Source organism: Bacillus sp. EU52, from assembly GCF_037964975.1.
GTDB lineage: Bacteria > Bacillota > Bacilli > Bacillales > Bacillaceae > Bacillus > Bacillus subtilis.
The window spans coordinates 1,878,037-1,993,379 of sequence record NZ_CP150177.1 but is presented as its reverse complement, the minus strand read 5'-3'; the positions used below and the strand labels follow the sequence as shown (position 1 = coordinate 1,993,379).

Annotated in this window: 84 protein-coding genes, 1 tRNA gene, 5 pseudogenes and 1 riboswitch (2 of these 91 only partly in view); of the genes and pseudogenes, 49 read left to right on the top strand and 41 right to left on the bottom strand. The window is 43.8% G+C overall.

The window, feature by feature from the left end; all coding sequences use genetic code 11:
* A protein-coding gene (locus tag NSU05_RS09900; RefSeq protein ID WP_339204698.1) for a methyl-accepting chemotaxis protein crosses the window boundary here: on the top strand, positions 1-542 show its 3' portion. 1,144 nt of this gene lie to the left of the window's left edge; the window shows 542 of its 1,686 coding nt (coding positions 1,145-1,686); its start codon lies off the left edge, out of view; its stop codon occupies positions 540-542.
* 115 nt (positions 543-657) lie between these two features.
* Here NSU05_RS09900 and NSU05_RS09895 read toward each other — a convergent pair whose 3' ends face one another.
* Both NSU05_RS09895 and NSU05_RS09890 read right to left on the bottom strand, forming a co-directional pair.
* Entirely contained in the window at positions 658-951 is a 294-nt protein-coding gene (locus tag NSU05_RS09895; RefSeq protein ID WP_014477001.1) for a YozQ family protein, read from the bottom strand.
* Between the two features lie 43 nt (positions 952-994).
* The gene (locus NSU05_RS09890) at positions 995-1,117 is read right to left on the bottom strand and encodes a hypothetical protein (RefSeq protein ID WP_038429080.1); all 123 of its coding nucleotides are present in this window, start codon (positions 1,115-1,117) and stop codon (positions 995-997) included.
* A gap of 68 nt (positions 1,118-1,185) precedes the next feature.
* On the opposite strand from NSU05_RS09890, the pseudogene NSU05_RS09885 reads away from it, so the two are divergent.
* Both NSU05_RS09885 and NSU05_RS09880 read left to right on the top strand, forming a co-directional pair.
* Positions 1,186-1,303: pseudogene (locus NSU05_RS09885) on the top strand (hypothetical protein); the annotation flags it as partial.
* Positions 1,304-1,391: 88 nt separating this feature from the next.
* Positions 1,392-1,796: a UPF0715 family protein gene (locus NSU05_RS09880; protein ID WP_015714052.1), complete on the top strand. Its 405-nt coding sequence runs from the start codon at positions 1,392-1,394 to the stop codon at positions 1,794-1,796.
* A 372-nt stretch (positions 1,797-2,168) separates the two neighbouring features.
* Here the strand turns inward: NSU05_RS09880 and NSU05_RS09875 are convergent, their stop codons facing one another.
* Positions 2,169-2,462 carry a hypothetical protein gene (locus NSU05_RS09875; RefSeq protein WP_029318081.1) on the bottom strand — a complete coding sequence of 98 codons (294 nt, stop codon included), beginning with the start codon at positions 2,460-2,462 and terminating at the stop codon, positions 2,169-2,171.
* A 66-nt stretch (positions 2,463-2,528) separates the two neighbouring features.
* Positions 2,529-4,571, bottom strand: coding sequence for a molybdopterin oxidoreductase family protein (locus tag NSU05_RS09870; protein ID WP_029318082.1), 2,043 nt, complete (start codon positions 4,569-4,571; stop codon positions 2,529-2,531).
* A gap of 147 nt (positions 4,572-4,718) precedes the next feature.
* Positions 4,719-4,810, top strand: a riboswitch (SAM riboswitch).
* 83 nt (positions 4,811-4,893) lie between these two features.
* Here NSU05_RS09870 and NSU05_RS09865 point away from each other — a divergent pair.
* The 3 genes from NSU05_RS09865 (at position 4,894) to NSU05_RS09855 (ending at position 8,750) form a co-directional block, all read left to right on the top strand.
* Positions 4,894-5,928 carry a 2-hydroxyacid dehydrogenase gene (locus NSU05_RS09865; RefSeq protein WP_038429078.1) on the top strand — a complete coding sequence of 345 codons (1,035 nt, stop codon included), beginning with the start codon at positions 4,894-4,896 and terminating at the stop codon, positions 5,926-5,928.
* 17 nt (positions 5,929-5,945) lie between these two features.
* Positions 5,946-7,409, top strand: coding sequence for an FGGY-family carbohydrate kinase (locus NSU05_RS09860; RefSeq protein ID WP_029318084.1), 1,464 nt, complete (start codon positions 5,946-5,948; stop codon positions 7,407-7,409).
* A 96-nt stretch (positions 7,410-7,505) separates the two neighbouring features.
* Positions 7,506-8,750 (top strand): MFS transporter, encoded by a 1,245-nt coding sequence (locus tag NSU05_RS09855; RefSeq protein ID WP_029318085.1) that lies wholly within the window; start codon positions 7,506-7,508, stop codon positions 8,748-8,750.
* Between the two features lie 78 nt (positions 8,751-8,828).
* On the opposite strand, the gene NSU05_RS09850 is transcribed toward NSU05_RS09855, so the two are convergent.
* The 3 genes and pseudogenes from NSU05_RS09850 to NSU05_RS09840 all read right to left on the bottom strand — a co-directional run bounded on the left by NSU05_RS09850 (position 8,829) and on the right by NSU05_RS09840 (position 10,552).
* Positions 8,829-9,362, bottom strand: a complete 534-nt coding sequence (locus tag NSU05_RS09850) for a GNAT family protein (RefSeq protein ID WP_038429077.1) — start codon at positions 9,360-9,362, stop codon at positions 8,829-8,831.
* A 41-nt stretch (positions 9,363-9,403) separates the two neighbouring features.
* A pseudogene (locus NSU05_RS09845) lies at positions 9,404-10,176 on the bottom strand (hypothetical protein).
* A gap of 70 nt (positions 10,177-10,246) precedes the next feature.
* Entirely contained in the window at positions 10,247-10,552 is a 306-nt protein-coding gene (locus tag NSU05_RS09840) for a DUF948 domain-containing protein (protein WP_339204691.1), read from the bottom strand.
* Between the two features lie 152 nt (positions 10,553-10,704).
* Here NSU05_RS09840 and NSU05_RS09835 point away from each other — a divergent pair, with 152 nt between their 5' ends.
* The 4 genes from NSU05_RS09835 (at position 10,705) to proB (ending at position 14,184) form a co-directional block, all read left to right on the top strand.
* Positions 10,705-11,421 (top strand): 3-ketoacyl-ACP reductase, encoded by a 717-nt coding sequence (locus NSU05_RS09835; RefSeq protein WP_038429073.1) that lies wholly within the window; start codon positions 10,705-10,707, stop codon positions 11,419-11,421.
* Between the two features lie 241 nt (positions 11,422-11,662).
* Positions 11,663-12,031: a replication termination protein gene (gene rtp, locus NSU05_RS09830; RefSeq protein WP_003220337.1), complete on the top strand. Its 369-nt coding sequence runs from the start codon at positions 11,663-11,665 to the stop codon at positions 12,029-12,031.
* A gap of 147 nt (positions 12,032-12,178) precedes the next feature.
* The gene (gene proC / locus NSU05_RS09825; protein WP_010886524.1) at positions 12,179-13,072 is read left to right on the top strand and encodes a pyrroline-5-carboxylate reductase; all 894 of its coding nucleotides are present in this window, start codon (positions 12,179-12,181) and stop codon (positions 13,070-13,072) included.
* A complete protein-coding gene (gene proB / locus NSU05_RS09820) occupies positions 13,069-14,184 on the top strand; it encodes a glutamate 5-kinase (RefSeq protein WP_015714042.1) in 1,116 nt (371 codons plus the stop codon). Before proC ends, proB begins: the two co-directional genes overlap by 4 nt.
* Positions 14,185-14,235: 51 nt before the next feature.
* Here the strand turns inward: proB and gltC are convergent, their stop codons facing one another.
* On the bottom strand, positions 14,236-15,138 hold the full coding sequence (gene gltC, locus NSU05_RS09815; protein ID WP_004399246.1) for a glutamate biosynthesis transcriptional regulator GltC: 903 nt from the start codon (positions 15,136-15,138) through the stop codon (positions 14,236-14,238).
* Between the two features lie 146 nt (positions 15,139-15,284).
* Here gltC and gltB point away from each other — a divergent pair, with 146 nt between their 5' ends.
* Together gltB and gltD are read left to right on the top strand one after the other, a co-directional pair.
* Positions 15,285-19,847, top strand: a complete 4,563-nt coding sequence (gene gltB / locus NSU05_RS09810) for a glutamate synthase large subunit (protein WP_038429071.1) — start codon at positions 15,285-15,287, stop codon at positions 19,845-19,847.
* Between the two features lie 16 nt (positions 19,848-19,863).
* The gene (gltD, locus tag NSU05_RS09805; protein WP_014479972.1) at positions 19,864-21,345 is read left to right on the top strand and encodes a glutamate synthase small subunit; all 1,482 of its coding nucleotides are present in this window, start codon (positions 19,864-19,866) and stop codon (positions 21,343-21,345) included.
* A 56-nt stretch (positions 21,346-21,401) separates the two neighbouring features.
* Here the strand turns inward: gltD and NSU05_RS09800 are convergent, their stop codons facing one another.
* Entirely contained in the window at positions 21,402-22,391 is a 990-nt protein-coding gene (locus NSU05_RS09800) for a zinc-binding dehydrogenase (RefSeq protein WP_014479971.1), read from the bottom strand.
* A 128-nt stretch (positions 22,392-22,519) separates the two neighbouring features.
* Between NSU05_RS09800 and yofA the strand changes: the two genes are divergently transcribed.
* Positions 22,520-23,377 (top strand): LysR family transcriptional regulator YofA, encoded by an 858-nt coding sequence (gene yofA / locus NSU05_RS09795; RefSeq protein ID WP_029727235.1) that lies wholly within the window; start codon positions 22,520-22,522, stop codon positions 23,375-23,377.
* Between the two features lie 164 nt (positions 23,378-23,541).
* Here yofA and ggt read toward each other — a convergent pair whose 3' ends face one another.
* Positions 23,542-25,305, bottom strand: a complete 1,764-nt coding sequence (gene ggt, locus NSU05_RS09790) for a gamma-glutamyltransferase (RefSeq protein ID WP_038429070.1) — start codon at positions 25,303-25,305, stop codon at positions 23,542-23,544.
* A gap of 184 nt (positions 25,306-25,489) precedes the next feature.
* On the opposite strand from ggt, the gene NSU05_RS09785 reads away from it, so the two are divergent.
* The 3 genes from NSU05_RS09785 to NSU05_RS09775 all read left to right on the top strand — a co-directional run bounded on the left by NSU05_RS09785 (position 25,490) and on the right by NSU05_RS09775 (position 26,706).
* Positions 25,490-25,720 (top strand): excisionase family DNA-binding protein, encoded by a 231-nt coding sequence (locus NSU05_RS09785; RefSeq protein ID WP_038429068.1) that lies wholly within the window; start codon positions 25,490-25,492, stop codon positions 25,718-25,720.
* A 315-nt stretch (positions 25,721-26,035) separates the two neighbouring features.
* The gene (locus tag NSU05_RS09780) at positions 26,036-26,581 is read left to right on the top strand and encodes a site-specific integrase (RefSeq protein ID WP_003231473.1); all 546 of its coding nucleotides are present in this window, start codon (positions 26,036-26,038) and stop codon (positions 26,579-26,581) included.
* A gap of 52 nt (positions 26,582-26,633) precedes the next feature.
* Positions 26,634-26,706: transfer RNA gene (locus NSU05_RS09775), tRNA-Arg, on the top strand.
* Positions 26,707-26,797: 91 nt separating this feature from the next.
* On the opposite strand, the gene iseA is transcribed toward NSU05_RS09775, so the two are convergent.
* Positions 26,798-27,343 carry a DL-endopeptidase inhibitor IseA gene (gene iseA / locus NSU05_RS09770; protein ID WP_004399558.1) on the bottom strand — a complete coding sequence of 182 codons (546 nt, stop codon included), beginning with the start codon at positions 27,341-27,343 and terminating at the stop codon, positions 26,798-26,800.
* A gap of 285 nt (positions 27,344-27,628) precedes the next feature.
* Here iseA and NSU05_RS09765 point away from each other — a divergent pair, with 285 nt between their 5' ends.
* The 20 genes and pseudogenes from NSU05_RS09765 (at position 27,629) to nrnB (ending at position 81,592) form a co-directional block, all read left to right on the top strand.
* Positions 27,629-29,020 carry an MATE family efflux transporter gene (locus NSU05_RS09765; protein ID WP_004399508.1) on the top strand — a complete coding sequence of 464 codons (1,392 nt, stop codon included), beginning with the start codon at positions 27,629-27,631 and terminating at the stop codon, positions 29,018-29,020.
* 133 nt (positions 29,021-29,153) lie between these two features.
* The gene (galM, locus tag NSU05_RS09760) at positions 29,154-30,131 is read left to right on the top strand and encodes an aldose 1-epimerase (RefSeq protein WP_038429067.1); all 978 of its coding nucleotides are present in this window, start codon (positions 29,154-29,156) and stop codon (positions 30,129-30,131) included.
* A 33-nt stretch (positions 30,132-30,164) separates the two neighbouring features.
* Positions 30,165-31,640: a D-alanyl-D-alanine carboxypeptidase/D-alanyl-D-alanine-endopeptidase gene (gene dacB / locus NSU05_RS09755; RefSeq protein ID WP_024573330.1), complete on the top strand. Its 1,476-nt coding sequence runs from the start codon at positions 30,165-30,167 to the stop codon at positions 31,638-31,640.
* Between the two features lie 381 nt (positions 31,641-32,021).
* Positions 32,022-39,707 (top strand): plipastatin non-ribosomal peptide synthetase PpsA, encoded by a 7,686-nt coding sequence (gene ppsA, locus NSU05_RS09750; RefSeq protein ID WP_339204687.1) that lies wholly within the window; start codon positions 32,022-32,024, stop codon positions 39,705-39,707.
* Between the two features lie 24 nt (positions 39,708-39,731).
* Positions 39,732-47,414, top strand: a complete 7,683-nt coding sequence (gene ppsB, locus NSU05_RS09745; protein WP_038429063.1) for a plipastatin non-ribosomal peptide synthetase PpsB — start codon at positions 39,732-39,734, stop codon at positions 47,412-47,414.
* A 16-nt stretch (positions 47,415-47,430) separates the two neighbouring features.
* Positions 47,431-55,098 (top strand): plipastatin non-ribosomal peptide synthetase PpsC, encoded by a 7,668-nt coding sequence (ppsC, locus tag NSU05_RS09740; protein ID WP_339204684.1) that lies wholly within the window; start codon positions 47,431-47,433, stop codon positions 55,096-55,098.
* A 24-nt stretch (positions 55,099-55,122) separates the two neighbouring features.
* A complete protein-coding gene (gene ppsD / locus NSU05_RS09735) occupies positions 55,123-65,922 on the top strand; it encodes a plipastatin non-ribosomal peptide synthetase PpsD (RefSeq protein ID WP_339204683.1) in 10,800 nt (3,599 codons plus the stop codon).
* 7 nt (positions 65,923-65,929) lie between these two features.
* The gene (ppsE, locus tag NSU05_RS09730) at positions 65,930-69,769 is read left to right on the top strand and encodes a plipastatin non-ribosomal peptide synthetase PpsE (RefSeq protein ID WP_082200953.1); all 3,840 of its coding nucleotides are present in this window, start codon (positions 65,930-65,932) and stop codon (positions 69,767-69,769) included.
* A 107-nt stretch (positions 69,770-69,876) separates the two neighbouring features.
* A complete protein-coding gene (locus NSU05_RS09725) occupies positions 69,877-70,269 on the top strand; it encodes a DUF1360 domain-containing protein (RefSeq protein ID WP_014476970.1) in 393 nt (130 codons plus the stop codon).
* A 135-nt stretch (positions 70,270-70,404) separates the two neighbouring features.
* Positions 70,405-71,937, top strand: coding sequence for a glycoside hydrolase family 10 protein (locus tag NSU05_RS09720; RefSeq protein WP_038429056.1), 1,533 nt, complete (start codon positions 70,405-70,407; stop codon positions 71,935-71,937).
* Positions 71,938-72,045: 108 nt separating this feature from the next.
* Positions 72,046-72,203: pseudogene (locus tag NSU05_RS09715) on the top strand (hypothetical protein).
* Positions 72,193-72,412, top strand: a pseudogene (locus NSU05_RS09710) (hypothetical protein); the annotation flags it as partial. The pseudogenes NSU05_RS09715 and NSU05_RS09710, both read left to right, overlap by 11 nt.
* A 132-nt stretch (positions 72,413-72,544) precedes the next feature.
* A complete protein-coding gene (locus tag NSU05_RS09705; protein WP_038429054.1) occupies positions 72,545-73,687 on the top strand; it encodes an acyl-CoA dehydrogenase family protein in 1,143 nt (380 codons plus the stop codon).
* 43 nt (positions 73,688-73,730) lie between these two features.
* Complete coding sequence (locus NSU05_RS09700; RefSeq protein WP_038429053.1) at positions 73,731-75,380, top strand: AMP-binding protein; 1,650 nt, start codon at positions 73,731-73,733, stop codon at positions 75,378-75,380.
* A 9-nt stretch (positions 75,381-75,389) separates the two neighbouring features.
* Complete coding sequence (locus tag NSU05_RS09695; protein ID WP_038429051.1) at positions 75,390-76,724, top strand: acetyl-CoA carboxylase biotin carboxylase subunit; 1,335 nt, start codon at positions 75,390-75,392, stop codon at positions 76,722-76,724.
* A gap of 14 nt (positions 76,725-76,738) precedes the next feature.
* On the top strand, positions 76,739-76,960 hold the full coding sequence (locus NSU05_RS09690) for an acetyl-CoA carboxylase biotin carboxyl carrier protein subunit (protein WP_021479784.1): 222 nt from the start codon (positions 76,739-76,741) through the stop codon (positions 76,958-76,960).
* A gap of 14 nt (positions 76,961-76,974) precedes the next feature.
* The gene (gene ldeG, locus NSU05_RS09685; RefSeq protein ID WP_015714026.1) at positions 76,975-77,874 is read left to right on the top strand and encodes a hydroxymethylglutaryl-CoA lyase; all 900 of its coding nucleotides are present in this window, start codon (positions 76,975-76,977) and stop codon (positions 77,872-77,874) included.
* Between the two features lie 20 nt (positions 77,875-77,894).
* Entirely contained in the window at positions 77,895-78,677 is a 783-nt protein-coding gene (locus NSU05_RS09680; RefSeq protein WP_014479955.1) for an enoyl-CoA hydratase, read from the top strand.
* 10 nt (positions 78,678-78,687) lie between these two features.
* On the top strand, positions 78,688-80,223 hold the full coding sequence (locus tag NSU05_RS09675) for an acyl-CoA carboxylase subunit beta (RefSeq protein ID WP_082200952.1): 1,536 nt from the start codon (positions 78,688-78,690) through the stop codon (positions 80,221-80,223).
* A gap of 169 nt (positions 80,224-80,392) precedes the next feature.
* A complete protein-coding gene (gene nrnB / locus NSU05_RS09670; protein WP_015714023.1) occupies positions 80,393-81,592 on the top strand; it encodes an oligoribonuclease NrnB in 1,200 nt (399 codons plus the stop codon).
* A 48-nt stretch (positions 81,593-81,640) separates the two neighbouring features.
* On the opposite strand, the gene NSU05_RS09665 is transcribed toward nrnB, so the two are convergent.
* From NSU05_RS09665 to NSU05_RS09655, 3 genes are all read right to left on the bottom strand, one after another.
* Positions 81,641-82,237 carry a DedA family protein gene (locus NSU05_RS09665; protein ID WP_003231529.1) on the bottom strand — a complete coding sequence of 199 codons (597 nt, stop codon included), beginning with the start codon at positions 82,235-82,237 and terminating at the stop codon, positions 81,641-81,643.
* Between the two features lie 72 nt (positions 82,238-82,309).
* The gene (galU, locus tag NSU05_RS09660; protein ID WP_038429048.1) at positions 82,310-83,203 is read right to left on the bottom strand and encodes a UTP--glucose-1-phosphate uridylyltransferase GalU; all 894 of its coding nucleotides are present in this window, start codon (positions 83,201-83,203) and stop codon (positions 82,310-82,312) included.
* A 6-nt stretch (positions 83,204-83,209) separates the two neighbouring features.
* Positions 83,210-83,656 carry a GtrA family protein gene (locus tag NSU05_RS09655; RefSeq protein WP_052124601.1) on the bottom strand — a complete coding sequence of 149 codons (447 nt, stop codon included), beginning with the start codon at positions 83,654-83,656 and terminating at the stop codon, positions 83,210-83,212.
* Between the two features lie 587 nt (positions 83,657-84,243).
* Between NSU05_RS09655 and xynD the strand changes: the two genes are divergently transcribed.
* Entirely contained in the window at positions 84,244-85,785 is a 1,542-nt protein-coding gene (xynD, locus tag NSU05_RS09650; protein ID WP_038429047.1) for an alpha-L-arabinofuranosidase, read from the top strand.
* Between the two features lie 130 nt (positions 85,786-85,915).
* Positions 85,916-87,184, top strand: a complete 1,269-nt coding sequence (gene xynC / locus NSU05_RS09645) for a glucuronoarabinoxylan endo-1,4-beta-xylanase XynC (protein ID WP_038429046.1) — start codon at positions 85,916-85,918, stop codon at positions 87,182-87,184.
* 266 nt (positions 87,185-87,450) lie between these two features.
* Here the strand turns inward: xynC and NSU05_RS09640 are convergent, their stop codons facing one another.
* From NSU05_RS09640 to NSU05_RS09630, 3 genes are all read right to left on the bottom strand, one after another.
* Positions 87,451-87,714 (bottom strand): YnfE family protein, encoded by a 264-nt coding sequence (locus NSU05_RS09640; protein ID WP_038429045.1) that lies wholly within the window; start codon positions 87,712-87,714, stop codon positions 87,451-87,453.
* A 67-nt stretch (positions 87,715-87,781) separates the two neighbouring features.
* On the bottom strand, positions 87,782-89,281 hold the full coding sequence (gene eglS / locus NSU05_RS09635; RefSeq protein ID WP_038429044.1) for an endo-1,4-beta-glucanase EglS: 1,500 nt from the start codon (positions 89,279-89,281) through the stop codon (positions 87,782-87,784).
* Between the two features lie 302 nt (positions 89,282-89,583).
* Positions 89,584-90,981, bottom strand: a complete 1,398-nt coding sequence (locus tag NSU05_RS09630; RefSeq protein WP_021479777.1) for an alanine/glycine:cation symporter family protein — start codon at positions 90,979-90,981, stop codon at positions 89,584-89,586.
* A 509-nt stretch (positions 90,982-91,490) separates the two neighbouring features.
* Here NSU05_RS09630 and NSU05_RS09625 point away from each other — a divergent pair.
* Positions 91,491-91,844, top strand: a complete 354-nt coding sequence (locus NSU05_RS09625) for a hypothetical protein (RefSeq protein ID WP_014476950.1) — start codon at positions 91,491-91,493, stop codon at positions 91,842-91,844.
* 25 nt (positions 91,845-91,869) lie between these two features.
* Positions 91,870-91,995 carry a hypothetical protein gene (locus NSU05_RS09620; RefSeq protein WP_003231548.1) on the top strand — a complete coding sequence of 42 codons (126 nt, stop codon included), beginning with the start codon at positions 91,870-91,872 and terminating at the stop codon, positions 91,993-91,995.
* Between the two features lie 46 nt (positions 91,996-92,041).
* Here the strand turns inward: NSU05_RS09620 and parC are convergent, their stop codons facing one another.
* The 3 genes from parC to NSU05_RS09605 form a co-directional block, all read right to left on the bottom strand.
* Positions 92,042-94,462 (bottom strand): DNA topoisomerase IV subunit A, encoded by a 2,421-nt coding sequence (gene parC, locus NSU05_RS09615; protein WP_038429043.1) that lies wholly within the window; start codon positions 94,460-94,462, stop codon positions 92,042-92,044.
* A 3-nt stretch (positions 94,463-94,465) separates the two neighbouring features.
* A complete protein-coding gene (parE, locus tag NSU05_RS09610) occupies positions 94,466-96,433 on the bottom strand; it encodes a DNA topoisomerase IV subunit B (protein ID WP_038429042.1) in 1,968 nt (655 codons plus the stop codon).
* A gap of 398 nt (positions 96,434-96,831) precedes the next feature.
* Entirely contained in the window at positions 96,832-97,239 is a 408-nt protein-coding gene (locus NSU05_RS09605) for a CoA-binding protein (protein ID WP_003245606.1), read from the bottom strand.
* A gap of 169 nt (positions 97,240-97,408) precedes the next feature.
* Here NSU05_RS09605 and plsY point away from each other — a divergent pair, with 169 nt between their 5' ends.
* Positions 97,409-97,990 (top strand): glycerol-3-phosphate 1-O-acyltransferase PlsY, encoded by a 582-nt coding sequence (plsY, locus tag NSU05_RS09600; RefSeq protein WP_003231560.1) that lies wholly within the window; start codon positions 97,409-97,411, stop codon positions 97,988-97,990.
* An 87-nt stretch (positions 97,991-98,077) separates the two neighbouring features.
* Positions 98,078-98,365: a HesB/YadR/YfhF family protein gene (locus NSU05_RS09595; RefSeq protein ID WP_003231562.1), complete on the top strand. Its 288-nt coding sequence runs from the start codon at positions 98,078-98,080 to the stop codon at positions 98,363-98,365.
* A 30-nt stretch (positions 98,366-98,395) separates the two neighbouring features.
* Here NSU05_RS09595 and NSU05_RS09590 read toward each other — a convergent pair whose 3' ends face one another.
* The 7 genes from NSU05_RS09590 to acnA all read right to left on the bottom strand — a co-directional run bounded on the left by NSU05_RS09590 (position 98,396) and on the right by acnA (position 103,231).
* Positions 98,396-98,695 (bottom strand): hypothetical protein, encoded by a 300-nt coding sequence (locus tag NSU05_RS09590; RefSeq protein WP_003231564.1) that lies wholly within the window; start codon positions 98,693-98,695, stop codon positions 98,396-98,398.
* Between the two features lie 15 nt (positions 98,696-98,710).
* On the bottom strand, positions 98,711-99,127 hold the full coding sequence (locus tag NSU05_RS09585) for a YbgC/FadM family acyl-CoA thioesterase (protein ID WP_003231566.1): 417 nt from the start codon (positions 99,125-99,127) through the stop codon (positions 98,711-98,713).
* A gap of 84 nt (positions 99,128-99,211) precedes the next feature.
* Positions 99,212-99,463: a small acid-soluble spore protein Tlp gene (gene tlp / locus NSU05_RS09580; RefSeq protein ID WP_003231568.1), complete on the bottom strand. Its 252-nt coding sequence runs from the start codon at positions 99,461-99,463 to the stop codon at positions 99,212-99,214.
* Positions 99,464-99,499: 36 nt separating this feature from the next.
* Positions 99,500-99,646: an acid-soluble spore protein SspN gene (sspN, locus tag NSU05_RS09575; protein WP_003231569.1), complete on the bottom strand. Its 147-nt coding sequence runs from the start codon at positions 99,644-99,646 to the stop codon at positions 99,500-99,502.
* A gap of 64 nt (positions 99,647-99,710) precedes the next feature.
* Positions 99,711-99,836, bottom strand: a complete 126-nt coding sequence (locus NSU05_RS09570) for an FbpB family small basic protein (protein WP_003244964.1) — start codon at positions 99,834-99,836, stop codon at positions 99,711-99,713.
* A gap of 81 nt (positions 99,837-99,917) precedes the next feature.
* Positions 99,918-100,430, bottom strand: a complete 513-nt coding sequence (locus tag NSU05_RS09565; protein ID WP_003231571.1) for a redoxin domain-containing protein — start codon at positions 100,428-100,430, stop codon at positions 99,918-99,920.
* A gap of 71 nt (positions 100,431-100,501) precedes the next feature.
* Positions 100,502-103,231, bottom strand: coding sequence for an aconitate hydratase AcnA (gene acnA, locus NSU05_RS09560; protein WP_038429041.1), 2,730 nt, complete (start codon positions 103,229-103,231; stop codon positions 100,502-100,504).
* Between the two features lie 227 nt (positions 103,232-103,458).
* Here acnA and sspO point away from each other — a divergent pair, with 227 nt between their 5' ends.
* The 4 genes from sspO to yneK all read left to right on the top strand — a co-directional run bounded on the left by sspO (position 103,459) and on the right by yneK (position 104,918).
* Positions 103,459-103,605 (top strand): acid-soluble spore protein SspO, encoded by a 147-nt coding sequence (gene sspO, locus NSU05_RS09555; RefSeq protein WP_003244839.1) that lies wholly within the window; start codon positions 103,459-103,461, stop codon positions 103,603-103,605.
* Positions 103,606-103,636: 31 nt separating this feature from the next.
* On the top strand, positions 103,637-103,783 hold the full coding sequence (locus tag NSU05_RS09550; RefSeq protein ID WP_003221237.1) for a small acid-soluble spore protein P: 147 nt from the start codon (positions 103,637-103,639) through the stop codon (positions 103,781-103,783).
* Between the two features lie 79 nt (positions 103,784-103,862).
* Entirely contained in the window at positions 103,863-104,255 is a 393-nt protein-coding gene (cotM, locus tag NSU05_RS09545; RefSeq protein ID WP_082200951.1) for an outer spore coat protein CotM, read from the top strand.
* A 234-nt stretch (positions 104,256-104,489) separates the two neighbouring features.
* Positions 104,490-104,918 (top strand): DynA interaction protein YneK, encoded by a 429-nt coding sequence (gene yneK, locus NSU05_RS09540; protein WP_038429039.1) that lies wholly within the window; start codon positions 104,490-104,492, stop codon positions 104,916-104,918.
* Between the two features lie 30 nt (positions 104,919-104,948).
* On the opposite strand, the gene NSU05_RS09535 is transcribed toward yneK, so the two are convergent.
* From NSU05_RS09535 to ccdA, 3 genes are all read right to left on the bottom strand, one after another.
* Positions 104,949-105,440 (bottom strand): CcdC family protein, encoded by a 492-nt coding sequence (locus NSU05_RS09535; protein WP_072174017.1) that lies wholly within the window; start codon positions 105,438-105,440, stop codon positions 104,949-104,951.
* Between the two features lie 78 nt (positions 105,441-105,518).
* Positions 105,519-105,881 carry a response regulator gene (locus NSU05_RS09530; protein WP_038429038.1) on the bottom strand — a complete coding sequence of 121 codons (363 nt, stop codon included), beginning with the start codon at positions 105,879-105,881 and terminating at the stop codon, positions 105,519-105,521.
* A gap of 88 nt (positions 105,882-105,969) precedes the next feature.
* On the bottom strand, positions 105,970-106,677 hold the full coding sequence (ccdA, locus tag NSU05_RS09525; protein WP_015383767.1) for a cytochrome c-type biogenesis protein CcdA: 708 nt from the start codon (positions 106,675-106,677) through the stop codon (positions 105,970-105,972).
* A gap of 219 nt (positions 106,678-106,896) precedes the next feature.
* Between ccdA and ynzD the strand changes: the two genes are divergently transcribed.
* On the top strand, positions 106,897-107,070 hold the full coding sequence (gene ynzD / locus NSU05_RS09520; RefSeq protein WP_010886518.1) for an aspartyl-phosphate phosphatase YnzD: 174 nt from the start codon (positions 106,897-106,899) through the stop codon (positions 107,068-107,070).
* Between the two features lie 73 nt (positions 107,071-107,143).
* Here ynzD and NSU05_RS09515 read toward each other — a convergent pair whose 3' ends face one another.
* From NSU05_RS09515 to yneA, 6 genes are all read right to left on the bottom strand, one after another.
* Complete coding sequence (locus NSU05_RS09515) at positions 107,144-107,362, bottom strand: YneF family protein (RefSeq protein ID WP_003221221.1); 219 nt, start codon at positions 107,360-107,362, stop codon at positions 107,144-107,146.
* Between the two features lie 85 nt (positions 107,363-107,447).
* On the bottom strand, positions 107,448-107,894 hold the full coding sequence (sirA, locus tag NSU05_RS09510; RefSeq protein WP_003231591.1) for a sporulation inhibitor of replication protein SirA: 447 nt from the start codon (positions 107,892-107,894) through the stop codon (positions 107,448-107,450).
* A gap of 152 nt (positions 107,895-108,046) precedes the next feature.
* A complete protein-coding gene (tkt, locus tag NSU05_RS09505; RefSeq protein ID WP_014476936.1) occupies positions 108,047-110,050 on the bottom strand; it encodes a transketolase in 2,004 nt (667 codons plus the stop codon).
* Between the two features lie 168 nt (positions 110,051-110,218).
* Positions 110,219-110,452 carry a DUF896 domain-containing protein gene (locus tag NSU05_RS09500; protein WP_003231595.1) on the bottom strand — a complete coding sequence of 78 codons (234 nt, stop codon included), beginning with the start codon at positions 110,450-110,452 and terminating at the stop codon, positions 110,219-110,221.
* A 63-nt stretch (positions 110,453-110,515) separates the two neighbouring features.
* Entirely contained in the window at positions 110,516-111,169 is a 654-nt protein-coding gene (locus tag NSU05_RS09495) for a recombinase family protein (protein ID WP_015714011.1), read from the bottom strand.
* Positions 111,170-111,187: 18 nt separating this feature from the next.
* Positions 111,188-111,505, bottom strand: a complete 318-nt coding sequence (yneA, locus tag NSU05_RS09490; RefSeq protein WP_015252003.1) for a cell division suppressor protein YneA — start codon at positions 111,503-111,505, stop codon at positions 111,188-111,190.
* Between the two features lie 149 nt (positions 111,506-111,654).
* Between yneA and lexA the strand changes: the two genes are divergently transcribed.
* A complete protein-coding gene (gene lexA, locus NSU05_RS09485; protein ID WP_003238209.1) occupies positions 111,655-112,272 on the top strand; it encodes a transcriptional repressor LexA in 618 nt (205 codons plus the stop codon).
* A 351-nt stretch (positions 112,273-112,623) separates the two neighbouring features.
* Here the strand turns inward: lexA and NSU05_RS09480 are convergent.
* Together NSU05_RS09480 and fosB are read right to left on the bottom strand one after the other, a co-directional pair.
* A pseudogene (locus NSU05_RS09480) lies at positions 112,624-112,900 on the bottom strand (hypothetical protein).
* Positions 112,809-113,243 carry a metallothiol transferase FosB gene (fosB, locus tag NSU05_RS09475; RefSeq protein ID WP_038429037.1) on the bottom strand — a complete coding sequence of 145 codons (435 nt, stop codon included), beginning with the start codon at positions 113,241-113,243 and terminating at the stop codon, positions 112,809-112,811. Before fosB ends, NSU05_RS09480 begins: the two are co-directional and overlap by 92 nt.
* Positions 113,244-113,450: 207 nt before the next feature.
* Between fosB and NSU05_RS09470 the strand changes: the two genes are divergently transcribed.
* Positions 113,451-113,900 (top strand): YndM family protein, encoded by a 450-nt coding sequence (locus tag NSU05_RS09470; protein ID WP_003245454.1) that lies wholly within the window; start codon positions 113,451-113,453, stop codon positions 113,898-113,900.
* 26 nt (positions 113,901-113,926) lie between these two features.
* On the opposite strand, the gene pghL is transcribed toward NSU05_RS09470, so the two are convergent.
* The 3 genes from pghL to NSU05_RS09455 all read right to left on the bottom strand — a co-directional run.
* Positions 113,927-114,685: a gamma-polyglutamate hydrolase PghL gene (pghL, locus tag NSU05_RS09465; RefSeq protein ID WP_015714006.1), complete on the bottom strand. Its 759-nt coding sequence runs from the start codon at positions 114,683-114,685 to the stop codon at positions 113,927-113,929.
* A 224-nt stretch (positions 114,686-114,909) separates the two neighbouring features.
* Complete coding sequence (locus tag NSU05_RS09460; protein ID WP_003245621.1) at positions 114,910-115,224, bottom strand: hypothetical protein; 315 nt, start codon at positions 115,222-115,224, stop codon at positions 114,910-114,912.
* A 77-nt stretch (positions 115,225-115,301) separates the two neighbouring features.
* Positions 115,302-115,343 carry the 3' portion of a YndJ family protein gene (locus NSU05_RS09455; protein WP_038429036.1) on the bottom strand. The gene runs 1,599 nt beyond the window's last position, so 42 of the gene's 1,641 nt are visible here — the last part of the coding sequence; its start codon lies beyond the right edge, outside the window; it ends in the stop codon at positions 115,302-115,304.

Below are 115,343 nucleotides of genomic sequence, written 5' to 3'. Positions count from 1 at the left end.
CGCTTATCACGACGATTTCAGAGCAGACAAATTTGTTGGCACTAAATGCAGCGATCGAGGCGGCCAGAGCCGGAGAGCAAGGAAAAGGATTTGCTGTGGTGGCAGAAGAAGTTCGGAAGTTGGCGGATGAAACAAATAAATCTGCAAACCACATCCAATCGGTGGTAGCGACCATCCAAAATGAATCGATAGAAACGGTAAATAATATTAAGGTTGTTCAAGAAAATGTGAGCTCAGGTATTGTTCTTTCTCATGAGGCAACAGGAAATTTCAATGAAATACTGAACCTTGTGGAACAGGTCACTTCTCAAATACAAGAAGTCGCAGCGGCAACTCAACAGCTTACATCAGGCGTTGAAGTGATTCAGCACACAGTTCATACATTGGCCGCTGGAACAAAAGAAACGTCTGCAAATACAGAAGCGGTTGCAAATTCATCACAGGAACAGCTTCATTCAATGGGGGAAATCTCCTATGCCGCAGAATCTCTATCTCAGTTGGCAGAAGAACTTCAAACCGTCATTAATCGTTTTAAATATTAAACAGGCTACTTACGTGCAACCCCCATCTTATTCGGTGGGGGTTGGCTACTTTTACTGTGGTTGTTTCTAAAAACAGAGTTAACTGACTTCTTTTAAGTTAGTTCCGTTTGTATGGCTAGTCCAAATTTTGATCGATTGTCCCTTCAAAATAGTCATCGCTGACCTGTTCATGAGTTTCAGCCAATCCTTTTTCTAATTGCGTGCTTCCTTTATAATCTGAGGGCTCAAAGTATTTCCCGGCAACATCTGTTGTGTCATTTTTGTTTTCTTTGTTATGAGTTTGTGTTTCAGTGTTTACACTTTCTGTCTCAGTATTGCTGCTTATAGATTGCTGAAAATCATATTCCTTGTCTAATGAAGAAAATCTTTTATAATCATCAGGTCTGTCTGCACCGTTTTTTTGAGTCACTTTACTTCCTCCAGATTATTGATATTTTAGTGGGGGTAAGAACTTATTTCGTTCTTTTAGGATCAGAACCATGTTTTTTAGGATCATCTGCTTTAAAAGCTGTTTCAGTCTCATGGTCATTTTTCATTTGCTCAATACTTGAATTTTGAATTCCCTTTTTACTCATTGGTTTCACTCCTTTACGAAAAGTGTTGAATATCAACTCTTCTTATTTTGTCTGTTGATGAGGTATTCATTCACTTTTTTCATTCGCGCTTTCGCCAATCAGGAGAGGCGTTTTCATGCCAGCGTATTATCTAATAAAAGAACGTCATTTTTGAAACCTTTTATTAGCGCATTGCGTATAGCCCGTTGGGGAAGACATCTCGATAAAAGAAATACAAAGGTTGTGAATTTATACTAACCGCACTGTGAATAAATCAAACAAGGGGGGTGAAAAAATGAAAAAAATCGCATCATATTATTTAATGACATTAGGGCTATCCAGCCTTACATTTGGTTTGTTTTTAGGGTTTTATTCTTTCGTTATGTATGGCGATATGATAATTGCATTGTTTACGGCAGCAATTGCTTTATTATACGGTTTTGTGGTGTATGGCCTTTTTGCTGTTCCGCTCCAAATGAAGTTGCAGAAAAAAGCGAGAACATTCAATGTCATGTACCTATTGATTTACAGTGTGGTTGCTTTTATCGCAGCTTTCCTGTTTTTTGTTATCAATGAACCTGCGTCAATAGCATGGACATTGCAATCGTACTTTTATTATATGTTAAGTATTGCGGCTGCAGTGATTTACTGGTTATGGGATTCTCTGATCCTTTATAAACGTACAGCTTCCGGTGTATAGGCTAATTTTTACCAATCGGAGAAATATGGAGGTTCAATAAAAATTCAGGATCTAAAAGCTTTAGGTTTCATATTTTTTAAAAAAATCCTCCGCGGATAAAGGCGCAGTATGGGGGCATAATGAGAGCACACATTCGAACCGAATAGGTTTTCTAAGTGTTTTACGATACATACGTTCATCAAGAACATCACGTCATCAAAGGAATATAAAAACTATTGTTGTGGAACTGGCATCTCGAGCCGTTTGAGGAAAGAACATAGATAGTGGTTTATCGTTTTATCAGCGCTTATAGAACAAAGTTTTGGTGGCGGTCAATCCATAAAGCTAAGAGAGGAGAGCGTGACAATGAATCTCGCTCTCCTCAGATTTGTTTTATTCACCCTGATGTTTTTCAACTAATGTGAATGTCCAATCTTTTAACATATGTTTCTGTACATATTTTTTTCCGTTTATTTCAATGTAAGGCAGGTCTGCCGTATCTCCGGCTAACTGTTTTGCTTCAGTCGTTGTTATTCCTAAAAAAAGTCCGATGTAAAAGTAAATATCCCGTTCTTTTATAAGCAAGATATCATTTTGTTCATTACCTTTGGTTTGGTTCCTCTGCTTTAAGCCTTCACCGATAAAATATCCTGCCAAAGCAATACCAATTCCTAAAAAAACGTCCATGTGTATGCCTCCATTATGTCAATGTTATGTTATACGGGCTTGGCATACTCCGGGTTTCATTATTTTTCAAACCTTTTCAATCTGTACACGGCCTGAAAAAAAGGTGGCGCCGCCGCCCATATCGGACAATCGGTCTGGGGTTAGCGCGTTTACAAGCTGTTTTTTTCCTTGTTCATCCGCCCATAATCCTTGGCTGACAACGACACCTGGCAGCACTTGTTCTCCAACTGCAGCGGTCAGCTGGCATTCTCCTCGGCTGTTCCAAATTCGTACAGGTGCCCCATCAACGATTCCGTGTTCTTCAGCATCTTTTGTGTTGATAAAGAGCTTTGGCGTCTTTTCAAGCTTGATGTGTTTTTCATTATTGGAAAATGTTGAGTTTAAGAAATTATGGTTTGGCCCCGGAACATACATAAACGGATGTTCATTATCGGTTACAAGAGGTGTATATGTCGGTAAAGCAGGGAAGCCGTCTTGTTTCATTTTTTCTGAATATAATTCTATTTTTCCGCTTGGCGTTGGAAGTTCGCCCGGAAACAGCGGCTTTTCGCGTTTTGCTTTCATAAATGAATGCTTAGCAAGTGCATCGTAATCAATCTCTGCCAAATGCGGATTATCTGGATGGTCAAGCGCCTGGCGGATTAATACTTCATCTGAATCTTTAAGCTCCTGGTCTGTGAATCCCATGGCTTCAGCCAGTAATCGGAAAACCTCAGTGTTAGACTTGCTTTCCCCATATCTCTCAATCACCGGCTGCTGAAGCTGAATGTAATGGTGCCAGTAGGAGGTGTAAAAATCAGTATTTTCAAAAGCGGATGTTGCAGGCAGTACAATGTCCGCATATGCAGCCGTTTCCGTTAAAAACAAATCATGAACCACAGTAAACAAGTCTTCCCGCAGCAAGCCCTGTCTGACTTTGTTTGCTTCGGGCGCGACGACGGCAGGGTTCGTTCCGTAAATACATAGAGAGCGAATCGGCGGGTCTGTTTCCAAAAGCACCCTGCCAAGCTGATTCATATTAAACGACCTCGGGGTGCGCCCTTTCAATAAGTCGGGCCGCTGCAAGGCATTTGTGTTATATTCTAAAATTCCGCTGTTATGCTTAATTGCGCCGCCCCCTGTGTGCAGCCATTGGCCGGTGATCGCCGGAAGACAGGCAATCGTCCTTACAATCATCCCCCCGTTATCGTGATGCTGGGGTCCGTTTCCGATTCTGATAAAAGAAGGGGAGGTTTCCCCGTACATTTTTGCCAGTCGGTAAATATCTTCGGTACTGACACCGGTGATCGTCGATACCTTTTCAGGATCATATTGTTTCACGTGTTCACGGAGCTCTTCATAGCCAACCGTGTACTCGGACAGAAATGCTTCATCATGAAGGTTTTCTTTAAATAAAATGTGCATGATGCCAAGAGCAAGTGCACTGTCGGTTCCCGGCTTTATCGGAATAAACCAATCTGCGAGACGTCCTGTTTGATTTTTATGCACATCGATCACGACAATTTTGGCACCTTGTTTTCGCGCTTTTTGGGCGATCGTAATTTGGTGCATGTTTGTGCTGACCGCATTGATTCCCCAAAAAATAAATAGTTTTGTATGAATGGTTTCCTCAGGGTCGATTCCCGCGCTTATGCCCATTGTATATTTATAGCCTTCAGATCCCGCTTTGCTGCAAATCGTCCGTTCAAGCTGGCTTGACCCCATGCGGTAAAAAAAGCGGCGGTCCATTCCTTCAGCTGTCAATTTCCCCATGTTTCCGTAAAAGCTGTAAGGAAGTATGCTTTCAGCTCCCTCTTCATCAATCAGCTGTTTCCAGCGGGAGGTGATCGTATCGATTGCCTCTTCCCAAGAAATCGGTTCAAATATCGCTTGGCCTTTCGCACCTGTTCGTTTGAGCGGTGTTGTCAGCCGCTTTTCATCATAGATGCGCTCCGTCATATTCCGGACTTTGTTGCATATGTTTCCGGCTGTGACAGGATGATCAGGGTCTCCTTGCATTTTTACGATTTTCCCGTCTTTTTTATGTATTAACAATCCGCACTGATCCGGGCAGTCCAGCGAGCAAACGGATTTGAAAATGCCGTTTTGTTGTGTGGCAAAAGATTTCATGGCCCAGTTCCTCTCTCTAGTTAGATATTTTGTAAGAATTATAACATTTCGGATGATAACGTCAATTCTGAAAAAAGAGATTGACATCAATCTGAGACTTCTTTATGATAAACGTATTCTTCATTCTGAAAATTACATACTCAACATTTTCTATCCAGAGAGGTGGAGGGACTGGCCCTATGAAACCTCGGCAACATTATTGTGCCAATTCCAGCAAGCGTCAGCTTGAAAGATAGGAAAGCAAGGTTTATACCGGCGTCTGCCTGTAACAGAGCGCGCCTATATATGAATCTCTTTCCATCTTCGGAAAGAGATTTTTTTTATGAAAAATACGATGAAAAGGATGTTTTGCACCATGACGGTTTTGGTTACAGCACCGTACAACGAAGAAGGACGAAAAGAGCTAAAAAACTTGTTTGGCTCAGTTGCTTATCAATCTTGGAAGGAACAAGGCCGGGCATATCGGGAAGATGAACTCATTCAGCTGCTAAAAGCAACAAATGCGACAGGCTTGATTACTGAGCTTGATCAGGTAACAGACAGCGTATTTGCTTCTGTTCCCGAACTTTCATTTGTCGGTGTTTGCAGGGGAATGCCCTCCAATGTGGATGTGGCAGCTGCTTCAAAAAGAGGCATACCTGTTTTTTATACACCAGGGCGGAATGCACAAGCCGTTGCTGAAATGTTTATTGGAAATGTGATTACCTTTCTCCGCCATACCAGCGCCTCGAATCAATGGCTGAAGGATGGAGAGTGGGACAGTGATTACCTGCAGGCTTATGTCAAATTTAAAGGAAATGAGCTAACAGGAAAAACGGTTGGCATGATTGGGTTCGGCGCAGTCGGGCAAAGGATTGCAAAACTGCTGACTGTGTTTGACTGTAAGATAAAATATTACGATCCATACATTCAAGACGATCATCCGTTGTATGAAAAAGCATCTCTTAAAACGGTGTTTTCAGACAGCGATATCGTTTCTGTCCATCTGCCTCGCACTGAGGAAACACTCGGACTGATAGATCGGCAATATTTTGATCTGATGAAACAGAGTGCGATTTTCGTTAATACTTCAAGAGCAGTTGTTGTAAACCGTGAAGATCTTTTATCTGTATTAAAAGAACATAAAATCAGAGGTGCGATATTAGACGTTTTTTATCATGAACCTCCAGAGCAATCAGATTATGAATTGATTTCATTGCCTAATGTTCTGGCAACACCGCATCTCGCTGGAGCAACATTTGAAGTGGAGGATCATCACGTGACGATACTGAATAACGCCCTCAAAAAGTGGAAGGGTGAAAAAACTCTTAATATTCCGACAATGTATAACAAGGACGAACTGAAAACAGGGGTATAAAAAAGGAGGCTAAGAGAATGAAAAAACAAAAAGGCTATCTCGTTTTTGATATTGGCACAGGCAATGCGAGGGTAGCGGTCGTGAGTGTAACTGGCAGTGTTTTAACAGTTGAACGGGAGGACATCGTGTATTCCACAGAGACGCTTTACCCGGACAGCCGTTATTTTTCTCCTCAGGTGCTGTGGAAGCAGGTGATGAATTTGGCAAAACGTGCGCTATCCCGTTCGTGTGATATTGACATCATTGGTTTGACATCGACGAGCCAAAGACAGGGGATTGTTTTGATTGATCAAAACGGCAATCCTTTTCTCGGGCTGCCGAACATCGATAATCGCGGCCGAGAGTGGGAGGCGAGCATTCCCGATCGGGAAGAGATATACAGCCGCACAGGCCGCCTGCCAACCGCACTTTTTTCTGCGCTCAAGCTTTATGGATTAAAACAGCGCCAGCCCTCTTTATGGGAAAAGACTGCAAGCTTTACAAGCATCAGTGATTGGGTGACGTACCAACTGAGCGGAATATTAACATATGAACCATCACAGGCAACAGAAACCCTGCTGTTTGATGTAAAGCAAAACACTTGGTCAGAAGAGATGTGCGACATATTCGGCTTTTCTCCATCTATCCTTCCTCCTCTTGTAAGAGCGGGAACAGCAATTGGAACGATAGCAAATGAATATGCATCCGAATTAGGCCTTTCAATAAATGCTAAGGTTATAGCAGGGGGCGGGGATACACAGCTAGCTGTCAAAAGCACCGGAGCTGGACTTGAGGACATTGTCATTGTATCAGGGACAACAACGCCAATAACCAAAATTACTGCGGATTATGGCGACACAAAACATAAAGCCTGGCTGAACTGTCATACGGATCAAGGGCATTGGCTTGTGGAAACGAATCCGGGAATTACCGGCTTGAATTATCAAAAATTAAAACAGATTTTTTATCCGAATGAAACGTACGAAGTAATGGAGGAGGAGATTTCTGCACTTGCAAAAGAAGACCATGCATGTGTAGCGGCTCTCGGCTCTTATTTATCGGCTGAAAAGAATGCATTAACGAGAGGCGGTTTTCTTTTTGATGCCCCGCTGTCAGCACATTTAAAGAGGGCACATTTTGTACGTGCAGCGCTAGAAGAGATCGCATTTTCAATCAAATGGAACTTTGACATTTTAACAGAGGTTACTCCGTTTGAACGTGACTATGTTTGGGTGTGCGGAGGGGGATTCCAAAGCAAAGCGCTCACTCAATATATCGCGGATCTTCTTCAAAAAAAGGTCTATGTCCAAGAGGGATATCATCAGGCATCTGTTGTTGGTGCTGCAGTCATTTGCAATGAAACCTTTCAATTAACGGAGGAGATGTCAGCAAATGTCCGGGTGATCGAACCGAAGGACTGTCAGACAGAATTGGCTTTATATGAGGAATGGAAGCAAACACAGCGCTTTTTTTCAGGTTCAGAAAGCAAAGTATTGATTTAAGGCGGCGGAATTTTTGCTGTTTTGAGGAATCATTTAATTTTCAACTTTAATAAGGTAATACGGTAATGGATATAAGCATCTAAGGAGGAGACAGATATGTTGGATAAAATAGGAATACCGAAGCGTCTTGCCTGGGGATTTTTAGGGGTTGTTTTGTTTATGATGGGAGATGGCCTTGAACAAGGCTGGCTCAGTCCTTTTTTGATCGAAAACGGGCTCACCGTTCAGCAGTCCGCTTCCATTTTTAGTATATACGGAATTGCGCTTGCCATAGCTTCCTGGTTTTCGGGTGTATGTCTCGAAGCATTTGGCGCAAAACGAACGATGTTTATGGGGCTGTTGTTTTATGTGATCGGTACAGCTGCTTTTATCGTATTTGGATTTGAACAGCTGAACCTGCCAGTGATGTATGTGACTTACTTCGTAAAAGGGTTAGGTTACCCGCTTTTTGCTTACTCTTTCTTGACATGGGTCATTTACAGAACACCGCAAAGCAAACTGAGCACTGCTGTCGGCTGGTTTTGGATTGCATATTGCCTCGGCATGTTTGTGTTCGGCGCTTGGTACTCAAGCTACGCGATCAAAGCGTTCGGTTATTTGAATACGCTTTGGAGCTCTATTTTCTGGGTATGTCTCGGTGCATTCTTTGCATTGTTTATCAATAAAGACCGTTTTGAAAAGAAGAAAAGAAAAAGATCAGAAACAGCCGAGGAGCTTTTAAAAGGGGTTACGATTCTATTTACAAATCCGCGCGTGCTTACAGGCGGAATCATCAGAATCATCAACAGCATTGGTACATATGGTTTTCCAGTCTTTTTGCCGATGCACATGGCCCAGCATGGAATTTCAACCAATGTGTGGCTGCAAATTTGGGGAACGATTTTTCTGGGGAACATTGTGTTTAACCTTATCTTTGGTATTGTCGGCGATAAATTCGGCTGGAAAAATACTGTTATTTGGTTCGGCGGAGTCGGCTGCGGCATTTTCACCGTCTTATTATACTACGCACCTGTTTTCTCCGGCGGAAGTTTAGCGGTTGTCAGCGTGATCGGCTTTATTTGGGGCGGTTTGCTGGCAGGCTATGTGCCGATTGGTGCAATTGTGCCGACGGTGGCAGGAAAAGATAAAGGGGCAGCCATGTCTGTATTGAATTTAGCTGCAGGTTTATCAGCGTTTGTCGGCCCTGCACTCGCTTGGCTGTTCATCGGTCTCGTCGGCGCGCAAGGCGTCGTCTGGATCTTTGCGGTCCTTTACCTTGCAAGTGCGGTCTTGACGAAATGTATTTATATACCTGAGGAAAAAGCAGTTAAGGAGGAATCATCTCCTCAATATGCATCTTAAGTAGAAAGCGCCCCTGCAACAGGGCGCTTTTTGTCTTTTTAAAGGAAAAGGGATGTGGCACAGACCAAGAGAATACCGTCATTCTCTTGGTTTCACAATAGAGTACACATTTGTATCATATGGAGTACCATTTTGATACATGTACTGTCTTAAAACGCCTTCTTTTTGAAAACCCATTTTTAGAAGCAGACGATTTGATGCTTCATTATCGGTAAATACAACTGCGCCAATACGCGATAGTCCAAGGGCAGAAAATCCGTAAGATACGACCTTTGAAATGACTTCTGATGCAAATCCGTTTCGCCAATACTCCGGGATGATTTCATAACCGATTTCCGCGCGCCTATGCTTTTGGGCCAGAGCGTGAAAGCCAATTGTTCCGATCAGTTCTTTAGTGTCCCGTCTTTCAATTCCCCACCGTATACCGCGTTTTTCTTGATAGAGGGCAGCAAACGTTTGAATCATTGAAATGGCCTGTTCTATAGATTCCATGTTTTCGAGCCCATAATAGCGTGTCACTTCATCGTTTGAGAAACAAGCAAAAATGGCTTCCGCATCCTGATCTGTGATTTGCCTAAGTATAAGCCGATCCGTTTCTAATATAGGAAACATTCAACCACTCCCCACGTTTGTTTCTGTTTATCATATCCCTTTTATTTCCTCTTTTCTATAGAAAATTCAAAACTGAGGAAGCAAAAGAATGAATTTGTCTTTCTAGTTGCTCTTTGTTTTTGGCGAATTGTTTTAAACGATGGCCGTTTGCGCCTGATGGGTGGGGAAAGCCGCTAAGGCAAATCAAATTCTGGAGTCTGTACTGTCTGATCAAGGTTTCACATACTGTTTCGGCGGCTTTTCCTAACGGAATAAGAAGAGCTGGCCCCACCACATGATTGAGCTCCGCAGGGAAGTGATCAAAAGCATAGGTGCTTAGGATAGGAGAGCGAGTGATGGCCGGTTTGTATCCGGTATAGTTTTTTTGCTGGATAAAGACAGGATATTTAATAACGGAAGTTGTATGGAGCATATGCCGTAAGTCACCAAAAAGCTGCGCGGCGCTTTGAATGCCGAAAGCCTGTGGCAGCCCGCATAAATCCAGCATGGTAATAAGGTTATGTCTCATCGATCCGGAGAAACCCGCTGCTATTTTTGTGTCTACTGCCATTTGCTCAAGAGTCCCGCCTTGCCGAAGGCTTTCGGCGGCTGTTTCGTACGCTGTCTTCATCTGGGAAAAACCAGGCGTGATCCCGGCAATCACAAGCGAGGCATCCCGATTGATAAATTCATTATGAGGTGAATAGTAGATGCCAAGTTCGTTTTCTTGATGGAGACGAAATGGATCAGTAAGTAAATCGGACTTTGTAAATGAAGAGGGAAGAAAATGTACTTTTTCTGCGAACTTTTTTAAGCAGCTGCGGTTTATAATCATGTGTAAGCCTCCTCGAAAAATGAGATCCCATTTGTCCATTCTGATCGTAACAACGGGATCTCATTCATCCTTATCTGCTATTTAAATGTCCTGCCTGCCACACCTCTTTGACTGCTTGGGGAACTTCTTTCACTTCAGCTGCTGTCTGCTGAAACGCGTATTTTTTCATTTGGACATCATGCTGAATCTTCTTTTGTTTTTGCGTCAGCAGCTCTGCTTCTGTTTTTAATCCCTCGATTTGTTTTTGCATAGCCTGCGTAACAGAAGTGAGCTCCTTTAGTGCGGGGTCTATTTTTTTCTTGTTTTGGATCACATTAAACCCTAAAAATATGATAGAAATAGCCAATACTGCCAGGCTGATATAAACAATAACCATATGTTCACTCCTTTTTTCTTTTGTCATTACCCTGTTTCCGCTTTTTTAATCCAAAGAAATGATGATTGCACAGTTCGTTTGATTTGCGTATTGGATGTATTGTACTTATAATGTGATATCGTACATATGTAAACAAAGAAAGGGTGCTTCAATTGCAAAGTTTACAACATAAAACTGCACTAATCACAGGCGGAGGCAGAGGAATTGGCCGCGCTACTGCTCTGGCGCTTGCCAAAGAAGGCGTGAATATCGGGTTAATTGGCCGGACTTCCGCTAATGTAGAAAAAGTGGCTGAAGAAGTCAAAGCGCTTGGTGTAAAAGCTGCATTTGCTGCTGCAGATGTAAAAGATGCCGACCAGGTTAATCAAGCTGTAGCTCAAGTGAAGGAACAGCTCGGTGATATCGATATCCTCATTAATAACGCCGGCATCAGCAAATTTGGCGGTTTCTTAGATCTGTCAGCTGATGAGTGGGAAAATATTATTCAAGTCAACCTAATGGGTGTGTACCATGTCACTCGCGCGGTGCTTCCGGAAATGATTGAACGCAAAGCCGGAGACATCATTAATATTTCATCTACAGCGGGCCAAAGAGGAGCTGCTGCAACAAGTGCTTACAGCGCTTCTAAATTTGCCGTTCTCGGGTTAACAGAGTCTCTTATGCAAGAAGTAAGAAAGCATAATATCAGAGTCAGCGCGTTAACGCCGAGCACTGTCGCTAGTGATATGTCTATCGAATTGAACTTAACAGACGGTAATCCTGAAAAAGTTATGCAGCCTGAGGATCTTGCTGAGTACATGGTGGCACAATTGAAATTAGATCCTCGTATTTTCATCAAAACAGCGGGATTATGGTCAACAAATCCTTAAAAATGAAAACCTGTCTTTCGACAGGTTTTTTTATTTGAATGAAATCCGTACCGGTAAAATGAGATATGTAAACCCTGGCAATCGTTTAAATTGAAGATAGCAGTAAATGCAGGCTATAATAGAACTAAGAAAACTATGTACCAAATGTTCAGTCGAAATTTATTTTTTCCGCTACACCTATAATCAGTAAATATGAAATGACTGGACTATCAGTCTTTAATATAAAGAAGGAGTGCATATGATGAAAGAAGAAAAAAGGAGTTCAACAGGCTTTTTAGTGAAACAGCGCGCATTTTTGAAGCTTTATATGATAACGATGACAGAGCAAGAGAGACTCTATGGGTTAAAGCTGCTTGAAGTACTTCGGTCTGAATTTAAAGAGATTGGTTTTAAACCAAATCATACAGAAGTATACCGGTCTTTGCATGAGCTTCTTGATGACGGGATACTAAAACAAATTAAAGTAAAAAAAGAAGGGGCTAAGCTCCAGGAAGTCGTCCTCTATCAATTTAAAGATTACGAAGCCGCCAAGCTATATAAAAAACAGCTGAAGGTAGAGCTGGATCGCTGTAAAAAACTGATTGAAAAAGCTCTCTCAGATAATTTTTAATAGAAACAAACACCCGGCGCAGCAGTGTGAACCGGGTGTTTTCTGCTTTTCATTATACATATTTGTCGAAAAGAAACAATACAAATCAATGATGACCTTCAAACTTGACATCATTTCCTCACGTGGTAACATTTTAAACGTGTGAAAATGCGAACAAAAAAGCGAACAAAGGAGATGTTACCGATCTTTGATCAAAAGAAAGTAGCCTTTATAGGAGCAGGATCTATGGCGGAAGGAATGATATCAGGTATCGTTCGTGCCAACAAAATCCCGAAACAAAACATCTGCGTTACAAACCGCAGCAATACAGAGCGATTAACTGAACTTGAACTTCAATATGGAATCAAAGGCGCCTTGCCGAACCAACTATGTATTGAAGACATGGATGTACTCATTTTGGCAATGAAGCCAAAAGACGCCGAAAACGCTCTGTCATCACTAAAATCACGTATTCAACCCCATCAATTAATATTGTCGGTCCTTGCCGGCATAACCACCTCTTTTATTGAACAATCATTGCTTAATGAACAGCCGGTTGTCAGAGTGATGCCCAACACTTCCAGTATGATTGGCGCTTCTGCAACAGCTATTGCCCTTGGCAAATATGTGTCGGAAGACCTGAAGAAGCTGGCCGAAGCATTGCTCGGATGCATGGGCGAAGTCTATACAATCCAAGAAAATCAAATGGATATATTCACCGGAATTGCAGGCAGCGGCCCCGCGTATTTTTATTATTTAATGGAATTCATTGAAAAGACAGGCGAGGAAGCGGGCCTCGATAAACAGTTATCTCGAAGCATCGGCGCACAGACACTTTTAGGTGCCGCAAAAATGCTCATGGAAACAGGAGAACATCCTGAGATCTTAAGAGATAATATCACGTCACCTAACGGAACGACAGCAGCGGGGCTGCAAGCCTTGAAAAAAAGCGGCGGCGGAGAAGCGATTTCTCAAGCGATAAAGCATGCGGCTAAGCGTTCAAAGGAAATCAGCGAAGATATCGAAAAAACTGCAGCGCCGCTATCAGGAGTGATAAAGTGACGCCTGATACAAGCATGAAAAGAGTCGTTGTGAAGATTGGAAGCAGTTCATTAACAAGCCTTCATGGAGAAATCAGCATTCGTAAATTAGAAGCGCTGGTCGACCAGGTCGTCAAACTCAAAGACGCCGGTTATGAAGTGATTTTGGTTTCCTCAGGCGCAGTGGCGGCGGGATATCGGAAGCTCGGATTTATCCAAAGGCCCGAGAAGCTTCCAGAAAAACAAGCATCAGCTTCAATCGGCCAGGGATTGCTGATGGAGGCTTATTCAAAGCTGTTTTTGGCACACGGCTATGTCGCATCCCAAATTTTAATTACGAGAAGCGATTTTTCTGATGAATATCGATACAACAATGTCAGGAATACAATGAATGTACTGCTCGAGCGCGGCATCATCCCGATCATAAACGAAAATGACACAGTTACCGTCAATCGGCTCAAGTTTGGCGACAATGATACGCTCGCAGCAAAAGTCGCAGGATTGATTGATGCAGATATGCTTGTGATTTTATCAGATATCGACGGATTATATGACGGCAATCCGCGCACAAATCCAGAAGCGAAAAGGATACAGCGGGTGAGTGAAATAACACCTGACATCGAAGCATGCGCAGGTGACACTGGAAGCATCGTTGGCACCGGCGGCATGCGCTCTAAGCTTGATGCGTTTAAAATCGTAATGGCGTCTGGCATTAAAGGTTTCCTAGGTCAGGCAGATGTCGGCGATATTTTATATCACGCCGTTCATGAACAGGCGGAAGGCACCTATTTTGAAGCAGAAGGAACGCTTCCGTTGAATCAAAAGGAGCAATGGATCGCTTTTAATTCCGGTCCGGAAGGTGAAATGATTTTATCAGATGATTGTTCACGAAAAATAACAAACGGCCAATCGAGTTTATACCTAGACGGTGTACAGAAGATTAAAGGGAAATTTAAAAGCGGTTCAGTTGTTCGGCTAATGGATTCAAAAGGGACGGAAATCGGCCTTGGAATCGTCAATTACTCTTCTGTACAGCTTCAAGAACCGGAAAAGAACAAGGAACTGACAAACAGAGCTCTAATTGATCAAGAAGCATTTGTTTGCCATGTGGATTTTTCTTTACCTGTAAATTAATTTGCAGAAAAAAACCCGAAGCTTCTATATAGAAGCTCGGGTTCATTTTTTTTATTGATACTGCTCCAGCTTAGAGAAAAATTGAATGACAAACTCATAAAAATCATTCGCGGAAGGCGCAAGCTCTCTATTTTTCGGTTTAATGATTCCGACAGTCCGTTTTACTTGAGGGAACTCAATTGGAATTTTCACAGTAAAACGAGGTGTTGTTTCAGCAAAAGTACTTTCAGGCAGAAGGGTAACGCCCATTCCTGCGGACACTAACCCTTTGATCGCATCCAAATCCTCACCCTCCGTGGAAACGAGAGGAGCAAAGCCTGCTTGTTTGCAAGTATCGATTGCCATCTCTCTAAGTACAAATCCTTCCGGGAACAATACAAATTGGTCGTTGCGCAAATCGATTAAATGAACCGTTTTTTGTTTAGCAAGCGGATGATTTAATGGAACAAGCGCGTAAATTTTTTCAGTAAATAATATTTTTCCCGTTATGTCAGAGAAATTCGTCGGCACCGGCCCTAATAAGGCCAGATCAATATCGCGGTTTCTGACAGCTTCAATCAGAAACTTATAGGAGCCTTGGCGCAGCAAAAATTCGACGTGCGGATATTCTTCTTTAAACGCTGAAATGACAGTCGGCAAAAGCTGGCTGGCGAGGCTTGTAGGAAAGCCGATCTTTACCGTTCCGCGATGCGGGTCAAGATACTCATCAATTTGTTCTTTCGCATAATCAATGGCTTTCATCGCCGTTTTCACATGAATCAAAAATTCTTTTCCGATTGGCGTGAGTTTGATATTTCTCCCTTCACGCTCAAATAAGGTCACATTTAATTCTTCTTCAAGATTGGCAATTTGTCTGCTGATTGCTGATTGGGCCACATGCAAATGATCAGCGGCTTCTGAAACGTGTTCTCTTTCAGCCACCTCCATGAAATAACGCAGTTGGCGCAGCTCCATGTTTGTCTCACATCCATCTATCTCATTTTGAGATTCTTTTGATCTAAATTATATATTGTTTATATCGTTTTGAAAACCTACAATGATTATAGAGTTGTTAGATTTTATGACCGGTATTATCGGAAATTGATCGGGGGAGAGGAATTATGACGTACAATCAAATGCCAAAAGCTCAAGGTCTCTACCGTCCTGAATTTGAACATGATGCATGCGGAATCGGCCTATATGCACACTTAAAGGGCAAGCAGACTCACGACATTGTCAAACAAGGACTTAAGATGCTTTGCCAGCTAGATCATAGAGGAGGGCAAGGCAGTGATCCGGATACAGGAGACGGAGCCGGCTTACTGGTTCAAATCCCTGATGCTTTCTTTAGAAAAGAGTGCAAAGACATCAATCTGCCAGAAAAAGAACGTTACGGGGTAGGAATGGTCTTTTTCTCACAGAAAGAAGATGAAAGAAAAAAAATTGAAAAGCAAATCAATGCACTGATTGAACAAGAAGGCCAAGTCGTTCTTGGATGGAGAACTGTACCTGTAAATGTCGGAAAAATCGGAACAGTGGCGCAAAAAAGCTGTCCGTTTGTCCGTCAGGTATTTATCGGCGCAAGTTCTGATCTAAAGGACAATTTATCTTTTGAACGAAAATTGTATGTCATTCGTAAACAGGCTGAAAATTGGGGAGTAACGGAAGGTCTTGATTTTTATTTTGCCAGTCTTTCAAGCCAGACCATTGTTTACAAAGGCCTTTTAACACCTGAACAGGTTGATGCATTTTATTCTGATCTGCAAGACGAAGCATTCGTTTCTGCTTTTGCGCTTGTTCATTCACGCTTCAGTACCAATACATTCCCTACATGGGAAAGAGCCCATCCTAACCGCTATTTGGTTCACAACGGTGAAATTAACACCCTTCGCGGAAATATCAACTGGATGAGAGCACGTGAGCAGCAATTTGTTTCTGAAAGCTTCGGTGAGGACTTAAACAAGATTTTGCCGATTCTCAATGCTGATGGCAGTGACTCTTCCATTTTGGATAACGCATTTGAGTTTTTTGTGATGGCTGGACGCAAACCGGCACATACGGCAATGATGCTCATTCCAGAGCCTTGGACGGAAAATACGCATATGTCCAAGGAAAAAAGGGCGTTCTACGAGTACCATAGCTCCCTGATGGAGCCTTGGGACGGACCGACAGCCATTTCATTTACTGACGGTAAACAAATCGGGGCAATCCTTGACCGGAATGGTCTCCGTCCGGCCCGTTATTATGTCACAAAAGATGATTATATTATTTTCTCATCTGAAGTAGGCGTTATTGAAGTTGAACAGGAGAACGTTTTATATAAAAACCGCCTTGAGCCTGGGAAAATGCTTTTAATCGACCTGGAAGAAGGCCGTATTATCTCCGATGAGGAAGTCAAAACACAAATTGCAACTGAGTATCCGTACCAAAAATGGCTTGAAGAAGAGCTTGTACAAGTAAATCCTGATCCGGAGTCAAGAGAAGAAGAACAATTTAGTGATCTTCTTACTCGCCAGAAGGCATTCGGATACACATATGAGGATATCCAAAAGTATCTAATTCCTGTTATTAAAGAAGGCAAAGATCCCCTTGGTTCAATGGGGAATGACGCTCCGCTTGCTGTACTATCTGACCGAGCGCAATCACTGTTTAACTACTTTAAACAGCTGTTTGCACAAGTAACGAACCCGCCAATCGACGCGATTCGTGAGCAGCTTGTCACTTCAACGATGACTTGGCTCGGTGCGGAAGGCGATCTTCTTCATCCAAGTGAACGAAATGTTCGCCGGATTAAACTGTATACACCTGTTTTATCCAATGAACAGTTTTACGCATTGAAAACGATTGTTCATCCAGATTTAAAAAGCCAAAAAATTGATGTGCTGTTTTCAGAGGATCTTGAACGCGGATTAAAGGACATGTTCACACAAGCAGAGAAAGCCATCAGCCAAGGCGTAAGTTTGTTAATTTTATCAGACAAAAAGATGAACGAACGACTGACACCAATTCCGCCGCTTCTGGCAGTAAGCGCGCTGCACCAGCACTTAATCCGCAAAGGGCTGCGTACGAAGGTCAGCATTATTGTGGAATCGGGAGAAGCACGTGAAGTGCATCACTTTGCAGCGTTAATCGGTTATGGCGCAGATGCGATTAACCCTTATCTCGCTTATGCGACCTACAAGCAGGAAATTGATGAAGGCCGTTTGGATATCAGCTATGAAGAAGCGGTCAGCAAATATGGAAAAAGCATTACTGAGGGCGTCGTAAAAGTGATGTCCAAGATGGGAATTTCAACTGTGCAAAGCTACAGAGGCGCCCAAATCTTTGAGGCGGTAGGAATCAGCCGCGATGTGATCGATCGCTATTTCACAGGTACTGCATCACAGCTAGGCGGCATCGATTTACAAACAATTGCAGAAGAGGCACAGCGCCGCCACCGGGAAGCGTATCAGGATGATTACAGCAAAACGCTTGAACCGGGAAGTGACTTCCAATGGAGAAATGGCGGAGAGCATCATGCGTTTAATCCGAAAACGATTCATACTTTGCAATGGGCGTGCCGCAGAAATGATTACAGTCTGTTTAAACAGTATACAAAAGCGGCTGATGAAGAACGCATCGGATTTTTGCGGAACTTGTTCGCATTTGACGGAAACCGCAAGCCTTTGAAGTTGGAGGAGGTTGAATCCGCTGAATCGATTGTCAAACGTTTTAAAACGGGTGCGATGTCATTCGGGTCCTTGAGTAAGGAAGCGCACGAAGCTTTAGCAATCGCAATGAACCGTCTTGGAGGAAAAAGCAACAGCGGTGAAGGCGGAGAAGATCCCAAACGCTTTGTTCCAGATGAGAACGGCGATGATAGAAGAAGTGCGATCAAACAAATTGCATCCGGACGGTTTGGTGTCAAAAGCCATTACCTCGTCAATGCTGATGAGCTGCAGATTAAAATGGCTCAAGGTGCTAAGCCGGGTGAAGGCGGGCAGCTTCCTGGCAACAAGGTATATCCATGGGTTGCCGATGTCCGCGGATCAACGCCAGGTGTCGGATTAATCTCACCTCCGCCACACCATGACATTTATTCGATTGAGGATTTAGCCCAGCTGATCCACGATTTGAAAAATGCCAACCGTGACGCAAGAATCAGCGTAAAGCTGGTGTCAAAAGCAGGTGTAGGAACAATCGCTGCAGGTGTTGCCAAAGCGACTGCAGATGTCATTGTGATCAGCGGCTATGACGGAGGTACAGGCGCTTCTCCGAAAACCAGTATTAAACATACAGGGCTTCCGTGGGAGCTTGGCCTTGCAGAAGCACATCAAACACTAATGCTGAACGGACTTCGTGACCGTGTTGTATTAGAAACAGATGGAAAGCTTATGACGGGCCGCGACGTTGTGATGGCTGCCTTGCTCGGCGCCGAAGAATTTGGTTTTGCAACAGCTCCGTTAGTTGTACTCGGTTGTGTCATGATGCGTGCCTGCCATTTGGATACATGCCCTGTCGGTGTAGCGACACAAAATCCAGAGCTTCGCAAAAAGTTCATGGGAGATCCTGACCATATTGTGAACTATATGCTGTTCATTGCCGAAGAAGTTCGTGAGTACATGGCTGCGTTAGGCTTCAAGACATTTGATGAAATGATCGGCCGCACTGATGTACTTCATGTAAGTGAACGGGCGAAGGGGCACTGGAAAGCAGGCCAGCTTGATTTGTCTACACTTCTTTATCAGCCTGAAGGGGTGCGGACATTCCAAGCTCCGCAAAATCATAAAATTGATCAATCGCTTGATATCACAACAATTCTCCCGGCTGTACAAGAAGCCATCGAATCTGGAAAAGAAGCTGATATTTCGATTGAAATCAATAATACAAATCGTGTAGCCGGAACGATAACCGGCAGTGAAATCTCAAAGCGTTACGGAGAAGAAGGTCTTCCTGAAGATACAATCAAGCTGCACTTTACCGGATCAGCCGGCCAAAGCTTTGGAGCTTTCGTTCCTAAAGGGATGACGCTTTATTTGGACGGAGACTCAAATGATTACGTCGGAAAAGGGCTTTCTGGCGGAAAAATCATCGTCAAGTCACCAGAAGGATTCAACTCTGCTTCGGATGACAATGTCATTATCGGCAACGTGGCTTTTTACGGCGCGACAAGCGGAGAAGCATATATTAACGGACGTGCTGGTGAACGCTTTGCCGTTCGAAACAGCGGTGTGAATGTAGTTGTAGAAGGTATTGGCGACCACGGCTGTGAATACATGACTGGCGGCAGCGTTGTCGTTCTCGGTGATGTAGGCAAAAACTTTGCGGCAGGTATGTCCGGCGGAATCGCTTATGTACTGGCCGAAGATGTCAAAGCGTTTAAACGCAAATGCAACCTTGAGATGATTTTATTTGAATCATTAGAGGATGAGAAAGAAATCCAGCAAATCAAAGCAATGCTTGAAAGACATACTGCGTATACAAACAGCCAAAAAGCAGAAGATCTGCTTGATCAATGGGAAGACAGTGTGAAGAAATTCGTCAAAGTCATTCCGAAAAACTATAAACAAATGCTCGCAAGCATCCAAGAGCAAAAAGCTGCAGGTTTATCAGATGAAGAAGCCATCATGTTCGCTTTTGAGGCCAACACGAAGCCAAAGCAGAATACAGCAGCATCGGGACAAAAACAAGCGGTAGTACAGTAAGGAAGGGGAGAGGAACATGGGGAAACCAACTGGATTTATGGAGATCAAACGAGAAAAACCTGCGGAGCGGGACCCTCTCACTCGCTTAAAGGATTGGAAAGAATATTCTGCTCCTTTTTCAGAAGAAGCATCGAAACGGCAAGGGGCGCGGTGCATGGATTGCGGTACACCGTTTTGCCAGATCGGTGCGGACATTAACGGATTTACATCCGGATGTCCGATTTACAACTTAATTCCTGAATGGAACGATCTTGTCTACCGGGGCAGATGGAAGGAAGCATTGGAACGTCTGTTGAAAACAAACAACTTTCCTGAATTCACAGGGCGGGTATGCCCCGCTCCTTGTGAAGGATCATGCACTTTAGCGATTTCAGATCCGGCCGTATCAATTAAAAACATCGAGCGGACCATTATCGATAAAGGATTTGAGAATGGCTGGATTCAACCTAGAATTCCAAAAAAACGAACAGGCAAAAAAGTCGCCATCGTCGGGTCGGGCCCAGCCGGACTGGCGAGTGCTGACCAGCTGAATCAAGCAGGGCATTCTGTCACTGTTTTTGAGCGCTCAGACAGAGCGGGCGGCCTTTTAACATACGGCATTCCAAACATGAAGCTTGAGAAGGGCATTGTAGAACGCCGAATTAAATTGCTGACGCAAGAGGGAATTGATTTTGTCACGAACACAGAAATCGGTGTTGACATTACAGCTGATGAGCTAAAGGAGCAATTTGATGCTGTGATCTTATGCACAGGCGCTCAAAAACAGCGGGACCTCTTAATTGAAGGACGCGACTCAAAAGGAGTCCATTACGCGATGGACTACCTGACACTTGCAACAAAAAGCTATTTAGATTCTAATTTTAAAGACAAGCAATTCATTGATGCCAAAGGGAAAGATGTCATCGTAATCGGAGGCGGAGATACAGGAGCTGACTGTGTGGCTACTGCTCTGCGTCAAAAAGCCAAAAGCGTGCACCAATTCGGCAAACACCCGAAACTTCCGCCAGCCCGCACGAATGACAATATGTGGCCTGAACAGCCACACGTCTTTACGCTTGAATATGCATACGAGGAAGCAGAAGCAAAATTCGGAAGAGATCCGAGAGAATACTCCATTCAAACGACAAAAATGGTTGCGGATAAAAACGGAAAGCTGAAAGAGCTTCATACCATCCAAATGGAAAAAGTGAAAAATGAGCATGGGAAATACGAGTTCCGCGAGCTGCCTGGAACGGAAAAAGTATGGCCTGCTCAGCTTGTCTTTATCGCTATCGGCTTTGAAGGCACAGAACAGCCGCTGTTGAAACAGTTCGGTGTTGATTCTGTAAATAACAAAATCAGTGCAGCATATGGGGATTATCAAACAAATATCGATGGTGTATTCGCCGCAGGGGATGCAAGAAGAGGCCAAAGCTTAATCGTATGGGCGATTAATGAAGGCCGAGAAGTGGCGCGTGAAGTGGATCGATATTTGATGGGGAGTTCAGTTCTTCCGTAAATAAAGGGGATTATCATATAAGAGAAACCGGTCTGGCTGCCAGCCGGTTTCTTTTTTTATTCCATTACGATCCCGATGTTTCCAAACTGTCTGCCTTCCTGCATTCTTTTATATGCTTCACATGCTTTTTCTAAAGGATATATCCGGTCAATTACAGGCCGCAGCTTATGTTTGTCAATGAAAGCGAGCATAGCTTGAAATTCCTCACCGCTTCCCATCGAGGTTCCCAAAACATTGACCTGAGGAAAGAATAGAGAACGCACCGGAAAACTGAGATTATCCCCTGAGCTTGCCCCAAAGCTGACAATACGGCCATTTGGTTTTACATGGCGGAAGTATTCCGAAAAGAGGGCAGGTCCTATGCTGTCAAGAACAACATCCGCCTTTTTTCCCTGCAACTGCTCATCCCAATTGCTGTAGCTGTCAAATGCGTAATCAGCACCTAATTTCAGCGCCTTTTTTCTTTTCTCCTCACTGCGGGAGGTCACGCTTACTGTTGCCCCAATCGCCTTAGCCATAAATAAAGCGTAGGTTGCCACACCGCTGCCGATGCCGGGTATCAATAGATGCTCGCCTTTTTTTAATTGCCCCTTTGTAAACAGAGCCCGATATGCAGTTAAAGCGGATAAAGGTAAAACGCCCGCTTCTTCCCATGATAAATAAGCAGGTTTTTTGATTGCATTTTGTGAAGGAATGATCACATATTCAGCAAGTGTTCCGTCCGAAGGACCTCCCAGAATCTCAGGTACAGGTGGTACATTCTCTGTCAAATCCCAGTTCAATGTCGGGAAAATGACTACTTCTGTCTGAACAGTAACATTTTTCACGCCTTCACCAATCTCTTCGATGATACCCGCGCCGTCAGAACCCAGTATCATGTGAGGATCTTGTTCAGATTTGTTTTTCATAAGAAACAAGTCACGATGATTCAGGCCTGCAGATTTTAATTTAACCTTTACCTCTCCGTATCCAGGCTTTGTTGATGGAACGTCCTGAACTGATAACCCCAGAAGACCGGCTTTTCCGTTGTGAATTACAGCTTTCATGCTGTCTGCCTCCTCATTGAATTGTATTTTCATATCTTTACATATTTTACATAGCGGTTTTCTTCGAGTAAAATGAACAAATATGATAGCCAATATCACTTTTCATCATAGCAAGCAGGTGAGAGCGCGTGGAAAGCGGAGATTTAAAAATTTTTCAGGCTGTTGCTCGCGAAGGAAGCATAACGAAAGCAGCCCAAATGCTGAATTATGTTCAGTCGAATGTGACAGCCAGAGTGCATAACCTTGAGGAAGATTTGAATATCAGGCTTTTTCATCGAACGAATCGGGGAATGAAGCTTACTGCTGCAGGAGAAAATCTTTTACAATATGCAGATCAAGTATTATCGCTGTTAGACCAAGCTGAAAAATCGACCCGAATGAGCAGGCAACCAAAAGGGCCTTTGCGGATCGGATCACTGGAAACGACGGCGGTAACGCATCTGCCTGAGCATGCAGCATCCTTCCTCAGGCGTTTTCCTGAAGTGGATTTATCAGTGAACACAGCTGATACGCATCATTTGATTCAACAGGTTCTTGATCATAAAGTTGATGGCGCTTTTGTATATGGGCCGGTTGAACACGCTGCAGTTAGACAACTCCATGTCTCCCATGATGAATTAGTTTTGATTTCATCACGAGAAGGGACGGCAGAAGACATGCTTCAGCAGCCGATGCTCTTTTTTGGGGCTGGCTGTTCTCATCGTGACAGGGTCAAAAGATTACTAGAGGAAGCAGGCATACACAATCAAAAAATCATAGAGTTTGGCACATTGGAGGCTATTATAAAAGGTGTTTCCGCCGGGATGGGTACGGCGCTGCTCCCAAAGTCCGCTGTTGACTGCTCCGAGCATCGTACAAATGTATGGATTCATCAGCTGCCACCAGCATATCAAGACTTAGAGATCGTCTTTATATACAGGAAAGACTTTTTTATTACGAGTGCGTTTCAGACATTTCTTGATGAGATAAACGAAATGAAAAGATGAAGATAGACGTGCATTAGCAGAATAAAGATTTTGTCAAAGAAGCAGTCATCATATTCTGTCATTTTGGATTGCAATCAGGGATACAGAGCATCAGCAATGCTCGTTGTTATTAAAGATCAGCATGAAAAAACTGTACTCATTTGAAGCGAGTACAGTTTTTTAATTTATTTACGTTTTAAATTAATGCCGATCGCCGCGCCGTTTCTGCTTGAATCAGCTACACCTTTAAAGGTGCCGTTTTCATGGTCGATCGATATGCTTTGCACGTTTCCAATATCCACCGGACTTGTGCCAAATTTGTGGCCCATACCGTTTAGCTTGCTGAGGACATCTTTAGGAACTCCGTCTTCGTAACGGTAAGAGCTCATGCTGTTTGTATAAATTCTCGGCTCTTCAACAGCTGCTTTTAATTCCATACCATATTCAATGTGGTAGAGAATGGTTTGTAAAACGGATGAAATAATTGTAGCCCCGCCAGGAGATCCAACAGTGAGGACAGGCTTGTCATCCTTAAATAAAATCGTCGGGGTCATGCTGCTTAAAGGCCGTTTGTTTGGCTGTACTTCGTTAGCTCCGCCTGGTATCGCATCAAAATCCGTTAATTCATTGTTTAAAATAACACCGTAATCAGGGACCATAATACCCGTTCCGAATAGCTGTTCGATTGTTGTTGTATAAGAAACGACATTTCCCCAACGGTCAGCAACTGTAAAGTGGGTTGTTTGGCCTTCTACTTTGTCTTTCGGCTGTTCAACTTGTTTATAGTTTGCTGATCCTTCTTGGTATTTCCAAGGGTCACCGGCTTTCGGTTTTTTATTCACTTGATCTAGGTTGATTAATTGCTGGCGTTCTTTAATATAATCGGGATGAAGCAGGCCTTTGAGAGGAACATTTACAAATTCGGGATCACCTGCGTAAGACGCACGGTCGGCATATGACAAATGCATCGTTTCAGCAAGCAGCTGATATTTTTCCCATGAGCGGACATCATATTGTGAAAGGTTAAAATCATCAAGGATTTTCAGCATTTGCAATAAGAAAATACCGCCGGAGCTTGGAGGAGGAGTAGTAGCGATTTGATAGCCTTGATAGTCTCCCCAAATCGGTTCATCAATTGTAATGTCGTAATTTTCTAAATCTTTTTCTGTCATTGATCCGCCGAAATCCTGGACAGTGTCAGAAAGCGTCTTGGCGAATTTTCCTTTATAAAAAGCGTCAGTGCCTTTGGAGCGAATAAGCTTAAATGTTTTAGCCAAATCCTTTTGAATAAGGGTATCTCCTTCTTTAAGCGGTTCGCCATTTGGTAAAAATACATCTTTTGCGGCAGTCCGTGAAAGTTTTTCCTGATATTCAGAAATGGCATCTGCCAACACCGAATCAATCGGAAAGCCTTTTTCAGCGAGTTTAATAGAAGGGGTAATTAATTGCTTCATCGAACGGGTTCCCCATTTATCCAAGGCTTCTTCCAGCCCTTTCAGCGTGCCTGGAACACCAACGGCAGTACCTTTTGTTACACGTTCAGAGAAAGGAATTGCTTTGCCGTTTTCGTCCAGAAACATATCAGGAGTTGCGCCTGCTGGAGCACGCTCACGGCTGTCGATTATCGTTGTATCCTTCGTTTTTCCGTCATACACCATCATAAAACCGCCGCCGCCAATACCTGACATCATCGGCTCTGTTACATTGAGTGCAAATTGAATGGCAACCGCTGCGTCAATAGCATTTCCTCCTTTTTTCAGCACATCAGCACCGATTTCAGAAGCAAGAGGATGTGCGGTCGCAACCATGCCGTCTTTTCCAACATCTACTTGTTTGTACTCATCGTAGCTTTTGGGCGGTTTTTTAGCTTCCGCGTGAAAAGGGACACTTCCAGCGACTAACAGAACACTAAGCAGAGCTGTTAAACAGACGTTCCACGTTCTTTTCATGTTCTCCCTCCTATATGAAGCTGTATTGTTACAATCTTAGCGTAAAAAAATTACAGCGTTTTCACAAGTGACAAATGGTATATTATATAGTACATAAAGCCGTTTTTCTGTGCAAAATTGATTATGTTGATATGAGCCATGTGCTATATTAGAATCAGCATACGGATTAAGAAGGGACTGCTATATGTATTTAACGATTGAAGAAACAGCAGAATATACAAATCTTTCAGAGGATTATATTAAAAGCTTGGTGCTCGAAGGAAAAATCAGAGCCGTTCATGACGGGGAGCAATTTTTGATTTATAAGGAACAGTTCGAAACGCATCTCGAACAGCTGGAGAATTACAAAGCACTGGTGCAGGAAATATTAAATGAACAGATCCCGGAAGATATTGATGTAAAGGATGAGGATTAGGTCACAATTTGAAATTGTGTCTTTTTTTGTATATTTTTGCGGAAGCTCCAGAAAATTGGGAGTGTCAGATTTCGTTTTAAGAGGTTTTTTAATGATTAGTAGGGAGATAAGTATCCAAGAGGTTAAAAGCTTTATAATAGGCTTTAAAGCTTATTTTATAGGGTGAAGGTTGGAAGAAGCTTTTTTAAAAGCTTATGTAACACTATGTATATTATGTTACATAAATGCCGCCGCACTTTGACATTCAACGTTTTTCAGCTATAATAGTAACATAGACCTCAAAACGTTACATAACGGTTTTTAAGGAGTTTTTTGATGCATATTGTACAGCCGATTCGCAGTCTAGAGAAAATCCAAGAAGTCAAACAGTATTTGCTTAACAAAAACAAGCGGGATTATTTTCTGTTTATTTTCGGCATCAACAGCGCGCTCCGCATTTCTGATATTCTGCCGCTGCAAGTGAAGGACGTTCAAAATAAAGATCATTTATGGGCGACTGAAAGCAAAACGAAAAAGAAAAGAAAGATTCTTATTTTAGAATCGCTGAAACAGGAAATATACGAGTATACGAAAGACATGAAGGAAAACGAATATCTTTTTAAATCAGTGCGGACCAGGAAGCCGATTTCCCGCATTCAGGCCTACAGAATTTTAAGAGAGGCCGCTGCGGCGTGCGGACTTGAGGAGATAGGGACGCATACACTCCGGAAAACGTTTGGCTATCATTTTTATCAGCGAACGAAAGACATCGCCGAGCTGCAGAGAATACTGAATCATTCATCACCATCAATTACAATGCGGTATATCGGTATTGATGAAGATACGACAAGAGCCGCATATAAGGTTTTTGGAGGGCTTTAATACAAATCGCTTGAAAATATCGATTATCAGAGCTACTATATAAATACCAAAAGCTCTAGTAGCACAGCGGATAGTGCAGCAGTTTCCTAAACTGCAGGTCGGGAGTTCGAATCTCTCCTAGAGCGTTATATACAAAAAGACAACAGGCACTTTTCGCCTATTGTCTTTCTTTTTGCAAACCAAATAAAAAACGCCCGCTTATACCGGGCGTTTTTCTTATATAACTGCGTCAAATTGATTGACTTTCCATTTTTTATTTTCTTTCACAAATGTCACTTTCCGTTTTGCAGAAGGGGATCCGTCTAATGTAGGGACGGTAAATTCGTATGTGATTGTGCTGCCTTTTTTAGAGATCAGTTTAGCAGTTGATTTTTTCCAATTCAAAAGATTGTCTCCGTCACCGATTGGAACAGCAAGTTTTCCTTTTGAAACAGTGAAATGATAATCTTTAAAGCCTTTTTCGATTGCTGTTTTTGTAAAAATAGGAGTTAAATAATTCACCGCTTTTGCTTTAGTGCCTAGATCACTGCACATGTATACATATTGAAGATTTTGATACTCAAATGTGCCTGATGGGCAAACTGCTTTTTTCACCTTCGGATTGTGGCCGCTCATGGTGTTCCAAAAATGTTCTCTAGCGGATAATGCCAACTGTAATGCTTGTTTTTGTGATAAATCGCCTGATGTATTTTTCGCAAATGCATTTGTGCTTAATGACAGAATAAGTGCAATGGTTGTTAGAAATAGAAGACATTTTTTCATTATCGCTCTCTCCTTCAAAATCTCTTTCTCTTATGTTACAAATGTTACAATAATTACGTATAGATTACAATACTTTTGCATAAATTATTTTTTATTCTTTTACTCACAAAAAATACGCCATTACTTGCTAGTTTATTCTTCATAAGCTAAAAAGATGTGTAAAATTAGAAGAATCGGGAAGGGTTTCATATGTGCAGTGATGAATAATAACATGTTACATATCCTGTTTTTGTCAAAAAATGAGGACATGTTTAAAAACGATTTCAAATAAAGGAGTCCTTTAATATGGAAACATCACAAGAACCTCTTGTAACTCAAAAGAAAAGCAAACCATCAGTTTGGCGGTCGATGTCACTCTTTTTAGTGCCGCTTCTGCTGAGCAATGTGCTGCAATCAGTCGGCCAGCTAGTCGGGATGATGGCTGTAGGCAGATGGCTCGGTGTTGATGCAGTGGCAGCTGTATCATCCTTTTTCCCGTTATTTTTTCTTTTAATCTCATTTACAATTGGGATCGGTTCAGGAAGTTCGATTCTGATCGGACAAGCTTACGGAGCGAAAAATGAGGAACGGCTAAAGGCTGTTGTCGGGACGACACTCACGTTTACATTTTTATTAGGCGTTGTGTTAGCCGTTATCGGCAGTATTTTCACCCTGGATATCCTTCGTTTAATGGGAACACCTGAAAATGTCATTCATGTCAGCGCTAACTATGCACGTATTTTATTTTATGCTATGCCGTTTATGTTTTTATATTTTGCATATACTACCTTTTTGCGCGGAACAGGAGATTCCAAGACACCGTTTTATACGCTGATTGTGAGCACGGTCATCAACATCGCACTTTTGCCTGTTTTAATCCTTGGCATGTTTGGTTTTCCGAAACTGGGCATATACGGCTCGGCATATGCAACTGTCATTTCTACGATTGCGACTTTTCTCGTGTTAATGGTGTATTTACGAAAGCGAAAACACCCGCTGCAATTTGATAAAACAGTGCGTCGTTATTTGAAAATGGATAAGGAACTGCTGGTTCTCCTGCTGCGTCTTGGGGTCCCAGCAAGCATCAATATGATTCTTGTCTCATTATCAGAGATAGCGGTTATTTCATTCGTCAATCATTACGGCTCTAATGCAACAGCTGCATACGGAGTGGTCAACCAGGTGGCCAGCTATGTACAGATGCCGGCCGTCAGCCTTGGTATTGCGGTTTCTATTTTCGCTGCGCAATCGATCGGAGCGAACGAGTTTGACCGCTTAAAGCAGGTCATTCGCGTGGGGATTTGGCTGAATTATATCATTGGCGGCGTACTGATCATTCTGATCTATGTTTTTTCACACCAGATTTTATCGTTATTTTTAACCGAGCAAGAGACGCTTTACATTGCGCACCGTCTTTTGATGATTACATTGTGGAGCTATTTGCTGTTTGGAAATGCCCAAATTATTTCTGCAACGATGCGGGCAAGCGGAACGGTTTTATGGCCGACCGTCATCAGTATTTTTGCAATCTGGGGAGTAGAGGTGCCTGTTGCTTTCGTCCTTTCTCACTATACAAAGCTTGAAATACTCGGCGTCTGGGTTGGTTATCCAGCTGCGTTTGCCGTCAGCTTGCTGTTGATTTATGGGTATTATCAATTCGTCTGGAAAAAGAAACAAATCACACGTCTCATCCAATAGCCTCCGAATCACACCGTTCATAAGTTTGAACGGTGTTTTTTTATTTGATAGGGGAAAATATAAAATGGAGGAAATATGGTACAGTACATTGAATTCTTATACTAGCAATGAATCAAGGAGAGGTTGAGTAAACATGGCAAACTTTATTGAAAAAATGACTTATTTGGGAACACCGGCCATCAAAGCGGGCAACGAACATCTAGAAATGATTGTTGTCCCTGAGTGGGGGAGCAACGTCATTTCTCTCGTGGATAAAACAACAAATGTCCAGCTTTTGCGTGAACCGGAAACAGCAGAAAGTTTTCACGACACACCAACATTGTATGGCATTCCAATCCTGTTCCCGCCTAACCGCATAAGTGACGGTACATTCAGTTTCCGGGGCAGAACGTATCATTTTGATATCAACGAGAAGGATAAACACAACCATCTTCACGGGTTTCTTTACCATGAAAAGTGGAATGTCGTGACCACGAAGCAAACTGATGAAGAAGTGATTGTTGAAACAGAAATTGATCTTTCTGAGCTTCCCTATGTGCAGAAGCAATTTCCTCATCATGCCGTCGTTCGGATGACATACACAATCAAGGAGAATACCCTATTTAAACATGCGACGGTCATGAACAAAGGAAAGGAAGCGTTTCCTTGGGGAATTGGTTATCATACTACATTTATATTTCCGGCAGAAAGCTCATTATTTTCCCTGACAGCAGATCAGCAATGGGAGTTGGATGAACGCCTGCTGCCGACCGGGAAGCTGATGGATGTCCCGTATAAAGAAGCTTTGCATGAAGGAATGGATTTGCGCCACAAGCAGCTGGATGATGTCTTTTTATCTTCTTATCAGAAGAGGGGCGGAGAAAACCAGACAGTCATTTATCATCAGCATGCACATATCAGCATTATTTATAAGGCAGATGAACAGTTTAAACATTGGGTTGTATACAATGCGGACGGAAAACAAGGGTATTTATGCCCTGAACCTTACACATGGGTGACAAACGCTGTGAATCTTGATTTACCTTCGTCACTCACTGGTTTACAAGTGCTGGAGCCGGGAGAAGAAACGACAGCTAAAAGCAGTATCACCATTGAACTGAATCATCAATAGCCAATGATGAAGCGCAGAGAGGCGGGGAAATGAATGAAAAAAAGCATAAAGCTTTATGTTGCTGTTTTACTGCTTTTCGTCGTTGCTTCGGTGCCTTATATGCATCAGGCTGCGCTTGCCGCTGAAAAACAAGATGCACTTTCCGGGCAGATCGATAAGATTTTAGCTGATCATCCTGCCCTCGAAGGCGCAATGGCCGGCATCACCGTTCGCTCTGCGGAAACAGGTGCTGTTCTATATGAACATTCAGGAGACACCCGAATGAGGCCTGCCTCTTCTCTAAAGCTTTTGACAGCGGCCGCGGCACTTTCTGTCCTTGGCGAGAACTATTCTTTTACAACCGAGGTCCGGACGGATGGAACACTGAAAGGGAAAAAGCTGAATGGTAACCTTTATTTGAAAGGGAAAGGCGATCCGACACTTTTACCATCTGATTTTGACAAAATGGCTGAGAAATTGAAACATTCCGGCGTAAAAGTAATTAAAGGCAATCTGATCGGTGATGATACGTGGCATGATGACATGCGATTATCACCTGATATGCCTTGGAGCGATGAATACACATATTATGGCGCGCCAATCTCCGCTCTAACAGCGTCTCCAAACGAAGACTATGATGCAGGCACTGTGATTGTTGAGGTCACCCCAAATCAAAAAGAAGGGGAAGAGCCTGCCGTGTCTGTCTCTCCGAAAACCGATTATATAACGATAAAGAACGATGCTGAAACGACTGCTGCCGGTTCAGAGAAAGACCTCACAATCGAAAGAGAGCATGGAACAAACACGATTACAATTGAAGGGAGCGTACCGGTTGACGCAAACAAGACAAAGGAATGGATTTCTGTCTGGGAGCCTGCCGGATATGCCTTAGATTTATTTAAGCAGTCACTAAAAAAACAAGGTATTACTGTGAAAGGGGACATCAAGACGGGTGAAGCACCTAGTTCTTCAGATGTGCTGCTCTCTCATCGCTCAATGCCTTTATCGAAACTTTTTGTGCCGTTCATGAAATTAAGTAATAACGGACATGCCGAAGTGCTCGTAAAAGAGATGGGGAAAGTGAAAAAAGGAGAAGGGAGCTGGGAAAAGGGGCTCGAAGTGTTAAACAGTACGCTTCCGGAATTTGGTGTTGATTCTAAATCACTCGTCTTAAGGGACGGATCAGGAATCTCACATATTGATGCTGTATCCTCAGATCAACTTTCACAGCTGTTATACGACATTCAGGATCAGAGTTGGTTCTCGGCTTATCTAAATTCTTTACCTGTTGCGGGCAATCCTGACAGAATGGTGGGCGGAACGCTGAGAAACCGCATGAAAGACACTCCTGCACAAGGAAAAGTAAGAGCAAAAACCGGATCGCTCAGTACGGTAAGCTCTCTATCGGGGTACGCAGAAACAAAGAGCGGAAAAAAACTTGTTTTCTCTATTCTTCTAAATGGATTGATTGATGAAGAGGATGGAAAAGATATTGAGGATCAAATCGCTGTCATTTTGGCAAATCAATAATAGCGGCAGACCTGTTTTCCAAGAGAAAACAGGTTTTTTTATGTCTGTAATAACGCTTTGTCGAACCTTCCAACAATTAGAAGAATGATGCACAAAAGAAAATTAGTTCGATTAAAAAGTAGTGTATAAGACCTTATGTAAAACAATACTTTTATCACTTTATATCCGGAAATTTGATAAAAAAAGAAACGAAAAATAAAGAAATAATACTATATTCAAAAAAATGTTATAAAAATTTAATGTTTTTTATTGTACTTTAAAAAATATCCGTTAATATAGTGCATATATGGATTATATAGTCATATAATTTCTTTTATTGACATTTTTCTGCTTTTTTCTACTTTTTCTTATCCTCTTATTATGAGAACTGGAGGGAATCCGTTGAGCGAACATACTTATTCTTTAACCCATGCCCAAAGGAGAGTGTGGTTTACCGAACTGCTGGAGCCAGATACCAGCATTTGCAATCTCGCAGCCTGTGTGAAATTCAAAGGCAATATTAAGCTTGATACTCTAGAGGGAGCGCTGAATCATTCCATCTCCCGCAACGACGCCATTAGATTTCAGCTGTTAGAAGGGGAAGAGCTTGAGCCGCGATTGCACCTTACTGAATATAAATATTATCCACTTAGAATAATTGATTTTTCAAATGTTGAAATGATAGAAATAGAGCAATGGATTCAGGATCAAGCGAGCATTCCATTTAAACTGTTCAACTCGCCTCTTTATCAATTTTACCTCCTTAGAATTGACTCTCATGAAGTTTGGCTATTTGCGAAATTCCATCATATCATAATGGATGGAATCTCTTTAAATGTGATGGGAAATCAAATTATAGATCTTTATCAAAAAATGAAAAAGAAAGATCCTTTACCTGATCAGCCGGAACCTTCTTACTTGAGTTACATCGAAAAAGAGAGTCAATATCTACAATCTCCGCGGTTTGCAAAGGACCGTTTATTTTGGACGCAAACCTTTGAGCACCCGTTGGAATACCACTCGTTAGCCGACCAGACGTCCTTACAAAAACAGAGCACATCTGCATCCAGAGACACCATCATTCTTTCACCTGATCTAGAGCAAACGATTCGAATCTTCTGCGAAGAACACAAGATCAATATCATTTCCTTATTTATGGCTTCATTTTACATATGCATCAGCCGAATCACTTCTAAAAAAGATCTTGCCATTGGCACCTACTATGGCAACAGAGGGTCAAAGGCTGAAAAAGAAATGCTCGGCATGTTCGTTAGTTCTCTTCCAATCAGAATAACGGTTGATCCTGACACAGATTTTCTTTCCTTTGTCCGCACAATAGGCAGGGAACAGCTTTCTGTTATGCGACATCAACGGTTTCCTTATAATTTGCTTGTAAATGAATTAAGAAATGAACAGAAGGATTTACACAACCTTATCGGTATATCTATGCAGTATCAGCCACTTCAGTGGCATAATGCAGATGATTTTGACTATGAAACAGCGCTTTATTTCAGCGGATACACCGCGAATGAGCTTTCAGTTCAAATACAAGAACGGATAGACAATGGAACCATTCAATTAAATTTCGACTATCAAAATACCTTGTTTTCTCTTGAGGATATTAAACGAATACAATCTCATTTGCTTACCATACTGGAAAACGCCCTTCAACATCCGCACAGCTTTATAAGAGAATTAGATATGACGAATACAAGAGAAAAGCAAAAATTGTTGTATGAGTTTAACAGGACAGTATCTGTTTCACCTAAAGCTTTCACCCTACATGGGCTGTTTGAGCAACAGGCAGCTTCCACACCGGAGCGGCCAGCCATTCGCTTTTCAGGCGGTTCGCTGACATACGCTGAGCTTGACATGTACGCCAGCCGGCTGGCTGCGCACCTTGCGGCACGCGGCGTCACAAACGAAAGTATCGTCGGTGTCCTGTCTGAACGCTCACCTGACATGCTGATCGCTGTCCTTGCTGTATTGAAGGCCGGAGGGGCGTATTTGCCGCTTGATCCTGCGTATCCAAAGGAGCGGCTGAGCTACATGCTGAAAGACAGCGGGGCATCGCTCTTGCTGACACAGCCGGGATGCTCCGCACCAAACTTTTCTGGCGAAACGCTTGAAGTGGACATGACATCTCTTGAGTGTGAAGAAGTAAAACGTCATGTGTCTGCTTCTGTTAGCGACGGATCTCTCGCCTATGTCATCTATACATCGGGCTCTACCGGGCAGCCGAAAGGAGTGGCCGTTGAGCACCGCCAGGCTGTTTCTTTTCTGACCGGCATGCAGTACCAGTTTCCGCTTTCGGAAGATGACATTGTCATGGTGAAAACCTCTTTTTCCTTTGATGCGTCTGTGTGGCAGCTGTTTTGGTGGGCTCTTTCCGGTGCTTCGGCGTATCTGCTTCCGCCCGGCTGGGAAAAAGACTCCGCATTGATCGTACAAGCCATTCATCAGGAAAACGTGACAACGGCTCATTTTATTCCGGCTATGCTGAACAGCTTTCTCGATCAAGCGGAAATCGAAAGGCTGAGTGACAGGACAAGCCTAAAGCGTGTATTCGCCGGAGGTGAACCGCTTGCGCCGCGTACGGCAGCCCGTTTTGCTTCTGTATTGCCGCAGGTATCATTAATCCATGGCTACGGGCCGACAGAAGCCACGGTAGACGCGGCATTTTACGTGTTAGATCCAGAACGGGACAGAGACCGTTTGCGGATTCCGATTGGGAAGCCCGTACCTGGTGCGCGTTTGTATGTTTTAGATCCGCATTTAGCCGTACAGCCTTCCGGTGTCGCCGGCGAACTATACATTGCCGGAGCGGGTGTTGCCAGAGGTTATTTGAATCGGCCGGCATTAACGGAGGAGCGTTTTCTTGAAGACCCGTTTTACCCGGGTGAACGCATGTACAAAACCGGGGATGTGGCGCGCTGGCTCCCTGACGGGAATGTTGAATTCCTCGGGCGCACGGATGATCAGGTGAAAATCCGCGGCTACCGGATTGAGCCGGGAGAAATTGAAGCGGCACTAAGAAGTATAGAAGGTGTAAGAGAGGCGGCCGTTACCGTACGGACAGACAGCGGGGAGCCGGAATTATGCGCTTATGTAGAAGGGCTCCAAAGAAACGAAGTCCGAGCGCAGCTTGAGAGACTGTTGCCGGGCTACATGGTCCCAGCCTATATGATAGAGATGGAACAGTGGCCGGTTACGCCAAGCGGAAAGCTCGACCGAAACGCCCTGCCAGCTCTTAACGGAGCGGCAGATGCGGAGACCTACACGGCGCCGAGAAACGTGACTGAGATGAAGCTTTCTCAGCTGTGGGAGGACGTGCTGAAAAATGGCCCTGTCGGGATTCACGATAACTTTTTTGACCGCGGGGGGCATTCCTTAAAAGCAACAGCGCTTGTCTCACGGATCGCCAAAGAATTCGATGTACAGGTGCCGCTAAAAGATGTGTTTGCCCATCCGACGGTAGAAGGGCTGGCTACCGTTATCCGTGAAGGAACGGACAGTCCATATGAAGCGATTAAGCCCGCTGAAAAACAGGAAACCTATCCGGTTTCCTCTGCCCAAAAGCGGATTTATGTCCTTCAGCAGCTGGAAGACGGAGGGACAGGCTACAATATGCCGGCTGTGTTAGAGCTCGAAGGGAAGCTCAACCCTGAAAGGATGGACAGAGCTTTCAAAGAGCTGATCAAGCGCCACGAGTCGCTTCGAACCGCCTTCGAACAGGACGAAGGAGGCGATCCGGTGCAGCGCATCCATGACGAGGTGCCGTTTACGTTACAGACTACAGTTCTCGGCGAACGAACCGAACAGGAGGCCGCAGCCGCATTTATCAAACCGTTTGATCTCAGCCAAGCACCGCTGTTCCGTGCCCAAATCGTAAAGGTATCAGATGAGCGGCACCTGTTGCTGGTTGATATGCATCACATCATTTCAGACGGTGTTTCCGTCAACATTCTGATTCGGGAATTCGGCGAGCTGTACAATAATCGGAAGCTTCCGGCACTGCGCATTCAATATAAAGATTATGCCGTATGGCAAGAAGGATTTAAAACAGGGGACGCGTACAAAACGCAAGAGGCGTACTGGCTGAAGCAGCTCGAGGGCGAGCTGCCTGTGCTGGATCTTCCGGCTGATCATACCCGCCCGCCGGTGCGAAGCTTCGCGGGTGACAAGGTCTCATTTACGCTGGAACCAGAGGTTGCATCAGGCCTTCACAAGCTGGCACGAGAAAACGGAAGCACCCTGTACATGGTGCTCCTTGCGGCTTACACCGCGTTCTTGTCACGCTTAAGCGGACAGGAAGATATCATCGTCGGCTCGCCAATTGCCGGCCGGCCGCACAAGGATCTTGAGCCGATACTCGGCATGTTTGTGAACACGCTGGCGCTTCGGACGCGCCCGGAGGGCGGGAAGCCATTCGTACAGTATTTGCAGGAAGTGCGTGAGACAGCATTGGAAGCCTTTGAGCACCAAGATTACCCGTTCGAAGAGCTTGTCGATAAGCTTGAATTGACACGAGATATGAGCCGGAACCCAGTGTTTGATGCGATGTTTATCCTTCAAAATGTGGAAAAACAAGACATAGATCTGAGAGAAATAAAAGTCCGGCCTGCCAATTTCGCACATCACATTTCCTTATTTGATATCACATTAATAGCTACGGAAATAAGTGGATCTATTTGCTGCGAAATGGAATTTAGTACAGAAGTATTCCTGAAAGCTACGATTGAACGCTGGGCCGATCATTTTACCGAATTTCTGCATGCGGCACTTTCAACCCCTGAAACAAGCCTTGCACAAATAAACATACTTAGTGATAAAGAAAAACAAAAAATAGTCTTTGAATTTAACAAAACTCAGGTTGAATTTGCTCAAAAAGATGTTCCTTTTCATCGCATATTTGAAGCGAAAGCTGAAGAAATTCCAGAACATATAGCTGTTATTGATAACGAAATAGAGATTAGCTATCGACTTCTAAATGAAAGAGCCAATCGTCTGGCACGAACATTGCAAAAGAGAAAAGGACCGAAGCCAACTGTGGCTGTATTAGCCAAGCGGTCCATTGATGCAATTGTTGGAGTGCTGGCAGTGATGAAAGCTGGCGGAGTGTATATCCCAATCGATTCACATTATCCAAAAGCCCGTATTGAATATATTCTTCGTGATAGCGGGGCAGATATTCTACTTTCACAGCAGGAATTGAAGCATTTGATTTCAAACTTGCCTGAATCTGAGATGTCTCATATCTGCCTTGACGATGAAAGCACTTATGAAGAAAGTAACTGCAACCTTAACTTATCTCCTGCTCCTGAAGAGCCGGTATATATCATTTATACGTCAGGAACGACGGGTGCGCCTAAAGGTGTTATTGTCACCTATCAGAACTTTACTCATGCTGCTCTTGCTTGGCGTCAAATTTATGAACTGGATCGGAAGCCTGTCAGACTGCTTCAAATCGCGAGCTTTTCATTCGATGTCTTCTCAGGAGATTTGGCGAGAACATTGACCAACGGCGGGACTCTAATCGTTTGCCCAGATGAAACACGGCTGGAACCTGCTGAAATATATAAAATCATGAACTCTCAGAGAATCACGGTGATGGAGTCGACACCGGCTCTCATTATCCCGGTGATGGAGTATGTATACCGTAATCAGTTCAAGCTTCCTGACTTAGACATACTGATCCTTGGTTCCGACATGGTGAAGGCTCAAGATTTCAAAACATTGACAGATCGCTTTGACCAAAGCATGCGCATCATTAATAGCTATGGTGTCACAGAGGCAACCATTGATTCGAGTTTCTATGAAACCAGTATGGGTGGAGAGTGTACGGGAGATAACGTACCAATCGGCAGCCCGCTGCCGAATGTACACATGTACGTACTCAGCCAGACTGATCAAATTCAGCCGATCGGTGTTGCCGGCGAGCTGTGCATCGGCGGGGCAGGTGTTGCGAAAGGCTATCATCATAAACCTGACTTAACGCAAATGAAATTTACAGAAAATCCATTTGTCTCTGGAGAAAGGCTGTACAGAACCGGTGATCGAGCATGCTGGCTTCCAAACGGAACGATCCGGCTTCTTGGCCGAATGGATTATCAAGTAAAGATAAATGGATACAGAATTGAAACAGAAGAAATTGAAAGTGTTCTGCTTCAAACTGGGCTTGTCAGAGAAGCTGCTGTTGCCGTTCAGCATGATAAGAATGGACAGGCTGGTTTGGCTGCATATATTGTGCCTTCAGACGTCAATACGAATGCTCTCCGTGCTGCTTTAACAAAGGAGCTGCCAGCGTATATGATTCCTGCACATCTGATTCCTTTAGAAAACATGCCGCTGACCCTAAACGGAAAGCTGGACAGAAATGCCTTGCCGGCTCCAAATAATGTGTTATCGCGTCCATATACCGCACCAGTTAACGACATGCAAAAAACGATGGCGTATATATGGGAAGATGTACTGAGCATGTCACGAGTCGGCATTCACGATTCCTTTTTTGAGCTTGGCGGAGACTCAATTAAAGCATTACAAGTGGCAGCACGTCTGGCAGCTGAAGGCTGGAGCATGACAATACGCGACTTATTCCGTTATTCAACGATTCAGGAACTATGCGGACATATCACACCATTGGCATCTCAAGCGGACCAGGGACCTGCGGAAGGTGAAGCTGAACTCACCCCGATTCAGCGAAGATTTTTCGGACAGGTACATGCTTTTCACTATCATTACAACCAGTCCGTCATGCTTTTCAGTGAAAAAGGATTCAATGCTAACGCGCTTCATCTAGCGCTGCGTAAAATAATCGAGCATCATGATGCCATTCGCATGATTTTCCAACGTGACCAAAACGGCCATGTCATTCAGTTTAATCGCGGAATCAATCACAAGGATCATGAACTGTTTGGCCTTTATATTTCAGATTGGACAAAAGCATTGCTGGAAAGGGCTCATCTTGATGAAAAACTTGCCGCTGAGGAAACCGTCATTCAAAGCAAAATGAATGTAGAAAAAGGGCCTTTGCTGCAAGCAGGTTTGTTTAAAACGGCAGAAGGGGATCATTTGCTGATTGCACTTCATCATCTTGTGATAGATGGCGTTTCTTGGAGAATTCTGCTTGAAGATTTAGCTGCAGCATATCAACAGGCTTTAGAAAAGAAAGAAATCCAATTACCGCCAAAAACGGATTCTTATTTATCCTACGCCGATGGTCTTACCCAAATAGCTGAAAGTAAACAATTGCTTTCAGAGAAAACGTATTGGCAAACGATTTTAGACGCTCACACTGCTTTTCTTCCTAAGGACATAGAAAATGTGCCGGACAGACTCCAAATGAACAGCGACGCAGCAGCGTTTGTACTATCCGGGGACTGGACTGAAAAATTGCTGTTTGAAACCCAGCAAGCCTATGGTACTGATGCCAACGAACTTTTGCTTACGGCTTTAGGAATGGCGCTTTCTGAATGGACTGGGCATGACCAAGTCGTGATCAGCACTGAGGGACACGGTAGAGAAGGGCATGTGCCAAACATTGATATTTCAAGGACCGTTGGATGGTTTACTTCCATTTATCCTATTCTGCTAGACATGGGTATTCCCGAGCCTTTCGAGGATCAGCTCGCATACCGAATTAAGACGACAAAAGATATGCTGAGAAGAGTACCGAACAAAGGAACTGGATACGGATTGTTAACACACATAGGAGAACTGCGGCATAAAGAGCCTGAGGTCAGCTTTAATTATCTCGGTCAATTTAGCGAAGAGAAAGAAGCTGATACGTTTCAATTATCATATTACCAGCCCCGTTACGAAATAGCGGGTGAGAGAGAACGAGAGTATGAGCTGGACATCAACGCTCTCATTACGGACGGACGGCTTCAAGTAAAAGCGGTATACACCCAGGCGTTCAGCAAACACTCAATTGAGTGCTTTATGGATCGTTTTCACAGGCATCTTATCGAGACGATTGAGCATTGTTCGCAGAAAAAAGCACGCGAAAAAACATTGAGCGATTTCAGCAATAAGGAATTAACGTTGTCTGCATTATCTAGCATCGAAGATCTCGTGAAAGATCTTTAACTTTTGAAAAGGTGTGTGGAATTGATGGCACAATCGGCACAAATTCAAGATATTTATCCGTTATCGCACATGCAGGAAGGAATGCTGTTTCATTCACTAATGGATTTCAGCTCGAAAGCATATATCGAACAGACCTCGTTTACGATCACAGGGAATCTATGCGTCGACTCGTTTCAAAAGAGCTTAAACCTTCTTGTTTCTAGATATGATATTTTCAGAACGATTTTCATTAAAGAAGTACCAGATCTTACAGGTCCGCAGCAGGTAGTCTTATCAAACCGGGAATTGACAGTATATAGAGAAGATATTTCTCGCCTGGCTGATCAAGAACAGCAGACGCTGATTGATGCTTTTATGACTAAGGATCGGGAAAAAGGATTTGATTTGCAAAAAGATCCTTTAATGCGTCTTGCCCTTTTTGATAGAGGAGACAGCCAATATACATGTGTCTGGACACATCACCATATCATCATGGATGGGTGGTGTCTCGGCATTATTCTTAAAGAGTTTTTCAGCATGTATGATTCGCTCAAAAATAACTCACCTGTACAGCTTGGCAGCACGGTGCCGTACAGCCGTTATATTGAATGGCTCGGAGAACAAGATCAAGAAGAGACCGCTGCCTACTGGAGCGAATATTTGAAGGAGTACGGCAATACTGCTTCTATTCCCCGAATAAAGCGCCGCACGGCAGACGGGAATTATAAAGCCGACCAGGTCAGCTTTTCATTGGCGCAGGAAATGGTTGAGAAACTGACAAAGGCTGCCCAAAACTGGGGAGTGACATTAAACACGTTGTTTATGAGTATTTGGGGCGTGCTGCTCCATCGATATAATGCTGCAGATGATGCCGTTTTTGGCTCCGTCATTTCGGGACGCCCGTCAGCGATTGATGGGATTGAATCAATGGTCGGCTTGTTTATCAATACTGTTCCAGTGCGAATCCGATCTGCGGAAGGCATAACGTTTTCTTCACTGGTCAAAGCCGTGCAGGAGGATATTTTATCATCTGAACAGCATGGGTATTATCCGCTTTATGAGATTCAAAACCATAGTCCATTGAAGCAAGGGTTGATCGATCATATTTTTGTTTTTGAAAATTACCCTGTACAGCTTCATCAGGCATTAAGCGTGGAGAGTGAAAATGACGAAGGCGCTCTGAAGCTGAGTGACATTTCAATGTCGGAACAAACCAATTACGACTTTAATATCGTTATCGTTCCGGGAGAATCATTTTATATCAAATTCAGCTACAACGCAGACGTTTACGAGCAGGAGGAGATGCTGAGGATTCAGGGGCATCTAAAGCAAGCACTGGATTGCATTTTGACAAATCCCGATGTTGCCGTCAGTGACATCAATATCGTGCCGCCGGAGGAGCAACAGGTTATCCAATTGTTTAACGAAACTGAGCGTCCTTATGTGAACAAAACGATACCCCAATTGTTCGAGGAACAAGCTCACAAAACACCTGAAGCTGCTGCATTGAAAATGGGAAACAAATGCTGGACCTATCGCCAGTTACAAGTAAGAGCCAATCAGATTGCGCACGCCCTGATAGAAAAAGGCGTTGGATCTGGAGATATCGTTGCTGTAATGATGGGCCGGTCAATGGAAATGCCTGCAGCTCTGCTTGGGATTTGGAAAGCAGGCGGCGCTTATATGCCGCTTGATCCACATTTTCCAGCAGAACGTCTTTCTTTCCTGCTGAAGGACAGTCAAGCGGCTCAATTGCTGATAGAAGAAGACCTTATTTCCTTAATCCCTCCGTCCTATGAAGGAAATACGATAACGATAGAACATACAGAAAGTTACCAAACAGAAGCGCCAAATATGCCGCCAGGTGATCTAGCCTACTTGATCTATACGTCGGGAACGACGGGGCGCCCTAAAGGGGTTTTAGTTGATCATCACGGTATTGCCAATACATTGCAATGGAGACGGGAAGAGTATAGCATGACCGAACAGGATATATCCCTCCATTTGTTTTCGTACGTGTTTGACGGCTGTGTAACGAGCTTATTTACCCCGCTTTTATCTGGTGCGTGCGTACTGCTGACAACAGATGACGAAGCGAAGGATGTGCTGGCCCTTAAGCGAAAAATAGCCCGTTATAAGGTCAGCCACATGATCATTGTTCCTTCCCTGTACAGGGTGTTATTGGAAGTGATGACTGCTGACGATGCAAAAAGTCTTCGTATTGTTACATTTGCGGGTGAAGCGGTCACGCCTGATCTGCTTGAGTTGAGTCAAATGATTTGTCCTTCTGCTGAACTGGCAAATGAATACGGGCCCACAGAAAACAGTGTGGCAACAACAATATTGCGGCATCTGAATGAAAAAGAGAGGATCACGATCGGACACCCGATCAGAAACACAAAAGTATTTGTTTTGCACGGAAATCAAATGCAACCGATCGGCGCTTCGGGTGAACTGTGTATTTCCGGCGCGGGTCTTGCGAGAGGATACTACAAACAGCAAGAGCTGACACAGAAAGCATTCTCCGATCATCCATTCCTTGAAGGGGAGCGTTTATACCGAACAGGTGATGCAGGCCGCTTTTTGCCTGATGGAACGATTGAATATATTGGGCGTTTTGATGATCAAGTAAAAATTAGGGGTTACCGTATTGAACTGAGAGAGATTGAAACAGTTCTTCGACAAGCACCAGGGGTAAAGGAAGCCGCGGTACTGGCCCGTGATGTTTCTGCTGAGGAAAAGGAGCTCGTTGCTTATATCGTTCCAGAAAAGGGAAACAGCCTCCCAGATTTGTATCAGCATCTTGCCGGGACATTGCCGTCCTATATGATCCCAGCAAGTATTATCAACATCAGCCGGATGCCATTAACATCCAGCGGCAAGCTTGACAGGTTTGCGCTTCCTGAACCAGAAAACAATAAGAGTGTCACATATATGGCGCCCCGAACCTTAATCGAAGCTGATCTCGCACATATTTGGGAAGATGTGCTGAATAAACAGCACATCGGCATTCGTGATGATTTCTTTCAGTTAGGCGGACAGTCCTTAAAAGCGGCCGCACTGGTATCAAGAATACATAAAAAGCTTAATGTCGAGCTGCCGCTCAGTGAGGTGTTTTCTTATCCGACGGTTGAAAGCATGGCGGTCAAATTGATGAGCTTAAAAGAACACGCTTTTACACAGATTGAACCTGCGGATCAAAGAGATGTCTATCCGCTGTCTTTCTCGCAAAAACGATTATATGCTCTTCATCAGCTGGCAGATGACAGCACAGGCTACAACATGCCAGCTGTACTTGAATTACGCGGAAATCTGAATCACCAGCGGTTGAGAAGCGTTCTCACAGAACTTGTGAATCGGCATGAAGCATTACGGACTGTTTTTGTGCTTGACAGAGACGAGCCTGTGCAGATCATTTATCCAGAGATAGCTTTTGATCTAAAAGAGCTTGAAATGGAATCAGAACAAATGCTTGAGTCTGCAATCGAGACCTTTATCAAACCGTTTGATCTATCATCCGGTCCGCTTTTTAGAGCATGTGTCATTACAATGGGCAATAATCGCGGCTTTTTGCTGCTCGATATGCACCATATTATTGCCGACGGTGTCTCGATGAGCACTCTTGTCCAAGAATTTACTGACTTATATTGCGGAAAAGAGTTGCCAGCTTTAAACCTGCATTATAAGGATTTTGCTGTTTGGCAGCAAGAGAAGCACCCAAAAGAGCTATACAAAAAACAGGAGGCCTACTGGCTCGGTCAGCTTGGCGGGAGTCTTCCTACACTAGAATTACCGCTTGATAAAACAAGGCCGCGTCTCCCTGATTTCAGCGGTGGAACAATTGAAGTCAACATTGATAAAGACATGGCTGATGAGCTGCACCGTTTAATGGCTGAAACGGGAACAACATTATATATGATTCTTCTGGCTGTCTATTCTATTTTGTTATCTAAGCTAAGCGGGCAAGAGGATATTGTTGTCGGTTCGCCTGCTGCCGGAAGACCGCACGCTGATCTGGAGCGCGTCATCGGGATGTTCGTCAATACATTGGCGATGCGCAGCAAGCCCGAGGGCCACAAAACGTTCAGCTCCTATTTACAGGACATTCGCCACCTGGCTCTGACCGCTTATGAGCATCAGGATTATCCTTTTGAGGAGCTGGCAGATAAGCTCGATACAAATCGAGAGGTAAATCGCAACCCGCTGTTCGATGCGATGCTTGTGCTTCAAAGCAGTGAAGATTTCCGGTTCGAAGTGCCTGGTCTGTCGATTTCGTCTGTCACTCCTAAACATGATATATCCAAATTCGATTTAACATTACACGCTGAGGAGCATCCGAGTGGAATACGCTGCCGTTTTGAATACAGCACTGCTCTTTTTGAAGAAGAAACCATTACGCAGTGGGCATCCTATTTTATTGAATTGGTGAAAGGGGTAACGGCGGATACCGAGATGAGAATTTCGGACATGCAATTGCTTCCTGCTGCAGAGCGTAGGTTGCTCCTTGAAAAAATGGGGCAGTATGCGGATTATCCGAGAAATGAAAACATAGTAAGCTTATTTGAAAAGCAAGCCGCTCAGTATCCGGAGCATATCGCAGTGGTGTGCGGCCATTCTCAGCTTACGTATCGAGACCTGAATGAAAAAGCCGAGCGGGCAGCTGCTATGCTGATCAAACAAGGGGTCAGAACTGGCGATATCGTCGGTCTGATGCTCGATCGGTCACCTGATATGATCATTGGCATTTTATCGATTTTAAAAGCTGGAGGGGCCTATTTGCCGATTGATCCTGAATATCCCAAGGAGCGTATTAGTTTTATGCTCAATGACAGCGGAGCAAAACTGCTGCTGACAGAGCGCGGTCAAAACAAACCTGCAGACTACACCGGGCATATTTTGTATATCGATGAATGTGAAAACGACTCAATTCCGGCTGATGTAAACATTGAAGAAATAGTAACGGATCAGCCCGCATACGTGATATACACATCTGGAACGACTGGCCAGCCAAAGGGAGTCATTGTCGAGCACCGCAATGTGATCAGTCTCTTGAAGCATCAAAACCTGCCTTTTGAATTTAACCATGAAGACATCTGGACGTTATTTCATTCTTATTGCTTTGATTTCTCTGTATGGGAGATGTTCGGTTCGTTATTGAACGGAGGTACATTAGTCGTGGTCTCTAAAGAAACAGCCCGTGACCCCCATGCATTCCGTTTATTGTTAAAAAAAGAGCGCGTCACTGTACTCAATCAGACCCCGACTGCTTTTTACGGCTTGATGCTTGAAGATCAAAATCATACAGATCATTTAAACATCCGCTACGTGATTTTTGGCGGCGAAGCCTTACAGCCCGGCATGCTTCAAAGCTGGAATAAAAAATATCCTCATACTGATTTGATTAATATGTACGGTATTACAGAAACAACGGTCCATGTAACATTCAAAAAATTGTCCGCAGCAGACATTGTAAAAAATAAAAGCAATATCGGACGGCCGCTTTCAACTCTGCAGGCTTATGTGATGGATGCTCATATGAATCTGAAGCCGATCGGAGTTCCAGGGGAGCTGTATATAGGCGGCGAAGGTGTGGCACGGGGATATCTCAACAGAGATGAGCTGACCGCTGACCGTTTTGTATCCAATCCTTATCTTCCGGGAGACAGATTATACCGAACAGGAGATCTTGCTAAGCGCCTGTCAAATGGCGAGCTGGAATACTTAGGCCGCATTGATGAGCAGGTGAAAGTCAGAGGGCACCGTATTGAGTTAGGCGAAATCCAAGCGGCACTTCTTCAGTATCCAATGATTAAAGAGGCGGCTGTCATTACCAGAGCAGACGAGCAAGGGCAAACAGCTATATATGCATATATGGTGATAAAAGATCAACAGGCTGCGAATATATCAGACATCCGAACTTACCTAAAAAAAGCCTTGCCTGACTTTATGCTGCCTGCCCGTATGATACAAATTGACAGCATCCCGGTGACTGTTAATGGAAAGCTCGATCAGAAAGCCCTGCCAGAGCCTGAAAAACAAGCTTATACAGCTGATGATATCAGTCCTAGAAATGAGATTGAAACGGTGATGGCTGAAATTTGGGAAGAGCTTCTTAATGTAGATGAGCTGGGTGTAAGCGCCAATTTCTTTGAGCTTGGCGGAGACTCTATTAAAGCGCTGCAGGTTTGTGCCAGACTGAAGCAGCGCGGATTTGAAACGACAGTACGTGAGATGTTTGAACATCAGACTCTTGGTGAACTGTCCGCCCGGGTTCGAAAAGACGTACGCGCCATTCACCAAGGCCCGGTCGAAGGCGAGATTACTTGGACACCTATCCAGCAGTGGTTTTTCTCGCAATCTCTGGAAAGCCATCATTTTAACCAATCCGTTATGATCTACCGGGCTGAACGATTTGATGAGGCTGCGCTTAGAAAAGTACTAAAAAGCCTTGTGACTCATCATGATGCACTGAGAATCGTATGCCGGCATGAAGATGGCAGGCAAGTGCAGATAAACAGAGGGATAGATCTTTCAGATGAGGAGCTATATGCACTTGAACTGTTTGATGTAAAGGATAGCCTAACAGAAGCCCGGAACACGATTGAGGAAGCAGCCAGCCGGATGCAAGAACATATTCGTTTGGAAACCGGCCCCTTACTTCACGCTGGATTGTTTAGAACCGAGAATGGTGACCATTTATTTCTGACGATTCATCACTTAGTTGTTGATGCGGTTTCCTGGCGCATTTTGTTCGAGGATTTTTCAGCGGCTTACAAACAGGCAGTCTCAGGAGAATCTATTAAACTGCCGCAAAAAACAGATTCATATTTAACGTATTCACAAAGAATAGCTGACTACTCTAAAAGTCGCCAGGTGCAGCGCGAAGCAGCGTACTGGGATGAGTGCGAGAACCGTCACATCCAGCCTATTCCAAAAGACAATGACGCAGCATCTAACACATTCAAAGATACAGAAGTGATTGATTTTGAGCTATCTCGCCATCACACAGAATTACTACTAACGGCTGCACATAAAGCTTACAGCACGGAGATGAATGATATCCTTCTGACAGCTTTAGGTCTTGCTTTGCAGAAATGGACGGGAAATAACCAATTTAAAATCAGCATGGAGGGCCACGGAAGGGAATCATATCTTGAGGACATCAATATTAGCAGAACTGTTGGCTGGTTCACCTCCATTTATCCTGTGTGGCTTGATATGAGAGATTCCGATCATAAGGACAAAGAAGAGCGGCTGGGCCACCTTATTAAACAGACAAAAGATATGCTGCACCGTATACCGCATAAAGGCGCAGGCTACGGCGTGCTGAAATATATCAGCAAAAGATGGGGCTCTCAGAAAAACAGCCCAGAAATCAGCTTTAATTATTTAGGCCAGTTTGATCAGGATATTCAATCAAATGCCTTTGAGGTGTCTGACATCAAGCCAGGAAATGAGATCAGCCCGAACTGGGATCGTCCTTATGCACTGGATATCAGCGGCGCCGTTTCTTCGGGGTGCCTGAACATGCACATCATCTATAACAGGCTGCAATTCGAAGATAAAACAATCCAAACATTTGCCGGGCATTTTAAACAGACACTGGAAAACATCATTAAACATTGTACGGGCAAAGAAAACCGAGAGTGGAGCGCATCTGATTTCACTGATGAAGACTTAACGCTTGATGAATTGAGTGAGATTATGGGAGCCGTCAACAAACTATAGGAGAGGAGATTCACTGATGCCGCAGCAACCCGAAATACAGGATATATACCCTTTGTCTTTTATGCAGGAAGGGATGCTTTTTCACTCATTGTATGATGAACAGTCGAGAGCTTATTTTGAACAGGCCTCTTTTACGATCAATGGACAGCTTGACTTGGAGCGTTTCCAAAAAAGTATGGATGCTGTTTTTGACAGGTACGATATCTTTCGAACAGCATTCATCTATAAAAATGTAGCCAAACCTCGTCAAGTCGTGCTCAAGCAACGTCATTGCCCTGTTCATGTTGAAGATATTTCCCATCTCAATGAAAGGGATAAAGAACATTGTACAGAGGCATTCAAAGAACAGGATAAATCTAGGGGCTTCGATCTCCAAACGGATGTACTGATGAGAATATCTATTTTAAAATGGGCGCCTGATCATTATGTCTGTATCTGGAGCCACCATCATATTTTAATGGATGGCTGGTGTTTAGGCATCGTCATTAAAGACTTTCTCCATATTTATCAAGCGCTTGGAAAAGGGCAATTTCCTGATTTGCCTCCCGTACAGCCGTACGGGACGTATATTAAATGGCTGATGCAGCAAGAGCGTGAAGAAGCAGCTGAGTATTGGAAAAAAAGGCTTCAGCATTTCGAAAAAGCTTCGCCTCTGCCTAAAAGAACAGATCAAATGTCGGATGGGACATTACAGCAGATCACGTTTACCATTCCTGAAAAAGAAACCTCCGAATTACAGAAAATCGCTGCAGCATGTGGTGCGACACTTAACACTGTTTTCCAAGCTTTATGGGGAATCATGCTCCAAAAGTTCAATCGCCGCGACGATGCTGTGTTCGGATCAGTTATATCAGGCAGACCTTCTGAGCTAAAAGATGTGGAAAACATGGTCGGACTTTTTATCAATACCATTCCTATTCGAGTCCAAAGTGATTTTCTGTCTTTTTCTGACCTAGTCAGCGGAATGCAAAAGGACATGACTGAAGCAGAAGCGTATAGTTACTTCCCTTTATATGACATTCAGGCGCAGAGTGCTCTTAAACAAGAGCTGATTGATCATATTATCGTCTTTGAAAATACACCTACTCAACAAGAGATTGAAGAGCTGAATCAAGCTGGATCATTTGATTTCTCCGTGAAAGATTTTGAGATGGAAGAGGTAACTAATTATAGATGCAGTGTCAAAGTGATCCCAGGGCGTACTTTGTACGTTCGGATTCATTTTCATACAGGCGCTTATCAACCAAATATGATGTCTGAGATAAAAGATTATTTACTGCACATGATCTCTGACGTCATCTCTGATCCATCTCTTCCTGTGTCAAAGATGACGTTGCTAGATGAGGACAAAACACGGAAAATCGTTTCTCAAAATAACAGGACAGTATCTGTTTCACCTGAAGCGCCAACCCTGCATGGCCTGTTTGAGCGACAGGCGGCAGTCACACCGGAGCGGCCAGCGATTCGCTTTTCCGGCGGTTTGCTGACATACGCTGAGCTTGACATGTACGCCAGCCGACTGGCTGCGCACCTTGCGGCACGCGGCGTCACAAACAAAAGTATCGTCGGTGTCCTGTCTGAACGCTCACCTGACATGCTGATCGCTGTCCTTGCTGTCTTGAAGGCCGGCGGGGCGTATTTGCCGCTTGATCCTGCGTATCCAAAGGAGCGGCTGAGCTACATGCTGAAAGACAGCGGGGCATCGCTCTTGCTGACACAGCCGGGATGCTCCGCACCAAACTTTTCTGGCGAAACGCTTGAAGTGGACATGACATCTCTTGCGAGCGAAAAAGCAGAAAACCATGAGTTTACTCCTGCTGACGGCGGATCTCTCGCCTATGTCATCTATACATCGGGCTCTACCGGGCAGCCGAAAGGAGTGGCCGTTGAGCACCGTCAGGCTGTTTCCTTTCTGACCGGTATGCAGCACCAGTTTCCGCTTTCGGAAGATGACATTGTCATGGTGAAAACCTCTTTTTCCTTTGATGCGTCTGTGTGGCAGCTGTTTTGGTGGTCGCTTTCCGGTGCTTCGGCGTATCTGCTTCCGCCCGGCTGGGAGAAAGATCCGGCATTGATCGTAAAAGCCATTCATCAGGAAAACGTGACAACGGCTCATTTTATTCCGGCTATGCTGAACAGCTTTCTCGATCAAGCGGAAATCGAAAGGTTGCGTGACAGCACAAGCCTGAAGCGTGTATTCGCCGGAGGTGAACCGCTTGCGCCGCGTACGGCAGCCCGTTTTGCTTCTGTATTGCCGCAGGTATCATTAATCCATGGTTACGGGCCGACAGAAGCAACGGTAGACGCGGCATTTTACGTGTTAGATCCAGAACGGGACAGAGACCGTTTGCGGATTCCGATTGGGAAGCCCGTACCTGGTGCGCGTTTGTATGTTTTAGATCCGCATTTAGCCGTACAGCCTTCCGGTGTCGCCGGCGAACTATACATTGCCGGAGCGGGTGTTGCCAGAGGTTATTTGAATCGGCCGGCATTAACGGAGGAGCGTTTTCTTGAAGACCCGTTTTACCCGGGTGAACGCATGTACAAAACCGGGGATGTGGCGCGCTGGCTCCCTGACGGGAATGTTGAATTCCTCGGGCGCACGGATGATCAGGTGAAAATCCGCGGCTACCGGATTGAGCCGGGAGAAATTGAAGCGGCACTAAGAAGTATAGAAGGTGTAAGAGAGGCGGCCGTTACCGTACGGACAGACAGCGGGGAGCCGGAATTATGCGCTTATGTAGAAGGGCTCCAAAGAAACGAAGTCCGAGCGCAGCTTGAGAGACTGTTGCCGGGCTACATGGTCCCAGCCTATATGATAGAGATGGAACAGTGGCCGGTTACGCCAAGCGGAAAGCTCGACCGAAACGCCCTGCCAGCTCTTAACGGAGCGGCAGATGCGGAGACCTACACGGCGCCGAGAAACGTGACTGAGATGAAGCTTTCTCAGCTGTGGGAGGACGTGCTGAAAAATGGCCCTGTCGGGATTCACGATAACTTTTTTGACCGCGGGGGGCATTCCTTAAAAGCAACAGCGCTTGTCTCACGGATCGCCAAAGAATTCGATGTACAGGTGCCGCTAAAAGATGTGTTTGCCCATCCGACGGTAGAAGGGCTGGCTACCGTTATCCGTGAAGGAACGGACAGTCCATATGAAGCGATTAAGCCCGCTGAAAAACAGGAAACCTATCCGGTTTCCTCTGCCCAAAAGCGGATTTATGTCCTTCAGCAGCTGGAGGACGGAGGGACAGGCTACAATATGCCGGCTGTGTTAGAGCTCGAAGGGAAGCTCAACCCTGAAAGGATGGGCAGAGCTTTCAAAGAGCTGATCAAGCGCCACGAGTCGCTTCGAACCGCCTTCGAACAGGACGCAGGAGGCGATCCGGTGCAGCGCATCCATGACGAGGTGCCGTTTACGTTACAGACTACAGTTCTCGGCGCACGAACCGAAGAGGAGGCCGCAGCCGCATTTATCAAACCGTTTGATCTCAGCCAAGCGCCGCTGTTCCGTGCTCAAATCGTAAAGGTATCAGATGAGCGGCACCTGTTGCTGGTTGATATGCATCACATCATTTCAGACGGTGTTTCCGTCAACATTCTGATTCGGGAATTCGGCGAGCTGTACAATAATCGGAAGCTTCCGGCACTGCGCATTCAATATAAAGATTATGCCGTATGGCAAGAAGGATTTAAAACAGGAGATGCGTACAAAACGCAAGAGGCGTACTGGCTGAAGCAGCTCGAGGGCGAGCTGCCTGTGCTGGATCTCCCCGCTGATCATGCCCGCCCGCCGGTGCGAAGCTTCGCGGGTGACAAGGTCTCATTTACGCTGGATCAAGAGGTTGCATCAGGCCTTCACAAGCTGGCACGAGAAAACGGAAGCACACTGTACATGGTGCTCCTTGCGGCTTACACCGCGTTCTTGTCACGCTTAAGCGGACAGGAAGATATCATCGTCGGCTCGCCAATCGCCGGCCGGCCGCACAAGGATCTTGAGCCGATACTCGGCATGTTTGTGAACACGCTGGCGCTTCGGACGCGTCCGGAGGGCGGGAAGCCATTCGTACAGTATTTGCAGGAAGTGCGTGAGACAGCATTGGAAGCCTTTGAGCACCAGGATTACCCGTTCGAAGAGCTTGTCGATAAGCTTGAATTAACACGGGATATGAGCAGAAATCCGCTGTTTGACGTAATGTTTGTTCTTCAAAACATGGATCAGGAATCGTTGGAGCTGGATGAACTTTGTCTCAAACCTGCAGCAAACAATGGGCATCAAACGTCCAAATTTGATTTAACCCTATATGCCCAGGAACAGCCCCACGGTTTGCTGACGTTCCAAATGGAGTTTAGTACTGACTTATATAAGAAAAAAACGATAGAAAAGTGGCTTCAATATTTTATCAATATGTTACTCTCCATCATCAAAGACAACAAAGCCGCTCTCGGAACAATAAATATCCTGAATGAGGATGAGACCCATTACCTTATCCACGAGCTCAATCGTACAAAAATAGATTATCCAAGAAATGAAACCATCAGCAGACTCTTTGAAATGCAGGCAGAACAAACACCTAATGCTGTAGCAATTGTCAGCGACACCCAAGTATTCACTTACGAGGACCTGAACAGCTGGGCAAATCAAATTGCCTCAGTTCTACAGATAAAGGGCGTAGGGCCTGATAGTGTTGTAGCCTTGTTGACAGGCAGAACACCAGAACTCATTGCAGGAATCCTGGGCATTCTGAAAGCCGGGGGAGCCTATCTGCCTATTGCTTCTGATCTGCCTGTTGAACGAATAGCTTATATGCTGTCAGACAGCGGGGCGGCATTACTCCTTCAATCTGAGAAAACAGAAAAACAGCTATTAGACATTGAATGTGAACAAATCATAATCGAAGATATTCAAAAGCAAGAAAAAACGAAGAACGTTGATTCTTCAGCAGGGCCACATTCACTCGCATATATCATTTATACCTCTGGATCAACCGGTAAACCAAAGGGTGTCATGATTGAGCAGCGAAGTGTAATTCGTCTTGTTAAAAACAGCAATTATATTACATTTACACCTGAAGACCGCCTTCTGATGACATCATCAATCGGTTTCGACGTTGGGTCATTTGAAATTTTCGGACCGCTGCTAAATGGTGCCGCTTTGCATCTGTCCGATCAACAAACATTTCTCGATTCCCATCAGCTTAAGAGGTACATAGAACATCAAGGAATCACAACGATTTGGCTGACATCTTCTCTATTCAATCATTTGACAGAACAAAATGAACAAACATTTTCACAGCTGAAACATTTGATTATTGGCGGAGAAGCTTTGTCGCCGAGCCACGTCAATCGAATCAGAAATGTCTGCCCTGAAGTATCTATATGGAATGGATATGGCCCTACCGAAAATACAACTTTTTCGACATGCCTTCACATTCAAAAAACATATGAACTTTCCATTCCGATCGGGCGGCCGGTTGGTAATTCCACCGCTTATATCTTAAATCAATGGGGAGTGCTGCAGCCGGTCGGAGCTGTCGGTGAACTTTGTGTCGGCGGAGATGGCGTCGCCAGAGGATATTTGGGCCGTCCTGATTTAACGAAAGAGAAATTTGTCCCACATCCATTTGCACCTGGCGATCGACTGTATCGCACAGGTGATCTGGCGCGCTGGCTTCCTGACGGCACAATTGAGTACGTTGGCCGTATTGATGATCAAGTAAAAGTCAGAGGCTATCGTGTGGAGCTGGGTGAGATCGAATCAGCACTTCGTCAAATAGACGGGGTCAAAGAAGCCGCAGTGTTAGCACGTACAGCCCAGACCGGGAGCAAAGAGCTGTTTGGCTATATCAGCGTAAAAGCAGGCACGAATGCTGAACAAGTGCGTTCACTTCTCGCGTGTTCACTGCCTAATTATATGATTCCGGCGTATATCATTGAAATGGAGAATCTTCCGCTCACATCGAACGGCAAATTGAACCGGAAAGCACTGCCTGAACCAGATTTCGCATCTAAACAAACATACATCCCGCCACGCAACGAACTTGAAGAGCAGCTGGCATTGATCTGGCAGGAGGTTCTAGGCATCCAGAGGATCGGAATAGAGGATTCGTTTTTTGAATTGGGCGGAGATTCAATCAAAGCCCTTCAAGTTTCTGCACGCCTTGGGCGCTATGGACTAAGCTTGCAGGTAAGTGATTTATTCCGTCATCCAAAGATAAAGGACTTATCACCATTTATCCGTAAGTCAGAGAGAATCATAGAGCAAGGACCCATTCAGGGTGACGTTCCTTGGACGCCTGTTCAGCAATGGTTTTTTTCACAAGATATTGAAGAAAGACACCATTTCAATCAGTCTGTCATGCTATTCCATTCTGGACGTTTGTCTGAAAACGCCCTTAGACCAGCCTTGAAAAAACTGGCGGAGCATCATGATGCGCTTCGGATGGTTTATCGCAACGATGACAGGCGATGGATTCAAATCAACCAAGGCATTCATGAGTCACAGCTATACAGCTTAAGAATCTCTGATCTTTCACAGTCAGAAAGCGGCTGGGAGACGAAAATCAAACAAGAAGTTGCCGATCTTCAGCAAAGCATCAATTTGCAGGAAGGACCATTGTTGCACGCCGCTTTGTTTAAAACACTGACCGGAGATTACTTGTTCCTTGCGATCCATCACCTTGTCGTTGATGGTGTCTCATGGCGGATTTTGCTGGAGGATTTGTCAGCCGGATATCAACAAGCTGCTGCAGGCCAGACGATCCAGCTTCCGCCTAAAACGGATTCCTACCAGGAATACGCAAGACGCATACAGGAATATGCCCAAAGCAGTAAGTTGATTCGCGAAGAGGCGTATTGGCGAAGTGTAGAAGAACAGCAAGCCGCAGAACTGCCCTATGAAATACCGCATCATGTGAACATCGACTTCAGCAAAAGGGACTCATTAAGCTTTTCACTGACTGAAGCAGACACCGCCGTCTTGCTGCAAAACGTCAATCACGCCTATGGCACAGATACACAAGATATTCTGTTAACCGCAGCATCCTTGGCGATTTGTGAATGGACAGGAGGAAGCAAGCTCCGTATCGCTATGGAAGGACACGGGAGAGAACACATTCTGCCAGAGTTAGATATCAGCAGGACGGTCGGCTGGTTTACATCCATGTACCCGGCCCTCATAAGCTTTGAAAATCATAGGGATGAGCTCGGAACCTCAGTAAAAACCGTTAAAGATACACTGGGCCGGATACCAAACAAAGGGGTAGGTTACGGTATGCTGAAATACCTTACACACCCTGAAAATAAAAGCATTACGTTTTCAAAAACACCTGAAATCAGCTTTAACTATTTGGGCCAGTTCAACGACATCGAAAGACAGGACACCTTCCGCCCATCAAGCCTTGGTAGCGGAAAGGATATCACTCATACATGGAAGCGCGAGCAAATCATCGAGATGAGTGCAATGGCAGCAGACAAAAAGCTCCATTTCAATCTTAGTTATCCGCCAGCCCGCTTTCACAGAAACACAATGGAACAGCTTATTAACAGGATTGAACACTTTTTGCTGGACATTATGAAACACTGCGCCGGTCAACAGAAAGCAGAAAAGACACTGAGCGATTTCAGCAGTCAATCATTAACGGCAGAGGACTTGGACAGCATAACCAGCTTGGTGGAAGAATTGTAGAAAATCGTGACAGGAGACATGAACATGACAAAAGCGAATTCAATTCAGGATATTTATCCGCTGTCTTACATGCAGGAAGGGATGCTTTTCCATTCCCTCCTGCAAAAAGATTCACAGGCGTATGTTGAGCAAGCTTCTTTTACAATAGAAGGAAAAGTCAACCCGCAGTTTTTTCAAAACAGCATCAACGCTCTTGTAGAAAGACATGATATTTTCAGAACGATTTTTATCAGCCAAAATGTTTCCTCCCCCCAGCAGGTTGTTCTGAGAGAACGAAATGTCATCGTACTGGAAGAAGACATTACTCATTTAAACGAGGCGGAGCAATCACAGTTTATCGAGCAATGGAAAGAAAAGGACCGGGACCGGGGGTTTCATTTGCAAAAGGATGTGCTCATGCGCATCGCTCTGATTCAAACAGGAGAGAGCCAGTACACTTGTATTTGGACCTTTCATCACATCATGATGGACGGTTGGTGCCTCAGCATTGTGCTAAAGGAGTTTCTGCATATTTACGCATCTTATGTAAATGCATCCCCTATAACATTGGAGCCGGTCCAGCCATACGGAAAGTATATCAAATGGCTGATGGAGCAAGACAAAGAGCAGGCGGTTTCTTATTGGGACCATTATCTTTCCGGCCACGAACAGCAAACCGTGCTCCCGAAGCAGAAAAAAACAAAGGGAAAAAGCAGGCAGGAACACGTTACATTTTCATTCTCTAAGGAAGAAAGCAGCAGGCTTTCAGAGCTTGCTGCAAGAGAAGAAGTGACACTCAGTACGATTTTTCATACCATTTGGGGCATTCTGCTACAAAAATATAATAATAACGATGACGCCGTATTCGGTTCTGTCATTTCAGGAAGGCCCGCAGAAATCGAAGGCATTGAACATATGGTAGGTCTTTTCATTAATACGATGCCGATTCGGGTGCAGGGGGCAAAAACGCCCTTTCTTCAACTTATAAAAGATATGCAAAAAGACCGTCTTGCCGCTGAAGCGTACAGCTACCACCCTTTGTATGAGATTCAATCCCGCTCAGCTGTTAAGCAAGGGCTGATTGATCATATTCTCGTATTTGAAAACTATCCGGTGCAGCAAGAGATTCAAATGCTGAACAAACAGGAACATGCTTCTGATCTTTTTCAAATTCATAATTTGACTGTCGCAGATGAAACCAACTACAGCTTTTATCTTATGGTAGCACCAGGAGAAGAAATCCATATGAAAATGAGCTATGATGCTGAGCAGCACGATCGGTCTTTTGTGCTTTCTGTCAAGGAGCATTTTCTGAATGTTGTATCGCAAATCTTACACAATCCGAATCTTTCACCTGGTGAAATCGAGATTACGACAGACACCGAAAAGCGGCAGCTGATTGGAGAAATCGCAGATCGAACACCAGTTTACGAAACCATCCATGCCATGTTTGAAACACAAGCAGAAAAGACGCCGGATGCTTATGCGGTAATTGATCAAGCCTGCTCGTTAACATACAAAGAACTGAATAAATCGGCTAACAGATTGGCGCGGCATTTACGAATGAAGGGTGTTGCGAGACAGGAGCCCGTTGCGATTATGATGGAACGCTCAGCGGCGTTTATCACAGGTGTTATTGGAATCTTAAAGGCAGGCGGCGCCATTGTTCCCGTTGATCCGCATTACCCGGCTGACAGAATCCGTTATATTCTGCATGATTGCGGCTGTTCGCATGTTGTTTCACAAGCGCATCTTTCCTCATCGTTAGAAGACAATTACATTATCACTCATCCAGAAGAAATCGAAAGCAAAGTAGACGGCAGTAACATAAAGTCAGTCAACAATGCTGACGATCTGCTGTATATGATTTATACATCAGGCACAACAGGTAAACCAAAGGGTGTTCAATTTGAGCATCGAAACATGGCTAACTTGCTGAAATTCGAATATACTCACTCCGGCATTGACTTTGAAGCAGATGTTCTGCAATTTGCGACACCTTCCTTCGACGTCTGCTATCAAGAAATTTTTTCTGCGCTTCTGAAAGGCGGCACACTGCACATCGTGCCAGAAGCCATAAAAAGAGATGTGCCTCAGCTGTTTGCATTTATAAACAAGCATCAGACGAATATTGTGTTTCTCCCAACTGCTTTTATCAAAATGATTTTCAGCGAGCGAGAACTTGCGAACTCGTTTCCTGATGGCGTCAAACACCTGATCGCAGCCGGGGAACAATTAATGATTTCAGACCTTTTCCAAGATGTGTTGCGTGAACGCGGCATACACCTGCACAATCATTACGGACCTTCAGAAACTCATGTGGTATCTACGTATACCATTCATCCTGGAGACCCTATTCCTGAGCTTCCGCCAATCGGTAAACCGATAGGCTGTACTGATCTATATATTTTGAATCATCAAAAACAGCTTCAGCCATGCGGCGTACCAGGCGAACTCTATATTTCCGGCGCAAGTGTTGCCAGAGGATATGTCAATCACGATAAACTGACAAGCGACAAATTTTCATCCGATCCATTCAAGCCTGATGTGATCATGTACCGGACAGGTGATTTGGCCAGACGGCTTGAAGACGGCAACATCGAATATATCGGACGGGCAGACAATCAAGTGAAAATCAGAGGTTATCGAATTGAGCCGCAAGAAATCGAAGTCACGCTAATGAATCATCCGGACATTAGTGAGGCTGCCATTCTCATCTGGCAAGATCAAAACGGTGAACATGAATTATGCGCTTACTATTGCAGTGTACAAAAGCTGAATGCAATAGATTTACGCAGTTATATGGCTAGTGAGCTCCCAGAATACATGATTCCGGCGAAATGGATATGGGTTGACAGCATACCTCTTACCCCAAACGGAAAAGTAGATCGCGCAGCACTTCCGGAGCCAGATGCTTCAATCAGCGGAAACCCATATACTGCCCCTCGAAATCTGTTAGAGGCAAAGCTTTCGCAACTATTTGAAGATGTGCTAAAGAATGGGCATATAGGCATCCAAGACAACTTTTTTGACAATGGCGGTCACTCGTTAAAAGCAACAGTGCTTATGTCACGGATCGCAAAGGAATTCCATGTGCAAGTTTCACTTAAGGACATCTTTGCTCATCCGACTGTTGAAGGATTAGCTTTAATTATTCGAGAGGCAGAACAAAATTTGTATGCAGCAATTGAACCAGCAGAAAAAAGGGATACATATCCTGTATCTTCGGCCCAAAAACGAATCTATGTGCTTCAACAGCTTGATGAGGGTGTCGCCTATAACATGCCTGCGGTCTTAGAACTGGAAGGTGCACTGGATGTCGCCAAACTGTCTGCTGTATGTAAAGAACTGATCAGTCGGCATGAGCCGCTTCGAACTTCCTTTGTACCCGGAGCTGATGACGAGCCGGTTCAGCGTATCCACACCGAAGTGCCGTTTACGTTAAGTAAAGAGACCACTATCGAGGGATTTGTCCGTCCCTTTGATCTCAGCCAGGCGCCATTATTTAGAGCAGGCCTTATAGAAGTGTCAAACGAGAAGCATGTATTGCTGGTGGATATGCACCATATCATTTCAGATGGTGTATCCGTTCAGCTCCTAATCCGAGAATTTACCGATCTTTATGCAAACCGGCAGCTTAAGCCATTGCGGATCCAATATAAAGATTACGCCGTATGGCAGCAGAAATTTAAAAAGGGAGACTCGTACCAAAAGCAGGAGACTTACTGGCAGCAGCAGTTTAGCGGGGATCTTCCTATACTGGAGCTTCCAACAGATAAACGACGTCCGGCAGAACGGCAATTCATAGGCGGAAAAGTAACCTTTCAATTGGACAAAGAGATCACGGCCCGCATAAAGCGGCTCGCCCATAAAAACAGAAGCACGCTTTATATGACGCTTCTCGCTTTGTATTCAGCCTTTTTGTCTCGGTTAAGCGGTCAGGATGATATCGTGATTGGTTCACCAATCGCCGGACGGCCCCATGCCGACCTTGAAGCTGTTCTTGGGATGTTCGTCAATACACTGGCTCTCCGCACACGCCCAGCGGGTAATAAGACATTTGAGGAATTTCTGAAAGAAGTCAGACAGACGGCATTAGAAGCGTATGAGCATCAGGATTACCCGTTTGAAGAGCTTGTGGACAAACTCGGTGTGCAGCGGGAAATGAGCCGGAATCCTTTGTTTGACACAACGCTAGTCCTTCAGAATATGGAACAGCAAAAGCTAAAAATGAATGATGTACAGCTTCAGTGGAACGACTTGGAGCACCCAATATCAAAATTTGATATTTCCCTATACGTTACAGAGCATGATTCCGAGCTTTTCTGTCAGTTTGAATACAGTACAGCTTTGTTTGAGAAAGAAACCATCCAAAGGTGGGCCAGCCTTTTCACCACGCTTGTGGAACATACAGCTGCCAGTCCTGAAACAGAATTGGACGATATTCCAATCTTAACAAAAGAAGAAGAGAGAGATTTCATTGAATCATGCCATCTGTTTGAGGAGACGGGCTATTCAATGAATCAAACGCTCCACTATGCACTCGAACAGCAGGCAACAAAAACGCCTGATCAGGCGGCCGTTATCTTCGAAGATGGAGTGATGACCTATAAAGAATTGAACGAACAGGCTAACCGTATCGCCTGGGAGCTGATCGGACGGGGGGTAAAACCCGAAACGACTGTTGCCATTATAGGAAAGCGTTCACCTGAAATGCTGCTTGGCATTTATGGCATTCTTAAAGCTGGCGGCGCTTATCTGCCCATCGACCCGGATTATCCGGAAGAACGAATCAGCTTTCTGCTGGAGGACAGCGGTACAAACATTCTCCTGCTTCAGTCTGCCAGCCTTCATATTCCGGCATTTACAGGAGAGATTGTCTATCTCAATCAGACAAATAGCGGACTGGTACATCGTTTGTCCAATCCGAATGTGAACGTTCTCCCGCAATCTTTAGCCTATGTCATCTATACATCCGGCTCTACCGGGATGCCTAAGGGTGTTGAAATTGAACATCGATCAGCGGTGAATTTTTTGAATTCCCTACAGTCCCGCTATCAGCTAAAGCATTCAGATATGATTATGCACAAAACATCATATTCATTCGATGCTTCAATATGGGAGCTGTTTTGGTGGCCTTATGCCGGAGCTTCTGTTTATCTGCTTCCTCAGGGAGGCGAAAAAGAACCTGAAGTGATCGCGAAGGCCATAGAAGAACAAAAGATCACAGCTATGCATTTTGTGCCTTCAATGCTCCATGCATTTTTAGAACATATAAAATATCGCTCTGTACCGATTAAGACAAACAGACTCAAGCGAGTGTTTTCTGGGGGAGAACAGCTGGGGACCCATCTTGTCTCCCGATTTTACGAGTTGCTTCCAAATGTTTCAATAACCAATTCCTATGGGCCAACGGAAGCAACCGTAGAAGCTGCATTCTTTGATTGTCCGCCGCAAGAAAAACTTGAACGGATTCCAATTGGAAAACCTGTTCATCATGTCAGATTATATATCCTGAATCATAATCAGCGGATGCTGCCTGTTGGATGTATCGGTGAACTATACATTGCCGGAGCGGGTGTTGCCAGAGGTTATTTGAATCGGCCGGCATTAACGGAGGAGCGTTTTCTAGAAGACCCGTTTTACCCGGGGGAACGCATGTACAAAACCGGGGATGTGGCGCGCTGGCTCCCTGACGGGAATATTGAATTCCTCGGGCGCACGGATGATCAGGTGAAAATCCGCGGCTACCGGATTGAGCCGGGAGAAATTGAAGCGGCACTAAGAAGCATAGAAGGTGTAAGAGAGGCGGCCGTTACCGTACGGACAGACAGCGGTGAGCCGGAATTATGCGCTTATGTAGAAGGGCTCCAAAGAAACGAAGTGCGGGCACAGCTTGAGAGACTGTTGCCGGGCTACATGGTCCCAGCCTATATGATAGAAATGAAACAGTGGCCGGTTACGCCAAGCGGAAAGCTCGACCGAAACGCCCTGCCAGCTCCTGGCGGAGCGGCAGATGCGGAGACCTACACAGCGCCGAGAAACGTGACTGAGATGAAGCTTTCTCAGCTGTGGGAGGACGTGCTGAAAAATGGCCCTGTCGGGATTCACGACAACTTTTTTGACCGCGGGGGACATTCCTTAAAAGCAACGGCGCTTGTCTCACGGATCACCAAAGAATTCGATGTACAGGTGCCGCTAAAAGATGTGTTTGCCCATCCGACAGTAGAAGGACTGGCTGCCGTTATCCGTGAAGGAACGGACAGTCCATATGAAGCGATTAAGCCCGCTGAAAAACAGGAAACCTATCCGGTTTCCTCTGCCCAAAAGCGGATTTATGTCCTTCAGCAGCTGGAAGACGGAGGGACAGGCTACAATATGCCGGCTGTGTTAGAGCTCGAAGGGAAGCTCAACCCTGAAAGGATGGACAGAGCTTTCCAAGAGCTGATCAAGCGCCACGAGTCGCTTCGAACCGCCTTCGAACAGGACGAAGGAGGCGATCCGGTGCAGCGCATCCATGACGAGGTGCCGTTTACGTTACAGACTACAGTTCTCGGCGAACGAACCGAACAGGAGGCCGCAGCCGCATTTATCAAACCGTTTGATCTCAGCCAAGCGCCGCTGTTCCGTGCCCAAATCGTAAAGGTATCAGATGAGCGGCACCTGTTGCTGGTTGATATGCATCACATCATTTCAGACGGTGTTTCCGTCAACATTCTGATTCAAGAATTCGGCGAGCTGTACAATAATCGGAAGCTTCCGGCGCTGCGCATTCAATATAAAGATTATGCCGTATGGCAAGAAGGATTCAAAACAGGAGACGCGTACAAAACGCAAGAGGCGTACTGGCTGAAGCAGCTCGAGGGCGAGCTGCCTGTGCTGGATCTCCCCGCTGATCATGCCCGCCCGCCGGTGCGAAGCTTCGCTGGTGACAAGGTCTCATTTACGCTGGATCAAGAGGTTGCATCAGGCCTTCACAAGCTGGCACGAGAAAACGGAAGCACACTGTACATGGTGCTCCTTGCGGCTTACACCGCGTTCTTGTCACGCTTAAGCGGACAGGAGGATATCATCGTCGGCTCGCCAATCGCCGGCCGGCCGCACAAGGATCTTGAGCCGATACTCGGCATGTTTGTGAACACGCTGGCGCTTCGGACACGCCCGGAGGGCGGGAAGCCATTCGTACAGTATTTGCAGGAAGTGCGTGAGACAGCATTGGAAGCCTTTGAGCACCAAGATTACCCGTTCGAAGAGCTTGTCGATAAGCTTGGATTGACACGAGATATGAGCCGGAACCCAGTGTTTGATGCGATGTTAGTTGTTCAAAATAATGATTACGAGCCATTGTATCTTCATGATTTGAAAATGAAGCCGGCACAAGTTTCTCATCTCGTTTCTAAATTCGATTTGACACTACAGGCATCTGAGGGCGACGGAAACATTCATTTCCTTTTTGAATATTCAACCGCATTGTTCGAGAAAACCACCATTGAACGCTGGGTATCGCATTTAACAAATGTACTTAGCATCATCGGCAAAAACCCGGAGGTGACACTCAACCATATCGACATCCTGACCCAAGAAGAGCGGCACCAGCTGCTTAATGAGTTTAACACCGGGCAAGCGAATCAATACGGAGTTCAAACAATCAGTCAATTGTTTGAGCAGCAAGCTGCACGAACACCAAAAGCTTCTGCACTTGTCAGCGGAGACAAAACACTCACTTATCAGGAGCTTGACGAGTGGTCCAATGGAATCGCACGTGCATTGCGCAGCCGAGGTGTTAAGCCGGACACACCAGTAGGCATCATGATGCATCGTTCGTTCAGTATGATAGCAGCCATACTTGGTGTGTGGAAAGCAGGCGGCTGTTACGTTCCCATTGATCCTGAATACCCGACAGAACGCAAACGCTATATCCTTAGCGACAGCGGAACGAAACTGCTGATGACAATAAATGAAGCGGATCGAGGAGTACTTGCTGACTTTGAAGGAGAGATCTTGACGATAGAAAGCGTAGAGGAAGACGACAAATCGCCGCTGCCGCAAGTGTCGTCTGCCCATCATTTGGCTTATATCATTTATACTTCAGGAACGACGGGCCGGCCAAAAGGGGTGATGGTCGAGCATAAAGGTATTGCCAACACGCTTCTGTGGCGGCGAAACGCTTATGCATTCAACGAGACAGATGCCATCCTGCAGCTCTTTTCTTTCTCATTTGACGGCTTTTTAACTAGTATGTTTACACCGCTTTTGTCAGGTGCAAAAGCCGTTTTGCTTCATGAAGAGGAAGCGAAGGATATTCTGGCCATTAAGCATCAGCTGTCTCGTCAACGGATTACACATATGATTATTGTGCCTGTTTTATATCGAGCGCTTTTGGACGTAGTGCAGCCGGAAGATGTAAAGACGCTTAGAGTCGTCACACTGGCGGGAGAAGCGGCTGACCGCGAATTGATCGACCGCAGCTTAGCTATATGTCCGCATACCGAACTCGCCAACGAATATGGACCGACAGAAAACAGCGTGGCGACTACCGTCATGAGACATATGGAAAAGCAGGCATACGTAAGCATCGGCCAGCCGATTGACGGGACTCAAGTGCTGATTTTAAATAGCAATCATCAGCTTCAGCCAATCGGTGTTGCGGGAGAGCTTTGTATAGCAGGAACAGGGCTTGCAAGAGGGTACGTCAATCTTCCAGAACTGACAGAGAGAGCATTCACGCAGAATCCATTTAAACCCGAAACACGAATGTACCGAACAGGAGACGCCGCCAGATGGATGGCCGACGGTACACTCGAATATCTCGGAAGAATCGATGATCAAGTCAAAATCAGAGGATACCGTGTAGAAACGAAAGAAATTGAATCGGTCATCCGGTGTATAAATGGTGTAAAAGACGCCGCAGTAGTTGCTCATGAAACAGCGTCAGGACAAACCGAATTAAGTGCTTATGTGGTGACAAAACCAGAGTTGAGCACAAATGCTGTACGCTCAGAATTACAAAACAAGCTGCCGGTGTTTATGCACCCTGCGTTTATTGAAAAACTGGACTCACTTCCATTGTCACCAAACGGCAAGCTGGATCGCGGAGCACTTCCAAAACCTGTATACAACCACGAAGGTGAACGTCCATTCCTCCCGCCAGCCAGCAAAATGGAGCAAATACTGGCAGATATATGGAAAGAAGTACTGGGGGCAGAAAAGATCGGAACAGCTGATTCGTTCTTTGAACTTGGCGGAGATTCAATCAAAGCGTTACAGGTATCTGCGCGGCTTCACCGGATAGGCAAGCAAATGGCAGTGAAAGATTTGTTTAGCCATCCGACCATTCAAGAATTGGCAGCTTATATCCGTGATTCAGATACAAGTTCCAGCCAAGCTGCGGTTGAGGGAGACGTACAATGGTCGCCTGTTCAAAAATGGTTTCTTTCTCAAGATATAAAAGAAAAACACCATTTTAATCAGTCCGTAATGCTGCATCGAAGTACCTTTGTACAAGAAGACGCACTGCGCAAAACGTTAAAAGCAATAACGTGTCATCATGATGCGCTGCGAATGGTGTTTACACAGAATGAACAAGGAAAGTGGGATCAATATAATCGGCCGCTCAGTCATTCGGACGACGCGTTGTACGGCCTTGAGATGATTGATTTATGCACTGATGGAAATAGAGCGTATGAGCCTATTATCAAACGCCATGTACTTGATATTCAGCAGAAAATGGATTTGAAGAATGGTCCGCTGCTGCAAGCCGGTCTTTTCCACACAATTGACGGTGATTTCTTATTTTTATCTGCTCATCACCTCGTCGTTGACGGCATTTCATGGCGGGTTCTGCTTGAAGATTTGGCTTTAGGGTATCGCCAAGCTGCTGGCGGGGAGGATATCAAACTGCCGCCTAAAACAAGCTCGTTTAAAGCGTATGCGAAAAAGCTCTCTGACTACGCTGAAAGCCAGCAGCTAATGAAACAGCTCAAGTATTGGCGCGAAGCCGAAGAGTATCAAACAGAGGCATTGTCTTTTGATCAAATCGATGGAACTAGAGCACACGAGGGACAACGGTCCACAATTTCGTTTACCTTAAACGATAAAGAGACAGCAGCACTCTTAAAAGACGCCAACAGCGCATATAACACTGATACGCAGGACATGCTGCTCGCTTCTGTCATTCTTGCGCTGCGCCATTGGACCAATCAATCCGCCTTCAAACTATCATTAGAGGGCCACGGGCGAGAGGATGTATTAAAAGGAATAGATGTGAGCCGGACGATTGGATGGTTTACCGCCATTTATCCGTTATTGATTAAACTGAACGCAGACTTGCCAGATTCGGAAGAAAGCATGGTTCATGTGCTAAAAACAACAAAAGATACACTGAGACGTGTACCTGACAAAGGATTCGGCTACGGTGTCATCAAATATTTGACTCCGCCTGGCAAAAAAGACATCAATTTCACAGGTGCACCAGAAATCAGCTTTAATTATCTTGGTCAATTTGAAAGCGGCCGCACAGCTGAAGTACCTGAGGAGGACGCCTTCTCATTCTCTCCGCTGGGTGCCGGAGGTGATATCAGCACAACATGGAACCGTGAACAGTCGCTGGATATCAGCGCAATCGCTGCAGAAGGAAAATTGACTGTCAATATGACTTATGACAATGCCCGCTTTCAGCGCAAAACCATCGAACAGCTTAGCGAAACATGCCGTCAATTTTTATTACAGCTGATCGAACACTGCCAGAACAAAAGCGAAACAGAAAAGACGATCAGTGATTTTGATGATCAAGAACTGACCGAGGACGCCCTGCAAGAGATCGCTGATATGCTCAGTTTTCACTAATGAATCCGTGAAGAAAGGTGCAGACACTATGAATACCATTAAAAAAATCAAGAACATTTATCCTCTGAGTCATATGCAGGAAGGGATGCTGTTTCATTCCTTCCTCCGTAAAGAGGAGGGGGCGTATGTTGAGCAGTCGCTCTTCACCATTAAAGGAAGCCTCAGCTATGACTGGTTCCAGCGCAGCATTCAAGCCATTATCGACCGCCATGATATTTTCAGAACCGTGTTTTTGCCGCACGTCCCGCATTTGTCGGGACCTCGGCAAGTCGTGATGACAGAACGTGAATTCCATTTGAACAGCGAAGACATTTCTCATCTGCCAACAAACGACCAGAATGAGTATATTGAACGCTTTAAAGAGAAGGACAAGCAAAAAGGCTTTGATCTGCAAAAAGACATGCTGATGCGGATTTCTCTATTCAAAACAGCTAAAGATGAGCATGTCTGTATCTGGAGTCACCATCATATTTTAATGGACGGATGGTGCCTAGGTATCGTTATGCAGGAATTTATGCAAATTTATCAATCGATTCATACAGGAAAACCGCTTTCATTAGACCCTGTCCGTCCGTACAGTACCTATATTTCCTGGCTGACAAACCGAGACAAAGAAAAAGCAGCGGCCTACTGGGATACCTATTTAAAAAACTACAGCACTCCATCACCTCTGCCTCGTGTGTCTGATAAAGAAACAAAAGAAGGTTATCACCGTGAAGATTTGATATTTTCATTAAATAAACCACTGACAGACAAGCTGAAAGAGACTGCCAAACAACACGGCGTCACGCTCGCTACCCTTATTCAGGCGGTCTGGGGTGTGATGCTGCAGCAATATAACCGCACAGACGACGTTGTGTTTGGCGCAGTTGTATCAGGAAGACCGTCAGAAATCCCGGGCGTGGAGCAAATGATAGGGTTGTTTATCAATACCATACCGATTCGAATTAAAACACATCAAGACGAAACGTTTCACGAGCTGCTCATACGCTGCCAGAAAGAAATGCTGGAAGCTGAGCCGTTTACCTGCCAGCCTTTATTTGATATTCAGGCAAACACCGCATTAAAACAGGAACTGATTGATCACATTATCGTCTTTGAAAACTATCCGTTACAGCAGAAAATCGCCGATTCCGCTGATCAAACCGATTCACCGCTGCAAATCGATCAAGTTCAAGTATCCGAGCAATCAGGATATAACTTTAATCTTGTCGTTGCTCCCGGCGAAGAGCTTGTCATCAAGTTCAGCTATAATGCATTCGTTTACGATGCTGCCTGGATCAGCTGTATCAAGAGGCAATTTACGCAAGCGCTTAGCACAGCTGCACAGCACCCTCATATGCCAATTGCTGATTTTTCTTTTCTTGATGCAACAGAAAAAGAGCAGATTGTCACACAGTTCAACAATACAAAAACGGAGTATCCAAAGAATCATACAATTATCGATTTATTTCGCGAACAAGCAGAAAAGACGCCAGACCATACCGCACTTGTGTATGGCAATATGTCTATTTCGTATAAAGAGCTTGATAAACGCTCTAATGCGCTCGCCAGAGAATTAATTCAAAAGGGATTTCGGAAAAACGAGACAGCCGGAATATTGGCTGCACATTCTCCCGAATTCATGATCAGTGTGCTTGCCGTATTAAAAGCAGGGGGAGCATACCTCCCGCTTGATGCGGAGCTTCCGCCTGAACGAGTCAGCTTTATGCTTGAGGAAACGCAAGCAAAAATGCTGATTGTTCAAAAGGGGCTGGAGCAAAATGCTGCGTTCTCAGGAACATGTATGATTGCAGATGCGCAGGCATTGATGGGAGAGAACCATTTTCCTATCAACACCATCTCCAGTCCAGACGATCTTGCATATATCATGTATACCTCAGGATCAACAGGCCGGCCGAAAGGGGTCATGATCACGAATCGCAATGTCGTGTCCCTGGTCAGAAACAGCAATTACACGTCTGCGTCCGGTGATGACCGGTTTATTATGACTGGATCTATCAGCTTTGACGCCGTCACCTTTGAAATGTTCGGGGCACTTTTAAATGGCGCAAGCCTTCATATCATTGATAAATCGACAATGCTGACACCTGATCGGTTTGGAGCGTATTTGCTTGAAAATGACATCACAGTGCTATTTTTAACGACAGCTCTTTTTAATCAGCTGGCACAGGTACGAGCTGACATGTTTCGCGGGCTCCATACGTTATATGTCGGAGGAGAAGCACTCTCTCCTGCTCTGATGAATGCTGTCAGACATGCCTGTCCAGATCTCGCGCTTCATAATATTTACGGGCCTACGGAAAACACGACTTTTTCAACCTTTTTTGAAATGAAGAGAGACTATGCGGGGCCGATTCCGATTGGAAAACCAATCAGCAATAGCACCGCTTACATCTTAGATACAAAAGGACGTCTTTTGCCAATAGGCGTTCCCGGCGAGCTTTGTGTTGGCGGTGATGGTGTCGCTAAAGGCTATTTGAACAGAGATGACCTGACAAATGCTGTGTTTTCTCCTCATCCTTTCTTGCCTGGAGAAAGAATATACCGTACTGGTGATTTGGCGCGCTGGCTGCCTGATGGAAACTTAGAATACATCAGCAGAATTGACAGGCAAATGAAAATCCGCGGAAAACGAATTGAGCCTGCCGAAATAGAAGCGCGCCTGTTAGAAATGGAAGGCGTTCAAGAAGCAGCAGTGACATTGAGAGAAAAAGATGGAGAGGTGCAGCTGTACACTCATTACGTCGGTGATCACAAAAAAACAGATACGGATTTTCGCGCCGATTTGGCGCGTGTGCTTCCAGACTATATGATCCCGCAGCACTGGGTGCGTGTGGAGCGGATGCCGCTTACCGGAAACGGAAAAATAGACCGCAGCGCGCTGCCTATTCCAGAAAATAAGCCTGCCAAACGACAGAACATCATATTGCCAAGAAACTTGGTTGAAGAAGAATTGGCGAACATTTGGAAGCAAGTCCTCGGTGTTAACACAATCAGTATTGATGATGACTTCTTTGCTATTGGCGGACATTCACTAAAAGCACTGCAAGTCATACATACACTAAAACATCAGCAGAACATTGACATACCGATTGATTTCTTGTTCGAACATCCGACAATCGCTCAGCTTGCCGAAAAACTTTATTCTAAACAGCTGACAGCAGCAAATGAACAGCATGTGATCAAACTGAACCAGCACGGCGCGCAAAATCTTTTCTGCTTCCCGCCGATATCGGGATTTGGCATTTATTTTAAAGACCTTGCTTTATTGCTGAATGAGAAGGCAGCCGTATACGGGTTTCACTTTATTGAACAAGACACCCGCATTGAACAATATGTTAATTGCATGACGGACATACAGCCTGAGGGCCCATACGTTTTATTAGGCTACTCTGCAGGCGGAAACCTGGCTTTTGAAGTGGCACAGGCTATGGAGCGCAAAGGATTAGAAGTCAGCGACTTCATTATCGTGGACGCTTATCTAAAAGAACAGCCTTTGCCTATCGATACCGGTAATGACGAATCTGCAGCATATCTGCCTGAAGCAGTCAGAGAAAAGGTGATGAAGAAAAAAAGAAACTATCAGGAATATTGGGCACAATTGCTGAATGAAGGGCACATCAAAGCAAGCATTCATTTCATCGAAGCTGGAATCCATCCCGAAACCAGCAAGAATACAGGCTTAACGAAATGGGAAGGCGCCTGCGGAAACTATAGTGAGTACACGGGTTTTGGCGCTCATAAAGACATGCTGGAAGGAACATATGCTGAAAAGAATGCTGACATCATCCTCGACATTTTAGAAAAGATCACTTCAAATAAAGCAATCCCGCACAAACAATAGAGCGGATTCGCGGACAGAGGCATTCTCTGTCCGCTTCTTTTTGTATCAAAGAATGGATCGATGACACTCGGGAATGATAACATCATCCTTTTTCTTGGAGGCTTGTCATGGATCATCTATCTTTTCTTACGTTTATCATGCTGATTCTAGCCAGTTACAGGCTGACACATTTGATTGTATTCGACAAAATCACAGAATTTATCCGAAAACCTTTTATGAAAAAGAAAAGGATTGTTGATCAAAACGGGCATGTAGATGAAAAAAGCGTGCCGGCTTCTAACTTTGGATACATGCTCAATTGCTACTGGTGTGCCGGTGTTTGGTGTGCCATCTTGATCGGACTTGGCTATCTATTTTTGCCTCGTATTGCAATACCGCTGATCTTTATTTTAGCCATTGCCGGAGCACAAGCGATCCTTGAAACGGCTGTCGGTGTCGGCGTAAAACTTATTGACGTGTTAAAAAGTCTGCAAACCATGATGAATGATAAAAAGTCCTAAAAGCGGTTCACAACATGCTTTAGGACTTTTTTCGTTTATTTAGTGAGATAGACATTCTGTTAATCACCCTTTTATAGCCCGGGAATACCGTAATAGCGAATAGTGAAAGTGATGTAATGGGGGAGAAGAAACAGAATGAAGGTTTGCCAAAAGTCGATTGTCCGTTTCCTTGTCAGCTTGATCATCGGAACGTTTGTCATTTCCGTTCCGTTTATGGCCAATGCGCAGTCTGACAGGGAGCTGAGAGCCGTATGGATTGCTTCCGTATTAAATATTGATTGGCCGTCCAAAAAAGGGTTATCTGTGAAAGAGCAAAAACAGGAGTATATCAAACTGCTGGAGGATGTGCAAAAAATGGGAATGAATGCCGTTATTGTTCAGATTAAACCGACGGCTGATGCCTTTTATCCGTCAGCTTACGGGCCTTGGTCGGAATACTTAACCGGTGTCCAAGGGAAGGACCCGGGCTATGATCCTCTTGCATTTATGATTGAAGAAACCCATAAACGAAATTTGGAATTTCACGCGTGGTTTAACCCTTACCGTATTACAATGAATCATACAGATCTTAATAAATTGTCTGAGAGTCACCCGGCAAGAAAACATCCAGATTGGGTTGCCGCCTACGGAAACCAGCTGTATTATCATCCAGGCATTCCAGAAGCGAGAGATTTTATCGTCAAAGGCATTGAAGAAGTCGTAAAACATTATGATATCGATGCTGTTCATATGGATGATTATTTTTACCCTTATAAAATAGCAGGACAGGAATTTCCTGATCAAGCACAGTATGAACAATACGGAAAAGACGCTTTTTCTAATATCGATGACTGGCGGCGGGACAATGTGAACCAGCTTGTCAAACAAATCAACCAAACAATTAAAGCTGCAAAACCGTATGTCAAATTCGGCATCAGTCCCTTTGGAGTATGGAGAAACGCCGCAGATGACCCGACCGGATCGAATACAAAAGCAGGCGTCAGAAATTATGACGATCTATATGCAGACACAAGGCATTGGATCCAAGAAGGCGACATCGATTATATTGCTCCGCAAATTTATTGGAGTATCGGCTTTAACGCAGCGGCGTACGACGTGCTGGCTGATTGGTGGAGCAATGAAGTCAAAAATAGGCCTGTTCACTTATATATTGGCCAGGCAGCATATAAAATCAATAACAATTTTGATCCGCCTTGGTCCGACCCTGAGGAATATGTGCGGCAAATCACTTTGAACCGCCAGCTTGAACTGGGGAAAGGAAGCATGCATTTCAGCCTCAAGGATCTCAACAAAAATCCGCTTGGCATCAAAGACAGGCTTATCGCCGATCTTTACAGCAAGCCGGCACTGGTTCCGCAAATGCCTTGGCTTGACAATACCGCCCCAAAAAAACCGAAGCTTACGAAAGTCACCGAAGACAAAAACGGCAATCTTCTGCAGATTAAAGATCACCCATCAAATCAAAAAACGAAAGAAACAGCCTATTATGCGATATACAGAGCCGAAGGGAAAAAGCAGAGAACATTGCTGGCAACGCAAAGAAAAACACATGAGCAGCAAGCCTTCTTAGATAACACGGCAGATCCTAACAAGAAATATACGTATTATGTCACTTCAGCAGACCGGCTTCATAACGAAAGCAAAGCTTCCAAACGAACAACAAAATAAGAAATGAGAAGGACGGCTTTCTAAGCCGTCTTTTTTTAAAAGTGATTTTGGAGACAGGAAACGATGGTAAACCGCTGTATTTTTTAAAAAAACAAAGGTGAGATTCACATGAATATGGAGGCGGTGTTTGGACATTTTCCATTATTGGAATCTGAGAAGCTAGAATCGAAGAGAAACACGTACAGGACGTGTTTTACGTTTTCATTTTTAGTCTGGTTAGGTGCCACATTATTTTTTGTGCTGTTCGGAGATGCTGTGTTGACTGATCCGGCTGAAGAAGCCTTTTTGACGAACTTTCTTCTCTTGGAAGCGGGCACCGCTCTTGTTTTATGCCTTGTGTTCTTCTCTATCAAAAACTCGATCAATCACAGTTCGCGGTGATCAAGCTAGGTATATGGGGATCAGCGGTCGGTTTATTGATTGATACGATTTCCCTTTGAAATCTCCCCTCATCTTCCCGGCTTTATCAAAGGGCTAAGTTATTGCGTTTGCGATATGGATGGTATGCGCCTACGGATTCAGTTTTAATTTTCAGACTTTTCTTGTCAGGGAATGATTATAGAACTCGCCTAATAGGATGTTACAAAGATGTGAAGGAGGAAACGATGTGAATTTTGAGCTGACAAAAGAACAACAAATGGTGCGTGAAATGGTAAAAGATTTTGCGAAAAAAGAAATTGCTCCTCACGCTGAACATGTAGATCAAACAGGCGAGTTCCCGATACAAACATTTGAAAAAATGGGTGAACTCGGTCTGATGGGTATTCCATTTCCAGAAGAATACGGCGGATCTGGCGGTGATACGATTTCATATGCCTTAGCGGTTGAAGAAGTCGGCAAAGCCTGCGGCAGTACTGGATTAAGCTATGCTGCAGCGGTCTCGCTAGGCGCAAGCCCTCTTTACTACTTCGGAACAGAAGAGCAAAAACAGACGCATTTGACGCCGCTGGCTTCAGGCACAGCACTCGGATCATTCGGCCTGACGGAGCCAAATGCCGGCTCAGATGCAGGAGGCACTCAAACAAAAGCGATTTTAAATGATGACGAGTATGTAATCAACGGCGAAAAGTGCTGGATCACTAATGCAAGCTACGCACGCACAGTTATTGTAACCGCCGTAACAGGCAAAAACAAAGACGGAAAAAACATCATCTCCGCATTAATCGTGCCAACTGACACACCAGGACTTACGATTACGAGCCCGTACGATAAAATGGGCGTCCGCGGATCGAATACAGCGGAAATTTTGCTTGAGGATGTAAGAGTGCCTGCGGCCAACTTACTTGGCGATCCAACGAAAGGGTTTAAACAGTTTCTATATACGCTGGACGGAGGGCGAATCTCCATCGCTGCTCTTGCAGTCGGCATTGCCCAAGCGGCCCTTGACGCATCATTGGCATATGCGAAAGAACGAAAGCAGTTTGGACAGCCGATTTCTTCCTTTCAAGCGATTCAATTTAAGCTTGCTGACATGGCGATGGAAATTGATCTGGCAAGGCAAATGGTGTTAAAAGCCGCCTGGCTGAAAGACCATAACCACCTGTTCACCAAAGAAGCGGCGTACGCCAAGCTATTCGCATCTGAAATGGCGACAAGGGCTTGCAATCAAGCCATTCAAATCCATGGAGGTTCAGGCTATATGAAAGAGTATGGAGTGGAACGGATGCTGCGGGACGCAAAATTAATGGAAATCGGTGAAGGCACATCTGAAATTCAGCGTCTCGTGATCGCCAGACAGCTTTTAAAATAAAAATGTAAACGCTTTCCCATCATTAAGAAAGGAGGAACAATGATTGGCTGAACTCATCCATTCCACAATCGGCAGGCTGCTGGAACAAACAGCTGATGCGTATCCCGATCGAGACGCTGTTGTGTATCCAGACCGAAATATCCGTTATACGTACGCTCAATTTGACAGTCTGTGCCGTCAAACCGCTAAAGGCCTTATGCGGATGGGGATTGGAAAAGGAGACCACGTCGCCATATGGGCTTCTAATATCCCTGAATGGCTTGCCGTCCAGTTCGCAACTGCGAAGATCGGAGCCGTGCTCGTAACCGTCAATACCAATTATCAAGCACACGAGCTGGACTACTTGTTAAAGCAATCAGATGCCGCCGCGCTTATTATCATGGATTCATACAGGGGCACTTCTTATCCAGACATCGTAAACAGTTTAATTCCAGAACTGCAAGAAGCAAAGCCCGGCCAACTGAAATCTGAACGCTATCCCTTTTTAAAAACGCTGATCTATATTGGCAATAAACGGTTGGCTGGCATGTATCATTGGGACGATACAGAGATATTGGCGAAAACAGTGACAGATGCTGAGCTTGAAGAGAGAATGAACAGCCTGGATAAAGACGATGTGATTAATATGCAATACACATCAGGAACGACAGGGTTTCCAAAAGGCGTGATGCTGACCCATTTTAATGTCATTAATAACGCTGCCAATATCGCTGAATGTATGGTTTTAACTTCTCAAGACCGCATGTGCATCCCGGTTCCGTTTTTTCACTGCTTTGGATGCGTCCTTGGGGTTTTGGCATGTGTATCCGTCGGGGCAGCCATGATACCCGTGCAAGAATTTGATCCCGTTACCGTCCTTAAAACGGTAGAAAAAGAGAGATGCACGGCGCTCCATGGTGTGCCTACCATGTTTATCGCCGAGCTGCATCATCCGAATTTTGATGCATATGATCTATCGACGCTCCGAACAGGAATCATGGCCGGCTCTCCCTGTCCAAGTGAAGTGATGAAAGCTGTGATTGAAAGGATGGGCATGAAAGACATTACGATCGCCTATGGACAAACCGAAGCCTCGCCAGTCATTACGCAAACGAGAGCAAATGATTCCTTCATAAGAAGAGTCGAAACAACCGGCCGCGCCCTGCCACATACTGAGGTGAAAATTGTAGAACCCGGGACATGTCAAGAAGTTCAAAGAGGCATGCAGGGAGAACTGTGCACCCGCGGCTATCACGTCATGAAAGGCTATTATAAAGACAAAGATGCGACCAGAAAAGCAATCAATCATGACGGATGGCTGTTTACCGGAGATCTTGCTGTCATGGATGAAGACGGGTACTGCCGCATCACCGGAAGATTAAAAGATATGCTCATCAGAGGCGGCGAGAACATTTATCCGCGGGAAATTGAAGAATTTTTATACCGGCATCCCGCTGTTTTAGATGTACAGGTCGTTGGTGTGCCTGACGCCAAATTCGGGGAGGAAGCTGCAGCCTGGATTAAACTGAAAGACGGTAAAAGCGTTTCACCTGATGAGCTTAAAGCCTATTGCAAAGGGAAAATCGCCCGCCACAAAATTCCGCGTTATGTTATTTTTACGGATGACTATCCGATGACGGCCTCAGGCAAAATTCAAAAATATAAACTGCGAGAAAAAACGATTGAAATGTTCAACCTACCATCAGATCAATGAGGTGAAATCATGTTTACAAAAGTACTGATCGCCAACCGCGGAGAAATTGCAATAAGAATTATCCGAACATGCAGCCGTCTCGGCATTAAAACGGTCGCGGTTTATTCAGAAGCAGACAAGGACGCGCCCCATACAAAAGCCGCTACAGAGGCTTATTTGATCGGGGAATCGAGAGTCAGTGAAAGTTATTTAAATATAGAGAGAATCATAAAGACGGCGAAAAAAGCAAATGCCGACGCGATCCACCCGGGATATGGATTGTTATCAGAAAACAGCCGATTCGCTGAACGCTGCAAGCAAGAAAACATCGTGTTTATCGGACCTTCCCCTGATATCATCGCAAAGATGGGCAGCAAAATCGAAGCGCGAAAAGCAATGGAGGCTGCAGGTGTCCCTGTGGTGCCGGGCGTTTCTGAATCCCTCGGAGATATAGAGGCAGCCTGCCGCACCGCAAGTCAAATCGGCTATCCTGTCATGCTGAAAGCTTCAGCGGGCGGAGGCGGCATCGGAATGCAGCGTGTTGAAAATGAAGAAGCATTAAAAAAAGCGTACGAGGGAAACAAAAAGCGCGCAGCAGATTTTTTCGGTGACGGGTCGATGTATATAGAAAAAGTTATTGAACATGCGCGCCACATCGAGGTTCAGCTTTTGGCCGATCAACACGGCCATACAGTACATCTGTTTGAACGTGATTGCTCTGTTCAGAGGCGCCACCAAAAAGTCATTGAAGAAGCACCGTCTCCATTTGTAGACGATGAACTAAGAATGAAGATCGGTCAAACAGCGGTAAAAGCAGCGAAGGCAATCGGCTATACGAACGCAGGCACCATCGAATTTATAGTTGACCAGAAACAAAATTTTTATTTCCTCGAAATGAATACGAGACTGCAAGTTGAACACCCCGTGACTGAAGAAATAACAGGCCTGGACTTAGTTGAGCAGCAGCTGCGGATTGCTGCGGGCCATACACTCACATTCTCCCAAAAAGACATCAAACGGAACGGGCATGCGATAGAGGTTCGAATATACGCGGAAGATCCCAAGACCTTCTTCCCGTCACCAGGTACGATCACTGCGTTTTCACTTCCTGACCAAAAAGGAGTCAGACACGAATGTGCGGTAGCAAAAGACAGCACCGTTACCCCTTTTTATGACCCGATGATCGCTAAGATGATTGTCAAAGGCCAAACCAGAACAGAAGCAATTGAAAAACTAGAGACAGCGCTTCGCGACTATCGTGTAGAGGGAATCAAAACAAATCTTCCGCTTCTCATACAGGCTGCGGCAACAAAGGCATTTAAAGAAGGGGATGTCACGACTGACTTTTTGAAACAACACCTATAAAGGAGGCAGTTGTCATGACGGTTAACATACAAATGGCAGGAAACCTGTGGAAAGTCCACGTCAAAGCCGGCGACCAAATCGAAAAGGGCCAGGAGGTAGCCATTTTGGAATCGATGAAAATGGAAATCCCGATCGTTGCAGATAGAAGCGGAATCGTAAAAGAAGTCAAAAAAAATGAAGGCGACTTTGTAAATGAAGGAGACGTACTGCTCGAACTGAGCGATTCCACTCAATAATTTGGAGGAAGACCATGTCATATCCTAAAAAAGTGACAATCAAAGAAGTCGGCCCGCGTGACGGCTTACAAAACGAGCCCGTATGGATCGCAACAGAGGATAAAATAACCTGGATCAACCAGCTTTCCCGGACAGGGCTGTCGTATATTGAAATCACATCCTTCGTTCACCCGAAATGGATTCCGGCGCTTCGAGATGCTATCGATGTAGCAAAAGGCATCGACCGAGAAAAAGGGGTAACGTACGCGGCACTTGTCCCGAATCAAAGAGGACTGGAGAATGCGCTTGAAGGAGGCATTAACGAAGCTTGCGTTTTTATGTCCGCCAGCGAGACGCACAACAGAAAAAACATCAATAAATCCACTTCTGAATCCCTTCATATACTCAAACAAGTAAACAACGACGCAAAAAAAGCAAACCTCACAACAAGAGCCTACCTCTCGACTGTTTTCGGCTGTCCGTACGAAAAAGATGTCCCCATTGAACAAGTCATTCGCCTTTCAGAAGCTCTATTTGAATTTGGGATTTCTGAACTGTCGCTTGGAGATACGATTGGAGCGGCTAATCCCGCCCAAGTGGAAACTGTACTTGAAGCTCTTTTGGCACGATTCCCGGCTAATCAAATTGCCTTGCATTTTCATGATACGAGAGGAACCGCTCTGGCCAACATGGTCACAGCACTCCAAATGGGCATCACGGTGTTCGACGGCTCGGCAGGCGGGCTTGGGGGATGCCCATATGCGCCAGGTTCATCAGGAAACGCCGCAACTGAGGATATCGTGTACATGCTTGAACAGATGGATATCAAAACAAATGTAAAGCTAGAAAAACTGCTATCTGCGGCCAAATGGATAGAAGAAAAAATGGGCAAACCGCTGCCGAGCAGAAATTTACAGGTGTTTAAATCATCTTGATAAAAGGGAGGACGCATACAATGGGAGACTCTATTCTTTTTACTGTTAAAAATGAACATATGGCGTTGATCACCTTTAACAGGCCTCAGGCAGCAAATGCTCTTTCAGCGGAAATGCTTAGAAACCTGCAAATGATTCTTCAGGAAATTGAATTCAACTCAAACATCCGCTGCGTCATCCTCACAGGCACCGGTGAAAAAGCGTTTTGTGCAGGGGCAGACCTAAAGGAACGGATAAAACTGAAAGAAGATCAGGTTCTGGAAAGTGTATCTCTCATTCAAAGAACGGCGGCTTTACTTGATGCCTTGCCGCAGCCGGTCATAGCTGCGATAAATGGAAGCGCATTAGGCGGCGGACTAGAATTGGCATTGGCATGCGACCTTCGAATCGCAGCTGAATCAGCTGTGCTGGGACTTCCGGAAACAGGGTTAGCTATTATCCCGGGCGCTGGAGGGACCCAAAGGCTGCCCCGGCTGATTGGCAGAGGAAAAGCAAAAGAATTCATTTATACAGGCAGACGCGTGACCGCACACGAAGCAAAAGAAATCGGCCTTGTAGAGCATGTCACGGCTCCTTGTGACCTTATGCCAAAAGCAGAGGAACTGGCCGCAGCCATTTCTGCCAACGGGCCGATCGCTGTCCGTCAGGCTAAATTTGCAATCAATAAAGGATTGGAGACAGATCTCGCTACAGGCCTTGCGATTGAACAAAAAGCGTATGAACAAACCATCCCGACAAAAGACAGGAGAGAAGGGCTTCAGGCCTTTCAAGAAAAAAGACGGGCCGTATACAAGGGAATATAAAAGGGAGGCAATGCTCATGGATTATGAAAAGGAACGAACAGAACGGGCTGAACGGATTCGAAAAGGCGGAGCGGAAAAGTATCATCAAGGCAATCGGGAAAAAGGCAAGCTCTTTGTCAGAGAGCGGCTTTCCCTTCTCTTTGACGATGACATTGAGCTAGAAGACGCTTTTTTTGCGGAATGTATGTCAGACGGGCTTCCCGCTGACGGAGTTGTAACCGGTATCGGCAAAATCGGCGGCCAAACTGTTTGCGTCATGGCGAATGATTCAACAGTGAAAGCGGGGTCATGGGGAGCTAAAACAGTTGAAAAAATCATCAGAATTCAAGAAACCGCGGAAAAATTAAACTGTCCGCTCATTTATTTAGTCGATTCGGCAGGCGCCCGAATTACCGACCAAATCAATGTCTTTCCAGGGAGACGCGGTGCAGGAAGAATTTTTTACAATCAAGTCAAATTATCGGGACGCATTCCGCAAATCTGTCTGCTTTTCGGACCATCTGCGGCAGGTGGCGCTTATATTCCGGCCTTCTGTGATATCGTCGTTATGGTAGACGGTAACGCCTCCATGTATTTAGGCTCGCCAAGGATGGCGGAAATGGTTATTGGAGAAAAAGTGTCTCTTGAAGAAATGGGTGGCGCCCGTATGCATTGCTCAATCTCCGGCTGCGGAGATATTCTTGCAGAAACTGAAGAAGAAGCCATACAGCTGGCGCGGGCTTATTTGTCTTACTTTCCGGCAAATTTTCAAGAAAAAGCGCCCATTCATGAGAAACGCCCGCCAAAACACTTCGACACCCCGCTTGCCGATGTCATTCCGCAAAATCAAAACGCACCTTTTGATATGCATGAGCTGATTGAGCGGGTCATAGATGAAGACTCATTTTTTGAGATCAAAGCCTTATTTGCACCGGAATTATTGACGGGCCTCGCACGAATCCACGGACAGCCTGTCGGCATTGTTGCAAACCAGCCGAAGGTAAAAGGAGGCGTCTTATTCCACGATTCAGCTGACAAAGCGGCTAAGTTCATTACCTTATGTGACGCTTTTCATATCCCATTGCTGTTCTTAGCCGATATCCCCGGTTTTATGATTGGCACAAAAGTAGAACAGGCTGGGATTATCAGACACGGAGCGAAAATGATTTCTGCGATGTCGGAGGCAACTGTTCCAAAACTCTCTGTCATTGTCCGAAAAGCTTACGGGGCGGGGTTGTATGCAATGGCAGGGCCGGCATTTGAACCGGATTGCTGTCTAGCGCTCCCAACCGCCCAAATCGCCGTCATGGGCCCTGAGGCAGCTGTAAACGCTGTCTACGCTAAAAAAATCGCCGAGCTGCCAGAAGAAGAGAGAGCCGCATTTATCAGCAGCAAACGGGAGGAATACAAAGAGGACATCAATATCTACCGTCTGGCTTCAGAAATGATCATTGATGCTGTTATCCCAGCCAATTCGCTGCGTGATGAGTTGGCCAAACGGCTCAAGGCATACATGACAAAGGAAATGACATTTACCAATCGAAAGCATCCGGTTTATCCGGTGTAAAAGCAAGAACTTAGGAGCGCAAAAAAAGCGCTCCTTTATATATTTACAATAACAACATTATGTCAACTAATTACCATTGCATAAAACGGTTGGTTTTTTAGAATAGTAAATAAAGGCTGCCGCACCTCTAGCGGCAATTGTCAGTTTATCATAAAAAGGGGCCTACATTATGTATCATTTATATTCACATAACGACTTGGACGGAGTAGGGTGCGGAATCGTAGCAAAATTGGCGTTCGGAAAAGACGTAGAGGTCCGGTATAACTCTGTCAACGGCTTAAACGCACAGGTGCAGTACTTTTTAGAAAAAGCGAAGGAGAGCAACAGACAGGACGCGTTATTCATCACCGATCTCGCCGTCAATGAAGAAAACGAAGAGAGATTGAATGAGTATGTTCATGCAGGGGGCAAAGTGAAGCTCATAGACCATCATAAAACAGCCCTTCATTTGAATGAGCATGAATGGGGATTTGTCCAGGTGGAATACGATGATGGAAGGCTCACATCCGCGACATCGCTTTTATATGGCTATCTCGTTGAAAATGGCTTCATGAAACCGACAAACGCCTTAGATCAATTCACAGAGCTCGTCCGCCAATACGATACATGGGAGTGGGAGCGGTACGATCAAAAACAGGCGAAGCGGCTTAATGATCTTTTCTTTTTGCTGTCAATCGATGAATTTGAAGCAAAAATGATCCAGCGCCTTTCCACGCATGACGAATTTTTCTTCGATGATTTTGAAGAAAAACTGCTTGATTTAGAAGACGAAAAAATCGAGCGCTACCTCCGCAGAAAGAAAAGGGAAATGGTACAAACCTTTGTTCACGAACACTGTGTAGGCATCGTTCACGCTGAATCGTACCATTCAGAGCTGGGGAACAGGCTAGGGAAAGATAACCCGCACCTCGATTACATTGCGATTTTGAGCATGGGGTCAAAACGAGTCAGTCTCCGCACCATTCATGATTACATCGATGTGTCAGAAATCGCCGGCCGATATGGCGGCGGAGGGCATGCAAAAGCGTCCGGCTGTTCAATAACCGATGAAGTATACGAGTTGTTTGTAGCTGAAGCTTTCCGTATTGATCCTGTACGGCCGGATGCCTTCCGTAACATCTATAATCTAAAGGGATCTGCGAATGGATCATTATATGAAAATCGCGCACAAATGAGATTTTTTCTTTTCCCTTTAGACAACGAATGGAATATTCAAATTAACGGAGAAACCCAAGACGAAACATTCGCAGCGTTTGAAGAGGCAGAATGGTTTATTAAGAGAAATTATGCCGCATCGCTCGTGCGGGATGAAGTGTTTGTCGCATTTTTAGCGGAGAATCTGAAGCTGGCAAATCAACATCGCAAGTAAAAAAATATGCATAGGGGAGCGTCAGTCACCCCTATGCATATCCGCTAGCTATCGTTTAAATATGGCTGTACGTTTCTTAATCACAAAATAAAGGGCTATCACGACAACAGCCAATATCATAATCGGTGTTGTATAAGTGCCTGCTATATTCTCAACATCATCCCACTGGCTTCCTAGCTGTATGCCTAAATAAACAAACAGAATAGACCATGGAATGATAGCAAGCACAGTCAGTACCACAAATTTGAGAAAAGGCATTCTGGCAATACCTGCCGGAATGGATATGGCATGTCTGACAACCGGTATAAAACGAGCCGAGAAGACAACTCCGGCGCCGTATTTCTGAAACCAGTTTTCCGACATGTCGATATGATGCTTTTTAATCAATAAATACTTCCCGTATTTGTCCAGAAATGGCCTGCCGCCATAGCGGCCGATCCAGTAAATAAAGATCTGGGCAATGGTACCCCCGATAACACCCGCAATAATTGCGCCAATAAATCCAATCGTGCCTTCCGATACCATATAGCCGCCATAAGCTAATACAATCTCACTCGGAATGATTTCAATCATTAACCCAATCGCAATACCCGCATATCCCATGTTCGTCAGCCATGTTAAAATTTCGCTTATCAAACTGCCCACATTCTTCACAACCTGTCCTAATCTTTTTCACTATTATATGACTGATTGACGAGCAAGATGGTTACAATTTTTTTACCGCAGCATTTCTTTCGTTTCCCGTTTGATCACATCTTCTAAATAGGCCAAAAGCTGAGATCTCATTTCGGGACGCATTAAGCCGATTTCGGTGCTCGCTTTAAAACAGCCTAGCTTATCGCCAATGTCATATCGATTTCCTTCCAGCAGCCGGGCGTGGATCGGCTCCTTACGGCAAACCTCACGAAGCGCATCTGTCAGCTGAATTTCGTTGCCCGCGCCTCTGCCAATTGTCTTCAAAACGGAGAAGATCGAAGAATTCAGCACATAACGTCCCATTACTGCGATTTCCGAAGGTGCTTCTTCAGGAGAAGGCTTTTCCACTAAATCGTTCACTTCATATACATGCCCTTGAGACCCTGATGTATTTATAATACCATATTTGCTGACATCCTCAGGGAGAACTGACTGTACACCGACAACCTCTGTGCCATAAACGTCATATACATCCATTAATTGCCGAAGAGCCGGTGTTTCAGACACCATAATATCATCACCTAAGAGAACAGCAAAAGGCTCATCTCCGATAAAATGCTCCGCACACAGCACCGCATGGCCTAATCCGAGCGGTTCTTTCTGGCGGATGTAATGAATGTTGGCCAAATCGGCAATCTGCTGCATTTCCTTAAGTGTCTCCGTCTTGCCTTTTTCCCAGAGATTGAATTCCAATTCCGCCGACCGATCAAAATGATCTTCAATCGAGCGTTTATTTCTCCCTGTAATAATCAGTATATCTTCAATTCCTGACTCTGCGGCCTCTTCTACAATATATTGGATTGCTGGTTTGTCGACGATTGGGAGCATTTCTTTAGGCTGCGCCTTTGTCGCCGGCAGAAATCTCGTTCCTAAACCCGCTGCGGGAATAACTGCTTTTCTCACTTTTTTTCTCATTCATCCTCACTCCTGATCCTGTATGTTTTTCAGTGAATCTCCAAATACCCAGATTCGGTTTCCGATAAAATTCATCATCATTCCGCCGATAGTGGCGGCGAGCTTACTCACCAAAAGCGAGCAGCCGCAATTTTGAAACAAATAAAGCAGCAAAAAGGTGATCCCTGACGCGGCAATATTAATCATGAGAAAACGCACGATCTCTTTCCCGTCAGCCTTACGTTTCACACAAAACGTCCAATTCCGGTTCCACACATAGCTGTTGACGATACCTGCAGTATAGGAGCAGATCTGCGCCGGCAGATAAGAGACATGACAAGCGGCAAGAAGAAAGAAGACACCAAAATCTATCAGCGTATTGCCGACGCCTACGGTGCAAAAACGGCCTAATGTCTTTATTTTTTCTTTCAGCGTAACGGACCTCCCTTCATAAAAGATGCGAGTGGCAGTCATATTTGTTGATATGGATTACTATAGCGGACAGTGTTGAATAAACAATTAAAAAAATATGAACAAAACATGAAAAAGCGGGTATACCGCTCAATAGTCTTATACTCTTGAAAAAACAGCCGCATTGAACGGCTGTTTTTTGTGTCTGAAAACATACAAATATAAACGGAGTGTTAGCCCCATCTTATCAATGAATAAATGTATCCAGTTCCTTTGTAGAATCGAACACTAACTCCTCCAAAAGTTTCTATACACAATTTTTTTAATGATGTAGGATGTTAGATAAAGGGATATCTTGGATAATGATGTAATCTCCGTTCAATGTGATTAGTGGAAGGCCATGAACAATCCTGTCTTTTTATTTTCTGGACAATGGTCGCTAGGAATGGGGAAGTTTTTTTGAACAATTTTGAAGGAGTGATGCGATCTCCTCGAAGAAAGGAGAGAATGGAGACATATGAAGATGAGCTTTCAGAACAACTGGGAACATTGCTAAACAGCTTCCGGCTACTTTATGCGTGCGATCTTCATGACCTGTTGTTATCAAAAAGAAAATCCCCCATTTTAAGGAAAAAGGAGGATGTGAAGTGATGAGGAAAAAGTGTAGCGTATGTTTATGGATTCTAGTTTTATTATTGAGCTGCTTATCTGGGAAGTCTGCGTATGCTGCCACCAGTAGTACAATTGCAAAACATGTAGGGAATTCAAACCCGCTTATCGACCATCATTTGGGAGCGGATCCGGTTGCGCTGACCTATAACGGAAGAGTCTACATCTATATGTCAAGTGATGACTATGAATATAATAGCAACGGAACAATTAAAGATAATTCATTTGCCAATTTGAATAGAGTATTCGTCATATCTTCAGCGGATATGGTGAACTGGACAGACCACGGAGCCATTCCGGTAGCAGGTACCAATGGAGCTAATGGAGGCCGTGGAATTGCAAAATGGGCAGGTGCGTCATGGGCACCGTCAATCGCAGTTAAAAAAATTAATGGCAAGGATAAATTCTTCCTTTATTTCGCAAACAGCGGCGGAGGTATCGGGGTTCTCACCGCAGACAGCCCGATTGGTCCATGGACCGACCCAATCGGAAAACCGCTCGTAACGCCAAGTACGCCAGGAATGTCTGGTGTTGTATGGCTTTTTGATCCGGCAGTATTTGTAGATGACGACGGAACCGGTTACCTGTATGCCGGCGGAGGCGTTCCTGGCGGTTCAAATCCAACGCAGGCACAATGGGCCAATCCTAAAACGGCTAGAGTCATAAAATTGGGGCCTGATATGACGAGTGTTGTTGGAAGTGCATCTACAATTGATGCGCCTTTCATGTTTGAAGATTCGGGATTGCACAAGTATAACGGAACATATTATTACTCCTATTGCATTAATTTCGGCGGCACGCACCCGGCCGATAAACCCCCGGGTGAGATCGGCTACATGACCAGTTCAAATCCCATGGGTCCCTTTACATATAGAGGGCACTTCCTGAAAAATCCGGGTGCATTTTTCGGAGGTGGCGGAAACAACCATCATGCTGTTTTCAATTTTAAAAACGAGTGGTATGTGGTGTACCATGCGCAAACTGTCAGTTCCGCTCTGTTCGGGGCCGGCAAAGGATACCGTTCTCCACATATTAATAAGCTGGTGCATAACCCAGATGGATCCATCCAAGAGGTAGCAGCAAATTATGCAGGTGTAACACAACTTTCCAATTTGAATCCTTATAACCGGGTAGAAGCTGAAACGTTTGCTTGGAATGGACGCATTTTGACAGAGAAGTCCACAGCACCCGGCGGGCCAGTAAATAATCAGCATGTAACAAGCATTCAAAATGGAGACTGGATTGCTGTAGGAAATGCAGACTTCGGAGCGGTCGGTGCCAGGTCATTTAAAGCAAATGTAGCATCCACTTCAGGCGGGAAAATAGAAGTGCGCCTCGACAGTGCAGACGGTAAGCTTGTTGGAACTCTGAATGTACCTTCAACAGGCGGAGCGCAAACGTGGAGAGAAATAGAAACTGCAGTAAGCGGGGCAACCGGTGTGCACAAAGTATTCTTTGTATTTACCGGAACAGGTACAGGAAACTTGTTTAATTTTGATTACTGGCAGTTTACGCAAAGATAGTACTCGTAATGGGACCGCTTAAAAACGAGGCGGGTGAAGTACGGGCGGGCACCGGAACAGCCCGCCATTATGGATATGCCATGCAGATTTTTTAATACCGTAAAAGACACATGACGAAGGAGAGGAATAAATGATTCCACGCATAAAAAAAACAATTTGTGTACTATTAGTATGTTTCACTATGCTGTCAGTCATGTTAGGGCCAGGCGCTACTGAAGTTTTGGCAGCAAGTGATGTAACAGTTAATGTATCTGCAGAGAAACAAGTGATTCGCGGTTTTGGAGGGATGAATCATCCCGCTTGGGCTGGGGATCTTACAGCAGCTCAAAGAGAAACTGCTTTTGGCAATGGACAGAACCAGTTAGGATTTTCAATCTTAAGAATTCATGTAGATGAAAATCGAAATAATTGGTATAAAGAGGTGGAGACTGCAAAGAGTGCGGTCAAACATGGAGCAATTGTTTTTGCTTCTCCTTGGAATCCTCCAAGTGATATGGTTGAGACCTTTAATCGTAATGGTGACACATCGGCTAAACGGCTGAAATACAACAAGTACGCAGCATACGCGCAGCATCTTAACGATTTTGTTACCTTCATGAAGAATAATGGTGTGAATCTTTACGCGATTTCGGTACAAAACGAGCCTGATTACGCTCACGAGTGGACGTGGTGGACGCCGCAAGAGATACTTCGCTTTATGAGAGAAAACGCCGGATCGATCAATGCCCGCGTCATTGCGCCTGAGTCATTTCAATACTTGAAGAATTTGTCGGACCCGATTTTGAACGATCCGCAGGCTCTTGCCAATATGGATATTCTCGGAACCCACCTGTACGGCACCCAGGTCAGCCAATTCCCTTATCCTCTTTTCAAACAAAAAGGAGCGGGGAAGGACCTTTGGATGACGGAAGTATACTATCCGAACAGTGATAACAACTCGGCGGATCGATGGCCCGAGGCATTGGATGTTTCACAACATATTCACAATGCGATGGTAGAGGGGGACTTTCAAGCTTATGTATGGTGGTACATCCGAAGATCATATGGACCTATGAAAGAAGATGGTACGATCAGCAAACGCGGCTACAATATGGCTCATTTCTCAAAGTTTGTGCGTCCCGGCTATTTAAGAATTGATGCAACGAAAAACCCTAATGCGAACGTTTACGTGTCAGCCTATAAAGGTGACAACAAGGTCGTTATTGTTGCTATCAATAAAAGCAACACAGGAGTCAACCAAAACTTTGTTTTGCAGAATGGATCTGCTTCAAACGTATCTAGATGGATCACGAGCAGCAGCAGCAATCTACAACCTGGAACGAATCTCACTGTATCAGGCAATCATTTTTGGGCCCATCTTCCAGCTCAAAGCGTCACAACATTTGTTGTAAATCGTTAAGAGCACAAAGACACACATAAATAATAGAGTGTCTGAATTGGCGATTTTCCGATTGGGAAATCGCTTTTTTATTTTGTTGCTGAATTACAGGAAGAAGAAAGGATGTATATAAAAACAGCAAAGCTTTAATCTTCATCTTTTCTAGTTTACATAATATATATTCTAGGAAGTAGACAAAATAAATAAATTTCTGTCTCAATATTAAAGTATACTTAAGTTAGTGAGACAGAAGTTGAAATTTTGAAATTTTACTGCTGAATGACAAATCAAAAAAATGGTGTTGTCAATCCATGATAAACTGCTTCTAAATCTTCCAGCGTCATATCGCCATATGCGCATTTGATAACAGAATCAGCAAACACATCATAGTCATAATCTGTAGAAAATCCTTGCTGCAGCTGTTTTTCGTAAACTTCGATCTGATCTTTTTGATGCTGGATGTCTTTTTCCTTACCTGGATAGTCGGGACCATTTATCATATTACTCATTTCTTTGTACAGCATCATATACTGTTTCAGTATTTCATCCACAACGCCAAACCTCCTATTAGATGATAAAAACGGACATCGTTACTGATGTCCGCCAAAAAAAGCTTAACTAATTTGGTTCTGTTCCCCAAATCAGTTTTCCTTGATCATATAATGTGATTTTTTTCGTTGTTTTAAACGTATTTGATTTGAAAAAGGAATAATCGCCGCTTTGTGCATAATTGCTCCAGTCATCATTGTGAAGACGGAGCTGAATATTCCCTGTGCTGGCTCCCGGTGCCAGCGTTCCGTTTTTAAATCCAAGTTCCAGATAGGTATCTGCACCTTGCTTTGCTTTATGCAACGTCACAAACTTGTGTGTCACATTGCCGCATCCAATCTGCGCGTAGTCACAGTCAACGTTTTGGCCTTTGTTTTTCGCTTTATACCAGTAACGGGCAGTGACATCTTTTAAATCAACCTTGGTATTGCCGTTATTTTTTATTTGAAGCTGCGGACGAATTTGGTTGCTGTTCATACTCCCATCCCCTGCTCTGTATTGTACAGAAATACCGTTTTCCTGTGTGGGTTTATCTTTTGCTGGCGTTTCAGGAATGTCCTTCGTCGAATCTTTGGTGCCGAGAATGTTTTCTCTAACGAATGTTCCTGAAGCAGATAAATCTGACAACAGCCAGCCGCCTGTTTTAGATGCCCCCGGCTTTAAAGCTGAGGATGATTCCTGCTTATCAGAAAGATTCCAGTTCACCCAGCTAATGGTCTTGCTATCGAGATATTTCAGCCATTCCCGCGATTGATCAAGGAATACACCGCCATTTCCGGAAGCATCACTTGTCCCCCATTCTGTCACAAAAATAGGTGCTCCTTTGCTGAGTGCATAGTTTGCTTTATCCCGTAAAAACTGGCCGTGTGTGCCGGCATAAAAATGAAGTGCGTACATAACGTTTGCATCTTTTAGCTGGTCATCGGCTGCATCATTCACATCCTGGCTCCATGTACCGGTTCCGACAATGATGATGTTGTCTGGATCATTTTTGCGGATAACGGAAATCACTTCTTCCGCATAGGGTTTAATATCACGCTTCCAGTTCACATCACCGTTTGGTTCGTTTGCAATTTCATAAATGACGTTTGGCGTGTTTCCGTAAAGACTTGACATTTCCTTGAAGAATTCTTTTGCCTTCTCTTTATTTTGGTTTGGATTACCGTCATTTAAGATATGCCAGTCAATGATGACATATATCCCAAGCTCTTTTGCCGCTTCAACCGCTTCTTTTACTTTATTTTTCACGGACGGGTTGTCAATATAACCGCCATCTGCCGTATACATCGCTGCACGGAAAACGGTGATACCCCAATCGTCCCTCAACCATTTTAAGCTGTCTTTATTGACATATTCTCCATACCATTGCAATCCGTGTGAACTGATCCCCTTCAGCTGTACCGCTTTACCGTCTCGGTTAACGAGCTGTGTACCTTTTATGCTAAGCTGGCCATTCTTGGCTACTGGCGTTTTTGTCCCTGCTGCTGATGCCGGCGAAGCCAGCATGCCGCCCATTGTCAATAACGTAATCAATAAACACGTAATAAAAATCGAGATTGACCGTTTCATATCTGATCTTTTCCTCCTTCGCATCATTTTGGCTCTCCACTTCTTATGAGCACGAACTCATTGTAAAAATCTTTCTCATGATTGTCTATCAACCTAATTTCTTGTTTTTGGGAGGTTTAAAAGCCTGTCAATTTACTCTATCTCCATTGAATAAGACACACATGACACATATAGAACAAAGAAAACCGGACTGAATTGGGACTTTACAGGTCATTTTTCATTCGAGTCGAAAAATTAAATTTATTTCCAATAATGAAAAAGCTGCATTCAACTATTGAATGCAGCTTTGTTTTATATTTATATTATGCTTCTTGTTTCTCATCTTCCCATGTTTCAGCGTTTTTCAGCCCTGGGATGTTTTTCGCTTTAAACACAGGATCAAGTCCTTGCTTTCGCTGTTTCGCGTAATCTTTATACACTTTGTAAGCAACGTTTGACAGCAGCGTAATCACAATTAAGTTGATCAGCGCCATGATACCCATAAAGAGGTCCGCCATATCCCAAACGATTTGGAAGCCTGATAAAGATCCATACACAACCATAGCAATTACGGCAATACGGTAAATGTTCAGCCATGTTTTGCTTGTTTTAATAAATTCAATGTTTGTCTCGCCATAATAATAGTTGCCGACAACTGAACTGAATGCAAACAAGAACATTGCGACTGCGATGAAAGTCGGCGCCCAGCCTCCAATATGATGGTTAAGAGCAGCCTGTGTGACTTGGATGCCGTCGCCTTTTGGCGTTACACTGTACAGCAAAATAATAAATGCTGTGGACGTGCATATGATAAATGTATCGAAAAATACGCCTAATGTTTGAATAAAGCCTTGCTTTGCCGGATGGGATACATGAGCCGTCGCAGCCGCGTTTGGTGCGCTCCCCATTCCTGCTTCGTTTGAAAAAAGTCCGCGTTGCGCACCGATAACGATGATGCCGCCTATTCCGCCGCCGACGACTTGTTCAAAACCTAAAGCATTTTTAACAATTGTAGCGATAACGCCAGGGAAAGCCGTAATATTCGTGATGACAACAAATAAAGCGATAAGAATATAAATGCCTGCCATAACCGGCACAATTAGCTGTGAAACAGCGACAACACGTTTTAAACCGCCGAAAATGATAAACGCAGTTAAAACCGCCAGAACTATGGCTACAACTATTTTATTCACATGGAATGCGCCATCCAATGCTCCAGCAATTGTATTTGTTTGAACAGCGTTAAAAATCAAGCCGAATGAGACGGTAATTAAGATTGCAAAAACGATGCCAAGCCATCTGGCTCCAAGACCCTTTTGAATGTAGTAAGCCGGACCTCCGCGGAAATCCTCCCCGTCTCTCACCTTATAAAGCTGCGCTAACGTACTCTCAACAAAGCTTGAAGCCATACCTACTGCAGCTACTACCCACATCCAAAATACAGCGCCCGGTCCGCCTGTCGCAATTGCTAAGGCTACACCAGTCAAATTCCCTGTGCCGACTCGGGATGCGGCCGAAATAAAGAATGCCTGCATAGATGAAACACCTTTATTTCCTTCCGGCTTCTCCCCTACTATTCTGAACATTTCAATAAAATAACGGAATTGGATAAAACCAAAACGTATGGTAAAAAATAATCCAAGCCCTATTAAAATATAAAATAGGTATTTCCAGATGAAATCACTTGGAATATTAATCAAACTATTGAAAAAAGACTCCATATTTACCTCCCGTTTTCATCAATTCAATACGAATTCGATTTTGATGTTAGATTTTTTAACATAACGAGTTTTATTATATCACAATATGACGAATTAGGAAGTTTTTTCGAGAAGAATATTGTCATAGCCAGATGTTACTCTGTCGACCCCTTCTCTATTATTTTCCTACGAATAAAAACATTCCTTGCAAGCTGGCTTTAAAAAAAGAGTACCCTATTAACAATGTAATCATTTCTTCCCATTCTCTTGCCTTTCTCTTTGATTTACACATAAATAAAGTAATAAATCCTAAACAACAAACATATCATTTAAAATATGTTTTTATTCACACCATAAACCGGGTATACATACGCTAATAAAAGAAGTTTTCTCTTTCAAAAATAAGCAAAAAGATATATACTTAACAAAGTTAAGTTTATTTTTAAATTTAATAAATCAGGTTTACTTTTAGGATGGATTGGGGTATTATTATAAAAATATTCAGTAATATTAAAGGAGGGGGAGATCATTTGAAAAAAGTAACGATATTGAAAGCATCCATCTTATTCTTGGCGATTGCCAGTTTTCATTTGCTCTCAATTCCCCACGCCTTTGATATCGGCCATCATTATAAAGCCGTAGCCGACCAGCAGGAAATGCATGAAATGAAAGCCGGCCAAAATGCTGATGATGAGAAGAAATCCATCACAGGGGCATTTACGCTGACCGCTTTATGGGCAATGGCTGTTCTGCTGCTGACCGCTGAAAGCAAAAGTACGGGATACTCCCGCAGACGTCAGCGGAAAAAAAGCTTTATACTGGCCAAATTTTATCAATCGTCTTATTTCGGCAAACTTCATGTTCAACATCACCCGATTATGTAACGAAAATATGAGGAGGCTGTTTAACATGTTGTTTATCTTAAGAATGGTGATTTTAGGCTTATTCTCTTTCACAGCGCTAAATTTATTTGTATGGCAGGGAATTGAAGTCATTCATGCGGTAACAGATCTATTCACCAACCATGAAAGCTGATAAAAAACAAACGAAACCCGCTCATATAGTATGAGCGGGTTTTTTATTATTGTTCTATATGAAGGCGCCAAACAGCTGTAACCTTACCTGATTCCTCTTCATCAAAAAAGAAAGAGCCATTGCTGTATCTGTCGTTTGTCCGCAACTCTTTTGCCTGCAGTTCTTTTCTGTCGCCTTTTTCTGTTTCTGCCATTAGTCGCTGTTCAAGACCGCAAGCGAACAGTGCTACAACACGGTGAGGATTCTTTTTCAGTTCCCTTAGCATTACGACACCGCGTTTTGCGCGGGATGTCTTCTCGAACTCAGAAAGACTCATGCGTTTTACCGCTCCCCGCTGTGTGAACAAGACAATTGAATCAGATTGCTGAAGGATCTCACCGGAGACAACAAAGTCATCCTCTTTTAAGTTAATCCCTTTGACACCTGCCGCACGCGCGCCAACTACATTCACTTCATCTTCTCCAAACCATAGACCGTACCCTAAGTGAGTGGCCATAAAGATCTGGCTTTCCCCATTTGTTACATGTACATCAATCAGTTCATCTTCACCCTTCAGATTTAAGGCCACAAGCGCCTTAGAATAACGCTGTGCTTTATAATGGGTGAGCTCTGTCTTTTTCACCATCCCGTTTTTCGTAAAGAATAGAAGATATGCCGACGGATCAAATTCTTTTATCGGTATGGCCTTTACAATCGTTTCATCACGGTCAATAGTGATCAGATTTGAAAAATGCTGGCCCATGTCCTTCCATCTGATATCAGGCAGCTGGTGAACAGGACAATAGATGTAGCTTCCTTTGTTCGTAAAGAGCAGCAGCACGTCTGTCGTATTCATTTCAAACTGATGCAGCATCCTGTCCGTATCTTTCATTCCGAAATCCTGACCGTTGGAAGCGGCAAATGAGCGCTGGCTCGTCCGTTTTAGGTAACCATCCTTCGTAACGGTTACATATACATCCTCAGATGCAACCATGACTTCGAGATTGATTTTAATTTCTTCAATTTTTTCTTCAATCACGGAGCGTCTCGTATCTGCATATTTCTTTTTCAGTGCTTTTAAGCTGTTTGTAATCACTTTTAGCAGTTTTTTATCATTGCTCAGAATAGATTCGAGCTCTTCAATTTTTTTACCGAGCTCTTCTGCCTCTTCCTTAAGCGCTGTGATATCGGTATTGGTTAAACGATATAGCTGCAATGACACGATGGCTTCAGCCTGAGGCTCCGTAAATTCATATTTCGCGATCAAATTGTTTTTAGCGTCACGTTTATCGCTAGAAGAACGGATTGTTGCAATCACTTCATCTAAAATAGACAAAGCTTTCATGAGCCCTTCTACGATATGATGTCTGTCTTTTGCTTTTTGAAGCTCATAAACGGACCGGTTTGTGACAACTTCCTTTTGGTGTCCGATATATGCATCCAAAATAGACGGCAGGCTCATCAGCATCGGACGACGGTTATGGATAGCCACCATATTGAAGTTATATGTGATCTGCAAATCAGTATTTTTGTATAAGAAATTCAAAATGCCTTTGGCATCAGCTTCTTTTTTCAGTTCAATGACCACTCTCAGCCCTGTTCGATCCGTTTCATCACGAACCTCTGAGATGCCTTCAACCTTTTTATCAATACGGAACTCGTCCATTTTTTTTACAAGGTTTGCTTTATTTACTTCAAATGGAATTTCAGTAATGACAATTTGTTCTCGTCCGCCTCTGATTGTTTCAATTTCAGCCTTTCCGCGGATAATGATTTTTCCTTTTCCGGTTTCGTAAGCTTTTCTTATCCCGTCAACGCCCTGAATAATACCGCCTGTCGGAAAATCAGGCCCTTTAATGACTTCCATAAGTTCATCAACAGAGCAAGATGGCATTTGAATACGCTTAATGACAGCATCAATGACTTCTCCCAGATGATGAGGGGGAATGTCGGTCGCGTATCCTGCTGAAATCCCGGTAGATCCGTTGACCAATAGGTTAGGAAACATCGCCGGGAGTACGACAGGCTCCTTGCTTGTATCATCGAAGTTCGGCACAAATTCAACCGTGTTTTTGTCAATATCCCGAAGAAGCTCAGATGCAATCGGAGATAATCGTGCCTCTGTATAACGCATGGCTGCCGGGGGATCTCCGTCGATACTTCCATTGTTTCCATGCATTTCGATTAACACATTACGAACTTTCCAATCCTGGCTCATCCGCACCATTGCTTCATAAACCGAGCTGTCACCGTGCGGATGATAGTTACCGATGACGTTACCGACCGTTTTGGCCGCTTTTCTGAAGTTTTTATCAAACGTGTTTCCATCTGTATGCATTGCATACAGAATTCTGCGCTGTACCGGCTTTAATCCGTCTCTCGCATCGGGCAGCGCCCTGTCTTGAATAATATATTTACTGTAGCGTCCAAAACGGTCGCCGATCACCTCTTCTAATGGTAAATCATGAAATAATTCTGGCTGTGACAATCATTAAACCTCCTCAGCGACCGATAAGTTTTCATTTTCTAAAATATTGCTTTCTTCATCTAAGCCGAAAGCGACGTTTTTCTCAATCCACTTTCTGCGCGGCTCTACTTTGTCTCCCATTAACGTCGTCACACGTCTCTCTACACGTGCCGCATCGTCAATTTTGACCCTAACAAGTGTGCGGGACTCCGGATTCATCGTCGTTTCCCACAGCTGGTCTGCGTTCATCTCTCCAAGACCCTTATATCGTTGAATGGTATAGCCTTTGCCGACTTTTTTCAGGACATCACCCATCTCTTCATCAGACCATGCATATTCAATGATTTCCTTCTTCCCGCTTCCTTTACTGACCTTATATAAAGGTGGCAGCGCAATGAACACCTTGCCATGCTCAATGAGCGGTTTCATATAGCGATAGAAAAAGGTAAGAAGCAGCACTTGAATATGGGCGCCGTCAGTATCGGCATCGGTCATAATGATGATTTTGTCGTAGTTGATGTCATCGATTGAGAAATCTGCTCCGACTCCCCCGCCGATCGCATGAATGATCGTATTGATCTCTTCATTTTTAAAGATATCAGCAAGCTTAGCTTTTTCTGTATTAATGACTTTACCGCGTAAAGGCAGAACCGCTTGGAATCTGCGGTCTCGTCCCTGCTTGGCTGACCCGCCTGCTGAATCTCCCTCAACGAGATACAATTCATTTTTTGCCGGGTTTCTTGAACCCGCAGGCGTCAGCTTTCCGCTTAAAGTCGCTTCTGATTTTTTTCGTTTTTTGCCGCTTCTTGCTTCTTCACGGGCTTTGCGTGCCGCTTCGCGCGCCTGGCTCGCCTTGATTGCTTTTTTGACAAGAAGCGTTGCGATGTCCCGATTTTCCTCTAAAAAGTAAGCAAGCTGCTCTGAAACAATCGCATCAACCGCTGATCTTGCTTCACTGGTACCGAGCTTTCCTTTTGTTTGTCCCTCAAATTGAAGAAGCTCCTCAGGTATGCGGACAGAAATAATGGCTGAAAGCCCTTCCCTTATATCGGTGCCTTCAAGGTTCTTATCCTTTTCTTTCAGCAAAGCCACTTTTCGCGCATATTCATTAAAAGCACGCGTCATCGCAGTTTTTGCACCTGACTCATGCGTCCCGCCGTCTTTTGTTCTGACATTGTTGACAAACGACAAAATATTTTCAGAATAACCATCGTTAAACTGGAACGCAAAGTCCACTTCTATAGAATGATGCTCACCCTCAAACGAGACCACTTCAGACAAGACGTCTTTTTCTTCATTTAAGTAAGCAACAAACGCTTCTATGCCGTTTTCATAATAAAAGACCTCACGCAGGTCATTGCGTTCATCAATCAGCTCAATTTTTAGTCCTTTTAACAAAAACGCAGACTCTCTTAAGCGCTCAGAGAGCGTTTCAAAATTATAAGTGGTTGTGCTGAACATCGTTGGATCTGGCTTAAAGTGAGTAAGAGTTCCCGTCTTTTTTGTTTTGCCGATCTTTTCGAGAGATGTAACCGGTTTTCCTCCATTTTCAAATCGCTGCTGATAGACAAAACCGTCCCGCTCAATGGTAACCGTCAGCCATTCAGATAAAGCATTCACGACTGATGCACCAACTCCGTGGAGCCCGCCGCTTGTCTTATAGCCGCCTTGGCCGAATTTTCCTCCGGCATGAAGCACCGTTAAAATCACTTCAGGGGTTGGTTTGCCGAGCTTATGCATTCCGGTCGGCATGCCGCGGCCTCTATCCTGTACAGAAATACTATTGTCTTTATGTATTTTGACGATTATGTGATCTCCATGGCCGGCAAGCACCTCGTCGACAGAGTTATCTACAATTTCATAAACCAAGTGGTGCAAACCCCGCGCGTCAGTAGAGCCAATATACATACCCGGCCTTTTCCTGACAGCCTCAAGGCCTTCGAGCACCTGTATGGCATCTTCGTTGTAATCAAATTGCTGTTTTCTAGCCAAACGTACAAACCCCTTTCAAAAACTAACATTGTCTTTCTCTTTTCAGTGTTACACATCATTTGTATATAAGATATTTTTTATAAACCTCGCCTCGAGCCAGTACTGCCTTGGACTCCTCATTATAACCAATATGTTTGCAATCGCAACATAGAGCTAACGAATCAGTTCTTCTCAAAACATCGGCTAGTGCTGTTTTTACACTATGAGAACGTATGTTTGTTTATTATATATAAAGCAGCAGACCTTCGCAAATCGAACGGCCGAAACCCAGCTGGACAAGGTATTCAAAAAAAGCTGTTCAAGCTTTATTGTATCTGTTTCACCGTAATACGCAAACAATATCTTAAAATTAAAAAGCAAAAATCCTTGAATTTACAAGGATTTTTGCAGTTCTGCACCTATTTTGTTACAGCGTGTGCCACTTTTATGCACAGATCCATGATAACCGTTCTGCCTTTTTCTTTTAGCATCTGGTATGCTTCCTCATTAACTAGCCCTTGCTGTGCCCAAAATACTGGCGCATCTGTCTCTAAAAACTCTTCCGCCACTCCAGGAAGCTGTTCTGAGCGCCGGAATACATTTACGATGTCAATCGGACCGTCTATCTCTTTTAAAGATGAAACGGCTTTGACACCTAGCGCCTCATCAATTGTAGGGTTCACAGGGATAATTTCATAACCCGCGTCCTGCATTGCTTTTGAAACCATATGTGACGTTCTATCCGGACGGTCTGAAAGCCCTACTACCGCTATACGTTTGCTTCTTTGAAGAATCTCTTTAATTTCCGCTTTAGAAGGGTTTTGCATCGTGTGTCACTCCTTTTCCACTTATTTTACACGATCAAAACAGGAGAAATCAAAATATGATGCATGTTTGATTGGATTTGTAAGCAAACTTTACAAAAAAACTTATCATCAGATCATGACATCTCATGTTAAAATAAAAAGAAGGGAATTTGAAAAAGGAGAAATGTAGATGTTAATTGCTTTATTGATTATTTTGGCCTACTTGATAGGCAGCATTCCGTCTGGCTTAATTGTGGGCAAGCTTGCCAAGGGAATTGATATTCGGGAGCACGGAAGCGGCAACTTAGGCGCTACCAATGCATTCCGTACATTGGGTGTAAAAGCTGGTTCGGTCGTCATAGCCGGAGATATTTTGAAAGGGACACTGGCAACTGCATTGCCTTTTCTCATGCATGTTGATATTCACCCGCTTCTTGCAGGAGTCTTTGCGGTTTTAGGCCACGTGTTTCCCATCTTCGCCAAATTTAAAGGCGGTAAAGCCGTGGCGACATCAGGAGGCGTTTTGCTATTTTACGCACCCCTGTTATTTATCACGATGGTTGCGGTATTCTTCATCTTTTTATACTTGACTAAATTTGTTTCTCTCTCATCGATGTTAACAGGGATCTATACTGTTATATATAGTTTCTTTGTCCATGATACGTATTTATTGATTGTCGTTACCCTGCTCACTATTTTTGTGATATACAGACACCGAGCGAACATTAAACGAATTATCAATAAAACAGAACCTAAAGTAAAATGGTTATAAGCTTAAAAAACTTCTCTTTTGACACAGAATAGCCTAATACGTTTATAATAGAGAAAATTCAAATGAAGAACAAAGGGGTGTTCTGTTATGAATATGACAATTAACGAAGACGCATTGAACTGGTATAAAGAAGAACTCGATTTGGAAAGCGGAGACCAGGTTCGCTTTTTCGTCCGCTATGGAGGCTGCAGCAACGTTCAAAAGGGTTTTTCTCTCGGTGTAGCGAAAGATGCCCCACAAGAGGCTGGAGTCACTGCAGAAGCTGACGGCATTACCTTCTTTATTGAAGAAAGTGATTTATGGTACTTTGATAACCACGACCTTCTCGTCAGCTATTCAGAAGACGCTGATGAACCGGTTTTTGAATACCAATAAAAAAGAACGCACATCATGTGCGTTCTTTTTTTACAAATGAAATCGTATAAGATGATCGGTTAGGTTTTCTTGTTCCAAAATATATTTTTGTGTTTCCCCCAGCAGATCAAAGTGGGGAAATTCACTTTTCTTATGGATCCATTCTTTTTTTAACCCGTACGCCGCTCCCCACTGAACCAGCTTATCAATGTCTGCACAGCCGGCTTTTGTCACGGTCTTTGCTTCTGGAAATCGGTCATCCAGCCAGTAATGTGTTAAAAATGCGATTTCTCCTCTTTTCACTGCTTGTTTCCACCGGTTAAGTTCCTCCCGTTTCACACCAAACGCCATATCCCGTTCACTTCCCTATTTTTTGGCCTTTTCATATGCTGTGTGCCAATCAGGAAAAGCTTTGCGGAATTGAATTGGCTTAAAGCTTTCTTTATCCACACAAATATGAGATGAGGTGGCTTTGATGGAAAGCTCACCGGCCGGATTATAAATGTGGTAACCATAGACGGTTTTAAATCCGTTATAGTCCTCTATCCATGTATGTACAACCGCGGTTTCTCCGTAATGAAGCGGCTTTTTATAGGAAATATTGATATCAACGACTGGGGACAGAACGCCTTTTTTTTCCATATCACTATATAAAAAGCCTAAGTCCTTAATCAAGGCCGTTCTGCCGACCTCCATCCACACAAGATAATTTGCGTGATAGACAATCCCCATTTGATCTGTTTCTGCATAACGCACTTCTATTTCTTTTTTTGATACATGCAAGATTACTCTGCTCCCTTAACGTCAATTTAGCCCCATTTTACCATAATCAAATCAGAAAGAAAAAAACCAGGTTTCCCTGGTTTTTTAAGAACGGTATCCGTTTTGTCTCGCTGCAGATTCGTCCTGTATTTCATTACGAAACGCTTCAATGCTCTGTTCGCGCCTTGCATTTTTTTCTTTGATACGCTGTTTATCTTCTCCTGAAGCAAACTCCATTGATGCTTCTGCTTCTTCTATATTTTCAATTGTATTTTGAACCATATCCTGCAATTTTTCCACATTGTCAGAACGATCATCAGGATTAGGCTGCTGATATTGATTTTGGTTCTTTGTCATTCGGATGTACCTCCTAGAAATAAACTCGAATTTTCGCTACTCGCCTTTTGTCTGCATGATAATCGGCCGCTGTCCTGAAGTATCATGCATTTTTTCCCCTTTATTGGCTTTATATTTTACAGGCTTTGTACCCAAGTGGCTTGGAGCATATTGAGGCTGACCGTTTTTCTTGTTGTTTCCCATGTTTATCCCTCCTCAACAGATAGGTTTCTCAAAAGGAGGGGTAAACATGAATACAAATTAAAGGTTATTTTTGCTTAAATCGCTGTTCAAGCTTTTCCTCAAGCTGATTTAAATACTCTGTATTGGTCATCAGCTCTTTTTTGTTTTCCATGACGAGCTCATGAAAAGAACGTTTTCTCATCTTCTTCACGCTTCTCACCTCCGCATATTCTTTTATTTTTTCCAATTCTGAAAACTTGTAAGCATATCTGAGCATAAAAAAAAACTGAATCTAATCAAGATCCAGTTTTTGTTCCATTTCTTTTTTTGTCATGGTGCCAACATGTATGTCTTGGATAACACCTTTTTCATCTAAGATATATGTCGTTGGATATGACATCACGTTATAGTCAGCATTGATCCCTTTTTTATCAATCAGAATGGGGAACGTTAAGTCATAAGTATCAGCAAACGCTCGGACCTGTTTCTCACTTTTCTCAGCTGAAGTGAAATTTACCGCAACAACCGCAAGTTTGTCGGCGTACTCTTTTTGCAGCTTTTCCATCGCAGGCATTTCCTGACGGCACGGTTTACACCAAGTTGCCCAAAAATTGAGCAGCACTTTTTTGCCTTTTGCATCCTGTAAAGAGCTTTTCTCTCCTGACAGCGTTTTCAAAGAAAAATCAGGTGCTTGTTTCCCCTCTTGAATTCCGACTTCTTTTTTGCTGTATGTTTGATATAAATTCCATCCCGTATAACCGGCAAGCATGATAAGCAGGATCCCTGCGAGCCATTTTTTCAGCATATGCCACCTCCGCAGCACATTGTGTCATAAAAAGAAGAGAAAGCGAAATGCCTTCTCTTCCTATTGATTCATCAGGACTGCTTCATTTTTTCACGAAGCACCATTTGAAGGATGCCGCCATGGCGGTAGTAATCAATTTCAACTTCACTATCAAAGCGGACGACTGCTTCAAAAGTTGTTACATTGCCGTCTTCATTGATTGCTCTTACAGTCACAAGGTCACGAGGACGAACTGTTTCATCAACATCTACCTCGATGACTTCTTTACCCGTTAAGCCGAGTGTATCCGCATTTTCACCTTGTTTAAACTGAAGCGGCAGCACACCCATGAATACAAGATTGCTTCTGTGAATTCTTTCGAAGCTCTCTGCAATGACCGTTCTGATGCCGAGAAGGTTTGTTCCTTTTGCAGCCCAGTCACGTGAAGATCCCATACCATAGTCTTTTCCTGCTAATACGACAAGACCGGTTTTATCTTCTTTGTATTTCATGCATGCATCATAGATGGATGTTACTTCACCAGTCGGCCAGTACGTCGTAAATCCGCCTTCTGTACCCGGTGCGATTTGGTTTTTGATGCGAATGTTGGCAAATGTTCCTCTCATCATGACTTCATGGTTTCCGCGGCGGGAGCCGTAGGAGTTAAAGTCACGAGGTGAAACACCTTTTTCTTGCAAATACTTTCCGGCAGGCGTATCTTTTCCGATTGCCCCCGCAGGAGAAATATGGTCAGTTGTGACTGAATCGCCGAATTTACCGACAACACGCAGTCCTTTTAATGGCTCAACCTTGCCTGGCTCAACAGACATCTCTTCAAAGAATGGCGGGTTTTGGATGTAAGTTGAATCGTTATCCCATTTATATAAAGCTTCATCTGTTGTTTCAATTTCGTTCCAGCGCTTGTTGTCATCAAATACTGTTTCATACTCTTTGCGGAATAGCTCTGGCGTAACAGTTTGCTTAACAAGTGCATTGATTTCGTCCATTGACGGCCAAATATCATTAAAGTATACGTTTTGACCATCCTTGCCCACACCGATTGGATCGGTTTTTAAGTTAATGTTTACCGTTCCAGCCAGCGCATATGCCACAACAAGCGGCGGTGAAGCAAGATAGTTGCCTTTAACAAGCGGGTGAATACGTCCTTCAAAGTTACGGTTTCCGGAAAGGACAGACGTAATCAGAAGATCATTTTTCGCAACCGCTTCTTCGATTTCCGGTGAAAGCGGACCTGAGTTCCCGATACATGTTGTACAGCCGTACCCAACGAGGTTAAAGCCAAGCTCTTTCATGTATGGAAGAAGGCCTGAATTCACAAGATATCCTGTAACAACTTTAGAACCCGGTGCAAGTGACGTTTTCACGTAATTAGGCACCTTAAGCCCTAACTCAACCGCTTTTTTCGCTACCAGTCCGGCGCCGATCAGAACGTATGGGTTTGATGTATTTGTACAGCTTGTAATCGCAGCAATGGCGATCGCACCCGTTTTCATAACTGTTTCTTCGCCGTTAAGGAGTTTAAACTTAATTTCCTTATTTTCTTCCTCAGCATTTAAACCGAATCCTTGGTTACCTGCAGGGCTGACTAAGTGCTTTTTAAACGTTTCCTGCATAGCAGATAGCGGGATCAAATCCTGAGGACGCTTTGGACCCGATAAGTTTGCTTCAATTTGAGACAGGTCAATTTCAACCACATCAGTAAATTGAGGGTCTTCCGCATCTGGAGTGTAGAACAAGCCATTGCTTCTGCAGTATGCTTCAACAACATCAATATGTTCAGGATCACGCCCTGTCAGGCGCAGGTAGTTAAGCGCTTCTTCATCTACTGGGAAGAATCCGCATGTAGCACCGTATTCCGGAGCCATATTCGCAATTGTTGCGCGATCTGCAAGCGGCAGTTCAGCAATTCCCGGTCCGAAGAATTCAACAAATTTACCGACAACGCCTTTTTCACGCAGCACTTGTGTTACTTTTAACGCCAAGTCAGTAGCTGTTGTTCCGTTTGGAAGCTTGCCGACAAGTTTCGCGCCGATTACCTCTGGAACTGGGAAGTAAGAAGGCTGTCCAAGCATTCCCGCTTCAGCTTCAATTCCACCGACACCCCAGCCGAGAACACCGATACCGTTAATCATTGTTGTGTGTGAGTCTGTTCCGACAAGCGTATCAGGATACGTTACAAGCTCGCCGTCTTCTTCAATGGCATGGACAACACTTGCCAAGAACTCAAGGTTGACCTGGTGCACAATACCTGTTGCAGGCGGTACTGCCTGATAATTGTTAAACGCTTTCTTTGCCCAGCTTAAAAATTTGTAGCGCTCTGCATTTCTTTCGAATTCCAAGTCCATATTTACTGCTAATGCATCTTCTGTACCCGCTTTATCTACCTGTACAGAGTGGTCGATAACGAGATCAACAGGAATTTCAGGGTTGATTTTATCAGGATCTCCGCCGACAGCTGCCATTGCTTTACGCAGTGAAGCCAGATCTACTACTGCCGGAACCCCTGTGAAGTCTTGTAAAATAACACGAGACGGTTTGAACGGAACGTCGATATCCTTTAATTCGGCAGTTCCCCATTTTGCCAAATTTTCCACGTGTTCTTTTTTGATAACGAAGCCGTCAACTTGACGCAATACTGATTCTAAAAGAACTTTGATGGAATAAGGAAGCTTCGAAACCTTTCCTATACCTGAATCTTCTAACGCTTTTAAAGAGTAGTAATGATATGTTTTCCCATTTGTAGTAAACGTTTTTCTCGCTTGGAAAACGTCTTTTGCTGCAGTTTTTTGCTCGTTTGCCATTCTCCAAAATCCCCCTTCATATCAGATCATTCTCAGATGAACATTACATTCCATCACAATTTTCTCACAATTTCATATTAAAACAAAATCATACATAAGTAAATATCAATGTTTTTATTAAATACAATAAGTTCGACTTATGAGAAAAATGTACCGGTAATTTTTACTGTTTACGCTCTCTCATATAACACAATAAAAGGAGCCATATTATGATTGAGGTGATAATGATGGTCAAAAGAAAAGCGAATCACGTCATTAACGGAATGAATGACGCAAAAAGCCAAGGCAAAGGCGCCGGCTATATTGAAAATGACCAGCTTGTACTGACTGAAGCAGAACGCCAAAATAACAAAAAAAGAAAAACCAATCAATAACACCGAACTCTTTTAAGGAGGTTCTCATTTTATGACCAATAAGAATACAAGTAAAGATATGCATAAAAACGCCCCTAAAGGACACAATCCCGGCCAACCTGAGCCTCTAAGCGGAAGCAAAAAAGTAAAGAACCGAAACCATACAAGACAAAAGCACAACTCAAGCCATGATATGTAAGAAAAGCAGACCTTAGTGTCTGTTTTTTTATGCGTTCACCCATTATAATCCACCGCATATGATGTAAAGCAAGGTTGATATGTGGAGGAATGCTTCCATGAACCATTCAAAACGCAACGATGCGAATGATTTCGATAGTATGGATGAATGGCTTCGGCAATTTTTTGAAGACCCCTTCGCCTGGTACGACGAAACATTGCCTATTGATTTATATGAAACAAGTCAGCAGTATATTATAGAAGCGGATCTGACTTTTTTACAGCCTACACAAGTAACAGTTACCCTTTCTGGATGCGAGTTCATCTTAACTGTCAAATCGTCAGGACAGACTTTTGAAAAACAAATGATGCTTCCTTTTTATTTTAATAACAAAACCATTCAAGCCGAATGCGAAAATCAAATACTCACAGTCGCCGTCAATAAAGAAACAGAAGATGGCTCTTCTTTTTCTCTTCAATTTCCTCTCAGCTAAACATAAAAAGTCACTTTCATCCCCTATTATGAAAGTGACTTTTTTTTCCGTCCATTTATCGTCAAATACCCTCTAGTGACTCTCCCATGGCCAAATAGCAGATTCACTATACAATAGAATATGATCTACTATCTCTTTTGACTAGACGTCTATCACTTTTTTCTATTCTTTTTTTACTGTGTTCTTCTAATCTCTCTTCGTATACAATATGGTTAGAATAAGGGGGAATGATTGATGCTGGAAGGATGGTTTTTATGGTTTATTCTGTTTTGGGTGATCATAATGGTAGTCTTATTATCAATCGGCGGTTTTTTCATGTTTCGAAAGTTTTTAAAGCGTTTACCAAAAGAGGACGGCAGATCAGAGCTTGATTGGCAGGATTACTATATTGAAAACAGCAGACATTTATGGAACGATGAAAACAAACAGTTTCTAGATGAATTGACTGCGCCCGTGCCAGAGCTGTTCAGAGATGCAGCAAAAGCCAAAATCGCAGGCAAAATCGGTGAGCTTGCATTAAAAGAAAAGGTAGCAAAGATTGATCAGCAACTTATGATCAAAGGCTATATTCTCGCAACTCCTAAAAGAGACCATACCTTCTTAAAAAGGCATCTGCGGGACAAAAAAATCGATTTGGAACCTTATCAGACCCTTCTCAAATAAAAAACCTTTCCTGACAAGAGGAAAGGTTTTTTAATTCATTTGAATATTAGCTGACTGCAGCTCGTTATGAAGTTTTCGATATGATAAATACATAGCGATTCTCCAAGGCACAATCATACCGAAAGCCAGAATCCAAAACATTCCGCTCAGTGCACCATAATCAATTGATGTGCTCAAGATGGATTTCATCACGATTCTGATCACCAAAAGACCGACTAATATAAAAACAAATGCTTTAGAGCGTTTCATGTAAATTTCATTATTTTTAATTTCGAACTTAGAAGTTTTAATTAGAAAAATAGAGAAAATCACACCTAAAGTGAATGCTTCCAAAAACTCTGCACCAGTTACCCAAAATACCGGAAATAAAAACATTAACGCTCCCGTACTCATAAAAATCGGCGGGAGAATGATTTTTTTTGGTGAAACGGGCTTGTCAGAGGACTTTATTCTGACCACCATCACAGCTACAGCCATTAACACAGCAATAATCGATGAAACTATAATCATCATACTTATCATTCCTTTGTTTCTCGGAGTGTTGATACTATATACTATACTCCAAAACAATAAAAAAAACCATTTTGAAAAGAAATGACTTTAATGTCCCATAACGCGGCTTACAGCTTCCAGCACTTTTGTTTCCTCAAACGGCTTAACAATAAAATCCTTTGCCCCCAGCTCAATTGCTTCCGTTACAATTCTTTGCTGGCGCATGGCGGTGCACATGATGACCTTCGCTTTAGGATCAAAGGTTAAGATATCACGAAGCGCTTTTATGCCGTTTTTCACCGGCATTGTAATATCCATTGTCACAAGGTCCGGGCGTAGTTTTTTATACAGGTCCGCTGCTTGTTCACCGTCCGCCGCTTCGCCTACGATTATGTAATTTGCCTCTTCCAAGATCTCTCTGATTTTCACTCTCATGAACTTGGCGTCGTCTACAACTAAAACTCTTGTCATATTCCCCTCCAACAATCGATTTCCACAGATAATAGTCTTATTGTACCAAAAACAAAAGGATTAGTAGTAGTACGAAAGTAATTTACCGTCAAAAACCAGTAAAGCCTCCAAAAAGATCTGACAGCAAAATAATGATCAGGCTCATCCAATTAAAGAATAACAGCACACCAATCACAATCATCAAAACGCCGCCAGCTTTCATAATGAAAAGCTGGTTCTTCCTTATCCACTTCAGCTTTGTGATAAAAAAAGACAATAAAAGAAACGGTACCGCAAAACCGAGTACATATAACATCATGTATGGCACCGCTGAGCCCGGATTGGTGCCTGCAAGTGTGATAACAGCACCTAATATCGGACCGGTACATGGTGTCCATCCAGCTGCAAATGCCATTCCGATTAAGACCGACCCTAAAAACCCGCTTGGTTTATGCTTAAAATGGATTCTCCGCTCTTTCATCATAGCCTCAGGCCGGAACACACCGAGTGTAATGAAACCGAACAAAATAATAAGCAACGCGCCAATTTGCCGAATCGCATCGTGATAATCCCTAAACAGGCTGCCAATAAAAGATGTTCCATAGCCTAAAGCAATAAAAATGACTGAAAAGCCAAGCAGAAAACACAAAGTATGAAACAAGCTTCTTTTCTGCAGCAGCAGCTTTTCTGTTTTTACATCGTCCATGCTGACCCCTGTAATATATGACAAAAAAGCTGGGTAAAGCGGCAGGCAGCAAGGCGAAATAAAGGATAAAAAACCCGCACCGAATGTCAAAAAATAATTCACGTCTCCCATGTCATCATCCCTTCATGATTTGACATTCCTTCAAGTTATGACAAAATCATTTCATTTTTTTAACACTTTCACTTGAAGGATTTCTATTTTCAGAAAAAACTTATATAATTTAATTTGACATTGAGACATTATACTCCTTCTCATTTGAAAATTAGTATAAATATGGATATAATATAAACATTCACTTTGAAGATCTAATGTATGAAAGGATACATCCCTGTGATTAGAGAGCATCTATTAAAAGAAATTGAAAAAAAAAGAGCAGAGCTGCTGCAAATTGTCATGGCGAACGGAATGACATCTCATATTACGATAGAGCTCAGTCAGGAGCTTGACCATCTTCTCATACAATATCAAAAGCAGCGCCTTCGAGCAGTAGCGGGTGATGAATGATTGCAAAATAAAAAACCCGTATAAGGGTTTTTTATTTTATAACCATGTTTCTCTATATCATAATCTTTACGTATTATTTCGTTTGATTATTCATGGCTTTCATCATTTGATTGATTTTCTTTTGAGAAGGTTTCATTCCCATTTGCATCATCATCATGCGTAACATTTGTTCATTAATAGGCGGATTCTTTTTCAGGTAGCTCATCATATATTTACGAGCAATAAAAAACCCGAGTGCAACACCTATGAGCAATGCAACAACGCCCACTAGGATGCCAACCCATAAAGTCATTTTATTTCCTCCTTCATGTTGTCTAGTTTAAAGTGTACTAAACCAAAAGCTATTATACAACATTTACATCTCTTTTTCTTCGGTTTTAGACAAAATTTCTTTCTTTCACCGGATTTAGCCATCCGTAACGCTTCGAATTGAAATCCATTGCTAAAAAGCAAGGGCTTACTTTTCTTAACACTTCAAAGAATATCGTTTCTGCCTCGTAATCTCCCGAAGCCACAATTTCTATCATGTGCTCCTTCATCATAAACGTCGCGTGGCCTTTTGCTTTCGGCAAAGCTATTCTATAAATATAATCCAGCTGCCTGTAATCCGTCTTGTTTAAATTCATTTTTAACCGCTGATGCATATGTAAAATAGGGATTGGTTGTGTAATATATTGAATCTGTTTCTCTGTCATTTCATACTGCTGCTTTTCAAGGCTTGTCCAATGATAGTCTTGAAACAGCTCAAACATAACCGATTCCCGGCCGAAATAGTGATTGGCAAATTCCTCTTTGATCAGGTACGTATAGTAGTGACGTTCCATCTTTTCATCCCCTTTTCCAGCAGCATTTCATTTGCTCTCTATTATACAAAAGAAGAAAAGAAAGAATTGTCTATTACTGTTAAACAGCCAATACTATTTTTGTCGGATAAACAAGAAAAAGAGGATGATTTGACTCATCCTCTTTCAAAAGCTTACTTATTGATTAATGCCTTAACTCGATTCACTACGTTCGGAACTGAGAAGCCGTATTCGTTAATGATGGTTTCACCAGGAGCAGATGCACCGAATCGGTCTATGCCGAGAACGTCACCTTCAAGCCCCGTGTATTTGCCCCATCCAAATGATGAGCCCATTTCAATTGCAAGACGTTTTTTCACATCTGCAGGAAGGACTTCGTTTTTGTATTCATCAGATTGTTTCTCAAAACGGTCCATTGAAGGCATGCTGACAACAGAAACATCGATATTTTCTTTTGCCAATTCAGCCTGCGCTTCAATTGCAAGACCTACCTCGGATCCGGAGGCAATGAGAAGAGCGTCAGGTGTTTCGTTTTTAGATTTAGAAACGACATATGCACCTTTTTCTACTCCTGCCAATGCTTCTTCAGCTGTTTGATCGATGGTAGGAAGGTTTTGACGTGTAAGCACTAGCGCTGTTGGGTGATCAGTGCTTTGCACTGCAAGCTTCCATGCTGCTGCTGTCTCATTGCCGTCTGCTGGACGGATCAAAGAAAGGTTAGGCATCGCACGGAGTGAAGCAAGCTGTTCAACAGGCTCGTGCGTCGGACCGTCTTCACCAACCGCAATACTGTCATGTGTGAAGACATATGTCACAGGAAGGCCCATTAACGCTGCAAGGCGAATCGCAGGACGCAGGTAATCAGAGAAGACAAAGAAAGTTCCGCCGAATACACGAAGACCGCCATGAAGCGCCATACCGTTTAAGGCTGCACCCATCGCAAATTCACGTACACCAAACCAGAAGTTTTTGCCTGAGTAATCAACCGCTGTAAAATCACCGGCATTTTTAATAGTCGTTTTGTTCGATCCCGCTAGGTCAGCAGAACCTCCGACAAAGAAAGGAATTTTTTTCGCAAGTCCGTTGAGAACTTCACCGGAAGATGCACGGGATGCCAGGCTGCTTCCTTTTTCATACACAGGAACCTCTTGATCCCAGTCCTTCGGAAGCTCTCCTTTGATTGCCAGTTCAAGCTGTTCAGCAAGTTCAGGATAAACTTCTTTATATTTAGCGAATTGAGCATTCCATTCTTGTTCTTTTTTCTCACCTGATTCTTTAACAGCTGCAGCGAAATGCTCATAAACTTCTGACGGAACGTAGAAGTCTTCTTCATATGTCCACGCGTAAGCTTCTTTTGTTAATTTGCTTTCCTCTTTACCAAGCGGCGCACCGTGAACACCGGATGTACCGGCACGGTTAGGTGAACCGAATCCGATTGTAGTTTTCACTTCAATTAATGTAGGTTTCTTTTCATTTTGGCGTGCTTTTTCGATAGCCGCTGTTAATTCTTCAATATTGTTTCCATCCTCAACATAAAGAACTTCCCAATTCATTGCTTCAAAACGCTGTTTCACGTTTTCAGAGAATGAACGGTCGAGGTCTCCATCAAGAGAGATGTCATTAGAATCGTATAGTACGATCAGACGGCCAAGCTGAAGATGGCCTGCGAGTGAAGCGGCTTCAGAAGAAATACCTTCCATTAAATCACCATCACCGCAAATACTGTATGTATAATGATCGACTACGTTAAATGAATCGCGGTTGTATGTTTCCGCTAAATGGCGTTCAGCAATTGCCATACCGACTGCCATGGCAATTCCTTGGCCAAGCGGACCTGTTGTAGCATCAACACCGGCAGTATGTCCGAATTCCGGATGTCCTGGTGTTTTGCTGCCCCACTGGCGGAATCCCTTAAGATCTTCAATACTAAGATCAAACCCGCTTAAATGAAGCATGCTGTATAATAGTGCTGACCCGTGTCCAGCAGATAAAACAAAACGGTCACGGTTAAACCAGCCAGGGTTTGCCGGACTTACGTTCATAAATTTTGTCCACAGCGTGTATGCCATTGGAGCGGCTCCCATCGGCATCCCTGGGTGACCAGAATTTGCTTTTTCAATAGCGTCTATTGACAGTGTGCGAATGGTAGCAACTGATTTCTTTTCAATTGTATCCATAAAAATCCCCTTCCTTATGTGTTGTACCCTTACATCATAAATGTCTGACGACTTTTTCTCAACTGTTTCAGCTTAAATTTGAGAGAAACTTGTTGAATTTTGTCACATAAGAGTTTTGATTATAGTATATGCAAAAGAGGAATACGATATTGCCGTATTCCTCTTGTATTAGTGAAGTTTGTTATTTCTTTGTTCTCTTTTTAGCTTTTCTGGTGTTACATCATTGCCTTCTGGGTCAATGATTTTCACACTTTTTAACGTGTTCTTCATAGAAGAACGAAAACCTTTCAAGTACTCTTGACGGAGCTTTTGCTGTTCGGCTTTTTCTTCTTCTGTAATAACGCCAGCTTTAGCTTTGGCAGCAAGTTCATTAATTCTGGCAATTTTCGCGTTTGAAATCATGTTAAACTCCTTTATTGCATTTTGTCTATATAGTACTAGATCAAAAAAAGTTTTACAACTGATTCACTCTGCTGTCTCTTCATTCTCTATGTATTCCTGAAAACGCCGGTGAACGGTTGCTTTAGAGACATCATAGCCAAACCCTCTTAGGGTAGCCGCGATTTCAGCAAACGTCAGTTTATTCGCTCTTAGGCGGACGATCTCAGAGATTGGCACCTCTATTTTTTCTTTTCCACTGTTCCCATGTTGGTTTTTTAAGTTTTTTTGCGGTTTAAAACCGTTTTTTACTGCACGTTTCATTCCCCGTCTGATTTTCATGTTGTGAATCTTTCGCTGATACTCTTCCACAATGCTGACGATTTCCAAGACCATTGAGTCAGCCTCCGATAACTCCAGTTCACCTCTATGAGCCGTTGTATAGACTTTCACACCTTCTCTATAAATACAATGAAGCAGTGCGATTTTTGCGTTTCCCCGTCCGAGCCTTGTCTCATCCTGAACCAAAATGACATCAATTCCAGCGTTCTTAATCTCATCAAGCAGCTCAAATACACCATCCCGATCCATTTCATATCCGCTGGCTTTTTCTGAAATCACTTTGACCACTTCCATGCCGTTCTCCGCTGCAATGGCCGTAAGCTCCTCCTCCTGCCGCTTTAATGACGTTTCCTGCTGTTCTTTATTTGTGCTTACACGGGCATAAATGAGTGCTTTCATTTTATCTCTCTTTCCTCTCTATTTTACAGTTGCTAATTCATATGCATCCTGATGCTTCTTTTTCAATGGGATCACTAACTCATCACCCGGCTGGATATCAGAGGTTTGAAGTTGATTTTTATCAGCTACCCATTCAATAAAATCATTTTTGTTTATCTTTTTTGTATCTGCTACCTGATCAGCAATTGACCAGAGTGTGTCGCCTTGCTGGACTTCTATTTTAACATACTGATTAAGCTCTTGGCCGCTGCTTGTATATGACAGCATAAGGATAACCGCGCTCAAAATCACTGTGAACAGACCGACAAAAATAATAGATTCTTTACTCATGATCATAACCTCCAACAGGAATGTTTGTTCGCATTTTTATAATTTCAGTATATACGAACAAACGTTTCTGTCAATTGTTTTTTCGAACCTATGTTTGTACTGTAAGGAAAATCATGCTATAATCTTCTTAAAATCGACGTTTTGAGGTGCGAAAAATGACGAAGCTATCAAAAAGGCAACTTGATATCCTCCGTTTTATTAAAGCAGAGGTTAAATCAAAAGGATATCCGCCTTCCGTGAGAGAGATCGGAGAGGCTGTCGGGCTTGCGTCCAGCTCTACTGTCCACGGCCATTTGGCCCGCTTGGAAACAAAAGGACTGATCAGACGGGATCCGACAAAACCAAGAGCAATAGAAATTCTTGATGAAGAAGTAGACATTCCGCAAAGCCAGGTCGTTAATGTACCGGTCATCGGGAAAGTCACGGCGGGATCTCCTATTACAGCAGTAGAAAATATTGAAGAATATTTTCCGCTCCCAGACCGCATGGTTCCTCCAGACGAGCATGTATTTATGCTGGAGATTATGGGAGACAGTATGATAGATGCTGGTATTCTCGATAAGGACTATGTCATCGTTAAACAGCAAAACACAGCGAACAATGGGGAAATTGTAGTTGCGATGACAGAAGATGATGAAGCAACTGTAAAACGATTCTATAAAGAGGATACCCACATTCGCTTGCAGCCTGAGAACCCAACGATGGAACCTATCATTTTGCAGAATGTCAGCATTCTAGGGAAAGTGATTGGCGTGTTCAGAACCGTCCATTAATCTATTGATCTATCAGATGCATGAAATAACCCCCTCTTCCTTTACGGAGAGGGGGTTTGTTGTTCAAAAAAAGCAGGCTCGCCCTGACTTTTGGGTGCGAGCCTGAATAGGAGGAAAAAGAACATCATGTTTACACCATAATTATCCACCAAAAGATTGTTGAAGTCAAGAAATTTTCTTTCCTTCAGGAAACTTTGATCAAAATATGAACGTTTAGAATATTAGACGCTATCTTCTTAAAAACGTTTCATTTTTTAGGTCGTGGAAGGATGCGGTTTCATATTTATTAAGGGGCGAGGCAATTGAAATAACTGAAAATTTAGTACATAGTTTAGGTAGTTCAACACTCTGTTAAAACAGCTTGCTTTCTTCATATAAAATGTAATATGTATTTCAATTTCACCTTCACCCAATCACTTGTACAGTTCAAAAGATATGGCATCGTTGAACAAGTCGGGTAGAAACCTTCCCCAAACATAAAGTCTCCACCAACACCCTTCTTTAAATTTAACCTTATATGAAATATGGTTGTGATATCAAAAGGCCGTTTCATCATAAAAGTGCATATGCGTTTTTTCTTGTTTGTAATATCGAAGCCTGTCTTGAAGGGTTCCGGTATGAAATTCAAATTTGTGGCCGTCAGGGTCGGTAAAATAAATTGATTTTCGTTCGCGTTCATCTCGTTCTCTGCCAGGCAGAATATTGACATGAAGTCTTTTTAATTTAGCTGACATCTCCTCAAATTCATGATCTTCAATTGTAAAAGCAATATGGGTATAAGAAAGCTTAATGTCATTTCTCGGGATGTCTGGTTCTTCATTAAGCGCTAGCCAGATGCCGTTCATATCAAAATATGCAGTTGTTCTTCCCTTTACCAAAAGCTTTGCACCAAACACTTTTTGATAAAAATCAATCGATGTATCCAAATGCGAAACTGAAAATAGCAAGTGATTGATTCCTTTTATCTCCACAAATCATTCCCCCCTTGAAAGCTGATCATCCACATATACGACTTTTTTCATAAGAAAGTTTCATACAGCTGAAAAAAATACCAGTGTAAACAAAAACGGACTGTTTAAAATAGTAACATGACCATTATGAATGGTTTTGAATTGCATTATTTATCATTTGTTTACGCCCAAGAATTTTCTTCAAAAAATAACAATTTAGGTGGTCAAATGAAACATATCATTGCGCTTGCTTCAAAGATTGCTTTCACTCTCGCCCTTTTATATGTGATTTTGGACAGAGTCTATCACGCATCCTTCTTAAGTGTGATGTTTATTGCACTTTTCTTAGGTTTTGTTTCCTATCTTTCTGGTGACATGCTCGTCTTACCCAGAACAAACAATATTACAGCTTCATTGGCTGACTTTGGCCTTTCATTCGTTATTCTTTGGGTATTTGTTTTAACCCAAACAAGAAACGATTTCTCACCATTTGGAGCGGCTCTCCTTTCCGCTGCCTGTCTTACTGTTTTTGAATACTTTTTTCATCGGTATTTACTGAAAAATGTGCTTGATGAAAATTTCCGAAATGAACTGTCAGCGAGAGATAACACGTTGCAGTATCAAACGGAAGCCGCGGACGAGCTGTTTCCCGAAACGAAAGAGAAGCATAAGGAATAGGAGGCTGTCTTATCGCCTCCTATTTTTCAGTAGCTATTTTTGAGAAAACGGAACATCACTTCTGTAAACTCATAAAACCTCTCATTTTGAGTAACAGCTCTGCTTTTTAAAGAAAAGATGCCGAACAAAGACTTTCGAAACCCTGTGCTCATTTCTATCTGAATACTTAAACCTGTTTTTGATTTATTTGCAATGTTATTCGGACTAACGCCCGCATGTGGATGGTCCGTATTGAGCAATACAGCAGGAAAACCGGCATGCTGCAATTTCTCAACTAAATCTGCCGCTCTTACGCGATCTGTACCGCCGACTTCGATCTGCTGATCTTCTTCTGCGTACCCGTGTAATGAAATGACATATTCATGATTTCCCGTCATTTTAAGGGCCCGAGGTTCATCAAAGTGCGTGCTCGTAATGTGCAGGACTGAGTTTCCTGCCGATTTTAAGCCTTCAAATAAATACATCGAGTACTCTTTGCTGAGCTCTCTCGCTACTTCACTTGTCCCGCCTTCAATACCTCCTCCGTGAATGGCTAAAACAAGAACAGGGCTTCCGGTTTCTTTCGTAACAACGCCGTAATCAGAAGGATCTTCATTGCTTTTTAATTCCTCAAAATTCTGATATACATCTTCAGCATAAATTGAAGAAATCGGAGTAAACACCATAAAAATCAACAATAATTTTACAATTTTAATAGTTGATGGAAAACGTTTGGCTATGTTACAATCAACATGCTTCAAGGAATGGAGCAAACGGCGGAGCAGGGATACTTTGGCCGGTTTCATCTACTCCGCCTCTAAGTCCAAATCAACAGGATGTAGGTCTCTTTGAGGCTTTAGCACGAATTCTCTCGTCCTCCTTGTTAAATTTTTGTTAAATTCACAATATTATATACCATTAGCCCGGGCGCTGTTCTTCTCATTTTTGAATTTATGAAAAGTAAGCTGGCACCACCTCTCCCATTTCCATACAAAACAAAAATGCACCTGCCCTTTGGCCTGTGCATTTTTTATTTTCTCTTCATTCTTCGTTTTTTTGCTTGATTTAATTTCATGATGTTTTTTTCAATTTTTCTTATGTTTCGCCTTTGCGGGATTGTTTTCATTTCATAATAAACAGAAATAAACCCGCTTACTGTCACTGCTGCAATATAAAGGACGCGCTGTTTGATCATCCGGTCAGCGTGTCCATGATCATTCGCTTCTTTTTCCAGTCTTTCGATCACAGCTTTATCAAACAGCTGATCGACATACACTTGTTTCATTCCCACTGCAAACCCCGCAGCCAGCCAAAGAATCAGAAATAAACTGATATAAAACACCATAAACCCTTCCTTTCCTGTCTTGATGCGGTGCAGAATTTTGAAATGCAGCAACTGGCAGACGAAGCTTCTTCTTTGTGTTAGGTTCTTTCAATAGGCTGGTTAATATGTGTAATGCTGTA

Excerpts from the sequence above, each read along its gene's own strand:
- NSU05_RS09720 (WP_038429056.1), top strand. The coding sequence starts at position 70,405 with ATGAAGGTTTGCCAAAAGTCGATTGTCCGTTTCCTTGTCAGCTTGATC.
- proC (WP_010886524.1), top strand. The coding sequence starts at position 12,179 with ATGCGAACAAAAAAGCGAACAAAGGAGATGTTACCGATCTTTGATCAA.
- gltC (WP_004399246.1), bottom strand. The coding sequence starts at position 15,138 with ATGGAGCTGCGCCAACTGCGTTATTTCATGGAGGTGGCTGAAAGAGAA.
- yneA (WP_015252003.1), bottom strand. The coding sequence starts at position 111,505 with ATGATCATGAGTAAAGAATCTATTATTTTTGTCGGTCTGTTCACAGTG.
- cotM (WP_082200951.1), top strand. The coding sequence starts at position 103,863 with ATGTGGAGGAATGCTTCCATGAACCATTCAAAACGCAACGATGCGAAT.
- ppsB (WP_038429063.1), top strand. The coding sequence starts at position 39,732 with ATGGCACAATCGGCACAAATTCAAGATATTTATCCGTTATCGCACATG.
- yneK (WP_038429039.1), top strand. The coding sequence starts at position 104,490 with ATGCTGGAAGGATGGTTTTTATGGTTTATTCTGTTTTGGGTGATCATA.
- NSU05_RS09630 (WP_021479777.1), bottom strand. The coding sequence starts at position 90,981 with ATGGAGTCTTTTTTCAATAGTTTGATTAATATTCCAAGTGATTTCATC.
- pghL (WP_015714006.1), bottom strand. The coding sequence starts at position 114,685 with ATGAAACCGGCCAAAGTATCCCTGCTCCGCCGTTTGCTCCATTCCTTG.
- NSU05_RS09535 (WP_072174017.1), bottom strand. The coding sequence starts at position 105,440 with ATGATAAGTATGATGATTATAGTTTCATCGATTATTGCTGTGTTAATG.
- nrnB (WP_015714023.1), top strand. The coding sequence starts at position 80,393 with ATGTATCATTTATATTCACATAACGACTTGGACGGAGTAGGGTGCGGA.
- NSU05_RS09495 (WP_015714011.1), bottom strand. The coding sequence starts at position 111,169 with ATGAAAGCACTCATTTATGCCCGTGTAAGCACAAATAAAGAACAGCAG.
- ggt (WP_038429070.1), bottom strand. The coding sequence starts at position 25,305 with ATGAAAAGAACGTGGAACGTCTGTTTAACAGCTCTGCTTAGTGTTCTG.
- NSU05_RS09875 (WP_029318081.1), bottom strand. The coding sequence starts at position 2,462 with ATGGACGTTTTTTTAGGAATTGGTATTGCTTTGGCAGGATATTTTATC.
- NSU05_RS09460 (WP_003245621.1), bottom strand. The coding sequence starts at position 115,224 with ATGGTGTTTTATATCAGTTTATTTCTGATTCTTTGGCTGGCTGCGGGG.
- iseA (WP_004399558.1), bottom strand. The coding sequence starts at position 27,343 with ATGAAAAAATGTCTTCTATTTCTAACAACCATTGCACTTATTCTGTCA.
- dacB (WP_024573330.1), top strand. The coding sequence starts at position 30,165 with ATGAAAAAAAGCATAAAGCTTTATGTTGCTGTTTTACTGCTTTTCGTC.
- NSU05_RS09470 (WP_003245454.1), top strand. The coding sequence starts at position 113,451 with ATGAAACATATCATTGCGCTTGCTTCAAAGATTGCTTTCACTCTCGCC.
- tkt (WP_014476936.1), bottom strand. The coding sequence starts at position 110,050 with ATGGATACAATTGAAAAGAAATCAGTTGCTACCATTCGCACACTGTCA.
- ppsC (WP_339204684.1), top strand. The coding sequence starts at position 47,431 with ATGCCGCAGCAACCCGAAATACAGGATATATACCCTTTGTCTTTTATG.
- NSU05_RS09880 (WP_015714052.1), top strand. The coding sequence starts at position 1,392 with ATGAAAAAAATCGCATCATATTATTTAATGACATTAGGGCTATCCAGC.
- NSU05_RS09785 (WP_038429068.1), top strand. The coding sequence starts at position 25,490 with ATGTATTTAACGATTGAAGAAACAGCAGAATATACAAATCTTTCAGAG.
- sirA (WP_003231591.1), bottom strand. The coding sequence starts at position 107,894 with ATGGAACGTCACTACTATACGTACCTGATCAAAGAGGAATTTGCCAAT.
- ldeG (WP_015714026.1), top strand. The coding sequence starts at position 76,975 with ATGTCATATCCTAAAAAAGTGACAATCAAAGAAGTCGGCCCGCGTGAC.
- NSU05_RS09590 (WP_003231564.1), bottom strand. The coding sequence starts at position 98,695 with ATGGCGTTTGGTGTGAAACGGGAGGAACTTAACCGGTGGAAACAAGCA.
- NSU05_RS09865 (WP_038429078.1), top strand. The coding sequence starts at position 4,894 with ATGAAAAATACGATGAAAAGGATGTTTTGCACCATGACGGTTTTGGTT.
- NSU05_RS09565 (WP_003231571.1), bottom strand. The coding sequence starts at position 100,430 with ATGCTGAAAAAATGGCTCGCAGGGATCCTGCTTATCATGCTTGCCGGT.
- NSU05_RS09500 (WP_003231595.1), bottom strand. The coding sequence starts at position 110,452 with ATGATTTCAAACGCGAAAATTGCCAGAATTAATGAACTTGCTGCCAAA.
- sspO (WP_003244839.1), top strand. The coding sequence starts at position 103,459 with ATGGTCAAAAGAAAAGCGAATCACGTCATTAACGGAATGAATGACGCA.
- sspN (WP_003231569.1), bottom strand. The coding sequence starts at position 99,646 with ATGGGAAACAACAAGAAAAACGGTCAGCCTCAATATGCTCCAAGCCAC.
- gltD (WP_014479972.1), top strand. The coding sequence starts at position 19,864 with ATGGGGAAACCAACTGGATTTATGGAGATCAAACGAGAAAAACCTGCG.
- rtp (WP_003220337.1), top strand. The coding sequence starts at position 11,663 with ATGAAAGAAGAAAAAAGGAGTTCAACAGGCTTTTTAGTGAAACAGCGC.
- xynD (WP_038429047.1), top strand. The coding sequence starts at position 84,244 with ATGAGGAAAAAGTGTAGCGTATGTTTATGGATTCTAGTTTTATTATTG.
- NSU05_RS09550 (WP_003221237.1), top strand. The coding sequence starts at position 103,637 with ATGACCAATAAGAATACAAGTAAAGATATGCATAAAAACGCCCCTAAA.
- NSU05_RS09765 (WP_004399508.1), top strand. The coding sequence starts at position 27,629 with ATGGAAACATCACAAGAACCTCTTGTAACTCAAAAGAAAAGCAAACCA.
- NSU05_RS09850 (WP_038429077.1), bottom strand. The coding sequence starts at position 9,362 with ATGTTTCCTATATTAGAAACGGATCGGCTTATACTTAGGCAAATCACA.
- NSU05_RS09860 (WP_029318084.1), top strand. The coding sequence starts at position 5,946 with ATGAAAAAACAAAAAGGCTATCTCGTTTTTGATATTGGCACAGGCAAT.
- NSU05_RS09780 (WP_003231473.1), top strand. The coding sequence starts at position 26,036 with ATGCATATTGTACAGCCGATTCGCAGTCTAGAGAAAATCCAAGAAGTC.
- acnA (WP_038429041.1), bottom strand. The coding sequence starts at position 103,231 with ATGGCAAACGAGCAAAAAACTGCAGCAAAAGACGTTTTCCAAGCGAGA.
- eglS (WP_038429044.1), bottom strand. The coding sequence starts at position 89,281 with ATGAAACGGTCAATCTCGATTTTTATTACGTGTTTATTGATTACGTTA.
- galU (WP_038429048.1), bottom strand. The coding sequence starts at position 83,203 with ATGAGAAAAAAAGTGAGAAAAGCAGTTATTCCCGCAGCGGGTTTAGGA.
- NSU05_RS09840 (WP_339204691.1), bottom strand. The coding sequence starts at position 10,552 with ATGGTTATTGTTTATATCAGCCTGGCAGTATTGGCTATTTCTATCATA.
- lexA (WP_003238209.1), top strand. The coding sequence starts at position 111,655 with ATGACGAAGCTATCAAAAAGGCAACTTGATATCCTCCGTTTTATTAAA.
- NSU05_RS09530 (WP_038429038.1), bottom strand. The coding sequence starts at position 105,881 with ATGACAAGAGTTTTAGTTGTAGACGACGCCAAGTTCATGAGAGTGAAA.
- NSU05_RS09695 (WP_038429051.1), top strand. The coding sequence starts at position 75,390 with ATGTTTACAAAAGTACTGATCGCCAACCGCGGAGAAATTGCAATAAGA.
- NSU05_RS09725 (WP_014476970.1), top strand. The coding sequence starts at position 69,877 with ATGGATCATCTATCTTTTCTTACGTTTATCATGCTGATTCTAGCCAGT.
- ccdA (WP_015383767.1), bottom strand. The coding sequence starts at position 106,677 with ATGGGAGACGTGAATTATTTTTTGACATTCGGTGCGGGTTTTTTATCC.
- NSU05_RS09890 (WP_038429080.1), bottom strand. The coding sequence starts at position 1,117 with ATGAGTAAAAAGGGAATTCAAAATTCAAGTATTGAGCAAATGAAAAAT.
- NSU05_RS09855 (WP_029318085.1), top strand. The coding sequence starts at position 7,506 with ATGTTGGATAAAATAGGAATACCGAAGCGTCTTGCCTGGGGATTTTTA.
- tlp (WP_003231568.1), bottom strand. The coding sequence starts at position 99,463 with ATGACAAAGAACCAAAATCAATATCAGCAGCCTAATCCTGATGATCGT.
- xynC (WP_038429046.1), top strand. The coding sequence starts at position 85,916 with ATGATTCCACGCATAAAAAAAACAATTTGTGTACTATTAGTATGTTTC.
- NSU05_RS09605 (WP_003245606.1), bottom strand. The coding sequence starts at position 97,239 with ATGCAAAACCCTTCTAAAGCGGAAATTAAAGAGATTCTTCAAAGAAGC.
- galM (WP_038429067.1), top strand. The coding sequence starts at position 29,154 with ATGGCAAACTTTATTGAAAAAATGACTTATTTGGGAACACCGGCCATC.
- gltB (WP_038429071.1), top strand. The coding sequence starts at position 15,285 with ATGACGTACAATCAAATGCCAAAAGCTCAAGGTCTCTACCGTCCTGAA.
- NSU05_RS09675 (WP_082200952.1), top strand. The coding sequence starts at position 78,688 with ATGCTCATGGATTATGAAAAGGAACGAACAGAACGGGCTGAACGGATT.
- NSU05_RS09870 (WP_029318082.1), bottom strand. The coding sequence starts at position 4,571 with ATGAAATCTTTTGCCACACAACAAAACGGCATTTTCAAATCCGTTTGC.
- NSU05_RS09515 (WP_003221221.1), bottom strand. The coding sequence starts at position 107,362 with ATGACTTTATGGGTTGGCATCCTAGTGGGCGTTGTTGCATTGCTCATA.
- NSU05_RS09655 (WP_052124601.1), bottom strand. The coding sequence starts at position 83,656 with ATGACTGCCACTCGCATCTTTTATGAAGGGAGGTCCGTTACGCTGAAA.
- NSU05_RS09680 (WP_014479955.1), top strand. The coding sequence starts at position 77,895 with ATGGGAGACTCTATTCTTTTTACTGTTAAAAATGAACATATGGCGTTG.
- ppsD (WP_339204683.1), top strand. The coding sequence starts at position 55,123 with ATGACAAAAGCGAATTCAATTCAGGATATTTATCCGCTGTCTTACATG.
- NSU05_RS09620 (WP_003231548.1), top strand. The coding sequence starts at position 91,870 with ATGTTGTTTATCTTAAGAATGGTGATTTTAGGCTTATTCTCTTTCACA.
- plsY (WP_003231560.1), top strand. The coding sequence starts at position 97,409 with ATGTTAATTGCTTTATTGATTATTTTGGCCTACTTGATAGGCAGCATT.
- NSU05_RS09595 (WP_003231562.1), top strand. The coding sequence starts at position 98,078 with ATGAATATGACAATTAACGAAGACGCATTGAACTGGTATAAAGAAGAA.
- NSU05_RS09800 (WP_014479971.1), bottom strand. The coding sequence starts at position 22,391 with ATGAAAGCTGTAATTCACAACGGAAAAGCCGGTCTTCTGGGGTTATCA.
- NSU05_RS09690 (WP_021479784.1), top strand. The coding sequence starts at position 76,739 with ATGACGGTTAACATACAAATGGCAGGAAACCTGTGGAAAGTCCACGTC.